General features: G+C 64.7%; 102 protein-coding genes (2 of these 102 running past the window's edge). 42 read left to right on the top strand and 60 right to left on the bottom strand.

The genetic code is table 11. The features are described from left to right. The 10 genes from alr to ftsB form a co-directional block, all read right to left on the bottom strand. A protein-coding gene (gene alr / locus HHA01_RS00940) for an alanine racemase (protein WP_141317223.1) crosses the window boundary here: on the bottom strand, positions 1–554 show its 5' portion. It extends 547 nt beyond the left edge of the window; the window shows 554 of its 1,101 coding nt (coding positions 1–554); the start codon lies at positions 552–554; its stop codon lies off the left edge, out of view. A 146-nt stretch (positions 555–700) separates the two neighbouring features. Beyond that, positions 701–1,693 carry an RNA polymerase sigma factor RpoS gene (gene rpoS / locus HHA01_RS00935; protein WP_141317222.1) on the bottom strand — a complete coding sequence of 331 codons (993 nt, stop codon included), beginning with the start codon at positions 1,691–1,693 and terminating at the stop codon, positions 701–703. Positions 1,694–1,814: 121 nt separating this feature from the next. Beyond that, on the bottom strand, positions 1,815–3,014 hold the full coding sequence (locus HHA01_RS00930; protein WP_141317221.1) for a peptidoglycan DD-metalloendopeptidase family protein: 1,200 nt from the start codon (positions 3,012–3,014) through the stop codon (positions 1,815–1,817). Beyond that, positions 3,007–3,993, bottom strand: coding sequence for a DUF368 domain-containing protein (locus tag HHA01_RS00925; RefSeq protein WP_141317220.1), 987 nt, complete (start codon positions 3,991–3,993; stop codon positions 3,007–3,009). Before HHA01_RS00925 ends, HHA01_RS00930 begins: the two co-directional genes overlap by 8 nt. Then, complete coding sequence (locus HHA01_RS00920; RefSeq protein WP_141317219.1) at positions 3,990–4,670, bottom strand: protein-L-isoaspartate(D-aspartate) O-methyltransferase; 681 nt, start codon at positions 4,668–4,670, stop codon at positions 3,990–3,992. The genes HHA01_RS00925 and HHA01_RS00920 overlap by 4 nt, the downstream gene beginning before the upstream one ends. Then, positions 4,657–5,403 (bottom strand): 5'/3'-nucleotidase SurE, encoded by a 747-nt coding sequence (surE, locus tag HHA01_RS00915; protein WP_141317218.1) that lies wholly within the window; start codon positions 5,401–5,403, stop codon positions 4,657–4,659. Before surE ends, HHA01_RS00920 begins: the two co-directional genes overlap by 14 nt. Next, on the bottom strand, positions 5,378–6,505 hold the full coding sequence (truD, locus tag HHA01_RS00910; protein WP_141317217.1) for a tRNA pseudouridine(13) synthase TruD: 1,128 nt from the start codon (positions 6,503–6,505) through the stop codon (positions 5,378–5,380). Before truD ends, surE begins: the two co-directional genes overlap by 26 nt. Further along, a complete protein-coding gene (gene ispF, locus HHA01_RS00905; RefSeq protein WP_141317256.1) occupies positions 6,498–6,980 on the bottom strand; it encodes a 2-C-methyl-D-erythritol 2,4-cyclodiphosphate synthase in 483 nt (160 codons plus the stop codon). Before ispF ends, truD begins: the two co-directional genes overlap by 8 nt. 7 nt (positions 6,981–6,987) lie before the next feature. Beyond that, positions 6,988–7,668 (bottom strand): 2-C-methyl-D-erythritol 4-phosphate cytidylyltransferase, encoded by a 681-nt coding sequence (gene ispD / locus HHA01_RS00900; RefSeq protein ID WP_373862921.1) that lies wholly within the window; start codon positions 7,666–7,668, stop codon positions 6,988–6,990. Between the two features lie 47 nt (positions 7,669–7,715). Then, complete coding sequence (ftsB, locus tag HHA01_RS00895; protein WP_141317215.1) at positions 7,716–8,012, bottom strand: cell division protein FtsB; 297 nt, start codon at positions 8,010–8,012, stop codon at positions 7,716–7,718. Between the two features lie 182 nt (positions 8,013–8,194). On the opposite strand from ftsB, the gene HHA01_RS00890 reads away from it, so the two are divergent. Further along, positions 8,195–8,536, top strand: coding sequence for a hypothetical protein (locus tag HHA01_RS00890; RefSeq protein ID WP_141317214.1), 342 nt, complete (start codon positions 8,195–8,197; stop codon positions 8,534–8,536). A gap of 147 nt (positions 8,537–8,683) precedes the next feature. Here HHA01_RS00890 and HHA01_RS00885 read toward each other — a convergent pair whose 3' ends face one another. From HHA01_RS00885 to HHA01_RS00850, 8 genes are all read right to left on the bottom strand, one after another. Beyond that, the gene (locus HHA01_RS00885; protein ID WP_170214808.1) at positions 8,684–9,424 is read right to left on the bottom strand and encodes a hypothetical protein; all 741 of its coding nucleotides are present in this window, start codon (positions 9,422–9,424) and stop codon (positions 8,684–8,686) included. An 84-nt stretch (positions 9,425–9,508) separates the two neighbouring features. Then, a complete protein-coding gene (locus HHA01_RS00880) occupies positions 9,509–10,045 on the bottom strand; it encodes a hypothetical protein (protein ID WP_141317212.1) in 537 nt (178 codons plus the stop codon). Positions 10,046–10,358: 313 nt separating this feature from the next. Then, complete coding sequence (locus HHA01_RS00875) at positions 10,359–11,192, bottom strand: CsgG/HfaB family protein (protein ID WP_141317211.1); 834 nt, start codon at positions 11,190–11,192, stop codon at positions 10,359–10,361. Between the two features lie 56 nt (positions 11,193–11,248). Continuing rightward, positions 11,249–11,680: a curli assembly protein CsgF gene (locus HHA01_RS00870; RefSeq protein ID WP_141317210.1), complete on the bottom strand. Its 432-nt coding sequence runs from the start codon at positions 11,678–11,680 to the stop codon at positions 11,249–11,251. Between the two features lies 1 nt (position 11,681). Further along, complete coding sequence (locus HHA01_RS00865; RefSeq protein ID WP_141317209.1) at positions 11,682–12,191, bottom strand: CsgE family curli-type amyloid fiber assembly protein; 510 nt, start codon at positions 12,189–12,191, stop codon at positions 11,682–11,684. A 10-nt stretch (positions 12,192–12,201) separates the two neighbouring features. Further along, on the bottom strand, positions 12,202–12,909 hold the full coding sequence (locus HHA01_RS00860; RefSeq protein ID WP_141317208.1) for a LuxR C-terminal-related transcriptional regulator: 708 nt from the start codon (positions 12,907–12,909) through the stop codon (positions 12,202–12,204). Between the two features lie 824 nt (positions 12,910–13,733). Next, a complete protein-coding gene (locus HHA01_RS00855) occupies positions 13,734–15,134 on the bottom strand; it encodes a sigma-54 dependent transcriptional regulator (RefSeq protein WP_141317207.1) in 1,401 nt (466 codons plus the stop codon). A gap of 223 nt (positions 15,135–15,357) precedes the next feature. After that, entirely contained in the window at positions 15,358–16,500 is a 1,143-nt protein-coding gene (locus tag HHA01_RS00850; RefSeq protein ID WP_141317206.1) for a GNAT family N-acetyltransferase, read from the bottom strand. Positions 16,501–16,800: 300 nt separating this feature from the next. Between HHA01_RS00850 and edd the strand changes: the two genes are divergently transcribed. From edd to HHA01_RS00825, 5 genes are all read left to right on the top strand, one after another. Beyond that, a complete protein-coding gene (edd, locus tag HHA01_RS00845) occupies positions 16,801–18,687 on the top strand; it encodes a phosphogluconate dehydratase (protein ID WP_141317205.1) in 1,887 nt (628 codons plus the stop codon). An 89-nt stretch (positions 18,688–18,776) separates the two neighbouring features. Continuing rightward, on the top strand, positions 18,777–19,745 hold the full coding sequence (gene glk, locus HHA01_RS00840) for a glucokinase (protein WP_141317204.1): 969 nt from the start codon (positions 18,777–18,779) through the stop codon (positions 19,743–19,745). 16 nt (positions 19,746–19,761) lie between these two features. Then, a complete protein-coding gene (locus HHA01_RS00835; protein ID WP_141317203.1) occupies positions 19,762–20,721 on the top strand; it encodes a D-hexose-6-phosphate mutarotase in 960 nt (319 codons plus the stop codon). Beyond that, positions 20,721–21,599, top strand: a complete 879-nt coding sequence (locus HHA01_RS00830; RefSeq protein WP_246053765.1) for an aldo/keto reductase — start codon at positions 20,721–20,723, stop codon at positions 21,597–21,599. Before HHA01_RS00835 ends, HHA01_RS00830 begins: the two co-directional genes overlap by 1 nt. A gap of 51 nt (positions 21,600–21,650) precedes the next feature. Then, the gene (locus HHA01_RS00825; protein ID WP_141317202.1) at positions 21,651–22,595 is read left to right on the top strand and encodes a carbohydrate kinase family protein; all 945 of its coding nucleotides are present in this window, start codon (positions 21,651–21,653) and stop codon (positions 22,593–22,595) included. 180 nt (positions 22,596–22,775) lie between these two features. On the opposite strand, the gene HHA01_RS00820 is transcribed toward HHA01_RS00825, so the two are convergent. The 3 genes from HHA01_RS00820 to zwf are packed head-to-tail and all read right to left on the bottom strand — an operon-like array spanning position 22,776 to position 25,656. Next, positions 22,776–23,438, bottom strand: a complete 663-nt coding sequence (locus HHA01_RS00820; RefSeq protein WP_141317201.1) for a bifunctional 4-hydroxy-2-oxoglutarate aldolase/2-dehydro-3-deoxy-phosphogluconate aldolase — start codon at positions 23,436–23,438, stop codon at positions 22,776–22,778. A gap of 30 nt (positions 23,439–23,468) precedes the next feature. Continuing rightward, on the bottom strand, positions 23,469–24,143 hold the full coding sequence (pgl, locus tag HHA01_RS00815; protein WP_141317200.1) for a 6-phosphogluconolactonase: 675 nt from the start codon (positions 24,141–24,143) through the stop codon (positions 23,469–23,471). A gap of 1 nt (position 24,144) precedes the next feature. Continuing rightward, positions 24,145–25,656 carry a glucose-6-phosphate dehydrogenase gene (zwf, locus tag HHA01_RS00810; RefSeq protein ID WP_141317199.1) on the bottom strand — a complete coding sequence of 504 codons (1,512 nt, stop codon included), beginning with the start codon at positions 25,654–25,656 and terminating at the stop codon, positions 24,145–24,147. A 206-nt stretch (positions 25,657–25,862) separates the two neighbouring features. Between zwf and HHA01_RS00805 the strand changes: the two genes are divergently transcribed. The 4 genes from HHA01_RS00805 to HHA01_RS00790 all read left to right on the top strand — a co-directional run bounded on the left by HHA01_RS00805 (position 25,863) and on the right by HHA01_RS00790 (position 29,977). Continuing rightward, complete coding sequence (locus tag HHA01_RS00805; protein ID WP_141317198.1) at positions 25,863–26,729, top strand: MurR/RpiR family transcriptional regulator; 867 nt, start codon at positions 25,863–25,865, stop codon at positions 26,727–26,729. A gap of 131 nt (positions 26,730–26,860) precedes the next feature. Beyond that, entirely contained in the window at positions 26,861–27,718 is an 858-nt protein-coding gene (locus HHA01_RS00800) for a putative selenate ABC transporter substrate-binding protein (protein WP_141317197.1), read from the top strand. A 1-nt stretch (position 27,719) separates the two neighbouring features. Continuing rightward, a complete protein-coding gene (locus HHA01_RS00795; protein ID WP_141317196.1) occupies positions 27,720–28,469 on the top strand; it encodes an ATP-binding cassette domain-containing protein in 750 nt (249 codons plus the stop codon). Further along, entirely contained in the window at positions 28,466–29,977 is a 1,512-nt protein-coding gene (locus HHA01_RS00790; RefSeq protein ID WP_218023771.1) for a PhnE/PtxC family ABC transporter permease, read from the top strand. The genes HHA01_RS00795 and HHA01_RS00790 overlap by 4 nt, the downstream gene beginning before the upstream one ends. Positions 29,978–30,017: 40 nt before the next feature. Here HHA01_RS00790 and HHA01_RS00785 read toward each other — a convergent pair whose 3' ends face one another. After that, positions 30,018–30,359, bottom strand: a complete 342-nt coding sequence (locus tag HHA01_RS00785; RefSeq protein WP_141317195.1) for a TraR/DksA family transcriptional regulator — start codon at positions 30,357–30,359, stop codon at positions 30,018–30,020. Positions 30,360–30,508: 149 nt separating this feature from the next. Here HHA01_RS00785 and HHA01_RS00780 point away from each other — a divergent pair, with 149 nt between their 5' ends. Continuing rightward, positions 30,509–31,726: an MFS transporter gene (locus HHA01_RS00780; protein WP_246053764.1), complete on the top strand. Its 1,218-nt coding sequence runs from the start codon at positions 30,509–30,511 to the stop codon at positions 31,724–31,726. A gap of 20 nt (positions 31,727–31,746) precedes the next feature. Here HHA01_RS00780 and HHA01_RS00775 read toward each other — a convergent pair whose 3' ends face one another. The 4 genes from HHA01_RS00775 to HHA01_RS00760 form a co-directional block, all read right to left on the bottom strand. Then, positions 31,747–32,601: a universal stress protein gene (locus HHA01_RS00775; protein WP_141317194.1), complete on the bottom strand. Its 855-nt coding sequence runs from the start codon at positions 32,599–32,601 to the stop codon at positions 31,747–31,749. Positions 32,602–32,689: 88 nt separating this feature from the next. Further along, positions 32,690–34,180, bottom strand: a complete 1,491-nt coding sequence (locus HHA01_RS00770) for a SulP family inorganic anion transporter (RefSeq protein WP_141317193.1) — start codon at positions 34,178–34,180, stop codon at positions 32,690–32,692. A gap of 382 nt (positions 34,181–34,562) precedes the next feature. After that, complete coding sequence (locus tag HHA01_RS00765) at positions 34,563–35,330, bottom strand: slipin family protein (RefSeq protein ID WP_141317192.1); 768 nt, start codon at positions 35,328–35,330, stop codon at positions 34,563–34,565. After that, a complete protein-coding gene (locus HHA01_RS00760) occupies positions 35,327–36,850 on the bottom strand; it encodes an NfeD family protein (RefSeq protein WP_141317191.1) in 1,524 nt (507 codons plus the stop codon). Before HHA01_RS00760 ends, HHA01_RS00765 begins: the two co-directional genes overlap by 4 nt. Before the next feature lie 295 nt (positions 36,851–37,145). Between HHA01_RS00760 and HHA01_RS00755 the strand changes: the two genes are divergently transcribed. From HHA01_RS00755 to HHA01_RS00730, 6 genes are all read left to right on the top strand, one after another. Beyond that, complete coding sequence (locus tag HHA01_RS00755) at positions 37,146–37,427, top strand: BufA1 family periplasmic bufferin-type metallophore (protein ID WP_141317190.1); 282 nt, start codon at positions 37,146–37,148, stop codon at positions 37,425–37,427. Positions 37,428–37,634: 207 nt separating this feature from the next. After that, positions 37,635–38,510: an MNIO family bufferin maturase gene (gene bufB / locus HHA01_RS00750; RefSeq protein WP_141317189.1), complete on the top strand. Its 876-nt coding sequence runs from the start codon at positions 37,635–37,637 to the stop codon at positions 38,508–38,510. Then, positions 38,507–39,253, top strand: coding sequence for an HvfC/BufC N-terminal domain-containing protein (locus tag HHA01_RS00745; protein ID WP_141317188.1), 747 nt, complete (start codon positions 38,507–38,509; stop codon positions 39,251–39,253). Before bufB ends, HHA01_RS00745 begins: the two co-directional genes overlap by 4 nt. Next, positions 39,250–39,720, top strand: coding sequence for a DoxX family protein (locus HHA01_RS00740; protein WP_141317187.1), 471 nt, complete (start codon positions 39,250–39,252; stop codon positions 39,718–39,720). Before HHA01_RS00745 ends, HHA01_RS00740 begins: the two co-directional genes overlap by 4 nt. A 127-nt stretch (positions 39,721–39,847) precedes the next feature. Beyond that, positions 39,848–40,450, top strand: coding sequence for a sigma-70 family RNA polymerase sigma factor (locus HHA01_RS00735; protein ID WP_246053763.1), 603 nt, complete (start codon positions 39,848–39,850; stop codon positions 40,448–40,450). Further along, positions 40,447–40,644 carry a zf-HC2 domain-containing protein gene (locus tag HHA01_RS00730; RefSeq protein WP_141317186.1) on the top strand — a complete coding sequence of 66 codons (198 nt, stop codon included), beginning with the start codon at positions 40,447–40,449 and terminating at the stop codon, positions 40,642–40,644. The genes HHA01_RS00735 and HHA01_RS00730 overlap by 4 nt, the downstream gene beginning before the upstream one ends. A 27-nt stretch (positions 40,645–40,671) precedes the next feature. Here HHA01_RS00730 and HHA01_RS00725 read toward each other — a convergent pair whose 3' ends face one another. The 8 genes from HHA01_RS00725 to doeA all read right to left on the bottom strand — a co-directional run bounded on the left by HHA01_RS00725 (position 40,672) and on the right by doeA (position 49,927). After that, on the bottom strand, positions 40,672–41,370 hold the full coding sequence (locus HHA01_RS00725) for a haloacid dehalogenase type II (RefSeq protein ID WP_141317185.1): 699 nt from the start codon (positions 41,368–41,370) through the stop codon (positions 40,672–40,674). Positions 41,371–41,464: 94 nt separating this feature from the next. Next, positions 41,465–42,409, bottom strand: a complete 945-nt coding sequence (locus HHA01_RS00720; protein ID WP_141317184.1) for a cyclodeaminase — start codon at positions 42,407–42,409, stop codon at positions 41,465–41,467. A gap of 172 nt (positions 42,410–42,581) precedes the next feature. Next, positions 42,582–43,580 carry a hydroxyectoine utilization dehydratase EutB gene (gene eutB, locus HHA01_RS00715; protein WP_141317183.1) on the bottom strand — a complete coding sequence of 333 codons (999 nt, stop codon included), beginning with the start codon at positions 43,578–43,580 and terminating at the stop codon, positions 42,582–42,584. A gap of 108 nt (positions 43,581–43,688) precedes the next feature. Then, positions 43,689–45,098, bottom strand: coding sequence for an aspartate aminotransferase family protein (locus HHA01_RS00710; protein WP_141317182.1), 1,410 nt, complete (start codon positions 45,096–45,098; stop codon positions 43,689–43,691). Between the two features lie 351 nt (positions 45,099–45,449). Then, positions 45,450–46,931, bottom strand: coding sequence for an NAD-dependent succinate-semialdehyde dehydrogenase (locus HHA01_RS00705; RefSeq protein ID WP_141317181.1), 1,482 nt, complete (start codon positions 46,929–46,931; stop codon positions 45,450–45,452). Between the two features lie 250 nt (positions 46,932–47,181). Then, positions 47,182–47,658, bottom strand: a complete 477-nt coding sequence (locus HHA01_RS00700; RefSeq protein WP_141317180.1) for an Lrp/AsnC family transcriptional regulator — start codon at positions 47,656–47,658, stop codon at positions 47,182–47,184. Positions 47,659–47,680: 22 nt separating this feature from the next. Next, positions 47,681–48,718 carry a N(2)-acetyl-L-2,4-diaminobutanoate deacetylase DoeB gene (gene doeB / locus HHA01_RS00695; RefSeq protein WP_141317179.1) on the bottom strand — a complete coding sequence of 346 codons (1,038 nt, stop codon included), beginning with the start codon at positions 48,716–48,718 and terminating at the stop codon, positions 47,681–47,683. A gap of 9 nt (positions 48,719–48,727) precedes the next feature. Further along, on the bottom strand, positions 48,728–49,927 hold the full coding sequence (gene doeA / locus HHA01_RS00690) for an ectoine hydrolase DoeA (protein WP_141317178.1): 1,200 nt from the start codon (positions 49,925–49,927) through the stop codon (positions 48,728–48,730). 219 nt (positions 49,928–50,146) lie between these two features. On the opposite strand from doeA, the gene ehuR reads away from it, so the two are divergent. The 4 genes from ehuR to HHA01_RS00670 all read left to right on the top strand — a co-directional run bounded on the left by ehuR (position 50,147) and on the right by HHA01_RS00670 (position 54,521). Then, entirely contained in the window at positions 50,147–51,553 is a 1,407-nt protein-coding gene (gene ehuR / locus HHA01_RS00685) for a MocR-like ectoine utilization transcription factor EhuR (protein ID WP_141317177.1), read from the top strand. A gap of 14 nt (positions 51,554–51,567) precedes the next feature. After that, positions 51,568–52,491 (top strand): 2-hydroxyacid dehydrogenase, encoded by a 924-nt coding sequence (locus HHA01_RS00680; RefSeq protein WP_141317176.1) that lies wholly within the window; start codon positions 51,568–51,570, stop codon positions 52,489–52,491. 102 nt (positions 52,492–52,593) lie between these two features. After that, the gene (locus HHA01_RS00675; protein WP_141317175.1) at positions 52,594–53,193 is read left to right on the top strand and encodes a nicotinamidase; all 600 of its coding nucleotides are present in this window, start codon (positions 52,594–52,596) and stop codon (positions 53,191–53,193) included. Next, positions 53,184–54,521 (top strand): nicotinate phosphoribosyltransferase, encoded by a 1,338-nt coding sequence (locus HHA01_RS00670; RefSeq protein WP_141317174.1) that lies wholly within the window; start codon positions 53,184–53,186, stop codon positions 54,519–54,521. Before HHA01_RS00675 ends, HHA01_RS00670 begins: the two co-directional genes overlap by 10 nt. 22 nt (positions 54,522–54,543) lie before the next feature. Here the strand turns inward: HHA01_RS00670 and HHA01_RS00665 are convergent, their stop codons facing one another. Next, positions 54,544–55,101 carry a DJ-1/PfpI family protein gene (locus HHA01_RS00665; protein WP_141317173.1) on the bottom strand — a complete coding sequence of 186 codons (558 nt, stop codon included), beginning with the start codon at positions 55,099–55,101 and terminating at the stop codon, positions 54,544–54,546. 148 nt (positions 55,102–55,249) lie between these two features. Between HHA01_RS00665 and HHA01_RS00660 the strand changes: the two genes are divergently transcribed. Both HHA01_RS00660 and HHA01_RS00655 read left to right on the top strand, forming a co-directional pair. Continuing rightward, positions 55,250–55,903, top strand: coding sequence for a hypothetical protein (locus HHA01_RS00660; RefSeq protein WP_141317172.1), 654 nt, complete (start codon positions 55,250–55,252; stop codon positions 55,901–55,903). A gap of 103 nt (positions 55,904–56,006) precedes the next feature. Then, complete coding sequence (locus HHA01_RS00655; RefSeq protein WP_141317171.1) at positions 56,007–56,933, top strand: LysO family transporter; 927 nt, start codon at positions 56,007–56,009, stop codon at positions 56,931–56,933. 85 nt (positions 56,934–57,018) lie between these two features. Here the strand turns inward: HHA01_RS00655 and HHA01_RS00650 are convergent, their stop codons facing one another. Continuing rightward, on the bottom strand, positions 57,019–58,557 hold the full coding sequence (locus tag HHA01_RS00650; protein WP_141317170.1) for a carbohydrate porin: 1,539 nt from the start codon (positions 58,555–58,557) through the stop codon (positions 57,019–57,021). Positions 58,558–58,982: 425 nt separating this feature from the next. Between HHA01_RS00650 and HHA01_RS00645 the strand changes: the two genes are divergently transcribed. From HHA01_RS00645 to HHA01_RS00590, 12 genes are all read left to right on the top strand, one after another. Then, complete coding sequence (locus HHA01_RS00645) at positions 58,983–60,242, top strand: ABC transporter substrate-binding protein (RefSeq protein WP_174787699.1); 1,260 nt, start codon at positions 58,983–58,985, stop codon at positions 60,240–60,242. A gap of 15 nt (positions 60,243–60,257) precedes the next feature. Then, positions 60,258–61,235, top strand: a complete 978-nt coding sequence (locus tag HHA01_RS00640; protein WP_141317168.1) for a carbohydrate ABC transporter permease — start codon at positions 60,258–60,260, stop codon at positions 61,233–61,235. Then, the gene (locus tag HHA01_RS00635; RefSeq protein WP_141317167.1) at positions 61,232–62,074 is read left to right on the top strand and encodes a carbohydrate ABC transporter permease; all 843 of its coding nucleotides are present in this window, start codon (positions 61,232–61,234) and stop codon (positions 62,072–62,074) included. Before HHA01_RS00640 ends, HHA01_RS00635 begins: the two co-directional genes overlap by 4 nt. A 68-nt stretch (positions 62,075–62,142) precedes the next feature. Beyond that, the gene (locus tag HHA01_RS00630) at positions 62,143–63,759 is read left to right on the top strand and encodes an alpha-glucosidase (protein ID WP_141317166.1); all 1,617 of its coding nucleotides are present in this window, start codon (positions 62,143–62,145) and stop codon (positions 63,757–63,759) included. A gap of 39 nt (positions 63,760–63,798) precedes the next feature. Beyond that, on the top strand, positions 63,799–64,905 hold the full coding sequence (locus HHA01_RS00625) for an ABC transporter ATP-binding protein (RefSeq protein ID WP_141317165.1): 1,107 nt from the start codon (positions 63,799–63,801) through the stop codon (positions 64,903–64,905). Positions 64,906–64,970: 65 nt separating this feature from the next. Then, a complete protein-coding gene (locus tag HHA01_RS00620; protein WP_141317164.1) occupies positions 64,971–66,635 on the top strand; it encodes an alpha-amylase family glycosyl hydrolase in 1,665 nt (554 codons plus the stop codon). Positions 66,636–66,682: 47 nt separating this feature from the next. Further along, a complete protein-coding gene (locus HHA01_RS00615; RefSeq protein ID WP_141317163.1) occupies positions 66,683–67,969 on the top strand; it encodes an ABC transporter substrate-binding protein in 1,287 nt (428 codons plus the stop codon). A gap of 57 nt (positions 67,970–68,026) precedes the next feature. After that, positions 68,027–69,313, top strand: coding sequence for an ABC transporter substrate-binding protein (locus HHA01_RS00610; protein ID WP_141317162.1), 1,287 nt, complete (start codon positions 68,027–68,029; stop codon positions 69,311–69,313). A 172-nt stretch (positions 69,314–69,485) separates the two neighbouring features. After that, positions 69,486–70,538, top strand: a complete 1,053-nt coding sequence (locus HHA01_RS00605; protein ID WP_246053762.1) for a LacI family DNA-binding transcriptional regulator — start codon at positions 69,486–69,488, stop codon at positions 70,536–70,538. A 127-nt stretch (positions 70,539–70,665) separates the two neighbouring features. Continuing rightward, positions 70,666–72,096: an ATP-binding protein gene (locus tag HHA01_RS00600; RefSeq protein ID WP_141317161.1), complete on the top strand. Its 1,431-nt coding sequence runs from the start codon at positions 70,666–70,668 to the stop codon at positions 72,094–72,096. Then, positions 72,093–72,794: a response regulator gene (locus HHA01_RS00595; protein WP_141317160.1), complete on the top strand. Its 702-nt coding sequence runs from the start codon at positions 72,093–72,095 to the stop codon at positions 72,792–72,794. The genes HHA01_RS00600 and HHA01_RS00595 overlap by 4 nt, the downstream gene beginning before the upstream one ends. A gap of 106 nt (positions 72,795–72,900) precedes the next feature. Further along, the gene (locus tag HHA01_RS00590; protein WP_141317159.1) at positions 72,901–73,746 is read left to right on the top strand and encodes an AraC family transcriptional regulator; all 846 of its coding nucleotides are present in this window, start codon (positions 72,901–72,903) and stop codon (positions 73,744–73,746) included. Here the strand turns inward: HHA01_RS00590 and HHA01_RS00585 are convergent. After that, positions 73,743–74,342, bottom strand: coding sequence for a LysE family translocator (locus HHA01_RS00585; protein ID WP_141317158.1), 600 nt, complete (start codon positions 74,340–74,342; stop codon positions 73,743–73,745). The two genes, HHA01_RS00590 and HHA01_RS00585, sit on opposite strands and share 4 nt — an antisense overlap. 173 nt (positions 74,343–74,515) lie before the next feature. Between HHA01_RS00585 and HHA01_RS00580 the strand changes: the two genes are divergently transcribed. Together HHA01_RS00580 and betT are read left to right on the top strand one after the other, a co-directional pair. After that, positions 74,516–75,148, top strand: coding sequence for a hypothetical protein (locus tag HHA01_RS00580; RefSeq protein WP_141317157.1), 633 nt, complete (start codon positions 74,516–74,518; stop codon positions 75,146–75,148). Between the two features lie 207 nt (positions 75,149–75,355). Next, positions 75,356–77,395 carry a choline BCCT transporter BetT gene (gene betT / locus HHA01_RS00575; RefSeq protein WP_141317156.1) on the top strand — a complete coding sequence of 680 codons (2,040 nt, stop codon included), beginning with the start codon at positions 75,356–75,358 and terminating at the stop codon, positions 77,393–77,395. Between the two features lie 105 nt (positions 77,396–77,500). On the opposite strand, the gene exaC is transcribed toward betT, so the two are convergent. The 4 genes from exaC to ptsP form a co-directional block, all read right to left on the bottom strand. Then, on the bottom strand, positions 77,501–79,021 hold the full coding sequence (exaC, locus tag HHA01_RS00570) for an acetaldehyde dehydrogenase ExaC (RefSeq protein ID WP_141317155.1): 1,521 nt from the start codon (positions 79,019–79,021) through the stop codon (positions 77,501–77,503). Between the two features lie 143 nt (positions 79,022–79,164). Beyond that, positions 79,165–80,901 carry a PTS fructose-like transporter subunit IIB gene (locus HHA01_RS00565; RefSeq protein ID WP_141317154.1) on the bottom strand — a complete coding sequence of 579 codons (1,737 nt, stop codon included), beginning with the start codon at positions 80,899–80,901 and terminating at the stop codon, positions 79,165–79,167. Then, on the bottom strand, positions 80,898–81,878 hold the full coding sequence (gene pfkB, locus HHA01_RS00560) for a 1-phosphofructokinase (protein ID WP_373862920.1): 981 nt from the start codon (positions 81,876–81,878) through the stop codon (positions 80,898–80,900). Before pfkB ends, HHA01_RS00565 begins: the two co-directional genes overlap by 4 nt. Then, a complete protein-coding gene (ptsP, locus tag HHA01_RS00555; protein WP_141317153.1) occupies positions 81,875–84,748 on the bottom strand; it encodes a phosphoenolpyruvate--protein phosphotransferase in 2,874 nt (957 codons plus the stop codon). The genes pfkB and ptsP overlap by 4 nt, the downstream gene beginning before the upstream one ends. 190 nt (positions 84,749–84,938) lie before the next feature. Between ptsP and cra the strand changes: the two genes are divergently transcribed. Next, positions 84,939–85,925: a catabolite repressor/activator gene (gene cra, locus HHA01_RS00550; RefSeq protein WP_141317152.1), complete on the top strand. Its 987-nt coding sequence runs from the start codon at positions 84,939–84,941 to the stop codon at positions 85,923–85,925. On the opposite strand, the gene HHA01_RS00545 is transcribed toward cra, so the two are convergent. The 8 genes from HHA01_RS00545 to HHA01_RS00510 all read right to left on the bottom strand — a co-directional run bounded on the left by HHA01_RS00545 (position 85,926) and on the right by HHA01_RS00510 (position 95,994). After that, a complete protein-coding gene (locus HHA01_RS00545) occupies positions 85,926–88,094 on the bottom strand; it encodes an ATP-binding protein (protein WP_141317151.1) in 2,169 nt (722 codons plus the stop codon). Positions 88,095–88,113: 19 nt separating this feature from the next. Continuing rightward, positions 88,114–88,638 (bottom strand): putative pterin-binding protein, encoded by a 525-nt coding sequence (locus HHA01_RS00540; RefSeq protein WP_141317150.1) that lies wholly within the window; start codon positions 88,636–88,638, stop codon positions 88,114–88,116. Between the two features lie 124 nt (positions 88,639–88,762). After that, complete coding sequence (locus HHA01_RS00535) at positions 88,763–89,191, bottom strand: universal stress protein (RefSeq protein WP_141317149.1); 429 nt, start codon at positions 89,189–89,191, stop codon at positions 88,763–88,765. Between the two features lie 11 nt (positions 89,192–89,202). Further along, entirely contained in the window at positions 89,203–91,797 is a 2,595-nt protein-coding gene (locus HHA01_RS00530; protein WP_141317148.1) for a TRAP transporter permease, read from the bottom strand. A gap of 140 nt (positions 91,798–91,937) precedes the next feature. Beyond that, entirely contained in the window at positions 91,938–92,915 is a 978-nt protein-coding gene (locus HHA01_RS00525) for a TAXI family TRAP transporter solute-binding subunit (protein ID WP_141317147.1), read from the bottom strand. Between the two features lie 240 nt (positions 92,916–93,155). Continuing rightward, on the bottom strand, positions 93,156–94,451 hold the full coding sequence (locus HHA01_RS00520) for a TRAP transporter large permease (protein ID WP_141317146.1): 1,296 nt from the start codon (positions 94,449–94,451) through the stop codon (positions 93,156–93,158). Beyond that, positions 94,441–94,917: a TRAP transporter small permease gene (locus HHA01_RS00515; protein WP_141317145.1), complete on the bottom strand. Its 477-nt coding sequence runs from the start codon at positions 94,915–94,917 to the stop codon at positions 94,441–94,443. The genes HHA01_RS00520 and HHA01_RS00515 overlap by 11 nt, the downstream gene beginning before the upstream one ends. Positions 94,918–94,983: 66 nt before the next feature. After that, entirely contained in the window at positions 94,984–95,994 is a 1,011-nt protein-coding gene (locus tag HHA01_RS00510) for a DctP family TRAP transporter solute-binding subunit (RefSeq protein WP_141317144.1), read from the bottom strand. 175 nt (positions 95,995–96,169) lie between these two features. Between HHA01_RS00510 and HHA01_RS00505 the strand changes: the two genes are divergently transcribed. Continuing rightward, positions 96,170–97,033, top strand: a complete 864-nt coding sequence (locus HHA01_RS00505; protein ID WP_141317143.1) for a DMT family transporter — start codon at positions 96,170–96,172, stop codon at positions 97,031–97,033. Between the two features lie 14 nt (positions 97,034–97,047). Here HHA01_RS00505 and HHA01_RS00500 read toward each other — a convergent pair whose 3' ends face one another. Next, a complete protein-coding gene (locus HHA01_RS00500) occupies positions 97,048–97,671 on the bottom strand; it encodes an L-threonylcarbamoyladenylate synthase (RefSeq protein WP_141317142.1) in 624 nt (207 codons plus the stop codon). 92 nt (positions 97,672–97,763) lie between these two features. Further along, positions 97,764–98,708 carry a PHP domain-containing protein gene (locus HHA01_RS00495; RefSeq protein ID WP_246053761.1) on the bottom strand — a complete coding sequence of 315 codons (945 nt, stop codon included), beginning with the start codon at positions 98,706–98,708 and terminating at the stop codon, positions 97,764–97,766. Positions 98,709–98,788: 80 nt separating this feature from the next. Between HHA01_RS00495 and HHA01_RS00490 the strand changes: the two genes are divergently transcribed. Both HHA01_RS00490 and mnmC read left to right on the top strand, forming a co-directional pair. Next, on the top strand, positions 98,789–99,088 hold the full coding sequence (locus tag HHA01_RS00490) for a YciI family protein (protein WP_141317141.1): 300 nt from the start codon (positions 98,789–98,791) through the stop codon (positions 99,086–99,088). A 174-nt stretch (positions 99,089–99,262) separates the two neighbouring features. Beyond that, complete coding sequence (gene mnmC / locus HHA01_RS00485) at positions 99,263–101,287, top strand: bifunctional tRNA (5-methylaminomethyl-2-thiouridine)(34)-methyltransferase MnmC2/FAD-dependent 5-carboxymethylaminomethyl-2-thiouridine(34) oxidoreductase MnmC1 (RefSeq protein WP_141317140.1); 2,025 nt, start codon at positions 99,263–99,265, stop codon at positions 101,285–101,287. A 15-nt stretch (positions 101,288–101,302) separates the two neighbouring features. On the opposite strand, the gene HHA01_RS00480 is transcribed toward mnmC, so the two are convergent. Both HHA01_RS00480 and dcuS read right to left on the bottom strand, forming a co-directional pair. After that, on the bottom strand, positions 101,303–102,016 hold the full coding sequence (locus tag HHA01_RS00480; RefSeq protein WP_141317139.1) for a response regulator: 714 nt from the start codon (positions 102,014–102,016) through the stop codon (positions 101,303–101,305). Continuing rightward, a complete protein-coding gene (gene dcuS, locus HHA01_RS00475; RefSeq protein WP_141317138.1) occupies positions 102,016–103,656 on the bottom strand; it encodes a DcuS/MalK family sensor histidine kinase in 1,641 nt (546 codons plus the stop codon). Before dcuS ends, HHA01_RS00480 begins: the two co-directional genes overlap by 1 nt. A gap of 256 nt (positions 103,657–103,912) precedes the next feature. Here dcuS and HHA01_RS00470 point away from each other — a divergent pair, with 256 nt between their 5' ends. After that, positions 103,913–105,229, top strand: coding sequence for a 2-hydroxycarboxylate transporter family protein (locus HHA01_RS00470; protein WP_141317137.1), 1,317 nt, complete (start codon positions 103,913–103,915; stop codon positions 105,227–105,229). 53 nt (positions 105,230–105,282) lie between these two features. Here the strand turns inward: HHA01_RS00470 and HHA01_RS00465 are convergent, their stop codons facing one another. The 7 genes from HHA01_RS00465 to HHA01_RS00435 all read right to left on the bottom strand — a co-directional run. After that, the gene (locus tag HHA01_RS00465; protein WP_141317136.1) at positions 105,283–105,555 is read right to left on the bottom strand and encodes a YheU family protein; all 273 of its coding nucleotides are present in this window, start codon (positions 105,553–105,555) and stop codon (positions 105,283–105,285) included. Further along, complete coding sequence (ligA, locus tag HHA01_RS00460) at positions 105,548–107,596, bottom strand: NAD-dependent DNA ligase LigA (RefSeq protein WP_141317135.1); 2,049 nt, start codon at positions 107,594–107,596, stop codon at positions 105,548–105,550. The genes HHA01_RS00465 and ligA overlap by 8 nt, the downstream gene beginning before the upstream one ends. Before the next feature lie 204 nt (positions 107,597–107,800). After that, complete coding sequence (gene zipA, locus HHA01_RS00455) at positions 107,801–109,249, bottom strand: cell division protein ZipA (RefSeq protein WP_141317134.1); 1,449 nt, start codon at positions 109,247–109,249, stop codon at positions 107,801–107,803. 227 nt (positions 109,250–109,476) lie between these two features. Then, positions 109,477–112,971, bottom strand: coding sequence for a chromosome segregation protein SMC (smc, locus tag HHA01_RS00450; protein WP_141317133.1), 3,495 nt, complete (start codon positions 112,969–112,971; stop codon positions 109,477–109,479). Positions 112,972–112,974: 3 nt separating this feature from the next. Beyond that, positions 112,975–113,922: a c-type cytochrome biogenesis protein CcmI gene (gene ccmI / locus HHA01_RS00445; protein ID WP_141317132.1), complete on the bottom strand. Its 948-nt coding sequence runs from the start codon at positions 113,920–113,922 to the stop codon at positions 112,975–112,977. Then, positions 113,919–114,440 (bottom strand): cytochrome c-type biogenesis protein, encoded by a 522-nt coding sequence (locus HHA01_RS00440; protein ID WP_141317131.1) that lies wholly within the window; start codon positions 114,438–114,440, stop codon positions 113,919–113,921. Before HHA01_RS00440 ends, ccmI begins: the two co-directional genes overlap by 4 nt. Beyond that, positions 114,428–114,747, bottom strand: partial view of a DsbE family thiol:disulfide interchange protein gene (locus HHA01_RS00435; protein WP_141317130.1) — the 3' portion only. Its footprint extends 211 nt past the window's final position; only the last 320 of its 531 coding nucleotides appear in the window; its start codon lies off the right edge, out of view — the gene reads right to left on this strand; the stop codon is at positions 114,428–114,430. The genes HHA01_RS00440 and HHA01_RS00435 overlap by 13 nt, the downstream gene beginning before the upstream one ends.

The following is a 114,747-nucleotide window of genomic DNA, read 5'->3' as shown; positions in this document are numbered from 1 at the left end:
GCGGCCAGGGCTTCCAGGGTGCGCATCTGCCCCTGGAAATACGCCGTATCGGCCTGATCGGCAGTCGCGAAATGGCTGACCAGGTGCAGATCGCATACCTGTGCGCCAGCGCCGGCCAGACGCTCCCAGAGCGCCGGCACCCGCGGCGGCGTGAAGCCGAGTCGATGCATTCCGGAGTCGACCTTGAGCCAGACGGGAATCGGTCGTGACGGCCGAAAGGCCAGCAACGCCTCGACCTGCCAGTCACTGTGTACCACCGTCCACAACTCCAGCGCATCGATGCACGCCAGTTCATCCGCCGTGAAGAAGCCTTCTAGCAGAACGATCGGTGACGTGATACCGGCCTCGCGCAGGACCTCGGCCTCCTCGATGCAGGCCACCGCCAGGGCCGGCGCCAGTGTCTCGAGAGCTCGGGCGCAGGCCACCAGGCCGTGGCCATAGGCATCCGCCTTGAGCACCGCCAGCGAGCGGCTCTGCGGCGCGAGATCACGCGCCAGGCAGTAGTTGTGGCGCAGGGCCTCGAGGTCAATGTCGGCTCTCAGGGGGCGGACCATCGCAATCTTCCTGCTGGCGGGTAACACATGAAGAAAGCCAGGCTGATGCGCTGGCTTTGCGGCTGAACGAAGGTTGTCAGGGCCCGCTGGTGAAGGTCGCTCGGGCCGGGCCAGGGTGGCGTGTCTTTTACGCCACCGCACGACGCCTATTCGAAGATGGCATCCAGGTCCAGGCCCTGCTTGTCGAGCAGGCGTCGCAGTTTCTTCAGCGCCTCGACCTGGATCTGGCGCACCCTTTCACGCGTCAGGCCGATCTCGTCGCCGACCTGCTCCAGGGTCGAGGCTTCGTGACCGCGCAGGCCGAAACGCCGCACCACGACCTCGCACTGCTTGTCGGTCAGCTCGGCCAGCCAGTCGTCGACATGCTGCTTGACGTCCCCGTCCACCAGCGAGGATTCGGGCCCCAGGTCGTTCTCGTCGGTGATCGTCTCGATGAGCGGCTTGTCACTCTCGCTGCCCACCGGGTAATCCACCGAGGACACGCGTTCGTTGAGCCCCATCATTTTCTTTACGCTGGCCACCGGCTTGTCGAGATGGTCGGCGATTTCCTCGGCGGTCGCCTCGTGGTCGAGCTTCTGGGTCAACTCGCGGGCGGCCCGCAAGTAGATGTTGAGCTCCTTGACCACGTGAATGGGCAGACGAATGGTGCGCGTCTGGTTCATCAGAGCGCGCTCGATGGTCTGACGGATCCACCAGGTCGCATAGGTGGAAAAGCGGAACCCGCGCTCGGGATCGAACTTTTCCACGGCCCGGATCAGGCCGAGATTGCCCTCCTCGATCAGATCGAGCAGCGTCAAGCCACGGTTGAGATAGCGGCGGGAAATCTTGACCACCAGGCGCAGGTTCGACTCGATCATGCGAGAACGCCCCTGGGGATCGCCCTGTCGCGCCAGACGCCCGTAGTGAACCTCTTCCTCGGGCGTCAACAAGGGCGAGAAGCCGATCTCGTTGAGATAGATCTGGGTGGCGTCGAGGCTGTGATTCTGGTGACGGTCCTCGCGACTCAAGGCCTTCTCGAAGGCCTCGTCACTGTCATCCACCGCACCGACTTCGAGGTCGACGGTTTCTACCGACTCATCATCCGCCTCGGCGGCCGATTCCAGATTCACATCCTGAAGGTCCCGTTCAAGCATGCTCATCGATTGCTACCCCATGGTTGCGACTCGGCATTGTGCATTTCACTGCCCACCCTCAATGCCCGAGATTATTGTTGTATGACGCCCGGATGGCGCAGTGCAATCACGACATTGGGCGCATCATTCAACGCGCGGGAAGATACTCCAGGGGATCCTGCGGCTGACCGTCCTTGCGCACCTCGAAATGCAGCCGAACATCCTGGGCATCGCTGTCCCCCATGCTGGCGATCACCTCGCCTGCCCGCACCACATCGTTTGCCTTCACGTTCAGGGAATCGTTGTGGGCGTAGGCACTGAGAAACTGGTCATTGTGCTTGAGGAGAATCAGGTTGCCGTACCCACGCACGCCACTGCCCGCGTACACCACGATACCCGGCGCGGCTGCCTTGACAGGCTGCCCCTTCTGCCCACTGATATCAATGCCGTCGGTGATGCTGTCACCCTCGCCGTAACCGCCGACGACACTGCCACTGGTCGGCCATTGCCAGGGCACCGGATCGACCGGTGTATACTGCCGGTCCGACCTGTCCTGGCCGCCCGATGCATCAGTCGCGGCCTGGCTGGACGACTCGGACGCGCTCTCTCCAGCGTCATTCTGAGCCACCCGGGTGTCCTCATCGTCGCCGGACTGTCCCGCATCCTGCTCGGCGTCCTGCGTTGATTCGCTCGAGGCATCTCGCTCCTCGGCGTCAGACTGGGTACCACTCTCGGACTCGGTGCCGTCTGACTCGCTGGTGGCCGTCTCGTCACCCGAACCAGTGGCAGCCGAATCTTGCGTGTCGGACGAGGCCGAACTGTCGTCGGCATAGACCGGGCCGGGTGCACTCTCGCTGTCGCCCGACGTGCCGGAGTCGTTGCCGGAATCGGCGGGCAGCAGCCAGTCCAGGGATTCATCCTCCCCGGCCGTGCCGCTGTTACCGGTGTCGCCATCAGCCGCACTGCCCGAGACACCGCCCGCTACCGCAACACCGCTGGCCACGGCACCGCTATCAGCCGTCTCGACATTGCCGATCCCGGCGGTACCCGACGCCGTCGTGATGTCACTCGCGTCAGCACCCTGGGCGTTCAGCACCAGACGCTGTCCAGGCTGGATCTCATAGGGCGGGCCAATGTCATTGATCTCCGCCAGATCGCGATAGTCCATGTCGTGCCGCCAGGCGATACCGTAGAGAGTATCCCCGGACTTCACGGTATATTCAGCGGGCGTCGATGCCGCTCGCTCGGTCGACAGCTCATCGACGCGTACCGGCGCCTTCTCGTTCTGCGAGGCGGCGCAACCCGCCAACAGCAGTGCGAGCCCCGGGATCAGCAACCCCTTATGCATTGGAACCATCCTCCTTGTCCTTGACTACGCTATCACGCTCGTCCTTTCCAGGTGTATGGGGGCCGGAGTTGAGGCGATCAATACTCAGCACCAGCACCGCCCCGACCAGCATCAACAGCAACACGACCGGCCACTGGGATGGCTCCCCGGTGACGACGGTATACTCACCCGGGGTCAGATGATGATACTCCAGCGGAATCGTCCGGCCATCCGCACCCATTCGATAAGACGCCATCTGCTGCCAGGGCCACAGTGTCGGCAACGAGCCCACGATAAAGCCCACCAGCAACTGCATGGTCGCGTCATGGCCGTGCCGGAGCAACCATGAAAGCAGACGCGAAAACACCACCAACCCCGCCAGGCAGCCCAGGCCGAAAATGGCCAGCAGCCCGGTATCGAAATGCCTGATGCCTTCCATGACGGTGCCATACAGACCCATGGTCAGCAGCAACAGGCTACCCGACACGCCCGGCAGCAAGAGCGCACTAATCGCAATGAAGCCGGCTACCGCCAATACCAGCCGCGGGCTGCCCAGTTGCGAGACCAGCGGCATCAGGGCAGGCAGGACCTGAGCCAGCACCAGCCCCACCGCCAGAGGCAGCAGATACCACCAGCGCCAGCCCGCAGGCCGCCGCCAGACCACCAGGGCCGAGGCGCCGACCAGACCGAAGAAGAAACCATCCAGCAGCCTGGGTTGCGCTTCCATCAACCATACGACGAGATGCGCCACGCTCAACAGACTCAGGCCGATACCGGCCAGCAGCGGCAACAGGAAGCGCAGGTTCAGATAGTCCACCACGCCCGCGCTGCCCTCGCGCTTCCAGATGCCGACCGCCCCGGGACCGAAGCGTTCGATGGTCTGGATCAACTCCTCGTAGATACCGGTAATGAAGGCGATGGTGCCACCCGACACCCCGGGCACGGCATCCGCGGCCCCCATGCCGGCGCCCTTGCAGACCAGTCCCAGATATCGCTTCACCTAATGACTCCTTCCAGCAAGGGCACGAAATGCACCCGTTCGAGTCGTTCGCGCTCGAACTGGTTGCCCTGGCGGCGCACGCGCACCAACCACTGTTCTCCATTTCTATCGGCGACGGGAGCAATCATGATGCCGCCTTCCTCCAGCTGTGCCAGCAAGGGCATGGGGATCTCGCTGGCACAGGCGGTCAGCAGGACCAGATCGAAGGGCGCCGCTTCCGGCCAGCCATGTCCGCCATCCGCCAGGCGCAGCTGCACGTTGCCGGCCCCGAGCCAGTGCAATCGCTCACCCGCCCGTTCATGCAGGGCATTGATGCGTTCCACCGACCAGAGCTCCGGCACCAGCCGCGCCAGTACCAGCGTCTGATAACCGGAGCCAGTGCCGACTTCCAGCACCCGGGCCGGGCTCTCCTGTACCACCAGCTCGCTCATGCGCGCCACGATCCAGGGACGCGACAGCGTCTGACCATGGCCGATGGGCAGTGACGTGTCCTCGTAGGCCCGGTGCGACAGCGCTTCGTCGAGGAAGAGGTGGCGCGGCGCCCGCGTCATCACATCCAGTACCCGGCGATCGCCAATGCCCTGTTGCGCCAGACGCTCGACCATGCGGTCCCGCGTGCGCTGCGATGTCATGCCGACCCCCTCCAGCAGACCGGGGCGAAGGTCAGGTGAGTGCATTCAACCAGTCCTGAACGTCGTCTCGAGCCGCATGCCGAGTCAAATCCGTCTGCAGCGGCGTGATGGACACATAGCCGTCTTCCACGGCGGCAAAATCGGTATCCGGGCCATCATCGGCATTTTCGCCCACCGGGGCAATCCAGTAGCGCTTGTGCCCGCGTGGGTCGAATACCTCCTGCGGTCGTGCGGCCGGCCCACGATGCCCCATGCGCGTCACGCGAAAGCCCTTGATCTCGGACCAGGGCAGATCCGGCACATTGACGTTGAGCAGGCTGCGCGGCGGCAGTGACAGTTGCTCGGCGGCGCCCACCAGACTCGCCGCGACACGACCGGCCGTGGCGAAGTGCTGGCGACCGACCAGCGATATGGCAATGGCCGTCATGCCCAGATTGCGTCCCTCCATGGCGGCCGCCACGGTACCCGAGTACAACACATCGTCCCCCAGGTTGCCGCCGTGATTGATGCCCGAGATCACCAGGTCCGGGCGCTCACCCCAGACGCCGTTGACCCCCAGATAGACGCAGTCGGCCGGTGTGCCATCCACGCTGTAGAAACCGTTTTCCAGCGCCGTCAGCGCCAGCGGCCGCGTCAGCGTCAGGGAGTTGCTGGCCCCGCTCTTGTCCCGATCGGGCGCTACCACGCGCAGTCGAGCATGATCCACCAGGGCATCATGCAGCGCCTTCAGGCCCGGGGCATGGACCCCATCGTCATTGGACAGCAACAGTCGATGCATGCGTAGCTCCTCCTTGGTCGCCCTGTGTCGAAGCGGGCTGGAAATTCAGGGTCGGGTGATCGATCACTTCACGCAACACCGAGGTGGCGAAGGCCCCGGGCGGCAGGCCGAATGACAGCCGGATGGCGCCATCCGCCTCGTGCTCGAGTTGCGGCGACTGGAGTCGCAGCCGAAGAGGCCGCCTGGCCAGGCGGGCACCGGCACGCTCCAGGCCCTCGCACAAGGGGCGGTTCGCCGCCAGCGGTTCGCGCTCGGCCGCTCGCGCAGCCCCTTGAGCCACTGACTCGCCCTGCCCCCAGAGGATGCCACTGGGATGAATGTCCAGCCGGGCGGCGCGGTCGATCAAATCGTCGCTGAGTGCTCCGACGACAAACTGGCTGCTCGTGCCATCGAGAATGGCCACCTCGCCCTCGAGCGGAGCACGCCAGGAATCCTGTGCCACCCGGGTGGCCAGCTGCATGTTGAACAGATAACTGCGCGCGGCCGAGAGCAGCATGCCCTGGGGGTCATCGCGCTTGCGCCAGCCCCGCGCCAGCAGGTCGGCGGCGCGCAACAGGTTGCGCCCATCCTGGCCGAACCGCTGCGGTCCCACATAGTTGGGCACACCATGCCGGCATAGCCATGACCAGCGCTCGACCAGCCGCGGATCGTCGACCACCCGACCGGTCAGTCGCAGGTGGAAATGATTGCCGCGATGCACCCCACGCTTGAGCTTGCGCGGATGTCGCGCCTGAGCCAGCAGCGTCACGCTGTCAGTGGACAGGCGGTCCGCCAGGTCCGGCGGCGTGGCCCGGCCCGGCAGATGCACCGAAAACCATTGCCGGGTCACGGCGACACGATCCTTCATGCCGGCATACCCCACGGCTCGCGCGCCGACCTGGCAGATGCGGGCCAGCTCGCGTGCCACCATGGCGGTGGTAATGTCGCGTTTTTCAATCCACAGCCAGAGGTGTTCCCCCTGGCCTTCCGGCGCAAAGTCCAGCCATTCCTCGACTCGAAAGTCCTCCGGCGCCTCGCGATAGCTGCCCGGCAACGGCGCGCCGTAGCAAGGGTCCAGGGCGCGCGGCCATGCCGGCGGCCAGGCAGGGCGCGACTCAACCATCCTGGCGCGCCTCCAGCAGCACCACGGCTTCGGCGGCAATCCCCTCTCCGCGGCCCGTGAAGCCGAGGCGTTCGGTGGTAGTGGCCTTGACGTTGACCCGCGCAGGCTCGATACCCAGATCACGGGCGATGCAGGCCGCCATCCTGTCGACATGCTCGGCCATGCGCGGCGCCTGGGCGATCACCGTGGTATCGAGATTGCCTGGCAGCCAGCCCTGGTCGGCCACCAGCGCCACCACATGACGCAGTAGTTCACGGCTGTCGGCGCCCTTCCAGGCCGGATCGCTATCCGGAAAGTGCCTGCCGATATCGCCTAGGGCACAGGCGCCCAGCAGCGCGTCACAGACCGCATGCAGCAGCACATCACCGTCGGAATGGGCGACGAAACCCTGATCATGGGGAATGGCCACCCCACCGATCATCAGATGATCGCCCTCTCCAAAACAGTGCACATCGAAACCATGGCCGATTCTCATCATGGGCTCAGCAGGACTCCTCGCGGGCAGCGGTATGCGGACCGGACGCCTGGGCGGCAAGGATCTGTTCCGCCAGCGCCAGGTCATCGGGATGGGTAATCTTGATATTATCGCGTCGCCCGGGGATCAGGCGCGGGGACAGCCCCATGGCTTCAACCGCGGAGGCTTCATCGGTCATCCCCCTGCCCGCCCGGCGAGCGTCCATCAGGGCGTCACGCAGCAGGCCCAGGCGAAAACCCTGAGGGGTCAAGGCATGCCACAGGCCGGCACGCTGCTCGGTTGAAGCTACTCGTCCGGCCCCGTCATCGCGTTTCATGGTATCGGCCACCGGCGCCGCCAGCAGCCCGCCAACGGCATCCGCGTCGACCGCGTCATGGAGCCGCATCAGATCTTCCGCCGTCACGCACGGCCGGGCCACGTCATGGACCAGGACCAGGGCCTGCTCATCGCCTTCCTCGGCAGCGATCCATTCCAGGGCATGGAGCACAGAGTCGGCCCGCTCGCCCCCGCCCGCTATCCGCTGCCAGCGCGCAAAGGGCACGACGTCAGGCTCGAAGCAGCTATCCCGTGGATCCAGACACAGGCACAGTCGGGCCTCGGGAAAGACCGAGTGCAGACGCTGCAGGGTATGCCACATCACCGTCCGGCCCGCCAGCCTCAGATACTGTTTCGGCCGATTGGCGCCCATGCGGAGACCACTTCCGGCGGCGGGCACGATCAACCAGGGAGCCTGGCTCACGGGTTCGCCCCTGCGTTGCCGGCCTGCGGCACCCAGAAGAACTGCTCGTCGGTACGTACCATGCCGACTTCGCTACGCGCACGCTCCTCGATGGCATCGAGGCCGGTCTTGAGGTCAACCACCTCGGCCGCCAGACGCTCGTTGCGTGCTCGCAGGGGCGCATTTTCGGCTTCCAGCTGTTCGACACGCTGTCCTACCTCGGCGAGCTCGCCCAGGCTCCCTTCACCCAGCCAAAGGCGATACTGCAGCAGCGCCAGCAATGCCAGCAGCACGACGGCCAACCACTTGAGCATGCGAGAATTCCATCGACAGATTGCAATGCGTGCATTATGCCAGTTTCCTGCCCTCACCTCACCACCCAGGCCCGCCGGCGAGAGCCAATCACCGCAAGAGCAAGACCAGCCGACACCTCTCGCTTCCTGGCCCACCATGGTCTTTACTCAAGAGGTAATGACACGACTCTGAGGGGCACAACATGCCACGGCTCTTTCCGACGATTGCCGGCTTCCTGATGGGGATATCCACCATCTCGGGGACCCAGGCACAAAACGAGACAATCACCGTCGAGGTCGATGGCGATACCCGGGTGGGCTTCAGCGCCGAGTGGCGACTGACGGACAGCGACGGCCATGAGGAGGTCTCCACCTTCCAGGGTGAGGCGCCGCGCATCTTCCATTTCACGGGAACCCAGCTCGAAGCCAGCCTGCAAAAGGACGGCTCGGCGGAAACCTTGAACGTGATGATCAAAAAAGGCGGCAATACCAACCACCACAGCATCGGGGGAGCAGACGCCAGGCTCCACGTTCGAGTCCGTTGAAGCGAGCGCAGGAGAGAGCACGGCAAAACCGGAGCAGGACTTTTGGCATCCGCAACCACCTGGCCACAAAAACAGGGACCAGCCGGCTAAGCCGGCTGGCCCAAAATTCTCGTTTACACCATTTCTTCCAGGTCATGCAGCCTTCGTTCAGGGGGCCTGTACGACGTTGGCAGTGTTGTTGTGACCGTAGGAGCGTGTCTCCGCAAAGTGCTGAGACTGGCCACTTTGAGTATGTGAAGCCCAGTTGCCAGAACCGAACTGCTTGATGTAGGAGTCATGACCATAGCCGGTCTGCACTACCTGTGCATCGTTACCATAACCTGTCTGCAGGATATCGCTATCCAGTTCGTCACCACCCTGGTAAACATCTGCCCAGTTATTGTCACCGAACTGCTTGATATAGCTATCGTTCAGATCACCATCCTGAACGACGGTCGCCGAGTTATCATCGCCGCCACCCCAGAGACCGTCCTGCTCGACATATGAGTCATTACGATCCCCAAGCTGGTAGACATCGGCATAATTGTCCGAGCCTTCCTGCTTGATACGCGATTCGTTCTGACCCTGGCCACTAGTCGAGCCGACTTCGTCATCCTGAACGACCTTGGAGTAGTTGCTATAACCATCCTGGTCGATATCAGAAAATTGCTCGCCATACTGCGTCACATCTGCATCGTTTGAGACCCCACCCTGAAGGATGAACGACTCGCTGGCATTACTGGAGTTACCACTGTAACCCGCCATTCCGTCAATGGTATCCCGGGAATCCTGGAAGCTATCATGTGGATTGGTATTGCCGCCCGAGTGGTCTTGGGTGGCATCAGCCAGGGCTGAACCACTCATGGCCATGGCGACGAATGCTGCGATAAGAGTCATCTGGAGTTTCATTGTCATTCCCCTGTTACGCGTTGTGGTACGTTGCCTTGCCTTGAAACCGCTGACTCCGACATTGGTTGTTGGTTGTCGGTTGTTTCAGCGCGTCACGATTGTGGCCGTTGCGCCCACCCCGGACCGCGAAATCTGGTCCACGGTGATGGCTCGGTAGCCACTCCCCGACTGTAAAACCTGAACCTGGCCATTGATTCCCGCCTGATTGATCGCTGCCTCGAATTCATGTCCGTCCTGCTCCAGAGTGGCATCGAGGTGGTTCCCTTGCTGGCTGACCAGGCCGATATTGAAGGCGCCTTTCTGGGTGACCGACGCTTGATTCCCGTATCCGCTTTGATAGACGGACGCCAGATTGGGGCCCATCCCCTGCTGATCGATTAGCGCCGAATTATCATTTCCCAGTTGATCGATGAAGGCGATATTGCGATCAGGGAGGGTAAAAAAACCATCCCCCTGATGCTGCTGAACGATCCTTCCAATCTCTGTATCGGCATGCCGACCCCCGGAAATATCGGGATTCGCCTGCGCAACAAAAGCGGAAGAAAAAAGCAGGAAAGCCAATATCAAACTTGATGAAAAACCGCTTTTACCCTGAAGTCTGATTTCTTTACCAAGAGCCATGTCGACCACCCCCAAACGTCCAACCTCAGACAAAACCTTTTACAAAGCCACATCACTTAAATGGGAGTATGACAATAATTCCCGGCACATCCATAATGATTTAACCTTATTTTCAAGTGCCATTTTTTTAATACCTTGACAACCAAAAACCAAATAATACCCAAAAACCAAAAAAACAAAATAAAAAAAAGAGAGTCGCTCGTGAAGCGACTCCCTTTCAATATACCAGAAATCTAATAAACAAAAATTAAATCTCATGGACACAGTTTTCTGTGGCAGTATCTACCCATCATTCGTCACGAATCACCGGGGTTCACAGCATTGGAACTTCTTCCTGAAGATAATCGGACAAGAGGGTTTCATCGATATTGGTACCTTCTTCCAGGTTCCATAGGTTATCACGCACACCACGCGCAATCAGATGAATAACCGCCGCTTCGATTGCCGACATGACCGCCATTTGTACCGGCTCATTGGTGGTAACTCCTGCTTCGGCTTCAAGCAATCGTCGGAAGTCGATAAAACGGTAGACACCCGCCCGTACTTCCTTGGAATAGATCGTCTTGGTGGTCGTCACATTGGACAGGACCTCCCCCGTGGATATCTCCACCGCACGCAGATTAACCGTCACCTGATCCACCTGGTACTGGCCGGACGCTCCGATGCCGAAGTATTCGGCTCCTGCTCCTCCGGTCTTGACATTAGACTCATAGGCAATAATGCCACCTTCCAGGAGCACCGAAGCCGACCGCAATGCGCCCAGGTTGTCGGGGCGATTGAAGCGTTCGAGTTCGGCACGGATGATGCGACGTTCGGTGAGCAGATTCTGCAACCCGACGCGCTCCAGTGGCGTGAACCAACCGGAATCCATCAGAGCCCCGGTAAGCATGGCTGCTGCCCCCTGGGTCACCGAGGTAGAGAAGGTACTGGCCGGCGCCGGACGGTACTGGCCTGTCTGGTCGCGGAAGTCATACACCGCCGCCAGCACCTTGCCCGATGGGCGCGGCAGGGATGTCAGGTCCTGCCAGGTAGCGCTACGGGGGGTCAGTGTGGCGGGCTGCCCCTCCAGCCCCTCGACATCAGCCACCATGGCGGCACAACCACTCAGCCCTGCCGCCATGGCCACCGCGATAATCACCTTGTACATATTGTTATCTCCCTTGCCCCTGCTTGCGAATTTGCCTGGCGTGGCGTAACGGCGCACTAGAAGTCTCCGACTCCCAGCCCTCCGACATTGATGGTGGTCACATCCCCGGTCACGCGATCGGTGACGTCGATCGTCAGTTGCCCTCCGTCATCACGTACCACCACGCCGAAGTCGTTGCTGGTGAACGAGCCCTCACTCAGCTCACCGGCACTCACGTCCGAGATCAGCTGGGAAATCATCCGACTTTCAAGGCTCTGCACCAAGCGCTCTGTCGGCGATGTCGGGTCGAAGTCACGCGCATCAGGATTGGTATTGGTATCCTGGGCCTGCGCCTTATTGAGCAGATAGCTGCCGACAAAGGGGTCCCCACCGAAAGACGGGTTGAGGGGTTCGTAGACCAGCTCTCCTGCCTGGGCCGCCAGTCCCCCACTGCCCAGGAAAGAGGCCACCACCCAGGCAGCTGTACGGCATCGAATCTTGTTGTGCATGTCAAAGCTCCTTGTCTGCCAGGTCACGACTTGGCTGCAGCGCCTCCGAGAGGCGCGCACGAAGCAACCTCTCCTCCACGGCAGCTACGGCCTTCTGCGCATTGCGATCAGCTTCACTGATCCGGGGGGATAGCTGTGTTCGAAAGTGGACAGTATTCCCCTCTGTGATCCAGATCTGACTGCCGGAGCGTGGATCAGGGCGCTCATGCAGGGTCAGCACCACGCCATTGAGCAGCTCGGACTGTCTGCCAGCTTGAGCAAAGCTGCGATAAAAGGTCCGGCCTGCCATGGTCATGGTGCGGTCGACGATGACTCCCGAAAGTTCCGGAGTATCGAGATTGAACTGTTCATCCAGTGCCTCCTGGGCATTCTCATCATTGATCGTCACTTCCGGCATCTGCTGACCGCCATCGAGGGAGGCAGCGTCACCCCCCTCCTGTGCCATGCCTGGCAGGGGCCAGCTCAGCAGCAGAAACAATGCACAGCCTGGTGTCGTGAGTTGCATATGCATGGCAACGACCTCAAGTAACGCATGAGTTGTTTGAAGAATGTGTAAAGGAAGTCACCGGCAAACCGAGTTGATCACGGGCCCAACCCACGGCCTGAGTGCGGTTGCGGACACCGATCTTCTTGAAGATGTTGTAGATGTGCGACTTGACGGTGTGTTGGCTCAGGAACAAGCGTTCAGCGATTTCCAGGTTCGAGGCACCCATCCCCACCAGCCCGAGGATCTGCCGCTCTCTGGTGGTCAGATTGCCGGTTTGACGATAGATATTCAGATGCTGACGACGCAGGTTGTCGATCACTTGCGACGTCAAGCGACGTGACGCCCAGAGTTCGCCTCCGAGCATGCACTTGATACCCTGCGCCATCAGCTCCAGGGAATCATGCTGAAAGAAGACGCCCTGCAAATAAACGGAGGAAAGCAGTTCATTGGCCTGCTCTTCGCTCTCGAGATTGAACACCGACAGCATAAGCGGTTTTCTCCCCTCACCTTCTATTGAGGCAGCATGCTCCTGACAGCGATGTAGCTGTGAAAGGCTCACGACGGACTTATCCACCATTATCAGCCCGACCGATCCACCCGAGAACACTTTTTCAAGTGTCAAATCCGGCGCAAGTATTCGGGTTACCACCCCAGTGCTTTCCTCTATATAGTTTGCCAAAAGAGTGGCCTGAGGCCCTTCATAGGTGACAAGAAAAATGCGATCATCTTGTTCAATAGACATCAAACTTCTCCAGGAAAGGTCATCGGGAATGAAGAAAACGTCATTGCTTGAAAATCCCCTAAGACCGCTCTTTTTTATAATGAACCTTCAGCCCTACCCCTCAGCACCTGGAATCTACAACCGTGAAGCTTTCTTTTTTATCTTCACGCCAACGTCCCTGTAACCCAAAATATCTGAACCAGAAGCTTCATACCGCCTCCACCGAGTTATCCCCTTGACTTGATCTTCGAGATTTTCCGCGGTTCCCGCCACCTTCTTTTCCCGGACGCTCATCCCAAAGGATGACATGGCCGGTGCCTTGAACTTTCTCGCCAGGCGCCAAGTAGTCCAACAGGTCCGCATGCCGAGAGAGGTCGTCTACCGATGGCGAGACACCTGCCGATATATTCCACTCTACCTGCATCCGCTTTTCAGCCAGATCTGCCGCAACACTGGTAGTCACGGCAATTCCTGCCAGACAAACCCCTTGCCACGCTATCCGGCATGTCTTGCACAGTCTGTGGGGCATGATCGACTCCCAGTTTCACCAGCGGAATAACCCCTTGCCCAATATCTATAGCAAAACGCATGCCAAAAAAATTCATCATTATTTACAGCAGGTTATGAGAAACGTATGACAAAAAGTGTTAACTCGATGAAACAGCCCAGCCTTCAGCATGACAAAGAGCACACCAGGAGCCTCAAAAAACCCTTAAAATCATAAACGTGAAAAACTGTTAAGCCATTGACACACTTCTCGGTGCTTCTTGGAAAGCACATAAAAAACCCGCTCCGTAGAGCGGGCAGTCAAGAGGGTCGAGGGTAGGTCTGGTGCCGTGACGGTATCAGGCAAGTTCCGGCTCGGATGAGCTCTCGGCGGGCGAACGCGGGATACCATGCTTGTTCAACAGCCGATACATGGTGACGCGAGAAATATCGAGCTCTTCCGCCGCCGCATTGATGCAGTACTTGTTGCGCACCAGTGCCGAGAGTATGGCATCGCACTCGGCACGATCCCGGGATTGATCCAGGGTGCGGATGTGGCGATGAATCCTGCGGCGCTCGATTCCCAGGTCGTCCGGCTGGATGAGTCGCCCTTCGCACATCACCATGGCGCGGCGAATGCGGTTGATCAGTTCGCGTACGTTTCCCGGCCAGGGGTATTGGCGCATGGCCGCCATCGACTCCCGAGAAAAGCCGCGCAGGGTCGCCGGCTTTTCTCCGGCAAAGCGTTTGAAGAAAAAACGCGCCATGACCTCGATGTCCTCGGGATGCTCGCGCAGGGCAGGCACCACCACCTGAAGCACATTGAGCCGATGATAGAGATCTTCGCGAAAGCGCCCTTCATCCACTGCCTTTGCCAGATCGACATGCGTTGCCGCCAGCACTCGAACGTCCACATCAATCTCATTGAGCGAGCCGATGCGCTGGATGCGCCGGGTCTCGAGAAAGCGCAGCAGGTTGACCTGAAGATCGAGAGGCAGGTCACCGATCTCGTCGAGGAAGAGAATGCCACCGTCGGCCGCTTCGATACGCCCGATCTTGCGCTGCGCCGCTCCGGTGAAGGCCCCCTTCTCGTGTCCAAAAAGCTCGGACTGAATGAGGTTGTCCGGCAAGGCACCACAGTTGATGGCCTGGAACGGGCCCGACGAACGATGGGACCGCTCATGAATCGCCTGGGCCGTCAGCTCCTTGCCGGTACCCGACTCGCCGTGAATACAGACCGAGGCATCCACGGCCGCCACCTTGCGAATGGTCTTGAACAGATCCCACATGACGGGCGTCGTGCCCACCATCTCATACTCACTAACGTCGTCCTGCGGTGTGTCGGCTCCCCTGGCGTCATCTTCGAGGTGCTGGATATGCGCCAGCCGGGCGGCATTGCGCAGCAGAGACTGCAGGCTCTCGTGATCCACGGGGTAGGTGACGAACCCGAAACACAGGTCGAGGATCAGGTGTCGAATATCACTGACGGCAAGCGCCGACTCATCCACTACCGCGACCCAGGGCACCCGGATGCCACACATGGATGCCTCGAGCCTTCTCAGCTCATCCGTGGAGATTGCGTCCAGGACGACCACCCCAAGGCCGTCGGAGACCGAATGTTGATGACAACAACAGGCACCGGACTCATCGAAGAGAAAATGTCGCGAGACTTGCCAGCCCTGCTGCTGCAATATCTCCAACAACTGCGTTTCATTGTCACTGCCCTTGCCCAGCAGCTTTACCTTTGCCGCCGATTCCATCAGATCCTCTCCTCTTCAACGGGAGCTCACGGAAGAAGTTTTCAGCGGCATTCCTCTTGCTCGCAATGAAGTTTCCACCGCGAAAACGACTAGCAGGCGCACATTAACCCAGCTTTAAATCAGGCATTCCTAAACAAAAAGGGCTTCATGTAACACAAAAACTAATCGCATCGAGATGACAGAATAGTGTGAAAAATTCTTTCGGGATTAAACGAAGAGTAGTTCACCTTTCTTCACTTTTAAACGGTAAGCCTTGTGTCGCGGCCTCATGATATGAGCTGACATGAGCGCCTTCCTCGCGGCAGAAACGCGCGACTGCGCTACGCAAGCGCGGATCAGCGATATGATGCAACGAGGTGAGACGGAGAGGAGCGAAGCCTCTCGCCAGCTTGTGTTCCCCCTGGGTGCCCGGGTCGAAGAGATCGAGCCCCCGGGCGAGACAGTGTTCGATGCCCTGGTAGTAGCAGGCCTCGAAGTGCAGCCCATCGGCCATGACCTCACTGCCCCAGTAACGGCCGTACAGCGAATTGCCCCCCTGCAGGCACAGGGCTGCCGCCACGGGCCGGTCGTGCAACCGGGCCTGTATCAACAGGAGCGCCTCGGGCAACCGCTGCAGCAACTGCGCGAAGAAGTCATGGCTCAGGTAGCCGCGCTGCCCGCGCTCCAGGTACGTCATCTGGTAACACCGGTAGAAATGCGCCAGATCCGCCTCACCAATATCGGCCCCCTCGAGTCGATGCAGCGTCAGGCCCTGCTCGGCGATGCGGCGACGTTCGCGACGAATGGCCTTGCGCCGTTTCGATGTCAGGCTGGCCAGGAAGCCATCGAAGTCACCGAACCCCCGGTCCCGCCATTGAAACTGCACGCCGTCCCGCGCTATCAGGTCCGGGCATGCCTGCTGCCAGGCCGCGACTTCCCGCTGTTCGGCAAACAACAGGTGCCAGCCCGAGGTATCTTCGCCGCAACAAGCCTCGGACAGGCGCTGCATGGCCTCGCACGGGTCGACATCCTCGGCGAGCAGCAGCCTGGGGCCCGGGACCGGCGTGAATGGAACGGCACTGACCGACTTGGGGTAATACTGCCCGCCCGCTCTTTCCCAGGCATCCGCCCAGGCCCAGTCGAACACATATTCACCGAAGGAATGATACTTGAGGTAGTGCGGGAGCGCCCCCACGAGCTCGCCGTCGCGCCACAGCGTCAGGTGTCGCGCTACCCAGCCGGTCTCGCGTGTCACGGCTCCGGTCGACTCCAGAGCGGACAGGAATTCATGGCGCAGGAAGGGATAGTCATCATCCACGAGGGCATTCCACGCCGCTGCCGGTATCGCCGCCATGGCAAGCGGATCTGCAAGATGGAGTCGCGTCATGAAATCTCCGAAGGACAGCACGGGCTGGCTGACAGACAACCGTAAAAGGCCCTACATTGTGCTCAGGCATACCCACTCTCGCCACCCCGGGCCCGCCCCATGCCAGCTCGGCATGGCGGCGCTCCCGGGTGCTGAGCCCTCGCCTTCACGCCGGCGGAGCACGACGCGACCTTACCGGCCGCCTTATCCTTTTGGGTTAAATAATTACAAAACACCCTCAAAAGGCCTATCATGGCGGCGTGACTGGCGAAATTTTTGTTAAATTTACCAAAATTCTCGATAACGCCTCCGAGGTGCCCCATGGCCCAAGCTTCCACGTCCCTCAATGCCACCGTTCAACAAGTGACTGAGCGCATCCGTGAACGCTCGAGCGAACGACGCGCCCTCTACGAGCAGCGCATGGAGGACCAGCACCGTCGCGGCGTGCACCGAGCGGAGCTCTCCTGCGGCAACCTGGCCCATGGCTTCGCCGCCTGCGGCAGCGACGACAAGAACGCGCTGAAACTGATGAACAGTGCCAACCTGGGCATCATCTCCGCCTACAACGACATGCTCTCGGCGCACCAGCCTCTCGAGACCTTTCCCGAGACCATCAAGGCGGCCGCCCGCGACATGGGCTCCACCGCCCAGTTCGCCGGTGGCGTGCCGGCCATGTGTGACGGGGTAACCCAGGGTCAGCCCGGCATGGAACTCTCGCTGTTTTCGCGTGACGTCATCGCTATGGCCTCGGCAGTCGGGCTTTCGCACAACATGTTCGATGCCGCCCTCTACCTGGGCGTATGCGACAAGATCGTGCCCGGGCTGTTCATCGCCGCGGCCCGCTTCGGCCACCTGCCGGCCATGTTCGTGCCCGCCGGCCCCATGCCCAGCGGCCTGCCCAACAAGGAAAAGGCGCGCATTCGCCAGCTCTTTGCCGAAGGCAAGGCAAGCCGTGAAGACCTGCTGGAGGCCGAGTCAGAGTCCTACCACAGCCCGGGCACCTGCACCTTCTATGGCACCGCCAACTCCAACCAGCTGATGATGGAAATGATGGGGCTTCACCTGCCCGGCACCTCCTTCGTCAACCCGGGCACCGAGATGCGCGAGGCGCTGACACGCTTCGCCACCGAGCAGGCCGTGCGCAACACCGAAGCCGGTGGCGACTACCGCCCCTTCTACCGGCAGATCGACGAGCGCGCCTTCGTCAACGCCATCGTCGGCCTCCTGGCCTCGGGCGGCTCCACCAACCACACCATGCATCTGGTGGCCATGGCCGCCGCTTCCGGCATCACCCTGACCTGGGACGACTTCACCGACCTCTCGGCGGTCACCCCCAGCCTGATGAAGGTCTACCCCAACGGTCAGGCGGACATCAACCACTTCCAGGCCGCCGGCGGCATGAGCTACCTGTTCCGCGAGTTGATCGGCGCCGGGCTGATTCACAGCGACATACCCACGGTGTTCGGCACCGACATGAGCGCCTATACCCAGGAGCCCTTCCTCGAGAATGGCCAGCTGATCTGGCGCGAAGGCCCCCAGCAGAGCCTCGACAAGGACGTACTGCGCCCGGTCGCCGACCCCTTCCAGGCCACCGGCGGCCTGACCGTGCTGGACGGCAACCTGGGCCGCGGCGTCATCAAGGTGTCGGCCGTGGAGCAGGAGCACCGTATCGTTGAAGCGCCGGCGCGGATCTTCGAAGACCAGAATGACCTCAAGGCGGCCTTCGAGGCGGGCGACCTGGACCGCGATGTGGTCGCCGTGGTGCGCTTCCAGGGCCCCAAGGCCAACGGCATGCCCGAGCTGCACAAGCTGACGCCCTTCCTCGGCGTGCTGCAGGACCGCGGCTACAAGGTGGCACTGGTCACCGACGGCCGTATGTCGGGCGCCTCCGGCAAGGTGCCGGCCGCCATTCACATGAGCCCCGAGGCCCTGGACGGCGGTCCCCTCTCGCGGCTGCGAGATGGCGATATCGTGCGTCTCGATGCCGATGCCGGTACCCTTGACGCCCACGTCGACCCGACGACCTGGGCCGGCCGCGAGAAACACGTGGCCTCGCTGGACCACTACCATGTGGGCCTCGGCCGCGAACTGTTTTCCGGCTTCCGTCACCTGGCCATGCGCGGCGAGGAAGGCGCAGGCGTGTTCGGCGGCTTCGAGGCCGACGACCTGGCACGGCAGCAGGGCCAGATCCACGACGAAGACGCCTGAACGAGTGGCTCGCCCCCGCCCCGCAGCAGCGGGCGGGGCCGGCTGCAGCGATGGCACCCCGACTCGACTCTTGACGACACGAACGCCCCATGACACGACCCGCACTTATTGGTGATATCGGCGGCACCAATGCCCGCTTCGCCCTGGTGACGCCAGGTGCCTTCGCGCCACACGACATTCAGAGCCTGCCCTGTGCCGAGTACCCGGGCATCATCGAAGCCGCCCGCGACTACCTGGAACGAGTCGGCGCAACCGGTGACCAGGCGCCTCGCGAGGCCTGCCTGGCCTTCGCCTGCCCGGTGCATGGTGAACGCGTGGTGATGACCAACAACCACTGGGCGTTCACCCGCACCGAAGTCCGCGAAGCCCTGAACCTGGAGCTGTTCAAGGTCATCAACGACTTCATGGCCCAGGCACTGGGCGTGCCGCATGTCGCCGAGGACGAACGAGTCACGCTCCAGGCAGGCCACTGTGCCCCCCATGCCACGCGCCTGGTGATCGGCCCGGGGACCGGACTCGGCGTGGCCGGCGTATTTCCCGGCCGCCATGACTGGATCCCGCTGCCCACAGAGGGCGGGCATGTCACCTTCGCCCCCACCGACGAACGCGAGCAGAACCTGCTGCGCCATTTCCGCAATCGCTATGGCCGTATCTCGGTCGAGCGCCTGCTCTGCGGTCAGGGGCTCCTGGATCTGTACGTGGCGCACTGCTCATTGAAGGGGGCCAACCCGCAACACCGCACCCCGGCCGAGGTGACCGAAGCCGCCGGCAGCGACGACCCGATCGCGCGTGATACCCTTCAACGTTTTCTGAAGATTCTCGGCGACGTCAGCGGTGACGCGGCCCTGACCATGGGCGCACGGGGCGGGGTCTACCTGTGCGGCGGTATCCTGCCCCGTCTGCTGAACTGGCTGCCCGACAGCCGCTTTCTCGAGGCCTTTCACGACAAGGGGCGCATGCGTGACTACACCGCCTCGCTGCCCGTTCAGGTAGTGACCGCCCCGTGGACGGGACTCCTGGGCGCCGCCGAAGCCCTGCACAACCCCGAGGTCGAATGACCGGCGAGGAGACCGAATGATTCCCGAAACGCTGCGCATCCTGCTGGACAATACCCAGGGACAACGCCACGCCGAGTGGGCCGGACGCGACGTCTGGCTAGCCAACGAGTCCTGGGGTGAACTCGCCGTTTCACTGCAGGGCGCCCAGGTCTTGCACTATGCTCCGGCGTCCGACCACGCGCCAGCCGAAGGCTCTTCTCCGGCGCCCGACAACGCGCCGGCCGAGGGCTCTGCTGCTTCGCCCGGCGAGACGCTGGTACCGGGTGGCTGGCTGTGGGTGACACCGACGCCACAGGCGCTGCCCGGGGCCATCCGCGGCGGCATCCCGCTATGCTGGCCCTGGTTCGCCGATGAACATACCGCCGACGAGTCCTCGGATCGTTCCGGGCCCATGCATGGCCCCGCACGCAAGGCGAACTGGCGCCTGGAAGCCGTCGATGAGCATGAAGACGGCGTCGAGCTTCACCTCAGTCCGCTCGAGCGGCTGCACAGCCAGCTGGTACCGCGTGCCGTGGTCCAGGCCAATGCCCATCGGCTGCATGTCGAACTGATCACCGAGCACCTTGGCGAGACTCCGGTGAAGATCACCGGCGCCCTGCACAGCTACCTGGCGGTGGCGGATGCCCATGCCTGCCGTGTCGAGGGCCTGGCGGGAGCCCGCTACCTCGACAAGCTCAAGGACTTCGCCGACTGCGAGCAGCAGGGCGAGCTCGGCGTGCGCGGCCGCATCGACCGCATCTACCACAGCAATGCCGAGGTCGTGCTCGACGATGAGCAACGACGGCTACGCATTGCTCGTCAAAACAGCGACTCGGTAGTGGTCTGGAACCCCGGCGAGGCGCCGCCCGAGGACACTGCCCCGGCCGATGCGCGACGCTTCCTGTGTGTCGAGTCGGCCAATACCCGTCTCGACCCGGTCTGGCTGGTCCCCGGCGCCCAGCACCTGCTGGGCACCACCCTTTCACGGGATACCTGATGATGCACACGACACCGGCGTTCGACGCCCCCTTTGCCCTGGGCATGATGAACCTGGGCGAGGCCCCGGATCTGCAACGCCCCGCCGCCCTGGCCGACTGGATCGAGGCCAGGCTGGATCAGGGCCTGGTGTGGTTCGACCACGCCGACATCTACGGCAACCGACACTGCGAGGCCCTGTTCGGCGAGGCGCTGCGCCTGCGCCCCGGCCTCGCCGGACGCCTCGGCCTGATCACCAAGACCGGCATCGTCACGCCGGACCGCGACACGTCAGCCTTCGGGGTCAAGCATTACAACAGCTCCCATGCCCATGTCAGCGCCGCCATCGATGCCGCACTCGAGCGGCTCGGGGTCGAGCACGTCGAGCACTTCCTGCTGCACCGCCCCGACCCCTTGATGTCGGCCGAGGCCACCGGCCGGGCCCTGGATGACGCCATCGAGGCCGGCAAGATCGGCGCGGCGGGCGTGTCCAACTTCCTGCCGGAGGCCTGGCGACGCCTGGCCGCGGCCATGCGCCACCCGCTGCAGGCCCATCAGCTGCAGCTGTCGCTGGCACACTCCACACCGCTGTTCGACGGGCTCTACGACGCCGTCATCGGCGATGGCCAACAGCCCATGGCCTGGTCACCACTCGGGGGTGGCGCATGTCTCTCGGGCGCCCTGGGCGAGCGGCTGGAAAGCCTGGCGGCCGATCGGGGGCTCTCTGCTGCCGGGCTCGCCCTGGCCTGGCTGCGTGCCCTGCCCGGGCGCCCCTTGCCGGTCATCGGCAGCCTGACGGCCTCACGCATCACCCAGCTGCTCGACGATGCCCGCCATGACCTGGACCGCGCCACCTGGTATCACCTGCTCGAGACAGCGCGCGGCCACGAGGTCGCCTGACCCGAGGCGTCATGCGCCCCGGCCAACAACACCAACTCTGGGGAATATGTCATGAACCACCTGATTGCCTTCGGCGAAGCCCTGGTCGACATGCTGTCGAGCCGCCTGGGAGACAACCGGCAAGGCCCGGAGACCTTCACGCCCTACGCCGGCGGTGCGCCGGCCAACGTGGCCGTGGCCTGTACCAGGCTGGGACTGCCCAGCCGGTTCCTCGGCATGCTCGGCGAGGATTATTTCGGCGACTTCCTGGCCGCCGAACTGACGGCACACGGCGTCAACGTCTCGGGCGTCAGCCGCACCCGCGAAGCTCGCACCGCGCTGGCCTTCGTCTCGCGGGATGCCGAGGGCGAGCGCACCTTCGACTTCTACCGGCCGCCGGCCGCCGACCTGCTGTACCGTATCGAGCATGTCCCCGCCGGCACCTTCAGTGAACCGGGCCTGCTGCACCTGTGCAGCAACAGCCTGACCGAGCCCGCCATCGCCGAGACGACGCTGGCCATGGCCGAGATGGCCAGGCGAGCCGGCTACCTGGTCAGCGTCGACGCCAATCTGCGCCATAACCTCTGGGCCGCCGGCCAGGCCGATATCAGCCTGGTCACCCAGCTCCTCGATAACGCCGACCTGATCAAGCTGGCCGACGACGAGCTGACCTACCTGCGTGCCGACCACCCGGAAGACGACTGGGTGGCCGAGCGCCTGGCCGCCGGCGCCAGGGCCATCGTCATCACCCATGGGCCCGGCGAGGTCAGGCTGAAGCAGCGCGACCATGAAACACGCCTGGCGCCGCCCGCGGTCAAGGCCGTCGACACCACCGCCGGCGGCGATGCCTTCATCGGCGGCCTGCTGACGCGCCTCGCCGAGCGCTACCATGACGACTGGTTCCGCGACACCGCCCTGCTCGAGGATGCCCTGGCCTTCGCCTGCCGTTGCGGTGCCCATGCGGTCACGCGCCCCGGCGCCTATGCCGCCCTGCCGACCCGCGCTGATCTCGACTGATACCCGGAGAGCGCCAGCTCGCCCGGTGCCTGCGGCACAGAGGATATAGCGAAAAAAGCCGGCCCAGAGGGCCGGCGAGAAAGCGACAGCTAGGCTGTCGAGAGAGAACCTGTCGGGAGGCTCTGGTGGCGGCGCCTCTGCCTGACGTATCGGGTTCAGACAGCGCGCCGCCCCCCTCATTCAGTGATGAAAACGATCCGCCGCTTCCCGGGCCAGACGGCGAATGGCATCCCAGTCTTCCGCCTCGACCAGCGAATCCGGTGTCAGCCAGGAGCCGCCGACACACATCACGTTCTTGAGTGCCAGATAGTCCTCGGCGTTATCCAGACCGATGCCGCCGGTCGGACAGAAGCGAGCCTCCGGCAGCGGCCCGGCAAAGGCCTTGAGGGCCTTGGCGCCACCACTGGCCTCGGCCGGGAAGAACTTGAAGCGACGGTAGCCGAACTGCCAGCCGACCATCACCTCGGAGACGGTGGCCACCCCCGGCAGCATCGGCACCGGGCTGCTGACACCGTGGCGATACAGGGCCTCGGTGGTACCCGGCGTGACCACGAAGTCGGCGCCGACCTGCTCGGCCTGGCGATACTGGGCGGTGGTCAGCACCGTGCCGATGCCCACACTGGCCTGCGGCAGGGCTTCCTTGATGCGCCGGGTGGCTTCCAGGGCACACTCGGTGCGCAGCGTCACTTCCAGCACACTGATGCCGCCTTCCACCAGCGCCCGGGCCAGGGGCACGGCGTCTTCCACGCGCTGAATGGCCAGCACCGGAATGACCTCCGCCTTGAGGCAGATGCTGTCGAGCTCGGTGGTGCGCGTGGAAGGCAATTGCTTATCGATGGTCATGTGGTTCTCCGAAATACAGGCCGGTAGCGTTCAGGGTGCCCAATAGATACCCAGGGGGGCCGCCAGGAAGGCACGAATCGGCAAGGCGCGCATATCATCGCCGGTCATTGCCTTGCCGAGCACATCGCGCTTGGCATCGCCAGTGATATGCAGGAAGTGTCGGGACGACTGGTGCAGGCGGTCGGCACTCAGGCTGATGCGCGCCTGCGGCTGGCTGGGCGTGCTCACCGCCACCACGGGCTCCGCGGTCGACAGGGCCAGCTCCAGCTCGCGGCTGTCCGGAAACAGCGAGGCGGTATGGCCATCGCCGCCCATGCCCAGCACCACGGCACTGGCCGGCCAGGCCAGGGCGGCGACGCGACCCGCGACCTCGGCTTCCCCCTCCTCGGGCGTGTCGGCCGCGTTGGTCAGGGCCACGAAATTGGCCTGACGGGCCTGGCTGCGCAGCAGGTGTTCGCGAATCAGGCGGGCATTGCTGTCGTCATCGGACTCGGCCACCCAGCGCTCATCGGCCAGGGTGACATCGACGCGCGACCAGGGCAGCGGCGTCTCGGCGAGAGCGCGCAGAAACGGCACCGGCGTGGAGCCACCTGAGACCACCAGCAGCACCCGCTCGCGGCTGGCCAGGTCGACTCTCAATGCCTCCGCGACGGCTTCGGCGAGCTGAAGGGACAGGCGGTCCCGGGGCGATATCTCTTGGGTCATGTCAATAATCCTCGTACCAGCTGCGGCCGTCCTGGCTGATCATGGCAATCGACGCCACCGGCCCCCAGGAACCGGACGGATAGCGCCTGGGCGGCTCGTCACGTTCCTGCCAGGCCTCGATCAGGCTGTCACACCATTTCCAGGCATGCTCGACTTCATCCCGACGCACGAACAGGTACTGTTGGCCCTTCATCACCTCGAGTAACAGTCGCTCGTAGGCGTCCGGGATACGTGTCTTGGCGAAGGCATTATTGAAGTCGAGATGCAGCGGACCGGGACGCAGGCGCATACCCTTGTCCAGGCCACTGTCCTTGGTCAGCACCTGCAGGGCGATGCCTTCGTCAGGCTGCAGGCGGATCACCAGCTTGTTGGCCGCCAGGGAGCGCTGATCGGGGTCGAAGATATAGTGCGGCTGCTGGCGAAAGTGAATGACGATCTGCGAGAGCTTCTCGGGCATGCGCTTGCCCGTGCGCAGATAGAAGGGCACCCCGGCCCAGCGCCAGTTCGACACCTCCGTCTTCATGGCCACGAAGGTCTCGGTATGGCTGGCCGTATTGGCATCCGGCTCCTCGAGATAGCCGGGCACGCTCTGACCATCACTGGTGCCGGCGATGTACTGGCCACGCACCACATCAGTGCCCAGCATGTCATCGGTGAACGGCTTGAGCGCCTTGAGTACCTTGACCTTTTCATCGCGAATGGCGTCGGCATCGAGGTTGGCCGGCGGATCCATGGCAATCAGACAGACCAGCTGCAGCAGGTGATTTTGCACCATGTCACGCAGCTGCCCGGCCTGATCGAAATAGCCCCAACGGCCCTCGATACCGACTTTCTCGGCCACCGTGATCTCGACGTGAGAGATATGATTCTGATTCCACTGGGTGCCGAACAATGGGTTCGCGAACCGCAGCGCAATCAGGTTCTGCACCGTCTCCTTGCCCAGGTAGTGATCGATACGATAGATGCGCGACTCCGGAAAGACGGCGCCGATGGCATCATTGATCTCGTCGGAGGATTCCAGATCGTGGCCGATCGGCTTCTCCACCACCACTCGCGCGCTCTCGTCGAGGCTGCCGCTGTCCTCGAGATGGCGGCAGATGTCGCCATAAAGGCTCGCCCCGACCGCGAGGTACACCACCATGGGGCGGTCGCCGGCTCCCTGGCGCCACTCGCGAATCCCCGCATAACCCTCTACCTGGGTCGCATCGACGCAGCGATAGTCGAGCCTGTTCAGGAAGCGCTCGACTACCTCGGCGTCCAGCTCGTCACGCTTGATGTATTCCTTGAGCGAGGCCTCGACCCGGGACCTGAAGCCCTCGACATCGACCTCCTGACGCGCGACCCCGAGCAGACGCGTGTTATCGGCCAGCAGGTTTTCCCGGTCGAGCTGATACAGTGCCGGGTACAGCTTGCGCTGCGACAGATCACCGAGCGCACCGAACAGCACGAAATCGACGTCGGAGCCGAGGGTGTCGGCAAGCTTCGATGACCGGGACCGCTTATCTTGACTCATGTCCGCCCCTATCTGGTTAACTTTACAAAATACTAGCGCAAAGCCGCACCAGCATCCAAAAATTTCTGTAAGATTACTACTAAAGGTAAAGTGACCCGAGTCGCTCATGGCGGGCTCTGGCGTCCTTCAGGGATCTCGCGCTAGGATAGCGAGTTTTACGTCGTTAAATTACCACCTTGGCCCGCCATCAGGGAGAGCCCCCGCCCATGGTCAGTCACGATCTGCTGGACCGCATCCGCCAGCGCCTCGACGAACTCAACCGTTCCGAACGCAAGGTAGCGGATGTCATCCTCGCCGACCCCAGTGCCGCGACCAGCATGAGCATCGCCAGTCTGGCGCATTCCGCCTCGGTCAGCGAGCCCACGGTAAACCGCTTCTGCCGCAGTTTCGACGCCAAGGGCTACCCGGACTTCAAGATCAAGCTGGCCCAGAGCCTGGCCGGCGGCACCCCCTATGTCAGTCAGGCCGTCGAACCCGGTGATTCGGCTGAGGGTTACACCAGCAAGATCTTCGGCGCCACCATCGCCGCCCTCGACCTGGCACGCCGCGAGACCGACCCCGCACGAGTGGATCGCGCCGTCGACTATCTCACCCAGGCCAAGCAGCTGCATTTCTTCGGCCTGGGCGCCTCGGGCGCCGTTGCTCAGGATGCCCAGCACAAGTTCTTTCGCTTCAATATTCCGGTCTCGGCCTACATCGATGTGCTGATGCAACGCATGGTGGCCGCAGCCTGCCACACCGGCGACGTGGTGGTGGTACTCTCCTACACCGGGCGCACCCGCGAGTTGGTCGACATCGCCAGCCAGGCCCGCAACAACGGCGCCGTGGTACTCGGCATAACCGACCCGGTCTCGCCCCTGGCCGACGAATGCACCGAGATACTCGCCGTCAGCGCGCCGGAAGACACCGACCACTACATGCCGATGACCTCGCGCATGATCCAGCTGGCGCTGATCGACGTCCTGGCCACCGGCGTCACCCTGAGACGCGGCGAAGACTTCCTGCCCCACCTCAAGAAGATCAAGGACAGCCTCAAGGAAACGCGTTATCCGGTCTCGCGCAACCCGGAGTGACTCTGACCGGCGTCTGAAAGCAGGCAGGCTGCTGTCTCTCAGGGCCCTCGCGCCAGAGGACGCCACACCTGCTTGCCAATACTCCTGCCAGCCACAACAATAGGCTCTTCCCATGTACAAGGAGACCGTCGATGCGCTGGATTGCCATGACCGCCGTGACTCTGGCCGTGCTGGCCCAGGGGGCTCAGGCCGAGGAGACTTTCCGCTTCACCGCTATTCCCGATGAGGATCAATCGCGGCTGATCGAGCGTTTCTCGAAGGTCGCGAACTATCTCGAGGACCGGCTCGATGTCGAGGTGGAGTATGTGCCGGTCAAGTCCTACGGAGCCGCGGTCACGGCCTTCCGCAACGATCAGGTGCAGCTGGCCTGGTTCGGCGGCCTCTCCGGTGTTCAGGCGCGCCGCCTGGTGCCGGATTCCCGAGCACTGGCCCAGGGTCAGGAGGATGCCGAGTTCCAGAGCTACTTCATCGCGCACCGTTCCACCGATCTCGAGCCCGCCGATGAGCTTCCGGAAGCGATCGCCGACAAGAGTTTCACCTTCGGCGCCAAGACCTCCACGTCCGGGCGACTGATGCCGGAGCACTTCCTGCGTCAGCGTTTCGACGAGGCCCCCGAGGACGTCTTCTCCCGTGTCGGTTTCTCCGGTGATCACTCGCGCACCATCGCCCTGGTGGAATCCGGGACCTATGAGCTGGGCGCCGTGAACTACTCGGTATGGGAAGCGGCCGTCGAGGATGGTCGCGTGGATACCGACACGGTCGAGGTGATCTGGTCGACGCCCAGCTACCCGGACTACCAGTGGACGATCCGCGGCGATGCCGATGAGCGCTATGGCGATGGCTTCAGCGAGCGGGTCCAGCAGGCCCTGCTGGAGATGGATGATCCGGCTCTGCTGGAAAGCTTCCCGCGCTCGGCCTTCATTCCCGCGGATAACAGCATGTACGCCCCCATCGAGGAAGTGGCGGAGTCCCTGGGTCTGCTGCGCTGATATGTCCTCCGCCGCCGCACCATGGCTGACCCTCGACGCCGTCGACCTGGGTCACGGCGACCAGGTGGTGCTGCCGCGCCTGAGCCTGAGTCTCCAGCGCGGCGAGCGCGTGGCCCTGCTCGGCCCCAGCGGCGCCGGCAAGTCGACGCTGCTGGCCGGCCTGCGTGCGCGGCTGGACGACGAGGTCGCCTGGTGCCCGCAGCATCATGGCCTGGTGCTGGGTCTGGCCGTCTATCACAATATCTACATGGGTCGGCTCACCGAGCACTCGGCCGTGGCCAACCTGTGGAACCTGGTGCGGCCGTTGCGCCGCCCCTGGCAGGAGGTAGGCGAGCTGTGTGCCCGACTGGGTATCCAGGACCTGATGCGACGCCCCGTGGCCCGGCTCTCCGGGGGCCAGCGACAGCGCACCGCCATCGGGCGCGCCCTCTATCAGCAGCGCCCCGTCTTCCTCGGCGATGAGCCAGTGGCCAGCGTCGACCCGCATCAGGCACTGCGCCTGCTCGCACTGATCGACGACACTCACGACACCTGCGTGATTGCCCTGCATCAGCGCGAACTGGCGCTGTCGCACTTCGACCGCGTACTGGGCCTGCGGGATGGGCAGCTGGTGCTGGATGCGCCCGCTGCCGAGCTGGGCCTCGCGGACCTGGATGCCCTCTACCCCGAAGCCCGGCCCCCGTCTGACGTCGAGGATTCGGCTCGACCATCGCCGATGCCTTCCATGCCCTGTTACCGGGGGCAGGCTTGAGCCTGAGCGCTGCGTTGCCCCAGCGCCCACGGTGGTTCGGCGGTGATGCCCTGGGGCCGCGTCTGGCCCGCCACACTCTGACACTGGTCGCCCTGGCGCTACTCCTGCTGCCTCTGGCAGACCTGGCGGTGGTGACCCGAGACCCCTGGGCGGAAATCGCCCGCCTGGCCCAGGGGTTGGCCTGGCCCGCCTGGGGTGCGGTGGAGACGCCCTTGCATGCCCTCGGACTGACCATCGCAGTGGCGCTGTGGGGCACCCTGGCGGGCGTGGTGCTGGGCTTCCCGCTGGCCTTGCTGTTTGCCCGCTCGCGACTGGTACGCGCCGGCTGCGCCTTCGTGCGGGCCATTCATGAGCTCTTCTGGGCACTGCTGTTCCTGCAGGTGTTCGGCCTCTCGGCGCTGACCGCGCTGGCCGCCCTGGCCATCCCCTATGCCGGAATATTCGCCAAGGTCTATGCGGAAATTCTCGAAGAGACGCCGCGCGCGCCGGCCGACGCTCTGCCGCTCGGTGTCAGCCGGCTGGTGCGCTTCGTCTACAGCGAGCTGCCCCTGGCCTGGCCGCGGATCGCCGCCTACACCCGCTACCGTTTCGAGTGCGGCCTGCGCGCCAGCGTGCTGCTGGGCTTCGTCGGTCTGCCGACCCTCGGTTTCCAGCTCGAGACCGCCTTCCGCGAGGGGCGCTACCACGAGGCCGGCGCCCTGCTGTGGCTCTTCTATCTGCTGATCGCCAGCCTGCCCTGGTGGAGCCAGCGTCGGCTGGTGCCGGTGCTGCTGATCGGCGGCGCCTTCCTGCTGGGCCCATGGCCGGCCATCAATGGAGGGCTGCTGTGGCGCTTCATCAGCCAGGATATCTGGCCGCGCCCCTTGCTCGAAGGTGACTGGGCCGGCCTGCTCGCCTGGCTGGCCGAAGTTCCCGACCTCGCCCCGGCCATCGGCAACACCCTGTTGCTGGGACTACTGGGCACGGTGGGCAGTCTGCTGGTGGCGCTGGTGATGTGGCCACTGGCCAGCCGCCACTTCGGCAATCGCGCCACGCGTCTGGCGGGCAGCGGCGTACTGGTCTTCCTGCGCTCCACGCCGGAGTTGCTGCTGGCCTTCATCTTTCTACTGCTGTTGGGTCCCTCGATGCTGCCGGCCTGGCTGGCCCTGGCTCTGCACAACGGCGCCCTGATCGCCTTTCTGGTGGCGCGTCATGCCGACAGCCTGACGCCGGGCATGGCGCAGCTGCCGGCCTCGGGGCGCCTGGCCTATGAGCTGCTGCCACGTGTCTACCCGAGCCTGCTGGCACTGCTCTACTACCGCGCCGAGGTCATCCTGCGCGAGACCGCGATACTCGGCATGCTGGGCGTGGCCACCCTGGGCTACTACATCGACGAGAACTTCCAGTACCTGATGTTCGACATCGCCTTCCTGCTGCTACTGGTGACCGCCATGCTCAACATCGGCGTCGATGCGCTGTCGCGACGCTTCCGGCCCAGGGAGGCACCACTGGACGTGCCGGGCGGCTAGCTTATCCACTGGCGGGATCTCGATTCAGAGCGAAGGAGTGTCAGTCCGCGCATTCGATGCACTTGAGTACCAGCGGGTCCCACTGCAGGCGTTTGGTCGCGATCCACTCGCCACACTCGATGCACTCGCCATACTCGCCACGCTCGAGACGCTGAAAGGCTGCGGTGATGCGCTTCAGGGACAGCTGGCGACGCTCCTCCTCGGCCTTGGCCATGGCCTGGCCCTGGAGGGCGTCCATGCGTGACAGGCGGCCGACCGAGGTCTGGTCGAGCATCACGGTATCGCGCGCCTCCTGGCTGGCCTCGCTCTGTGCCTGGAGCTCGGTTCTCAACTCGTGCAGCCGCGTCTCCACGGTCTGCCTGTCCAGTTCGGGGTGATTCATGCTGGCCTCCGGATCCGTTGGGGACGACGTATTACTAAGCCTGGTAACAAAAGCATGGTAACCTGTGACGCCATGACAAGGCCGCAACCCTGCCATCCTGCCATTGGCAGCGCTACGGCGGCACCACGCGCACGTCACGAAGGAAGGTCATGACAAGCAACAAGATGGGCTACCGCACCCTGCTGCAGGAACACCGCGGCCTGCTGAGCATCGCCTTTGTGGCGATGTTCTCATCGAGCCTCGGCCAGAGTTTCTTCGTCGGCCTCTTCCAGGCCCCCATGGCCGAGCACCTCGGACTCAGCGCCGGTCAGTTCGGCACCGCCTACACCGCAGTAACGCTGGTCGCCGGCTTCGCCATGCTGCGCTTCGGCCCCAGCATCGACTGGATCCCGCCGCGACGCTTTGCGCTGGGAGTGCTGGGGGCGTTGTTGCTGGGGGTTGTGCTGCTCACATTATCGCCTGTCTGGGGGCTCGGTCTACTGGGGCTCGGCCTGGTCAGGCTGTGCGGTCAGGGCATGATGTCCCACCTCGGCAATACCCTGGCCGGGCGCGAGTTCACCACGCTGCGCGGGCGAGCACTGGGGCTGGCAGGCACCGGGCTCATGCTGGGCGAGACACTGCTGCCACCGCTGGTCGCCGCACTGCTGGTGTGGCTGGGCTGGCGGGAGCTGTGGTGGTGCTTCGGCCTGCTGCTGGCGGGCCTCTGGTTGCCCCTGCTGTGGCGCGGTCAATGGCCCGAGGCACCGGGCAGGAAGCCGGAAAGCAGGCGCCAGGGCGGCCTCAGGCCGTTCCGCGAGCGGCGCTTCTGGCAGTTGTTGCCGTTGCTGATGATCATGCCGGTCACCATGACCGGGTTGTTCATCTATCAGGCCCAGATGACGGAGGCGCTGGACAGCAACCTGGCCGTCTATGCCCTGGCGTTGACCGGCATGGGGCTGGCCAAGCTGCCCGGCGCCCTGCTCGGCGGACGCTGGGTCGACCGCCTGGGGGCGGCACGCGTGGCCCGGTTATATCTACTGCCGTTTGTCGCCGCCCTGCTGATCGCCGTTTTGAACGGTGGGCATGCCGGCGTCTGGGCCCTGATGGTCGGCGGCGGCCTGGCGGTCGGCGCTCAGGAGTCGATCGCCACCAGCCTGCTGGTGCGCCTGTGGGGCGCCGAGTATCTCGGCACCCTGCGCGCTACCCTCAGCGCCTGCATGGTTTTCTCCACCGGCATCGCCCCCGCCGTGCTGGGTATCGCCCTGGACCTGGGCGCCAGCTTCAGCCAGGTACTGATCGGCATGCTGGTACTGCTGGCCACCGGCTGGGCGCTCGCCCAGCCACTGCTCAACCGGCTCGGCCCGGGTGGCGACACCACCGCCGCCTGACGACCGACGAAGCTCACCGCTCAGCGCAGCAGCAGTACCGGCACACACGCCTTGCGCAGCATCGCCGTGGTGGTGCTGCCGACCAGCAGATGGCGAATGCGCGAGTGGCCATAGGCGCCCATCACCAGCATGTCGATGTCCTGCTCCTGCGTGTAGGTCCTCAGGGTCTCCTCGACCTCACCGGCGCGGATGGCACCCTCGGCCTCGTGGCCGGCATCGCGCAGCGTCTTCAGCGCCCAGTCCAGCTGGGAGCGATTGTCCCCGGTTTCGGCGCCGACGATCACCACATGGCAGGCGATGCCCTGGAACAGCGGGCTGCTGGCGAGCATCTCGACCCCCTTGCGGGTGGTCTTGCTGCCATCGAAGGCAATCAGCACGCGCTCCGGCGTCTTGAAGCCCTCGGGCACCATCAGGATCGGCCGGTGCACACCGCGCACCACCCGCTCCAGATTGGACCCCAGGTGCTCGCTGGCTTGCTGCGCCGTCTGACCGCGCTTGCCGATCACCAGCAGCCGGATTTCTTCCTCGAGTTCCTCCAGGGTCTCGACCAGGGTGCCATTGCGCTGACGCGTGGCCGGCTCACCGTCGGCATGCTGACCGGCGCGCTCCACGGCCGCCTTGAGCATCACGCGCCCCTGTTCCTGGGCCAGCTTGGCGCGTTCCTCGTCCAGGTGGGACAGCTCCTCGAGCAGGTGCTCCCGTGCGCCCAGCCCGATGTTGCCGGACAGATCCGCCTCGGCGGTCTGAGGGTGGTTATCCACCACGTGAAGGAAGGTCAGTGGCGCTGCGAGCGCCCGGCTGGCCCAGGTCGCATAGTCGCAGACACTTTCGGAAACGCTCGAGCCGTCGATGGCGGCCATCACTTGTTCAGTCATCTGTCTTTCCCGCTGCTGGCGTGTTGGGATCCGTACCATTGTTCTACACCATCACGGCCACCCGTCACAGAGTGGCCATCGATGAAACTCAGTGACCGCCCATCAATTTTTCGACGGCTTCTGGATCATCGTGAACGGCATAACGGTCGACAATGGTGGCGCTGGCTTCGTTCAAGCCGATCAGCTCGACTTCGGTCCCTTCGCGGCGGAACTTGATGACGGCGCGATCCAGCGCCTGGACGGCGGTGATGTCCCAGAAATGCGCCCGCGACAGATCGATCGTGACCTTCTCGACACTTTCCTTGAAATCGAAGGCGGCAGAAAAGCGTTCGGAGGAGGCAAAGAAGACCTGGCCGACCACCTTGTAAACCCGACTGTGCTCGATGTCGCCGCCTTCCACTCCGACGTAGAGGATATTGCCAACCTTGTTGGCAAAGAACAGCGCCGCCAGCAACACACCGACGAACACCCCCATGGCCAGGTTGTGAGTGCCCACCGTGACCGCCACGGTGGCCAGCATGACGATGTTGGACGACAGCGGGTGCTTTTTCAGGTCACGGATCGACTCCCAGCTGAAGGTACCGATAGAGACCATGATCATCACCGCCACCAGGGCGGCCATGGGGATCAGCGATACCCAGTCGGCCAGGAAGACCACCATCATCAGCAGCATCACACCGGCGATCAGCGTCGACATGCGGCGGCGACCACCGGACTTGATGTTGATCACCGACTGCCCGATCATCGCGCAGCCCGCCATGCCACCCAGCAGGCCGGCCCCGATGTTGGCCACACCCTGCCCCTTGCACTCGCGGTTCTTGTTGCTGCTGGTATCGGTCAGGTCATCGACAATGGTCGCCGTCATCATCGATTCCAGCAGGCCGACGACCGCCAGCATCAGGGAGTAGGGAAAGATGATCGACAGGGTTTCCAGGTTCAGCGGCACATCCGGCCACAGGAAGATCGGCAGGCTGTCCGGGAGTTCGCCCATGTCACCCACGGTACGAATTTCCATGCCGGTAGCCAGGTAGACGGCGGTCAGCACCAGGATGCAGACCAGCGGCGACGGCAGTATCTTGCCGACCGCCGGCAGGTACGGGAACAGATAGATGATGCCAAGCCCCGCCGCCGTCATGGCATAGACATGCCAGGTCACACCGGTCAACTCGGGCAACTGCGCCATGAAGATGAGGATCGCCAGCGCATTGACGAAGCCGGTCACCACCGAACGCGAGACGAAGCGCATCAGGTCCGCCAGGCGAAGATAGCCGGCAATGATTTGCAACACACCGGTCAAGAGCGTTGCGGCCAACAGATACTGCAGACCGTGTTCCTTGACCAGGGTCACCATCAGCAATGCCATGGCGCCTGTCGCGGCGGAAATCATGCCCGAGCGACCACCGGCGAAAGCAATGATCACACAGATGGCGAAGGACGCATAAAGGCCGACCTTGGGATCAACGCCGGCGATGATCGAGAAGGCAATGGCCTCGGGTATCAGGGCCAGGGCCACGACGATGCCCGAAAGTGTGTCACCCTTGAGGTTGGAGAACCAACTCAGCTTCATTTTTTCGTACATGCTTCGGTCCAGTCAGGAGATGATGGTCATGCTCTGAGCGCCAGGGTATCGGATCCCTTCCCCGAATCGGCAGCACGGTAGAGACAGGCGCCAGGCGTTGTGTCGAAAATCGGAAAGTTGCGGGGCGGGCGCAGGAGCACCCAGAGCATCACGACGATGCCCGACCGTGATGACATCGTGACGACGGCATCGCGGTCCGAAATGTGAGGGGAAGTGCTAGGGCGGCGTGGCCAGCCCGGAACGAGGGGGCATCACGGTCAATCGGTTCCCTGGTTCGAGATCAGCGGGGGTGAACGCGAGTCCAGAAAGCGCCCCCGACAAGAGCGCGAGAGTCTACCAGACTCCATGAGGCTCTGCACCCACCCTCCGTCCGAAGCCCGGCTCATTCGTCGCTTGACGGCCTGGTGCCTTTGGTCTGCTGGAAGGCTTCCATGATGTCGATGGGCAGCGGCACCACGATGGTCGAGGCATGATTGTTGCTCATGTCGTTGATCGTCTGCAGGTAGCGCAGCTGCAGGGCGGCCGAGTTCTCGGACATGATATTGGCGGCCTCCACCAGCTTCTGCGAGGCCTGCAGTTCGCCCTCGGCATGGATCACCTTGGCGCGCCGCTCGCGTTCCGCCTCGGCCTGCCGGGCAATGGCGCGAATCATGCTATCATCCAGATCAACATGCTTGATCTCCACATTGGCCACCTTGATGCCCCAGCCCTCGGCCGAGGCATCGATGATCTCCTGGATGTCATCGTTGAGCTTGTCGCGCTCGGAGAGCATCTCGTCGAGGTCATGCTTGCCGAGCACCGAGCGCAGGGTGGTCTGCGCCAGCTGGCTGGTGGCACTGATGTACTGTTCCACCTGGATGATCGCCTTCTCCGGGTCCACGACCCGGAAATACAGCACGGCATTGACCTTGACGGTGACGTTGTCCTGGGAAATCACGTCCTGCTCGGGGACATCCATGGTAATCACGCGCAGGTCGACCACCTGCATCTTCTGGATGACGGGCACCACGATGAACAACCCCGGCCCCTTGACGGACTGGAAGCGGCCCAGGAAGAACACCACACCACGCTTGTACTCCGGCAGGATACGAATCGAGGCCGCCAGCAGCATCAGCACCAACACGGCCGGCACGAGATAGGCAAGCATCATGACGTCTTCTCCTCATCGTTGATGTCCGGGGCAGATGCGCCCCCGGCCCTGGCATCGAGGGGCTCCACCCTCACCACGAGCCCCTTGATGTCGACCACGCGCACGCCCTGTCCAGGCTCGAGGGGCACGCTGCTGCGCGCCTTCCAGCGCTCGCCATGCAGGCGCACATGGCCCTCGCCCGGAAAGCCCCGGACCACCCTGGCCTCGCTGCCCACCAGTTCCTCCTGGCCGGTGCGCACCGGGCGTCGCCGCAGGCTCACGAAGCGCGACACCACCCACAGCATCAGCCCTGCCGCCACCAGGGCGACCCCGCCGATCAGCGGCAGCGAGATATTCAGGGTGTCGGCGTCCATCAGCATCACCGAGCCGATCACGAAGGCCACGATGCCGCCCATCCCCAGAATGCCGAAACTGGGCATCAGGGCTTCGCCGACGATCAGCCCCAGCCCGACCAGGATCAACGCCAGGCCGGCATAGTTGACGGGCAGCACCTGAAAGGCGAACAGCGCCAGCAGCAAGGAGATGACCCCCACGGTGCCGGGCACCAGGCTGCCGGGGTTGGAGAGTTCGAAGATCAGCCCGTAGAAGCCGATGATCATCAGGAAATAGGCCACATTGGGGTTGGCGATCACCGCCAGCAGACGGGTCCGCCAGTCGGGATCGAAGTGCTGGATGGCCAGCCCCAGGGTGGCGAGGGTATAAGGGCCGTCGGCCATGACCACCTCGCGGCCATCGATCCGGGTCAGCAGGTCGTCGAGATCACTGGCCACCAGGTCGATGACATTACGCTCCAGGGCCTCACGGGCGGTGAGGTTGTGCGCCTCGCGGACCGCGGCTTCGGCCCAGTCGGCGTTGCGTCCGTGACGCTCGGCCAGGGAGCGAATATAGGCCACGGCGTCCTCCAGCATCTTGCGCTCCATGGCGGTCTCGCCCCGGCGCTTGTCCGAGGTGCCGTTCTCCGCGGCAGCGGTGGCGTCCTGGGAGGCGTTCTCATCGGTTTCATCGCCGGGTTGCGCACCGTCACCCTGGCCATCATCCGGCGCTTCAGGCTCGCCACCGATGCCCGGCAGACCACCGCCGCCCATCTGCACGGGAGTGGCCGAGCCGAGGTGGGTCGCCGGCGCCATGGCCGCCACATGACTGGCATAGAGCAGGTAGGTGCCGGCACTGGCGGCGCGCGCGCCGGCCGGCGAGACATGCACGACCACCGGCACCTCGGCGCCCAGCATGCGCGTCACCATGTCGCGCATCGAGGCATCCAGGCCGCCCGGGGTATCCAGACGCACTACCACCAGCTCGGCCCCGCGCTCTTCGGCCCTGGCCAGGCCACGGCTGAAGTAGTCACTGGTGGCGGGGCCGATCGCCCCGTCCAGCGTCATCACCAGTGCCGAGCCGCGTGCCGAGGGTGTCTGGGCCTGCTGTGCCAGTGTCTGACAAGCCAGCACAAACCCCAGCAACAGGCAGGCCAGGGCTGTCAGGATGGCGATTGGACGATGAGGATGTCGCGGTGTGCCGTGCATGCGCTTCACCTCGCAACGGGCCGCCGGGCGAATCATCGGCTTGCCCTGCCCTTCAGTGTAGTTGCCCGTCGGCCGCATGAAAAAAGCGCCACCCGGACGCCCTTCGGCCGGCACGGGCGCGGTGCCCGCCAACGCGCCTTGCCTGAAGGGAGGCTCGCCACGCGCAAGTGCGATGAACCAAAAAATTTCCTCGAGGCTGTAAGGATCTGTGATCCCGCGCCACTCAATCATAACCACCGACGCCTGACGAGCTGGCGCGGTGGCGTTAGATCCCCAGCCAACGAGGAGTCAGATCATGAAACAGTCCACACTGATGGCCGCCATCATCACCACCGCCATTGCCCAGGCCGGCGCCATGGGCACCACCCTGGCCGACGATAAAGAGGCCATGGAAAAGTGCTACGGCGTCGCCCTGGCCGGCGAGAACGACTGCAAGGCAGGACCGGGCACCACCTGCGCCGGCACTTCCACCGTCGACTACCAGGGCAATGCCTGGACCCTGGTCCCCGAAGGCAGCTGCACCAGCATCGAGACCCCGCACGGCAACGGCAGCCTGGAACCCATCGAGCGTCCCTGAATGTCACCGGCTCATCCTGCGGGTTGAGCCGGATATCGCCAGGACCCTGTCAGAGGGTGTTTACAAACTACTGCGCTCGCCCATGCGGCGTTGAAATCAGCCTCAAAATGCTCATTTACCAGCTCGCTTTTTCGGCTGATTTCGCCTGGCCTGTCCGTCGCTCGTGACTTTTGTAAACACCCTCTCAGGAATAGAGGAGGAACCGACATGCTCATGGATGCCCACCGTCTGCCTCGCGCCGCCCAGGGCATCGGCCTGAAGCCCCGGCACATGGCCGAGCTGATCGCCGAGCGGGCCGACATCGACTTTCTCGAACTGCACGCCGAGAACCACATGAGCGCGGGCGGGCCCATGCGCGACGATCTCGCTGCCATCGCCGCGCGCTACCCGCTATCGGTGCATGGCGTCGGCCTGTCACTGGGCAGCGCCGAGCCGCTGGACGACCAGCACCTGGCCCGCCTGGTGCATCTGGTGGACGAGTTGAACCCGGTACGTGTCTCCGAGCACCTGGCCTGGAGCCGACTGGAAGGCGATTTCTACAATGACCTGCTGCCACTTCCGCTGAGCGAGGAAAGCCTCGAGGTGGTGGCCCGCCATGTCGACACCACCCAGCAGGCCCTGGGGCGACAACTGCTGGTCGAGAACCCCAGCCTGTACATGGCGCTGGACAACACCCTGAGCGAGGCCGACTTTTTGACCGAGCTCGTCCGGCGCACCGGTTGCGGCCTGCTGCTGGACATCAATAACGCCTACATCAGCGCCGAGAACCTGGGGCGTGACCTGAGCGACTATCTGAGTGCGCTGCCCCTGTCGGCGGTGGGCGAGTTTCATCTGGCCGGGCATTCGCTGGACACCGAGGCGACGCCGCCCCTGCGCATCGACGATCACGGCAGCCCGGTCTGCGAGGCCGTCTGGCAGCGCTATGCCCAGCTGACAGACGCCCTGCCAGCGGTGCCCACCCTCATCGAGTGGGACACCCGCATCCCCAGCCTGCCCCGCTGGCTGGAGGAGGCCGCCCTCGCCCGCCACTATCACGCCAGCGCGGCCAGGGCACCGCTGGCCCGCCTGGAGCCGGCCTCATGACCTCGCTCGCCGAATGGCAACGGGACTTCACCCGGGCCCTGCAGTTTGGCGAGGCCGGCGACAGCCGGCTGGGCCATCAGCCGGGCTTCGATGTCTATCGCAACAATGTGCGCCACAGCCTGATCGAGGCCCTGGCCCAGACCTTTCCGCACACCCGCACACTGCTCGGCGAGCGTTTCTTCCGGAGTGTAGCCAGCGACCATGTGCGTCGCCGGCTCCCCGAGGAGCCACGCCTGCGCTACTACGGCCAGGCCTTTGCCGAGGCGCTGGAGCGCCTGAGCGTGATGCAGGACTACCGCTATGTGGTGGATATCTGCCGGCTCGAGCATGCCCGACTCAGCGTCAGCCACGCGGCCGATGCCGCGCCACTGAGCGCCGAGCTGCTGGGTCAGGCAGAGGACCCGCAGGCCGTCTGCTGCATGACGCATCCGGCATCGCGGCTGGTGGAGGGCCACCACGACGTACTGTGCCTCTGGCACGCCCTGGAGCGCGGCGAAGACCACGCCCCCGTCGGCGCCGCCGGCGACTGGACATGGCTGCTGATCCGCCAGGGCCGGCGTGTCGAGATACACCCAGTCAACACCAGCACGCGCCGGCTCTACCAGACCCTGACGACCACCACCCCACTCGGCGAGGCGCTGGCGACCAGCGCCCGCCAGGCGGATCAGGCGCAGGTCAGCGAGGCGCTGGGCACCCTGCTGGCACTGGGCAGCCTGACCCAGGCTCAGGAGACACCCGCATGAAGCTTGACTGGCGCCAGCCACTCCACGGCTACTATCTGAAGCTCGCCCCCTGGCTCGACCGGCTGCCGCTGGATGCCGTCCTGCTGCTGATACGTCTGGTGCTGGGCAGCGTCTTCTTCCGCTCGGCACTGACCAAGGTGGATGGCAGCGGCATCACCCAGAGCACCTTCTTCCTGTTCGAGAACGAATACGCCCTGCCGCTGATTCCTGCCGCCCTGGCCGCCTATCTGGCGACCATCGCCGAGTTTTCGCTCTCCCTGGCCCTCTGGGCAGGGCTGGCGGCCCGGCTTGCCGCCGTCGGCCTGCTCGGCATGACCCTGGTCATCCAGGTCTTGGTCTACCCCGGCGCCTGGGTCACCCACGGGCTCTGGGCCGCCAGCCTGTTGACCCTGGTGCTGCGCGGTGCCGGCCTGATCTCGCTGGACGCCCTGATCCATGCCTGGCTGTCCAGCCCGGCCAGGCGTTGAACATCGCATGAACATTTCAATGGATCAGGGGGCCGGGTTGGACACACACTCGTCGGAAACGGCCCCGCTATTTCGGCCACTCGGTCGATCCAGACACCGTCAGCCCAACGCTCGAGGGAAGGGATTCGTGAACCAGAGCCAGCCCCGCTTCAGGGACGATGAGACCTTGCGCCAACGCCTCGAGGCAGTGCGCCCTCGGTTGGTGTCCTTCGCGCTGCTCCATCTGCGCGACCGTTGCCAGGCCGAGGATGCCGTTCAGGATGCCCTGCTCACCGCCATGGAAAAGACCGCGAGCTTCCAGGGTCACTCCGGCTATGAAACCTGGGTCTTCGGGATTCTCAAGTACAAGATCCTGGATGCCATGCGGGCCCAGAAGAAACACGGCCAGTGGCAGCCGCTGGAGGACGAATCGGACGACGACGCCATCGATCGCATGTTTCAGCAGAATGGCCACTGGAGCCCTCAGGCGCGCCCCGCTGCCTGGGGAGACCCGGACCTGAGTCTCGACAACCAGGCCTTCTGGCAGACCTTCGATGCCTGCATGATCGGACTGCCGGATAACCTGGCGCGCATCTTTTCGCTGCGTGAACTGATGGGGCTGTCGACCGCGGATATCTGCCAGGAGATCGGCATCAAGGAAAGCAACTGCTGGGTGATGCTGCACCGCGCCAGGCTTCGGCTACGCAGTTGCATCGAGAAGGGCTGGCTGACCACGGAGACCGCCTCATGAAAAAATGCCACGCAGCCACCCGCCTGATGTCCCTGAAACACGACCGCCCGCTGACCCTCGGGGAGCGAGCGGCATTACGCCTGCACCTGGCGATGTGCAGCGCCTGTCGCCGTTGCGACCGTCAGTTCGAGCTGCTGCACCGGGCCGGTCAGCACTTCACGCCTGGTGACTCGGACGACTCTTCGGAGCCTTGATCCAGTGGCCCGGTGATCACCTGCCGGTCATGAGCCCCGGCCTCCGGCTGGCCGCAGGTAGTCGACCAGCGCCTCGAGGTCGGCCACGGTGGTATCCGGCTCGATCCCCCAGGGATCGAAGGGCGCCTCCGGGCTACGCCGAACCCAGGCGGCATGCAGTCCGGCATGGCGGGCCCCGATGACATCGAAGGCGTTACTGGAAATCAACCAGGTATCAGCGGACTCGGCGTCGAGGCGCTGACGCAGGTAGGCATAGACCACCGGGTCGGGCTTGAAGCGGTGGACCTCCTCGACGCTGACGATATCGGCGAAATACTCGCTCAGGCCGGCCCCTTCGAGCAGCCCGGCCACCGCGTCCCGACCACCATTGGAAAAGGCCACGCAGGTGACATCGGTCTCGGCGAGACGAGCCAGTGCCGTCCCGGCATCGGCAAAGGCCGGCAGACCGGCATAGGCCCCCATCAGGTGTTCCTTGCCGGTATCGGAAAGCCGGGTGCCCAGCAACCGATCGGTGAACTCCAGCGCCTCCCGGGTACAGCGCGAGAAATCCACATAGGCTCCCATCAGCCCGCGCCGAAAACTGTATTCGAGCTGCTTGTCGCGCCAGCATCGCGAAAACGCCGCGGCGCGTTGGGTATCGCCCAGCAGCGACGCCAGGGCCTCGACCACGCCATGGGTATCGATCAGGGTGCCATAGACATCAAACGCCAGTACGCGTCGCTTCATCACGCCCTCCTCGACGATGCGTTGCCAAACCTTCTGCCCTCAGCGTGACGCGAGTCCGCGGGTTCGGCAAGCCCGGCCGCAGGCAGTCCCTGTCTCAGTCGGCCAGGCGTGACAGGGCAAAACCGGCAATGGCGGTATCCTGCACGCCGGTGCCGGTCAGGTCGCAGACGGTGATGGTGGCATCCGTCAGTCGAAGGCTCTCGCCGGCGGCGATCACCTGCCCCAGCTCATGCACCTTGAACGGCGCCTCGCGCCCGGCGAAGCCCTTGAGCTCGCCATTGGTCTCGCTCTGGGCTCGGGTATCACAGACGAAGGCATCGGCGCGAGTCAGCAGGGCGTCCGCCAGCTCGCGCTTGTCCGGGCTGTCCGAGCCCATGGCGGTGATATGCACCCCCTCCGGCAGGTCGCGTGCCTGCAGCAGCGGCTCCCGGGAAGGCGTGGTGGTGACGATGATATCGGCCTGTGAACAGGCGCTCGGCAGGTCCTCATGCACATTGACTTCCAGGCCACGCTGCCGCAGCTGGTGGGCATACGACTCGGCGGCCTCGCGGCGCCGCGCCCAGACATCGACGACGCGGATATCGCGCACCAGCCGCAAGGCCTCTAGCTGCCGCTCGGCCTGTTCACCGGCGCCCAGCACCGTGACCCGCTGGCTGCTCTCCCGCGACAGCTGCTTGGCGGCAATGGCGCCGGCCAGCGCGGTGCGGATCATGGTCAGATAGCCCTCGTCGAAGAGCACGGCCTCCACCTGGCCGGTGCGCGCCGAAAACGCCACCATCAGGCCATTCAGGCTCGGCAGCCCGAGTTGAGGATTGTCGAAGAAGCCGGGACTGACCTTGATGGCGAAGCGCTCGGCGCCGCGGATATGCGCGGTCTTGACGTCGACCTCACCATTGGACTCCTCGATGGCCATGGACAGAATCGGCGGCTGCACCACCTCGCCGCGCCCCAGCGCCGCGAAGCCCGCCTCCACGGCCGCCAACGCCGCATGGTCCAGGGTCACGGCAGCTTCGATGGCATCGCGTTGATACAACTGCATGGAAAAAATCCTCCAGTAGCCGTGGGTGAGGGGTGAGGCGTAAGAAGTGAGAGGTTAGAAGTGAGGGGTAAGAAGTGAGGGTAAGGGGGCTGAAGTGACCCTGAAAAAGCAGACACCTAACTCTTCCCTCTTCCCTTTTCCCTCTTCCCTCTTCCCTCTTCCCTCTTCCCACCTATCGTCCCGCCAGCCTACGGGCCTGATCAAGCGTCTCCAGCGAGACGCCGTTGCCGGACAGGATCAGCGCCACCTTGCGGCCGCGGATATCCAGCTCATGCTCGTTCAGGGCGGCGAGCCCCACGGCGGCGGCGCCCTCGACGAACTGCTTATCGTCTTCCAGCAGCTCCACCATGGCACGCGCAATGGCGGCTTCGGAAACCCGCCAGTGGGAATCCATGACCTCGCGCACCAGCGCAAAGGTGCAGCCATTGTCCAGGCCGATACCACCACCCAGCGAATCGCCGAGGCTGGCGACTTCTTCCACCTCGACCGGGTGACCGGCCAGCAGGCTGTCATGCATGGCCGCGCCACGGGACAGGCTCACGCCCGTGATCTCCAGCTCGGGCCGGCTGGCCTTGAGGGCGACCCCGATGCCACCCAGCAGGCCGCCTCCCGAGAGGCCGACCAGCACCTGATCCAGGTCCGGCGCGTCGTCCAGTAGCTCCAGACCGATGGTGCCCTGCCCGGCGGCGATCAGGGAGTCGTCGAAGGGCGGAATCAGCGTCATGCCCTGCTCGTCGACCAGTCGCGCCACCTCGCCGAAGGCCTCGTCCTGGCTGTCGCCGATACGCCGTACCTCGGCGCCCAGCGCCTCGATGGCCGCGACCTTGTTGTCCGGCACCTGGTGCGACAGGCAGATGATGGCAGGGACGCCGAGGCGTGCTGCCGCGTAGGCGACCGCCCGCCCATGATTGCCGGTGGAGGCCGTGGTGACACCGGCCGCCAGGGCCTGCTGACCATATCGCTCGAGCAGGGCGCTGATCATGTTGACGACGCCGCGCAGCTTGAAGGCACCGGTCGGCTGCAGAGTCTCCAGCTTGAGCAGGACCTCGGCCTCGAAACGCGCCGACAGGGTCGCCGAGCGGATCAAGGGGGTGCGCGTCACCTGCCCGGCGATACGCCGACGCGCCGCCTGGATTTCGGCCAGGGTCACACCATGCACAGGCTTCGACATCTCGTTTCTCCCAGAAGGCAGCATGATGACTAGCACCGCCAGCCTGAAACACAATCGCCGCAGGGAAAACCCTGCGGCGATTCTTTCACATCATGGCGATGATACCGTTCAGGCGGTCTGCAGCGCGCCTTCGCGGGTCAGCTCGTCGGTGACCTTGTCGACGGCCTTCCTGGTGCGCGCGACGATCTCGTCGACTTCCGCGCGGGTCGTGGTCAGCGGCGGTGCGAAACCGAGAATATCGCCCTGCGGCATGGCACGCGCGATCAGGTTCTGCTCGAGCGCGGCAGCGGACATGCGCGGCCCGACCTTCAGGGACGGATCGAAGTGCTGACGCTTTGCCGGATCGGCGGCGAATTCCAGCGCGCCCATCATGCCCACGCCCCGCACGTTGCCGACCACCGGATGATCGCCGAAGGTGGCCTGCAGGCGTTCCTGCAGATAGGCACCGGTGTTGGCGGCATTGGCGGTGAGGCCTTCGCGCTCGATGATCTGCAGGTTGGCCAGGCCGGCGGCGCAGCCCAGGGCGTGACCGGAATAGGTCCAGCCGTGGCCGATCGGGCCGTATTCGCCGGTGCCCTGCTCCAGCACGTTCCACACGCGGTCGCCGACGATTACGCCAGAAAGCGGCTGGTAGGCGCTGGTCAAGCCCTTGGCGATGGTGATCAGGTCCGGCTTGATGCCGTAGTGATGGCTGCCGAACTCGCTGCCGGTACGCCCGAAGCCGCACACCACTTCGTCGGCGATCAGCAGCACGTCGTACTTGGCCAGCACCGCCTGGATCTCGTCCCAGTAGCCTTCGGGCGGCGGCACGATACCCCCGGTACCCAGCACCGGTTCGCCGATGAAGGCGGCCACGGTGTCCGGGCCTTCGGCCAGGATCATTTCTTCCAGCTTGGTGGCGCAGTGCTTGGAGAATTCGCGCTCGCTCATGCCTTCCTGCTCGGCGGCACGGTGATAGTAGTACGGCGCCTCGGTATGACGGATCGTCTCGATCGGCAGATCGAAATGATCATGGAACGCCTTGAGGCCGGTCAGCGAGCCGGAGGCGATGCCGGAGCCGTGGTAGCCGCGCATGCGCGAGATGACCTTCTTCTTCTGCGGGCGGCCGAGCACGTTGTTGTAGTAACGCACGATCTTGAGCTGGGTCTCGTTGGCATCGCTGCCGGACATGCCGTAGTAGACCTTGGACATGCCGGGGCCGGCCAGCTCGAGGATCTTCTCGGAAAGCGCGATCTGCGGCTCGTTGGAGTGGCCCACATAGGTGTGGTAGTAGGACATCTCCAGCGCCTGCTGGTAGATCGCCTCGGCGACTTCACTGCGGCCATAGCCGATGTTGACACAGTACAGGCCGGCAAAGCCGTCGATGAATTCGCGACCGTCCTTGTCGACGATGTTGATGCCCTTGCCGCCCGTGATGACGCGGCCCGGTGCATCGCCCTGGGCGAAGTCACGCAGGTGCGTGGAGGCGTGGAAGGTCACCTTGCGGTCGCGATCGATCAGATCCTTGTGCGTGGTCATGCAGTTCTCCATTAAAGCTCCCCGGCGGCGCCGGAGAGAAAGTTCGTCATCTTGGCTCGGCCTGCGGATAGCAGCCAGCCCGTGTTCGCGAGAAACGAGTAACGAGCTGCGAACCCCACCCCACCTTCGTAGCTGGGTTGGGGTTGCTCGTATCTCGCATCTCGAATCTCGTGGCTCGTGGCTCGTGGCTCGTGGCTCGTGGCTCGTGGCCAAATCGGTCATGTTGGCTGGGCCTGCTGGCAGCAGCCAGCCAGTGTGCGCGAGAAACGCGTAACGAGCTGCGAACCCCGCCCCACCTTCGGAGCAGGGTTGGGGGTGCTCGTATCTCGTATCTCGCATCTCGAAGCCGGGTCAGCTCCCGGAGACGGAGCCCAGCGCCCCCAGGCAGTAATACTTCGTCTCCAGGTACTCATCGATACCCGTCACGCCGCCCTCGCGGCCGAGGCCTGACTGCTTGACGCCGCCGAAGGGCACGGGCGGGCCGGTCATCTTCACGGAGTTCACCGAGACCATGCCGTATTCCAGGGCGCGCAGCAGTTTCCAGATGCGGCGGATGTCGTGGGTGTAGACATAGGCGGCGAGACCATACTCGGTATCATTGGCCATGGCGATGGCTTCATCGTCATCGCGGTAGGCGGTGATGCCCGCCACCGGAGCGAAGTTTTCCTCGCACCAGACCTGCATGTCGCGGGTCACGCCGGTCAGCAGGGTCGGCATGAAGAAGTTCGGGCCCGGCGCCTGGCTCTGATCGCCGGCCACCAGGGTCGCGCCGCGGGAGACGGCGTCATCGACGATGGCGGAGGCCTTGTCGACGGCCTGGCCGTGAATCAGCGGCCCCTGGTCGACCTCGCCCTGCATACCGTTGCCCACCGTCATGGCGGCCATGCGCTCGGCGAAATGCTCGACGAAGGCATCATGGATGGACTCGTGGACCAGGATGCGGTTGGCGGCCAGGCAGTCCTGTCCGGCGGTCTGGAACTTGGCGGCCACGGCGGCCAGCGCGGCTTCATGCGGGTCCATGTCCGGTCCGACGATGAAGGGCGCATTGCCGCCCAGCTCCAGCGAGACACGCTTGACGGTGTTGGCGCTCTGCTCGAGCAGCAGGCGGCCGACCCGGGTGGAGCCGGTGAAGGACAGCGCCTTGATGCGCTCGTCATCGCAGAGCAGCTTGGAGACTTCCGGCGCATCGCCGAGCACCACATTGAACACACCGGCCGGGATGCCGGCGCGTTCGGCCAGCTCGGCCAGCGCCAGCGCGGAAAACGGCGTCTCGTGGGCCGGCTTGACGACCACCGGGCAGCCGGCGGCCATGGCAGCCGCGGCCTTGCGGGTGATCATCGCCAGCGGGAAGTTCCAGGGCGTGATCAGAGCGGCGATGCCCACCGGCTCCTTGAGGGTGCCCAGGGCGGCGTTGGGGATGTGGCTGGGGATGGTGTCGCCGAAGGTGCGCTTGCCTTCCTCGGCGAACCAGCGCACGAAGCTGGCACCGTATTCGACTTCGCCACGCGCATCCGGCAGCGGCTTGCCCTGCTCCAGGGTCATGATGGTCGCCAGATCCTCGCGGTTGGCCTGCAGCAGGTCGTACCAGGCCAGCAGACGCTCGCAGCGCTCATCGGCGCGCAGGGCACGCCATTGCGCAAAGGCCTGGTCGGCGGCGTCCACGGCCCCGCGAATCTGATCGGCTTCGAGCACCGGAATATGACCCAGTGTCTCGCCGGTCGCCGGATCGATAACGGCTTCCTCGCGGCCGGTCGTGCCGTGAGTCCACTTGCCGTCGACGTAGGCATACTGACGGAACAGTCGCAGATCGCTCAGCTGGTTGGACAGCGTCATATACTTCTCCCCCTGATACGCCGGCGTCGCTCCGACACCGGCCATGAAGAAAACCGCGGCGGTTGCCGCGTGATGTCACCATGGTAAGGGAGAAGACCGCTCAGGACTTTTCAAAGCAGGCCGCCAGAACGTCGAGGATTTTTTTTCCCGCGCGACTGACTTGGTGTTTTTTCTGCACGCGGCCGGCATGGCGAGGCAGCCCGCCGCTGAGGCGCCGACCCGGTCAGTACCGGGGCCGGCGCCACAGTCGTCACGGCGCCAGGTCGCTGGCCGAGATTTCGGCCGAGGCCTGCTTGACGGTCTTGGTGACGATGTAGGTGAAATAGCGCTCGATGCCGACATCCGAGGTCAGCCAGTCGTCGATCAGGCGCTGATAGGTATCGATCGAGGCGGCCTCGATCTTGACCAGATAGTCGAGCCCGCCGCCGACGGCCACGCATTCGGTGACCTCCGGGGTGTCGTGCACCAGGGCCTCGAAGCGCGCGAAGCTCTCGGCATTGTGGGCCTTGAGCTCGACCTGCACCCAGACCGGAGTACGCTTGACCAGCACATCGGTGTTCAAGCGAGCGCTGTAGCCTTCGATGACGCCCGCTTTTTCCAGGCGTCGCACGCGCTCCCAGCAGGGGCTGACCGAGAGGTTGATGGCCTCGGCCAGCCGGGACTTGGTGATGCGTCCGTCGCGGGAGAGAATTTCAAGGATCTTCAGATCGTAACGATCGAGCTTCATGGGTTTACCTGACTCTGAGTATTCAGCCGAGTGACTCGACGACCTCGGCGATCACCGCGATGGTGTCACCCATGTTGACACTGGACGGGAAGCGCCGGGCCGCCAGGACGCCGTCACGCTGTGCCCGGTATTCGATGGGCGCCACGCCACTGCGCGTCATGTCGTACACCCGCGCGATGACATCTCCCTGCGTCACCGTATCGCCCAGCGCCAGCGTCAGCTCAAGCAGGCCGGTATGCTCGCTCTGCACGTAGCAGGAGGCATCCGGCATGTCGAGGTAGGCCTGGGGCTCGGCCGGCATCTCGACTTCGCCCTCGACCAGGCCATAGTGGATCAGGAAGTTATCGATGCCGCGCTCGGTGATCGCCAGGCTCTGCGGCGTGGAGGTGCCGCCGCCGCCCAGTTCGGTGGCCACGAAGATCTTGCCCTGACGCTCGACCGCGGTGTCGAACAGGGCCGCGGCATCCAGCTCGAACATCATGATCGCGTAGGGCGCCCCGAAGGCCTTGGCACCTTCCAGGGCGCTGCGCTGCTGCTCGGCATCGTCCAGCACATGGGAGGCCGCGAACGGAATGATGTCCAGGGTGCGACCACCGGAGTGCAGGTCGAGCACCACGTCACTCATCGGCACCATCACCCGGGTGAAGTAATCGGCGATCTTCTCGGTCACGTTGCCGTCCGGGTCGCCCGGAAAGCTGCGGTTGAGGTTGCCCGCGTTGCCGGCATCCATGGGCGAGGTGCGACGTCCGGCCATGCAGGCCGGGGTGTTCATCATCGGCACGATGATCACGCGGCCCTGGACGTCCTCGGCGCGCAGACGGCTGGACAGCTTGTGCAGGGCGGTGATGCCCTCGTATTCATCGCCATGGTTGCCGCCGGTCAACAGTGCCGTGGGGCCCTCGCCGTTCTTGACCACGGTGACAGGGATCATCACCGCGCCCCAGGCCGACTCGTCATTGGAGACCGGCAGCTTGAGGAAACCATGCTGAACACCGCCGGCCTCGAAATCGACGGTGGCGGAAATCGGACTGGGCCGCAGCGGGCCGGTTGAGTTGCTCATGAGGACTCCTTACTTGACGAACAACTGGCGCGGAAAGTCCGCCAGCGTTTCACAGCCGTTTTCGGTGATCAGTATGCTTTCGGTAATCTCGAGTCCCCAGTCGTCCACCCACAGGCCCGGCATGAAGTGGAAGGTCATGCCCGGCTCGAGAATGCTGTCGTCCGAGGGACGCAGACTCATGTTGCGCTCGCCCCAGTCGGGCGGATAGCTGAGGCCGATGGAGTAACCGCAGCGTGCGCCGCCCCGGTCGAAGCCATACTTGTCCATGGCCGCGCCCAGCGCCATGGCGATATCGGCCGTCCGGTTGCCGGGCTTCGCCACGGCCAGGCCATTGTCGATGCCTTCCAGCAGGGCCGACTCGGCCCGCACGAACTCCGCCGGCGGGCGGCCCAGGTAGACGGTCCGCGACATCGGCGCATGATAGCGCTTGTAGACACCGGCAATCTCGAAGAAGGTGCCCTCGCCCTCGCGAAACGGCGAGTCATCCCAGGTCAGGTGGGGCGCCGCGGCATCCTTGCCGGTGGGCAGCATCGGCACGATGGCCGGATAGTCGCCACCGAAGACCTGGCCTTCCGGGGACGTCCAGCCCTCGATGCCCACGCGGTAAATTTCCGATACCAGCTTGCTCTTGGGCAGGCCCGGCTCGACACATTCCAGAATGCGCGAGTGCATGCCGGCCACGATCTTGCCGGCGGTTCGCATGTACTCGATTTCCTGGGGCGACTTGATGGCACGACACCAGTTCACCAGGGAATTGGCATCGGCAAAGCGGGCGTGGGGAAGCTCCTTCAGCAGGCACTGATAGGCCTTGGCCGAGAAGTAGTAGTTGTCCATTTCCATGCCCACGACGCCCTTGTGCCACCCCCGGTCGGGCAGAATGGTCTGCGCCAGGTAGTCCATGGGGTGCATGTCCGGGTTCTGGACATAGTAATCCGGGTAATAGGTGATGTTGTCCGGGTCCATCCAGCAGGTACGCAGTGCACCATTGGCGTCCATGCGCCGCCCGTACCATACCGGCTCTCCCTCGAGACCCAGCAGCACACACTGATGCACATAGAAGGACCAGCCATCATAACCCGTCAACCAGGCCATGTTGGACGGATCACTGATGATCAGCACGTCGATTCCGCGGCTCGCCATTTCGGCGCGAACCTTCCAGAGACGGCCAGCATATTCTTCACGAGTGAAGGGAAGAGAAACCTGAATCATGACATCGCTCGCCAAACGACCACACTACCAATATCCGGTCACCTGTTCTCCTCAGGCGCCGGGGCATAGCACTGAACCAATGCTGACACTCTTGCCGACCGTAATCTGACCGTCGTTGTCATGACATTTACCGTTCAACATCATGACAATACACGGCCCGTACCGGTATGGTGATACTATCACCACCACTTGGCGGGCGGTCAAAGGCTTTATTGAATCATGACAATTGATCTCTCACGCTATCTAACGGACTCGGGGCCCAAGTATCTCGCCATTGCCAGGGCACTCTCCGAGGCCATCCGCCAGGGAGAGCTGCCGCCCAGCACCCGACTGCCCACTCATCGCGAGCTGGCCGAGGTCATGGGCATCAGCGTGCAGACCGTCTCGCGGGCCTATGCCCAGGCGGAAAAGATGGGGCTGGTGCAGGCACGCACCGGGAGCGGCACCTGGGTCAACGCCCTGGATGACTCGCGTGACTCGGCCTATCTGCGCAAGCCGGAACCGCGCCATGAAGACGCGCTCATCGATCTGTCCATTGCCCACCCGGTGTGCCCGCCGGGCCATCACCTACGCTTTCGTGAAACCCTGGCTCAGCTCGCCGAACAGGCGAGTCCGGATATCATCACCGCCAATCGCCCCATTGCCGGACTGCCCCATCATCGCGAGCGGGCCAGCCAGTGGCTGACACAACGTCTGGGCGTGCCCGGCGAGCCGGATGAGCGCATTCTGTGCAACGGTGCCGCCCACGGACTCCTGCTGGCCGTCGCCACCATCGTGCAGCACGGCGACCTGGTGCTCACCGAGGCCCTCACCGACCACGGCCTGATCGCCCTGTCGCGCACCCTGGGATTCCAGTTGCGCGGCGTGGCCATCGACGAGCAGGGCGTCCTGCCGGAAGCCCTGGACATGGCCTGCCGGCGCTTCAAGCCGCGAGCCGTGTGCCTGACCCCCACCCAGCTCAATCCCACCGGCGCCACCATGACCCAGGAACGCCGGGATGCCGTCGCCGAGGTACTCGAGCGACACGCGGTCTGGCTGATCGAGGACGATGTCCTGGCCCTGCTCGAGCCGCCGGGGCTGACGCCGCTGACAGCGCGTGTGCCGCACCTGGGCTTCCATGTCACCAGCCTGACCAAGGCCACCATGCCGGGGCTGCGCGCCGGCTACCTGAGCGTGCCACGCGGCCAGCTGCACCACACCCTGCCGCGCATGCGGGCCACCACCTGGATGGCCACCCCGCTGATCTTCGAGATCGCCGATGCCTGGCTAGCCGACGGCACGGTCGACGAGATGGCCGCGGAGCAGCGCCACCTGCTGGCCGAGCGCCAGCGCCTGGCCAGCCGCCTGCTGAGCGGCCATGAGCGCACGGCGCGCGCCACCGGCATGCATGTCTGGCTGGGGCTGCCCACGGCATGGCGGACCGAGGAGCTGCAGCAGCAGGCCGAACAGGAAGGCGTGGCCATCACCACGGCCGTGCCCTTCATGGTGGAGCAGACGGCCGCGCCCCGTCGGGTGCGCGTCAGCGTCGGCGCGGAACCGGACATCGAGCGCTTCGAGGAGGGCCTGCAGCGCCTCGTCAATCTGCTGGGCGAGGCACCACCGCCCATGATGCAATTCGTCTATTGAAGGGAGCGGACACCATGCGCGTACTCATTCACCATGGCAACGCGGACGCCTGGCGAGAGGCCTTGTCGCGCCGCCTGCCGCACGCCGAGATCCTGACCGACGAGGCGAGCGCCGAACAGCGCCGCCACGTCGATTACCTGGCGGCCTGGCAGCCACCCGCCGAGTTGTTCGGCGAGCTCGAACGACTCAAGGGCATCGTCAACCTGGGCGCCGGCGTCGATGCCCTGCTCGACAACCCCGCCCTGCCCCGCGACCTGCCCATCGTCAAGTTGCGCGACGCCGGCATGGCCGGCCCCATCGCCGACTATGTGCGCTATGGCGTGCTGCACTTCCAGCGCGACTTCGATCGCTATGCCCGCCAGCAAGCCGACGCGGAGTGGCGCGAGCACGCCGTGACCGACAAGGCGGACTGGCCGGTCGGCGTGCTGGGGCTGGGCGCCATCGGCGCCAAGGTCGCCACCAGCCTCGCCGCCGATGGCTTTCCGGTTCACGGCTGGAGCCGCACGCCCAGGACCCTCGAGGGCGTGACCTGCCATCATGGTGATGAGGGGCTCACCGGCCTGCTGGGTCGGGTGCGCAGCCTGGTGCTGTTGCTGCCGGGCACGACGGCCACGCATCAGTTGATCAACCGCGAGACACTGGCACGGCTGCCGCAGGGCGCCAGCCTGATCAACCCCGGCCGCGGCTCGCTGATCGATGAGTCGGCCCTGCTCGACGCCCTGGACAGCGGACAGCTGCGCGGCGCCCTGCTGGATGCCTTCCCGGTCGAGCCGCTGGCCGCCGACAGCTCCCTGTGGTCACATCCACGCATTCTGATCACGCCGCACATGGCCGGTCCCACGCCGCTGAAGGATGCCGTCGATCAGGTCGCCGAGGCACTGCGCGCCTTCGAGGCCGGCACGCCCCAGCCGACCATCGACCCGGACGCCGGCTACTGATGCCGGGCGCTACACGAATGGCCCGGCAGGCGATACGCTGATGAGTAACAGGGGCAATCCCGCCCCGGTGACACCCACCGATGCCCATCAAGGAGGCGCGCGATGTCTCGGACCACACACTCTCGGGCCACCGGGTCGCGGCCCTCTCTGGACTATGGAAGCCGCGACGCCCTGCTGGTGGTCGACATGCAGAACGACTTCTGCCCGGGCGGTGCCCTGGCCGTGGCCGGAGGCGACGCCCTGGTACCGGGGATCAACGCCGAGATGGCCACAGCCCGGCAGGCCGGCGCCCTGATCATCGCCTCCCGGGACTGGCACCCCGTGGACCATGCCAGCTTCGCCCACCGCGGCGGGCCCTGGCCGGTACACTGCGTGCAGGACACTCCGGGGGCCGCTTTCCACCCCGAGCTGGCGCTGCCCGAGGCGACCATTCGCGTCAGCAAGGCCACCGCCTTCGACCGCGACGCCTACTCGGCCTTCGACGCCACCGGCCTCGGTGACTATCTCCGCGAACGCGGGATCGAGCGTGTCACGGTCTGCGGCCTGGCACTCGATGTCTGCGTCAAGGCCACGACGATCGACGCCCTGCACGAAGGGTTCACCACCCGCCTGCTCGACGACCTGAGCGCGGCCGTGGACCCGCAGGCCATCGCGGCCTGCCACGACACCCTCAGCGATGCCGGTGCCGAACTATGCCGATGACCGCCCCGCTGACGGTAGAAGACGACGAGCTGGCGCTGCTGACCGATCTCTACCAGCTGACCATGATCCAGGCCTATTGGCGCGAGGGCATGGACGATCGGGCGACCTTCAGCCTGTTCTTCCGTCGTCTGCCGGCCGAGCGTCGCTTCATGCTCGCCTGCGGCCAGCAGCATGCCGCCGAGCTGGTCAGTCAATTACGCTTCGGCGAGCGCGCCATCGCCCGCCTGGCCGCCACCGGACGCTTCGATGCCGGCTTCCTCGACTGGCTGGCGAACTGGCGCTTCGAGGGGGATATCTGGACCCTGCCGGAGGGCACGCCGGTCTTCGCCGACGAGCCCCTGTTGGAGGTCGATGCGCCCATCGCCCAGGCTCAGCTGCTCGAGAGCCTGCTCATGAATCTGGTGCAGCTGGAGACGGTGCTGGCCTCCAAGGCGGTACGCCTGGTCATGGCCGCCCGGGGGCGACCGGTGGTCGACTTCGGCCTGCGCCGCATGCACGGCGTGGACGCCGCGGTGCGCGGTGTGCGCGCCTATCGCAACGCCGGCCTGGCCGGCACCAGCAATGTGCTCGGCGGCCTGCGCCACGATCTGCCGCTCAACGGCACCATGGCGCACAGTTACATCCTCGCCCACGACAGCGAGCGCGAGGCCTTCCAGGCCTTCGCCCGCCACATGCCGGACACCACCCTGCTGGTGGATACCCACGACACCCTGGCCGGCGTGCGCGAGGTCATCGCCCTGCTGCAGGATGAGCCCGAGCTGCGCATCGGCGCCGTCCGACTCGACTCGGGCCACCTCGAGCAGCTGGCACCGGACGCACGCCGACTGCTCGACGACGCCGGCCTCGGCGAGATCAAGATCATCGCCAGCAGCGGCCTGGACGAGCAGGCCATCGATGCCCTGCTCAGCGCCGGCGTGCCAATCGATGCCTTCGGCGTCGGCACCCGGATGGGTGCCTCGACCGATGCCCCGGTCATCGACCTGTCCTACAAGCTGGTGGAATACGCCGGCGAGCCCCGGGTCAAGCAGTCGCCGGGCAAGGCCAACCTCCCGGGGCCCAAGCAGGTCTATCGTCACCTCGACGCTGCCGGACACTACGCCGGCGACACCATCGCGCGGCGCGACGAGCGACTCGATCAGGGCACGCCGCTACTGGTGCGCAGCGTGAGCGGCGGCCAGCCCGATGCCGACGGCATGGCACTGGCGGCCTCCGCCCGGGAGCGCGTCCTGGAGGCCCGCGGGCGCTTTCCGGACAGCCTGACCCGCCTCGAACCGGGCGTCAGCGACTATCCGGTGACGCTCAGCAAGGCACTCGCCGCCTGGCGCTGATCCGCTGGAGCGGAGCGTCGCATTACAGCAGTTCGTTGAAACGCGCCAACCAGGCCGGATGCGCCGGCCAGGCCGGGGCGGTGACCAGCTTGCCGCTGGTGATCGCCTGATCGACCTGGAGCTCGGCGAAGTTGCCGCCAGCCAGCGTGACCTCCGGCGCACAGGCGGGATACGCCGAGACCCGGAAGCCCTCCAGCGAGATGGCGGCGGCCAGCAGCTGGGCGCCATGGCAGATCGCCGCCACCGGTTTGTCGTGTTCGAAGAAGTGCCGCACCATCTCGAGCACGCGCTCATCCAGGCGCAGATACTCGGGGGCACGCCCGCCGGGTACCACCAGGGCGTCGTAGTCCGCCAGCGCGACCTCGGCAAAGGACGCATTGAGGGTAAAGTTGTGCCCGGGCTTCTCGGAATAGGTCTGGTCACCCTCGAAGTCATGGATGGCAGTGCGCACGCTGTCTCCCTCGCGCTTTTCGGGACACACGGCATCCACCGTATGCCCCATGGCCTGAAGCGCCTGGAAGGGCACCATGATTTCATAGTCCTCGACGAAGTCGCCGGCAATGAGCAGTAATCTGGCCATGTCATCTCCTGATGGATCGCTGAGTGGCTTATGCCAGCATAGGATATATTGGCAGCGGCCACGACGTCCGCGGCCGGCTCGGGAACCTCCAGCCGCCCTGTGGCATCTGAAGACCATGCCCGCTATCTCGACGACACAAGGAAGTCTCATGACCCAGCGCTTGCTCCCGACGCTGCTCCTCTTGCTGATGCTGCCGGCCAACAGCGGCCTGGCTGCCGACACACCGCCGCGCCCCTTCGAGGCGCACTACCATCTCGAAGTGGATGGCTGGCCGAATGCCGATATCCAGCACCACCTGACGGCCACGGCCAGCGGCTGGGAGAGCGAGATGAGTGCCAAGCTGCCCGGTATCAGCGGCCACGAAACGGGACGCTTCCGCGTCGGCCAGGGGGCATTGCAGTCCTACTATTACGCTTCCGGCTATTCGCTGCTGGGGATCCAGAAGTCCTATCGACTCGACCATGAGGCCCTCGCCGAGCGGCCGGACCGTCAGAGCGCGCTCTTCGCCCTGTCACGCCGCGCCATCGACCGGCCCTGCGAGACGGCCTGCCGCGTCGAGTACCTGGACCATCGCGGTCGCCAGGAAAGCGTCGACTATCGCGTGCTGGGGCGCCGATCGCTGACCCTGCCCGCCGGCGAATTCGAGGCCCTGCGCGTGGAAGTGACAGAGCCCGACGAGGACGACAGCCGGCTGGTGTTCGACTTCCTGCCGCGCCTGCCCGGCCTGCTGCTGTCGATGACCTACTACAGCGATGGCAAGCGCAAGAGCCAGCTGGAGCTGACCCGACTCGAGACGCCCTGATCCGCGACGGCCCTTCCGCTGCTCAGGCAGGAGCGCCTAGAATGGCACTTTATTAGTGCACTAATCGCCGCGGTGCGCACGCCTCCATGGAAGGAATCCTGCGATGCTGAGCAGTCTGTTGATCGTCCTCTTGCCCCTGGTGCTCGGCTATCTGGTACCTGTCCGCCGGCCCCGGGTACTCGAGGCAATCAACCGGGGCGTGAGCGCCTCCATCTACGTGATCCTGCTGTTGATGGGCATCAGCCTGGCAGGCCTCGACGATCTGGGCGGCAAGCTGTCGCAGCTGGGCGGGCAGTCACTGTTGCTGTGCGTGGTGATCTCCGCCTGCAACCTGGCGGCCCTGGCCTGGCTGTCACGCCGGCTGCGCCTTGAAGTCGCGGCCTCGACCTCGGTGGCCGATGCGCCGACCAGCAAGCTGGCCGCCATGGCCGGCTCCATGTCGCTGATCGGGGCCGTGCTGGCCGGTGTCATCCTCGGCCTGCTGGCGAGCGGGCCGCTGGGCCCGCGCCTGTTCGACGCGGCCGAGACCCTCTCGGAGTGGGTACTGTATCTGCTGCTGGCACTGATCGGTTGCCAGCTGCGCAATTCCGGCATGCCCCTCAAGCAGATCCTGCTCAACCGCTTCGGCCTGGCCATTGCCAGCGTGCTGGCGGCCAGCTCGCTGATCGGCGGACTGCTGGCCGCGCCCCTGCTCGACCTGTCCTGGAACGAGGGCCTGGCCATGGCCGCCGGCTTCGGCTGGTATTCGCTGTCCGGGATCCTGATCGGTGATCAGCTGGGGCCATTGCTCGGCGGCATCGCCTTTCTCAATGACCTGATCCGCGAGCTGCTGGCCTTCGTGCTGATCCCGCTGGTCATCAAGCGACACCCGGCGCTGGCCATCGGCTACGGCGGCGCCACTTCCATGGACTTCACCCTGCCGGTGATCCAGCAACACGGCGGGGTCGCCTGCGTCCCGGTGGCCGTGGTCAGCGGCTTTATCCTCTCGCTGCTGTCGCCGCCGCTGATCCTGTTCCTGCTGACGCTCTAGGCAGCCAACGACAAAAAAGCCCGCGCAGGGCGCGGGCAAGTGCATCACAACAGCACAGGGATACTGGACAACAAAGACACGACCGTCAGAACCAGACTTCGGTCTGCACGCCGAAGGACCAGTCGTCGCCGGTGAAGCCGGGCTTACCAAAGGAGTCACTGGCGCTGTAATCATTCAGCTCTTCATCCCAGTCGCTCCAGGAAGCGAAGACCCGAATCTCCGGACGCTGCCAGAAGCCGCCCACCTGGGGCTTGAAGGTCGGTGCGATGGTCAGCTTGGTGTAGTCACCCTCAACGGCGTTGTTGCCGCCATAGCCTTGCGGCGAAATGTCCATCCACTGGTAGCTGCCCTCGTACTGCATCTCGAAGTTCTCGGTCAGCTCGTTGGCCAGGCGGACGTTGAAGGTCGCCCAGTCATACTGGTCGCCCTGGGCATAACGATCCTCGCTGGTCTCGGCCAGGATGGCCGGCGCGACACGCCACTTGGGCGCCATATAGGTGGTGCCATACAGGCCGATGCGGGTGGCGGTGGCATCCTCGGTCAGATTGCCGTTACCACCGATGGTCTTGGTCGCGGCCCCCAGGCCCTGGCCATGCATCACGGCGACCTTGGAGTTACCCTCGCTGATACCGAAGAAATCCTCGCCATGGTAGGCCACCATGGTGTGCACGCCATTGTCGGCGGCATCCAGCGGGCCCGAGGTCGAACGCTCATCGTTGTCGGCGGCGTTCATGCCGCTGACCATCCACTGCCAGTTACCGAAGTAGTTGTTGGACGTCAGGATGAGGTTATCGGTGCTGTCGGTCTCTTCCGCCGCAGGATTCATGCTGTCCACCGGGAAGTCGGTGAAGCTGCGGCCGTAGACGGACAGGTTCGACTTCCAGTTGTCGGCCAGTTGCATGTCGTAGATACCGCCACCGGTACCGGCCAGGAAGACGAAGTCGCTGTCGAGCCAGTGAATGTCGAAGTTGTCGCGATCGAAGCGCTTGCCCGCCCAGATCTTGGCATCCTCGAAGGCGCCGGTGAAACTCGGCAGGTCACTGAACTCGGCATAGACCTGGCGCACGTTGAGATTCGACTCGCCGGCCGTCCAGTCATTACTGGTGGTGACGCTATCGGCGATCATGGTGGTGTACTTGGCCTTGGCGCCGTTGTCGAAACGCATCTTGTAGTTGAGGATCGCCTCGGCATAGGTATCCGGCTCGTTACCCAGACGGCCCACGGCACCACCCTGGGCCCCGGCCGGGGTCACATAGGGACTACCCTCGGAGCTTTTGCCATCCTCGCCGATCAGCAGGCCAGACCGGGCATAGACGTTGAAGGAGAAGCCTTCTTCGCCATTGGCATGACGCTCCACCTCGGCAAGACGGGACTCGATGTCCTGGCTGACAGGCTCCGACTCGTTGGCCTGTACCTCGGCCATTTCCTGCTCGGCCTGCTTGGCGCGTCGCTCGGCGGCTGCGGCACGCTTTTCGGCCGCCACGATGCGTTGCTCCAGCTCGGCCAGGCGTTCTTCCAGCTCGCTGTTCGACTGCGCATGGGAGAGTGTGCTGACCGTCATGGCCGCCGCAGCCACAGCCAGAACCAGCGGAGACTTCCTCGGGCGTGAATTCGCAGATGTCATCTTGTTCAAAGCCTTTGTTGTTGTCACGGGGAAAGACCAGCCGGCGACGCTAGCAGCCAAGCCAAATAACATCGGATGACATTTCAGCGACAAACCGAACTTAATCGATTAAGAAAATAGTTTGCTGTCGGCATTTTTTAAATACCACCTAGGTCTAATACAGGCGCTGAATGACAACACATGGTAAACCGTCGACCGACCCGCTTTGCATCCGCTTCAGCGTGATGTATCAAGCGTATGCGAGAAGCCGCGGCGCCTTTACGACAAAAGTTTAGGTTGCGCGTCTGTGACTTCCTAGCTTAACTGAGACCATGTCTTAATCGTTTAAGACAGCGACAGGATGAATCGCCTTTCCGCATCGACACCGGCATGCAAGCCATCATGAACGTCGAGCCACACAACAAGAAATTCGCCTGAGGAGCACTATGAACAGCAAATGGATTACCGCTATCGCCTTCGCCGGCCTGGCCGCCCAGCAGGCCCATGCCGAAGAACTGACCATCTCCTGCGGCGCCGTGGGTGCCGAACTCCAGCTATGCGAGGAAGGCGTCAACGCCTGGGAGGACAAGACGGGCCACACGGTCCAGATCGTCTCGACGCCCAATTCTTCCACCGAACGTCTGTCGTTCTATCAGCAGATCCTTTCCGCGCAGTCGGGTGATATCGACGTCATGCAGATCGATGTCATCTGGCCGGGCCTGTTGGCCAACCACCTGGTGGATCTGAAGAAACACCTGGGGGACGATGTCACCAAGGAGCATTTCGACGCCATCGTTCAGAACAACACCGTGGATGATCGACTGGTCGCCATGCCCTGGTTCACCGATGCCGGCGTGCTCTACTACCGCAAGGACCTGCTGAAGAAATACGACGCCGAGCCACCAGAGACCTGGCAGGAGCTCACCGAGACCGCACGCCGCATCAAGCAGGCCGAGCGCGAAGCCGGCAACGGTGACATGTGGGGCTATGTCTTCCAGGGACGTGCCTACGAAGGCCTGACTTGCAACGCCCTGGAATGGATCGCCAGCAGCGGCGGCGGCACGATCGTGAACGACAAGGGCGAGATCACCATCGATAACCCCCAAGCCGCTGAGGCACTGGATATGGCCGCAAGCTGGGTCGGCGATATTTCGCCGAATGGCGTCCTCAATTACACCGAGGAGCAGGCAAGGGGAGTCTTCCAGTCGGGCAATGCCGTCTTCATGCGCAACTGGCCCTATGCCTGGTCGCTGGCGCAGAGCGAAGAAAGCGAGGTCCGCAACAAGGTCGGCGTCGTCGCCCTGCCCCACGGCGAGGGCAATGAAAGTGCCGCGACCCTGGGCGGCTGGAATCTGGCCGTGTCGCGCTACTCCGAGAACCCGGAGCTCGCGGTCGATCTGGTGAAGCACCTGACCTCCAAGCAGGAACAGAAGCGTCGCGCCATTGAGGCCTCCTACAACCCGACCATCGCCTCTCTCTATCAGGATGAAGACGTCATCGACGCGGTGCCCTTCTTCAAGACCCTGTATCCGGCCTTCACCAATGCGGTCGCCCGCCCGTCGGCGTCCACCGGCAGCAAGTACAACCGCGTCAGCAACAACTTCTTCAACGCCGTTCACAACGTGCTTTCCGGCAACCAGAGCGGAGCCGAAGCCGTATCACAGCTGAAGAATGAACTGTCGCGTATCAAGCGCCGCCGCTGGTAAGCCAGGAGGCTTCTCATGACCCAATCCGCCACTCAAGGCGCCCCCCGCGAGGGGGGTGCTGCCCTTGCCTCTGGGCGTCGCAGTACCAAGGTTCGCCGTCAACGTGTGCGCGCCGCCTGGATATTCCTGGCCCCCATGCTGGTCACCCTGGCGCTGGTCGCTGGCTGGCCACTACTGCGGACTTTCTACTTCAGTTTTACGGATGCCTCTTTATCCGACACCGGTGGCGCCGCCTTCATCGGTTTCGAGAACTATCTGGTCTATGCGAACGGCGTCTGGTATGGCCTGCTCACCGACCCGGTGTGGTGGCAGTCGGTGTGGAACACCTTTTATTTCAGTATCGTCTCGGTGTCGCTGGAAGTGGTCTTTGGCACAGTCGTCGCCCTGCTGCTCAACGCCGAATTCAAGGGACGAATGCTGGTGCGCGCAGCGGTGCTGATTCCCTGGGCGATTCCGACTATCGTCTCGGCCAAGATGTGGGCCTGGATGCTCAATGACCAGTTCGGCATCATCAACCACCTGCTGATGGCAATGGGGCTGATCGACGCCCCCCTGGCCTGGACGGCCAATGCCGACCTGTCCATGTGGGCGGTGATCATAGTCGATGTGTGGAAAACCACGCCCTTCGTGGCCCTGCTGGTGCTCGCTGGCCTGCAGATGTTGCCCAAGGATTGCTATGAAGCCGCCGAGGTCGATGGCATCTCCCCCGTCAAGGTGTTCTTCCGCGTCACCCTGCCGCTGGTCACACCGACCCTGCTGGTCGCCGTCATCTTCCGTCTGCTGGATGCCCTGCGCGTGTTCGACGTGATCTATGTGCTGACATCCAACTCGACCAATACCATGACCATGTCCATCTATGCCCGCCAACAGCTGGTGCAGTTTCAGGACGTGGGCTACGGCAGTGCCGCCTCGACCATGCTGTTCTTCATCATCGCTCTGGCCGTGGTGATCTATCTGTACCTGGGGCGCCGTCAACTGGGAGTCGACCAATGAACCAGTATCAACTGATGAAACTCCTCAAGCGCGTCGGCCTCTACGCCCTGATTGCCGTGGTGCTGGTCTACGCCGTCTTCCCGTTCTACTACGCGGTGATAACCTCGCTGAAGCCGTCCAGTGAACTCTTCCAGCCGGAGTTGTGGCTATCCTCGATCCACCTGAGCAACTATGCACAGGTCCTGGGCCAGGGCAGCTTCCTGCGTGCCATTCTCAACTCCATCATCGTCTCGCTGTCAGTCGTGTTCATCGCCCTGCTGCTGGGCATCACTGCCGCCTATGCGCTGGGGCGCGTGCGCTTCCGCGGTCGTACCACCATCCTGCTGACCATCCTCGGGGTCTCGATGTTTCCGCAGGTGGCCGTGCTGTCGGGGCTGTTCGAGGTCATTCGCACCCTGAACCTTTACAACAACCCGGCCGGCCTGGTGCTCAGTTACACCATCTTTACCCTGCCTTTCACGGTCTGGGTATTGACGACCTTCATGCGCCAGCTGCCGCAGGAGCTCGAGGAGGCCGCGATCATGGATGGCGCCACTCCCTGGGTGACCATCACCCGCGTCTTCCTGCCACTCATGTGGCCGGCCATGGCGACGACCGGCCTGCTGGCCTTCATCGCCGCCTGGAACGAGTTCCTGTTCGCCCTGACCTTCACCCTGACCGATGATCAGCGCACCGTGCCGGTGGCCATCGCCCTGATCTCCGGCGGCAGCCAGCACGAACTGCCCTGGGGGCCCATCATGGCGGCCTCGGTGACCGTCACCGTCCCCCTGGTCATCCTGGTGATGATCTTCCAGCGACGCATCGTCTCGGGCCTGACAGCCGGCGCGGTCAAGGGCTGACGCCTAAACGACGAACAAGGTGCTCAAGAGGTTTGCACCCGGGCACCCCACGAATTAAGGAATGCAAGATGCAAGACAATACCTTCTGGTGGCGTGGCGGCGTCATCTACCAGATCTACCCACGCAGCTTCATGGATGCCAGCGGCAATGGCATCGGCGACCTGGCCGGTGTCACCAGCCGCCTGGACTATGTGGCGAGCCTGGGAGTGGACGGCATCTGGTTGTCGCCCTTTTTCACTTCACCGATGAAGGATTTCGGCTACGACATCAGCGACTACCGCGGTGTCGATCCCATGTTCGGCTCACTGGAAGACTTCACGGCCCTGATCCGGCGCGCCCACGAGCTGGGCCTGAAGGTAATCATCGACCAGGTACTCAGCCATTCCTCGGATCGCCACCCCTGGTTCCAGCAGAGCCGTCAGGATCGTGACAATGCTCGAGCCGACTGGTACGTCTGGGCCGACCCCAAGCCGGACGGCACGCCACCCAACAACTGGCTGTCGATCTTCGGCGGGCCGGCCTGGACCTTCGACTCGCGTCGTCGCCAGTATTATCTGCATAACTTCCTTGCCAGCCAGCCGGACCTGAACTTCCACAACCCGGAGGTTCGCCAGGCCCAGCTCGACAACATGCGCTTCTGGCTGGACCTCGGGGTCGACGGCTTCCGCCTGGACACCGTCAACTTCTACTATCACGACCCGGCGTTGCGCGATAACCCGCCGGTGCTCGAGGGTGAATCCAAGACGCTGGGGGCACCGGACAGCAATCCCTACACCTGGCAGAAACACCAGTACGACATCAGTCGGCCGGAAAACCTGAACTTCCTCAAGGACCTGCGGGCGCTGATGGATTCCTATCCCGGCACCACCACGGTCGGCGAGATCGGCGACGACTCGCCGCTCGAACGAATGGCGGAGTACACCGATGGTGGTGACAAGCTGCACATGGCCTATACGTTCGACCTGCTCAACGAGCCACGCTCGCCGCGTTACATCCGCCAGGTAATCGAACGCTTCCAGACGCTGTCGGCCGACGCCTGGCCCTGCTGGGCACTGTCCAACCATGATGTGGAGCGCAGTGCCTCACGCTGGGGAGCCAGCGAGGATCACGCCGCCTACCCCAGGGTGACACTGGCCATGCTGTTCTCGCTGCGCGGCAGCGTCTGCCTGTACCAGGGCGAGGAGCTGGGCCTGCCGGAAGCCGAAGTGCCCTTCGAGCGCATTCAGGACCCTTACGGCAAGGTCCTGTGGCCCGAATTCAAGGGGCGCGATGGCTGCCGGACACCCATTCCGTGGCGCCAGACCGAGCGCGGCGGTTTCTCCACTGCCGAACCCTGGCTGCCTCTCGATGACCGCCATCTGGTGCTGGCGGTGGAAGAGCAGGAACAGGATCCGGCCTCCACCCTCAATACCGTACGCAAGCTCCTGACCTTCCGGCGTCAGCACCCGGCCCTGCATGACGGTGACCTGACGCTACTGGATGTCGGCGACTCATTGCTCGGCTTCATCCGCAAGCGCGACGCAGAACGCCTGCTGTGCCTGTTCAACCTGACAGGCGATACACAAAGCACACGACTGGCCACGACCGGCCAGCTCATCGATGACCTTGGCTTTTGCTGTGAACTGGAGGGCGACACCCTGACGTTGCCGCCCTACCAGGCAGCCTACATGAGCCTGGATTCCTGAACACAACAACACCGGCACACGCCGACAAGGAGATGTCACATGGCAAGCGTGACCCTTGAGAAGCTCAACAAGACCTTCGGCAGCACCCATATCATCAAGGACGTCGACCTCAAGATTGGCAACGGCGAGTTCGTGGTCTTCGTCGGTCCTTCGGGTTGCGGCAAGTCGACCCTGCTGCGCCTGATCGCCGGCCTCGAGTCGATCACCGACGGCACCATGCAGATCGGCGACAGCGTGGTCAACGAGCTCCCGCCCCGGGAGCGCGGCGTCGGCATGGTCTTCCAGTCCTATGCCCTCTATCCACACATGACGGTCTACGAAAACATGGCCTTCGGCCTCAAGCTGGCCAAGATGGCCAACGAGACCGTCGATGACCGTGTCATGAGCACGGCGCGCATCCTCCAGCTCGAGGAACTGCTGCAGCGCAAGCCCAAGGAACTGTCCGGCGGCCAGCGCCAGCGCGTCGCCATGGGTCGTGCCATGGCCCGCGAGCCGCAGATCCTGCTGTTCGACGAGCCGCTGTCCAACCTGGATGCCTCGCTGCGCGTGCAGATGCGCAACGAGATCGCCCGCCTCCACCACCGGCTGGGCTCGACCATGATCTACGTGACCCACGACCAGGTCGAGGCCATGACCCTTGCCGACAAGATCGTGGTGCTGCGCGACGGCCGCATCGAGCAGGTCGGCAGCCCTCACGACCTCTATCAGCGCCCGGAGACACGCTTCGTGGCCGGCTTCATCGGCTCGCCGACGATGAACTTCATGCCGGCGGAGCTGCTCGAGCAGAATGCCGACGGCTGCCGCGTCAAGGTGCCCGGCGTGGGCGAGGTCACGCTGCCCCAGGACGCCAGCAGCGTCGACACCGGCAAGGAACTGACGCTGGGCGTGCGCCCCGAACACCTGCGCCTGGAAGAGGCCCAGGGCGACAATGCCTTCGAGATCGTCAACGTCGAGTACCTGGGCAACGAGGTCTATGTCTATCTCGAACCCAAGGCCGGCGACACCCTGCTGGTCCATCGTACCGAAGCCCCGAGCGACTGGAAGGTCGGGCAGCAGGCCGCCCTGGCGCCGGAAATCGAGCATATCCACCTGTTCGACGCTGATGACCAGGCACTGGGGCTAGCCCGCCAATCCGAAGCGGCCTGATGCCCTCAGCGCTACCGCTTGATCCTTCATGACGGGAGTCCCGGCTCCCGTTTTCAGGAGATCTCATGCCTGCGTCCCGACCCTCGAGTTCGTCAAACCCTGACTGGTGGCGCGGTGCCGTCATCTATCAGATCTACCCCCGCAGCTTCATGGACGCCAATGGCGATGGTATCGGCGACCTCCAGGGGATCATCGACAAACTCGACCATGTCGCCTCTCTGGGGGTCGACGCCATCTGGCTGTCGCCCTTTTTCACCTCGCCGATGAAGGACTTCGGCTACGACATCAGCGACTACCGCGGTGTCGATCCCATGTTCGGCAGCCTCGAAGACTTCGACCGTCTCGTCGAGGCTGCTCATGAATGCGGCCTGAAAGTCACCATCGATCAGGTACTGTCACATTCCTCCGACCAGCACCCCTGGTTCACCGAGAGCCGGCAGAATCGCGACAACCCCAGAGCCGACTGGTATGTCTGGGCCGACCCAAATGCGGACGGCACGCCGCCAACCAACTGGCAATCGGTCTTCGGCGGTTCGGCCTGGCAATGGGACACGCGGCGATGCCAGTACTACCTGCACAATTTTCTTGCCGCACAACCGGATCTCAACTTCCGCAACCCCGAGGTGGTCGACGCCATGCTCGAGGAAGTGCGCTTCTGGCTGGAACGAGGCGTCGACGGCTTCCGTCTCGACGCCATCAATTTCTGCACTCATGGCGCACTGCAGGACAATCCACCCCGCGAGGCAATCACCGCCGGCTTCATCGGCGTGCGTCCCGATAACCCCTACGGCTTTCAGCGCCACCTGCACGACAAGTCGCAACCCGAGAACCTGGAGGTGCTGAGACGACTGCGCGCCCTGCTCGACGAGTATCCGGGCACGACCAGTGTCGGCGAGGTGGGCGATGACGATGCCACCGGCATCATGGCGGAATATACGCAGGGCGGCGACAAGCTGCACATGTGTTATTCCTTCAACCTGCTCACCGAGAATCATGATCCGGCACACCTGCTATCCATCATCACCGAAATGGAAGCGCGTATCGGTGACGGCTGGCCTTGCTGGGCGCTCGGCAATCATGACATCACACGACTGGCCTCCCGCTGGAACGCCGACCATGCGCCGGCCCGACAGCGTCTCTTCCTCGCCTTCCTGCTGACCCAGCGCGGCAGCGTCTGCCTGTATCAGGGCGAGGAACTGGGGTTGACCGAGGCCGAACTGAGCTTCGAACAACTGGTCGATCCAGCGGGCATCACCTTCTGGCCGGCCTACAAGGGACGCGACGGTTGCCGTACCCCAATGCCCTGGCAAGCGGATGCTGAAAACGCTGGCTTCACCGATGGTCAGCCCTGGCTACCCATTCCGGCAGAGCATCGGCCGCTGGCCGTGGATCGCCAGGCCAGCCGCGAGGACTCCCTGCTGGCCGCCACTCGCGCTCTGCTGCAGTTCCGACGTCACCAGCCGGCACTGCGTCATGGACAGATTCACTATCTGCCACTCCAGCACGAGGTGATCTGTCTCGAACGCACAACAGCGTCCGGCCGGCTGCTGATAGCCCTCAATTTTGCCGCCTCACCTCGCAGCCTGTCCGTACCCTCGAGCGCTGGGTACTGCGAGGCAACGCCCGACGTCATCAATGGCTGCCTGCGTCGGAGTACCCTCGAACTGCCCGCCCACGGCATTGGCATTATCCGCTGCCCGGATGACAGCCCCTGGGTTCCCTGGCAGTAAACAGCCGCGACCACAATTCTGTCCCGCCAACGTCAGGAGTAATAACAATGCGCTTGAACAACCTCCGCAAGACGAAACACCCACTGATGACCTCGCTGCTGCTGGGCGCCGCCGCCCTGGGGGCTCAACCGAGTCTGGCCACCGAGATCGCCATTGCCTGCGGCTCGGGTGATGCGGCCGACTACTGTCCCACCGTCGCCAAGGAATGGGCCGAGAAAACCGGTAACGACGTCAAGGTGGTGTCGACACCCAATGCCACCACCGAAAAGCTCTCGCTGTTTCAGCAACTGCTCAACAGCCAGTCCAGCGATGTCGATGTCATGATGATCGATATCGTCTGGCCAGGGATGCTGGCGAAGCACCTGATCGATCTTTCCCAATACCTCCCGGAGGATGCCAGCGAAGGCTTCTTTCCCGAACTGATCGACAACAACACCGTCGACGGGCGCCTGGTGGCCATGCCCTGGTACACCGATGCCGGCATGCTGTATTACCGTACGGATCTCCTGGAAAAGCATGGCCACGCGGTACCCGAGACCTGGGAGGAGCTGACCCGCATCGCCACCCAAGTGCAGGCCGCCGAGCGCCAGGCAGGCAATGAGGACTTCTGGGGCTACAGCTTCCAGGGACGCGCCTATGAAGGCCTGACCACCAATGCCCTGGAGTGGATCGCCAGTCACGGCGGCGGCACCATCATCGACAGTGACGGCAAGGTGACGATCGATAATCCGCAAGCGGCGAAGGCACTCGACCGGGCCGCCGCCTGGATCGGCACGATCAGCCCCGAAGGCACGCTGAATCATACCGAAGAAAAGACCCGAGGTATTTTCCAGTCCGGCAATGCGCTCTTCCTGCGCAACTGGCCCTATGTGTGGGCACTGGCCAATGGCGAGGGCAGCGAGGTAGCCGGCAAGATCGGCATGGCCCCCCTGCCGCATGGTCCAAACGGCGAGTCCGCGGCCACCCTGGGCGGTTGGAATTTCGCCGTGTCACGCTATTCCGAACACCCTGAGCTGGCCGCCGAGCTGGTGGAGTACATCACGGCGCGGGATCAGCAGAAGGACCATGCCCTGGCCATGGGCATGAATCCGACCATCGAGTCTCTTTATCAGGACGAGGAAGTGCTCGATCGCAACCCTGCCATGAGCGACCTCTACGAGACCCTGACCCACGGGGTAACCAGGCCCGCCACAGTGACCGGCGACGCCTATGCCCGGGTCTCCAATGCCTTCTTCAACGCCACCCACCGCGTGCTCTCCGGTGATCTGGAGGGCGCCGCGGCCGTCGCACAACTCCAGAGCCAGCTCGAGCGACTCGGCCGCCGCGCCTGGTGAGCCCGGCTATCGCCAACATGACGTCACCCCACCACAAGAACATCAGGAGTCATGACAATGCCCATTACACCTTTCCGTCGCGTTACACGCCCCCTGGTTACCTCGCTGCTGCTGGGCGGCGCAGCCCTGGGGGCTCAACAGAGCCTGGCCGCGGAGGTCGCCATCGCCTGCGGCCCGGGTGACGCCACCGACTACTGCCCGACCCTGGCACAACAGTGGGCCGAGAAGACGGGGCACCAGGTCGAGGTGGTCTCGACGCCCAACAGTGCCACCGAACGCCTGTCACTGCTGCAGCAGCTGCTCAACAGCCAGTCCAGCGACATCGACGTGATGATGATCGATACCGTCTGGCCCGGCCTGCTCGCCGAACACCTCGTCGATCTGAACGACTACCTGGAGAATGATGCCACCGAGGGCTTCTTCCCGGCGCTGATCAACAACAACACCGTCGATGAGCGACTGGTCGCCATGCCCTGGTACACCAACGCCGGGCTGCTCTACTACCGCAAGGACCTGCTCGACAAGCATGGTTACGAGGTGCCCGGAACCTGGCAGCAGCTGACCGACACCGCCGAGGCGATTCAGGCCGCCGAGCGCCAGGCCGGTAACGACGACTTCTGGGGCTATGTGTTCCAGGGCCGCGCCTACGAGGGACTGACCTGCAACGCCCTGGAGTGGGTCGCCAGTCACGGCGGCGGCACCATCATCGACGCTGAGGGGCAGGTAACGATCGACAACCCGCAGGCTGCCGCCGCTCTCGACCAGGCCGCAAGCTGGGTCGGCAACATCAGCCCCGAGGGGGTGCTCAACTACACCGAGGAGGAAACCCGCGGGGTCTTCCAGTCCGGCAATGCTCTCTTTCTGCGCAACTGGCCCTATGTGTGGGCACTGGCCAATAGCGAAGGCAGCGAGGTGGCCGGAAAGATCGGCATGGCGGCCTTGCCGCACGGCCCCGAGGGGGAGCCGGCGGCCACACTGGGAGGCTGGAGCCTGGCCGTTTCCCGTTACTCCGAAACGCCGCAACTCGCTGCCGACCTGGTGGCCTACATCACCGCCAGGCCCCAGCAAAAGGAGCATGCTATCCGCAAGAATCGTAATCCCACCATCGAGTCGCTGTACCAGGACCCGGAGGTACTGGAAAGCAATCCGGCGGTGACCAAGGTCTATGAGAACCTGGTCAATGGCGTGGCGCGTCCCGCCTCGGCCACCGGCAATGCCTATGCCCGGGTTTCCAATGCCTTCTTCAACGCCACCCACCGTGTGCTGTCCGGTGAGCAGGAAGGGGCCGCGGCCGTCGAGCAACTCCAGAGCCGGCTCGAGCGGCTGGCTCGCCGCGCCTGGTAACCTGGTCCCTGCCCGACGCCGCCAGCCCGTATCCTTGGCCGCTGCCGAGGCAATTGGGCTGACGGGATGGCGCGCGACGTTGTGCGGTGGAGCTGGCCTCGGCAGAACCCGCTATGCCGCAGCACTCTGGCAGGGTATCCTGATCGGTCAGCTTATTAGCCTGGAAACGAACGTGCCTCCATCGTCACGCCACATCACATTGAAGGAACTGGCCGCCGAGTTGGGCGTCTCGACAGCGACGGTCTCCAATGCGTTCAATCGCCCCGACCAGCTCTCGCCCCAGCTACGCCAGCGTGTCTTCCGGGAAGCCAAGCGCCTCGGCTACAACGGCCCGGATGCCAAGGCCCGTAGCCTGCGCACGGGCCGCTCGCAGATCATCGCGGTGATCCTGGCCGAGAGCTTGACCTACAGCCTCAATGACGCCGTGGCCAGCGAGCTGTTATCGGGCATCGCCGAGGTACTGGATGAGCAGCATCACACCCTGCTGCTGCTCTCCGGGCGACAGTCACCCGGGCAGTTGCCCGGCTCGATGAGCATTGCCGACGGCTTCATCGTCTACGGCCTGATGCCCAGCCTGGAGCTCATAGACACCCTGCCGCCGAGCCGCCCTCTGGTCGCAGTGGACTTCAACCTGGACAATCAGCCGACCGTGCATGTCGACAACCTGCCGGCCAGCCGCGCCATTGCCGATCATGCCCTGGCGCAGCGCCCCCGCAGGGTGGGGATCATCACGCTGCGACTCACCGAGCAGCCCTGCAACGGTCGCGTCACCGAGGACCTGGCCTGGCTGACCTCGGGGCAGACCATTACCCGCGAGCGCCTCGACGGCTTCTATCAGGCCCTCGAAGCGCATGACATGGCACCTGCCTCGGTGCCGGTATGGAACGTGGAAGAGAACACCCACGAGGTCTGCGCGCCGGTCATCGCCGCAATCCTCGACCTGCCGGACGACGAGCGGCCCGACCTACTGCTGTGCATGTCGGACCGCCTGGCACTGACGGCCCTGACCCTGGCCGAACAGCGCGGCCTGCGGGTCCCCGAGGATCTGCGGCTGACCGGTTTCGATGGTATCGCCGAAGGTCAGTACCGGGCTCCGCGCCTGACCACGGTGCGTCAGAACAGTGTCGAGAAGGGCCGCATTGCGGCGCGCATTATCCTGGGCCTGGATCCGGCGAAGGACCAGCGGCTGGACACCGAGCTCGTCATCGGAGAAAGCTGCCCGTGAAGCGGCGGCCGCATGGCTCGGGATATCCGCGGGACAGGACTTTCACGAGGCTTGCACGAAGCAACTGGCCATCGCGAGTATCCTGACAGGCGACACCCTCATCGATGACCCTGGCAGAATCTCCGACATGCATTTTTCCCTCCCTTCCTTTTCGCGGCTCGGCATCAAGTTGTTCGTGATCATCCTGGTGGTCAACGTGGCCATTGCCGGACTGGTTTTCATCGGCGTGTCCCGCAGCCTCGACCAGGGCTTCATCGAATATCTCGACCGCACCCAGACACGGCGCGCCGAAACCCTCGCCGAGGGGCTGGCCGACGAATGGGCCCGGCGCGGTAACTGGCAGTGGCTGCGTCAGTCGCCGCGCGCCTGGCGTTACCTGGTGCGCCACCAGCTGTGGCCGGGCGAAGCGGCCCCGCCCGAGGGCATAGAGCGCCGCCTGGGCGACCCCAGGGATTTCGTGCTGCATGATGCCAATGGCCTGCCGGTGATCGGCCTGCCACCGGACAACGACCAGGAGGCAGCCGAGTTGCGCTGGCTGCCGATCACCAGCGATGGCCGGCAGGTCGGCACCCTCGGGTATCGCCCGCCCCAGCAGTTGATGGCGCGCATGGACCGCATCTTCCTGTCCCAGCAGCGCCGCAATCTGGCCATCATCGTCGCCGCGCTCGGCCTCGCTTCTCTGCTGCTGGCCGGCGGCCTGTCCTGGTGGCTGGGGCGCCGGACCGGCAGCATGACGCTGGCGACACGCCGCCTGACGGACGGCGACTACAGCACGCGACTGGCCGAGCGCGGGGGTGATGAGCTGTCGCACCTGGCACGCGACTTCAATGTCCTGGCCGCCACTCTGGAAGCCAGTCGCGAGGCCCGCAGCCGCTGGGTCTCGGATATCGCCCATGAACTGCGCACCCCGCTGGCCGTGCTGCGCGGCGAGATCGAGGCCATGCAGGACGGCGTGCGCGGCCTGGATCAGAGCAGCTTGAGCTCGCTGGGCCAGGAGGTCGGGCAGCTCGAGCGCCTGGTGGCCGACCTGCGCCTGCTCTCGCAGAGCGATGCCGGCGCTCTGGAAGTTCAACTGGCCCCGCTGGATCTGGCCGACAACCTGGCGACCAAGCTGCGCGAAGCCGAGGGCGCACTGAGCGACCAGGGGTTCAGCCTGACCACCGAGATCGACGGCCCCGCCTGGATTCGCGGCGATACGCAACGCCTTCGCCAGCTATGGGCCAACCTGCTGGACAACACCGGCGCCTATACCACGGCCCCCGGCATGCTACAAGTAGCCCTGAGCCGGCAGGGGGGACACTGGCGACTCAGCTGGGAAGACACTGCGCCCGGAGTGACCGAGGCGGACCTGCCGCGCCTTACCGAACGCCTGTATCGCGTCGAAGGCTCTCGCAGCCGGGCCAGCGGCGGCAGCGGCCTGGGGCTCTCGATCGCCATGGCCCTGGCCCGGGCCCATGGGGCCGAGATGACGCCGGGCGTTTCGACGCTGGGCGGGTTATGCTGGACACTGACCTTTCCCGCCATCGACGACCATCAGCTGACAAGGGATGACACATGAGCCGCCTCGAAACCAACCGCGTCCTGATCGTGGAAGATGAACCCAAGATCGCTCGCCTGGTGGCCGACTACCTCGAGGGCAGCGACTACATCACTTATCACATCGATCACGGCGATGAGGTATTGCCCTGGATCGAGACACGCGACCATCCCCCCGAGCTGGTATTACTGGACCTGATGCTGCCGGGCACCGATGGCCTGACGCTGAGCCGCGAGATTCGACAGCGCTGGCCGCATGTCGCCATCATCATGCTCACCGCCCGGGTCGAGGAGGTCGATCGGCTTCTGGGTCTGGAGCTGGGGGCCGATGACTATATCTGCAAACCCTTCAGCCCCCGTGAAGTGGTGGCTCGGGCGCGTGCCGTACTGCGCCGCAGCCGCGCCGCCCTGGAGGATGCCACCCCCAGCGTCCCCCTCAGCCTGGACGATGATGGCTGGGTCGCCCTGGCGGATGGCCAGGACCTGGCCCTGACCGCGGTGGAGTTCCAGCTGCTGCGCGTGATGATGCACTCGCCCGGCCGAATCTTCTCCCGCGAGCAGCTCATGGATCACATGTACCGCGACCACCGCATCGTCTCGGAGCGCACCGTGGACAGCCACGTCAAGAAACTGCGCCGGAAGATCGCCGATATCTGGCCGGAGCGCGAGATCATCCGCTCGGTCTATGGCGTGGGTTACAAGTACCAGCCGGAAGAGTGAGAGGGATGAGGTGTGAGGTGTGAGGTGTGAGGTGTGAGGTGCGAGGTGCGAGGTGCGAGGTGCAGGGAAAGGGTCGCGACACCGGGTGCTCGACGAGTGCCGAGCAATGAACTGGGATACACGATGCCAGGACGTCATGCGCTTCTGGCGTGACCCCGCGCTGCCGTTCCTCGAGGCACGCCGGGTCACCGGCGGCCGGCGTGTCTGCTACGCCAGGCACAGCCATGATACCTTTTCGATCGGCGCCATCACCGGCGGGCATAGTACCTACTGGAATCAGGGCCATACCGAGACGGTGCATCCGGGAACCGTGGTGGTCATGAACCCCGGTGAGGTCCATGCCTGCAACCCCATCGATGACCTGCCCTGGTCGTATGACATGCTGTATATCGAGACCGACTGGCTGGCCGATCTTCAGCAGGAACTGATCGCCGCTGCCCGCACGGGCTTTCTGCCGTATGCGCCCCACGCCAGCCGCAACCGCTCGCTCTACCGCAGCGTCGTCAACCTCTGCGATGCCCTGTTCGACCCGAACGCGACACGCCTGGCCCGGGAGACGCTCGCCACCCAGCTGGTCATCGAGATGCAGAGGCGGCTGGACCCACGTCGCGTTTCACCACCGGCATACACCCCGGGGCTGGAACGCGCCGCTTCGTTCATCAGGGCACATTGCACCGAGGCCATCGGTCTGGACGACATCTGTCAGGCGGCCGGGCTGTCGCGCTCCTACCTGGTACGCCGCTTCAAGGCACGCTTCGGGCTGACGCCGCATGCCTTTCTCCTCGACCAGCGCATCCAGCTCGGCACGGCCCGCCTGCGCGACGGCCGTCCCATCGCCGAGGTGGCGACCGACTGCGGCTTCGCCGACCAGGCCCATTTCCAGCGTGTCTTCAAGCGGCTACGCGCCACCACCCCGGGCCACTATCGTCGCGGACACCCGCCGGGGCGCTAGCCGTGTGCCAGGATGAGGTAAGCGGCACTGGCGACAAGCAAGGCGGCCAGCAGGCGGTTGACCCACCTGACCTGGGCCGCATCACGCAGCCAGTGGCGCAGAAAGGCGCCGGCGATGGCCCAGCACGCCACCGAGCCATAGCAGATCACCAGATACAGCAGGGCAAAGACCAGGATGGTGGCCAGGTCACCATTGGCCGCGTAGGCGCCCATGCCGGCCAGCGAAGCCAGCCAGGCCTTGGGATTCAGCCACTGCATGATGGCGCCCTGACGGATGCTGGGGCGCGGCGCATGATCGGCCTCCCCGAAGCGCCCATTATCCAGGGCGAGTTTGAGCGCCAGATACAGCAGAAAGGCCACCCCCGCCCAACGGACCACATCGATGAACGCCGGCCAGTGAACCAGCAGCCTGTGCAGTCCGAGCCCGATCATCAGCAACAGTAGCGTGAAGCCAAGCGCAGCCCCGGCCACATGGCGCAGGCTGGCACGCAGGCCGTGGCGGGTCCCGGACGCGAAGGCAACGATGTTCACCGGACCCGGTGATATCGAGGCCGCCAGGGCAAAGGCCGACATGGAAAGCAACAGGCTGAGCGTCATGGGATTCTCCCTTCTCTCGAGACATGCGGCCCATCATGCGCGCGACACGCCGAGTGGGATTGAACGCTATTGCCCCTTGCCGACCTTCACGTTGTTTGCACGCTTGCTACACCAACCTTGCACTTCATGAGTGGATACTGAACCTGTCACTCAAGGACACAAGGAGTCTTTTCATGACACTGTCACTGACACGCAAGCTGCTGATGCCTGCCCTGCTGGCTTCACTCATCGCCCCCTTGTCACTGGCCGCTAGTGCCGCGCCCGACCAGCGTTCGGACGTCAAGCAAGAGCTCTTCGAACGTGCCGGCATCGATCAGAAGACACGCGATGCGCTCAAGCAAGCCCGCCAGGACTATCGCGAATCGATGATGGAGCTGCGCACCGAACACCGCGAGAAGGTCGATAAGATCCTCGGCGAAGATGGCCAGGCCGCCCTCGAAAAGGCCAAGCAGGAAATGCGTGAAGAACGGCGTGCCGAGCTCGAAAAGGCGCGTGAAAAGCGTATCCACTCACTCTACGACAAGTGGGGACTGTCCGACGACACTCGTGAAACGCTCGATCAGCAGCGCGGACAGTTCCGCTCCGATGCCGAGGCCCTGAAGGACAAGGAATTCGAAAGTTCCGAGGCGCGTCGCGAGGCCTGGAAAGAGCTGATCACCACCCAGCGTGACGCCTTGTCCGAACATCTCGACGAAGAGCAGATGAAGGCCCTGGGCGAAGCCATGCGTCCCCAGGGACGCGGCGGGCCGCAAGGCGGTGGCCATCCACACGATGGCGACAAGGGCGAGGCCCACAACGACGCCTGACCCTGCCCTCCCTCACATCTTCACTCTCTTCTGCGCCCGGCCCCGAGCCGGGCGCCTTGCGTTCAGCCGCCGTCAGTGCGGTACACCTCCGGCCGATGTCCTCACTGCGCTTGCCACTGCCCGCGGCTTGCAGTCTGCGCATGATGTGTTATTTTATTTGAACATTCATTCAAAAAAGAATTACCCAAGCCAAAGAGGATGTCCTGAATGTCGACCAACCTAGCGGGTCCGGACCAGCATGGCCGGATCAATCGAACCGTCTTTCATGGCAGCGTGATCGGGATCCTGGTCTTCCTGGTGCTGACCATGACGTTCACCGAGGAGGCCGGCGCCTTTTTCGACGCCGCCCTGGCCTGGGTGAGCGATACCTTCGGCTGGTATTACATGCTGGCCGCCGTGGCCTATCTGGTCTTCGTGGTGGTGATCGGCTGCTCGCGTGTCGGCCGCATTCGTCTGGGGCCGGACCATGCCCGACCGGAGTTTTCTCTGGTCTCCTGGGCCTCGATGCTGTTCGCGGCCGGTATCGGCATCGACCTGCTGTTCTTCTGTGTCGCCGAGCCGCTCTCGCACTACATGACACCGCCCGATCTGGCGCCGGAAAGCGCCGCGGCCTTGCGCGCCGCCGTGCCTCAGACCTTCCTCCACTGGGGGCTGACCGGCTGGGGCATGTATGTGCTGATGGGCATGGCACTGGCCTATTTCAGCTACCGCCATCGCCTGCCGCTGGCCATCCGCAGTGCGCTCTATCCGCTGCTCGGCAAGCGCATTCACGGCCCCATTGGCAACACCGTCGATATCACCGCGGTCATCTCGACGGTCTTCGGTATCGCCACCAGCCTCGGCATCGGCGTAATGCAGCTCAACTACGGGCTGACCTTCATGTTCGGTATCCCCGAGAGCCTGGCCACTCAGGTGGTGCTGATCGTGCTGGTGGTGATACTCGCCACCATCTCGGTGGTCACGGGTGTAGAGAAAGGCATCCGGCGTCTCTCCGAGTTCAACATGGGCCTGGCCCTGCTGCTTCTGCTGTTCGTGCTCTTTCAGGGCGATACCCTGCACCTGCTGGATGCGCTGGTCCTCAACGCCGGTGACTACCTCAGCGGCTTCGTCGGCATGAGCTTCGATACCTATGCCTTCGCCGGCGAGGATGCACAGCAATGGAAGGGCTGGTGGACCATCTTCTTCTGGGGCTGGTGGATCGCCTGGACGCCCTTCGTCGGCCTTTTCCTGGCTCGCATCTCGCGGGGCCGGACCATCCGCGAATTCGTGACCGGTGCCCTGCTGATTCCGCTGGGTTTCATGATGGCCTGGATGTCGATCTTCGGTAACAGCGGTATCGACCTGGTCGCCAACCATGGCCTGACCGAACTCGGCCAGCAGGCGCTGAATTCCCCGCAGACAACGATCTATACCTTCCTCGAGCAGTATCCCTACATCGGGGTAACGGCTTCGGTGGTGACCGTGCTGGGCATCGTCTTCTTCGTCACCTCGGCGGACTCCGGCGCCCTGGTGCTGGCCAACTTCACCTCGATTCTGGCCGACGTGAACCACGACGCACCGATCCGCTTGCGTATCTTCTGGTCCGTGGCCATCGGCCTGGTCACCGTGGCTTTGTTGATGGCCGGAGGCCTCTCGGCCCTGCAGAGCGCCGTAGTGATCACGGCTTTGCCCTTCTCGCTGGTGATATTCGCCATTATGGCGGGCATGACCCGCGCCCTGAAACTCGAGAGCACCAAGTCCGATGCCCGCCACTATGTCAGTGCCGGCTCGCCCGGCGGGGACTGGCGGGAACGCCTTGACCGGGCCCTGGACACCTCCAACCGTGCCGGTGCTGCCGCGACCATCGAACACGCCATTCGCCCGGCCATGCAGCAGTTCGCCGCGGAGCTCGAGTCACGTGGCCAGCAGGCCAGCGTCGAGGAAACCCGGCTCGACGACGAGCCGCTACCCAGCCTGACCCTGCAGGTGGACTTCGACAACGCCTCCAGCTTCGTCTACCAGGTGCGCGCTCGGCGACTGCGCACGCCCAGCTTCCTGCCGGTGGATGACGACTACTATGTGCGCCTCGATGTCTACCTGGCCGAAGGCGGCGCCGACAAGGACGTCAACGGCTACACCCGTGGCCAGGTCATCGGCGACCTCCTGGCCGAGTACGAGCGCCATATCCACTTCCTGGTGCTGGCCGGCGAGGTCCAGGCCATGCCGGGCTCCGTGGGTGAGCCGCCCGAGGCTGCTTCACAGACCTGACGGGCGCATTGTCCCTGCCTGAAACGCGAAGCGGCGGCCCCCTTGGGCCGCCGCTTCCGTGTGTGTCCCTCCTACCGGGACATGGCATCGCCCAAGGCGTGGCGTTCAGAAGAAGCCCATGGGATTGCTGTCATAGCTGACCAGCAGATTCTTGGTCTGCTGGTAGTGCTCGAGGGCCATCTTGTGGGTTTCGCGGCCGACGCCGGACTTCTTGTAGCCACCGAAGGCCGCATGAGCGGGATACTGGTGATAGCAATTGGTCCACACGCGCCCGGCCTGGATACCGCGCCCCATGCGGAAGGCCACGTTCATGTCGCGACTCCAGACGCCGGCGCCGAGTCCGAACTCGGTGTCATTGGCAATGGCCAGTGCCTCGGCCTCGTCCTTGAAGGTGGTGACCCCGACCACCGGGCCGAAGATCTCTTCCTGGAAAACACGCATGCTGTTATCGCCCTTGAGCAGGGTCGGCTGGATGTAATAGCCCTTGTCATAGGCGGGATCGAAGCTCTCCTTGCCACCGCCGGTCAGGAACTCGGCACCTTCCTCACGGGCCACGTCCATGTACGACATGATCTTGTCATACTGCTCCTGACTGGCCTGGGCGCCCACCTGCACCTCGGTATCCAGCGGATTGCCCCGCTTGATCGCCTTGGTGCGCTCCACCACTCTGGCCATGAAGTCGTCGTACATCGACTCCTGAATCAACGCCCGGCTGGGGCAGGTACACACCTCACCCTGGTTGAGGAAGGCCAGCACCAGGCCCTCGACCGCCTTGTCGATGAACTCGGGCTCGGCGTTCATGATGTCGGCGAAATAGATATTCGGCGACTTGCCGCCCAGTTCCACGGTCGACGGAATGATGTTGGCCGCCGCGCACTTGAGGATGTGCGAGCCCACCGGTGTCGAACCGGTGAAGGCGATCTTGGCGATGCGCGAGCTGGTCGCCAGCGCCTCCCCCGCCTCGGCCCCGTAGCCGTTGACGATGTTGAGCACGCCGGCCGGCAGCAGGTCGCCGATCACCTCCATCAGCTTGAGAATCGAGGCCGGCGTCTGCTCCGCCGGCTTGAGCACCACGCAGTTGCCCGCGGCCAGCGCCGGGGCAAGCTTCCAGGTCGCCATCAGCAGCGGGAAGTTCCAGGGAATGATCTGGCCGACCACGCCCAGGGGTTCATGAAAGTGATAGGCCACGGTATTGGCATCGATATCGGCGGCCGTGCCTTCCTGGGCACGGATGCAACCGGCGAAGTAGCGGAAGTGATCGATGGCCAGCGGCAGGTCGGCATTGAGCGTCTCGCGGACCGCCTTGCCGTTGTCCCAGCACTCGGCGACCGCGAGGGCTTCCAGGTTGTCCTCGATGCGCTGGGCGATCTTCAGCAGCAGGTTGCTGCGCTCGGCCGCCGAGGTCTGCCCCCAGGCCGGCGCCGCGGCATGGGCGGCATCCAGCGCCTTGTCGATGTCGGCGGCGCTGGAGCGCGGTATCTCGCAGAACACCTCGCCATTGACCGGACTGACGTTGTCGAAGTACTGCCCCTTGACCGGCGGCACGAATTCACCGCCGATGTAATTGCCGTAACGCGCCGCGAAGTCGACCAGCGCCTCGGGGGTACCGGGATTGGCGTAGATCATGACATGGCTCCTGACATTGATGGGGATATGCCCCCTCAGTGTTGGCCATTGCGCGTGACAGGAATATACGCCTTTGGCAGGACACCCCCGTCGCGCCTGGCGCGACGGGGGTGCGGCGGGAGTACCTCATCCGGCCTGGTGGTTCAGCCCTCCACGGCCACCGGGTTCTCGCCACGCTTGAGCATGGCATAGCCCAGCCCCGTGACCAGGGAACCGGCGACGATGGCCAGCAGGTAGAGCACGACCGGCGTGATGGCATTGGGGATCAACAGCACGAAGATGCCGCCATGCGGCGCCATCAGCTCGGCGCCGAACAGCATCGCCAAAGCGCCGGTCAGCGCCCCACCGACCATGCTGGCCGGAATCACGCGCAACGGATCCTTGGCGGCAAAGGGGATGGCGCCTTCACTGATGAAGCACAGCCCCAGCACGAAGGAGGCCTTGCCCGCCTCGCGCTCCGGCTGGGAAAACTTGCTCGCCGCCGCCATGCTGGCGATGCCCATGCCGATGGCCGGCACCATGCCGGCGGCCATGATGGCGGCCATGGGCGCATAGCTTTCCGAAGCCAGCAGGCCCACGCCGAAGGTGTAGGCCGCCTTGTTGACCGGCCCGCCCATGTCGAAACACATCATGGCACCCAGCAGGGTCCCCAGCAGCACGGCATTGGCCGAGCCCATATTCTCCAGGAAGGCCGTCAGGGCGGCGAGAATACCGGCCACCGGCTCGCCGACCACATAGATCATCACCAGACCAGTGACCAGGCTGGCCAGCAGCGGAATGATGAGGATCGGCTTGAGCGATTCGACGCTCGCCGGCAGCTTGATGTAGCGGGTGATCGCCCAGGCAGTGTAGCCGGCCAGGAAGCCGGCCAGGATACCGCCGATGAAGCCGGCGCCAATGTTCGACGCCAGCATGCCGCCGATCATGCCGGGTGCGATGCCCGGCCGATCGGCGATGGAATAGGCGATGTAACCGGCCAGCACCGGGATCATCAGCGCGAAGGCGGTATCCCCGCCGATCTGCATCAGGGCCGCGGGCAGGGTGCCCTCTTCCTTGAAGGCCTCGATACCGAAGACGAAGGACAAGGCAATCAGCAGGCCACCGGCGACCACCATCGGCAGCATGAAGGACACCCCGGTCAGCAGGTGCTTGTAGACGCCCTTCTCCTTGAAGCTCTGCCCGCTCTGGCTGCTGCCCGACCCGGCCCCGGCGCTCTCTACCCGGGCCTCCGCCAGGGCCGCCTCGATGGTCGGCTGCGGCTTCTTCAGGGCATTGCCGGTGGAGGTACGGTAGGTCCGCTTGCCGGCGAACCGGGCCGGGTCCACTTCGATATCACAGGCCAGGATCACTACATCGGCGACGGCGATTTCCGCATCGGTCAACGCATCCTGGGCGCCGACCGAGCCCTGGGTCTCGACGCGTATCCGATGACCCAGGCTGCGCCCGGCCTCGGCCAGCGCTTCGGCGGCCATGAAGGTATGCGCCACGCCGGTGGGACAGGCCGTCACGGCCACGATGTTCTGACCCTCGGCGGCATTCGCCGTGCTCGAGCGCGTCGCCGTCTCCGGCTGGTAGGCCCGGGCCTCGCGTTCGGCGCGCGCCAGAAAGGCATCGGGGTCCGGCAGGGCCGCCTCGATGGGTGCCTGGAAGACGGGCTTGCCGCTGAAACGCTCGCCCTCGGGCACCTGCTCGGCGGCCACCACGATCAGGTCGGCCGCCGCCAGGGTCGCCGCATCCACGGGCGTGGCGGCTTGTGCCACGCCATGGGCCTCGACGCTGACCTGCCAATGACGACGTTCAGCGGCCCCCTTCAGGCGACGCGCCGCCAGATAGGAGGTGGCCATGCCGCTCGGGCAGGCGGTGATCAGAATCACATTCATGCTAAAGCTCCCCCTGCGTCGCCACCCTCTGCCAGGCGGCATACGCGAGTCTGTCGTTGGAGTTGGGAAAGATCGGCGGCGTCGAGGCGTCCGACGCCGGGGTGGCGCACCGCCTCGGCGGACAAGGCGGTGGCCAGCCGCAGGGCCGCTTCGGGTGGCACGTCCTCGAGCACGCCGTGCAGCAAGGCCGCCACCAGAGTGTCGCCGGCACAGACGGTATTGATCACCGGCACCTCGGGCGGTATCGCCTGCCAGGCACCACGCCGGCTGAACCACAGCACGCCCTCGGCCCCGGCGGACATCACGGCCTCCTCGACACCGGCCTGCTGCAGGCGGCGAACCGCCCCGGCATAGTCCGCGGCGGCAAGCTGCCGACGTCCCAGCCAGGCGGCCAGTTCATGTTCGTTGGGCTTGACGGCCGTGGCCCCCGCGTCGATGGCGGCGGCCAGCGCCGGACCACTGGTGTCCACCCAGACCGGCAGTCCGGCGTCGCGTCCCAGTTCCACCAGCTCGGCCAGCATGGGCGGCGTGACCCCGGGCGGCAGGCTGCCGGCGATGATCATGGCCCGGGGCCCGGCAGAACGCTCGCCCAGCGTCTCGGCCAGGCCGTCGCTCAGGGCCCGCCAGGCCGCGTCGTCGATGGTCATGCCCGGGCCGTTGATGTCGGTGACGCGGCCATCATCCTCGGCCAGCTTGACGTTGATGCGCGTCTCCCCGGGCAGGCGTCGGCAGGCATCGACGATACCCTGGCTCGCGAAGGCCTGAGCGAAGGCCTCGTCGTTGTCGGCACCGAGGAACCCCGACAGGGTCACGCGGTGACCCAGCGCCGCCAGCACGCTGGCCACGTTCAGGCCCTTGCCGGCCGCGCTCAACTGGGTGTGGTGGGTGCGATTGACCCGGCCCGGGGTGAGCTGTTCGAGCGTCACCGACAGGTCGAGTGCCGGATTGAGACTGACCACCAGAAGCGACGCCATCATGCCTGCTCCAGGGCGTCACGCACCTCGGCCGCCGTGGCACGGCTCAACGCCCGCCGCGCCTGATCCCGGGCAGTGTCCATGCTGATGTCGCGCAGCCGGGCCTTGACCATGGGCACCTGACGCGCGCTGACCGACAGCTCGTCGACGCCCAGTCCCACCAGCACCGGCACGGCGGTGGCATCCGAGGCCAGTTCGCCGCACACCCCGACCCACTTGCCCTGGGCATGGGCGGCCTCGACGGTCATCTCGATGAGCCGCAGGACGGCGGGATGCAGGCCATCGGCCTGGGCCGAGAGCTCGGGATGGCCACGGTCGATGGCCAGCGCATACTGGGTCAGATCATTGGTGCCCACCGAGAAGAAATCCGCCTCCACGGCCAGGCTTCCGGCCAGAAGGGCACTCGAGGGTACCTCGATCATCACGCCCAGTTGTACATCGGTGGCCCGCGCGTCCGGTGCAATGTCCGAAAGCAGGCGGTCGAGCATGGCACGCGCCGTGCGCAGCTCGGCGACATCCTTGACCATGGGCAGCATGATGCGCAGTGGCCGGCCGACGGCCGCTCTCAGCAGGGCCTCGAGCTGGGTCGCCAGCACCTCGGGGCGTGTCAGGGCCAGGCGAATGCCGCGCAAGCCGAGGAAGGGGTTGTCTTCCTGAGGCACGGGCCAGTACGGCAGCGGCTTGTCACCGCCCACGTCCAGGGTCCGCGCCACCAGGGGGCGCCCGTCCAGGGCATCCAGGGCCTCACGGTACTCGGTGACCTGAGTGTCCAGATCCGGCGCCTGGGCGTGGGCCATGAACAGAAACTCGGTACGCAGCAGGCCGACGCCCTCGGCGCCGCGCGACACGGCATCGGCCGCATGGGCGGTGTTGCCCAGGTTGGCGGCCACCTCGACACGCTGGCCATCACGGGTCTGGGCGGGCTCGAAACGGGCCTCCCAGGCGTCACGTTCGCGGCGTTCGCGGTCCGCCAGCTGCTGCTCGGCGCGTTCGCGGCGCGCGGTGCTGGGTGCCGGCACGATGCGACCACTCTCGCCATCGAGGATCAGCGGCGTGTCATTGGCCAGCGCCATGATCCGATCTCCGGCACCGACCACCGCCGGAATCCCCAGTGCCCGGGCCAGGATGGCACTGTGCGCCGTGGCACCGCCACGCGCCGTCAGCAGGCCGCGCACGCGCTGGGTATCGAGGCGCGCCACATCCGAGGGGCCCACGTCTTCCATGACCAGGATATAGGGATGGGCCGGCGGCTCGGGCAGTTCCACATCGCACAGCCGCCCCAGGACACGCCGGCCAACATCACGCAGGTCGGCCGCGCGCTCCGCCAGCAGGCGATCGGCGAGCCTTTCCTGGGCGCATGCCGCGGTATCGATGGCTTCCCACCAGGCGGCCTCGGCGGAGTAGCCCTCTTGAATGCCTTCACGGGCGGCCTGCAGCAGCTCCGGGTCATCGAGCATCTCTTCGTGCATGGACAGCACCTCGGCGACCTCTCCACCCGGTGCGCTGCGTGTCAGGGCCGCCAGCTGCGCCGCGCCCTCGGCGACCGCCGCTTCGAGCCGCCGGGTCTCGGCGGCCGCATCATCGGCCAGCCGGGCATAGTCGAAACGCGGCAGGCGCATGACGAAGACCGGCGCGATAGCCAGTCCCGGCGAGGCGGCCACCGCCTGATGGGCGGTGTCGTCCGGCAAGGGTGAAGGCGCCGGTGACGCTTCCGCCGGTGTGGCCGCCGGCATGTCCTCATGGCTATCATCGAAGGCTTCCACGGCTTCACCGAGGCCATCATTGACGGCATCCGCCACGGCGGACAGCGCGCTGTCGGCGTCCTCGCCAGCGGCGGACAGCACCAGCCACTGACCACGCCGTGCGCCCAGGCCGATCACCTTGGTCAGGCTGGTCGCCGACACCGACTCGACCCCGCCTTCCGCCAGGCGTACGCCAATCGGCAACGCCTGCTCGCGGGCCACCTGCACCAACTGCTTGGCCGGACGGGCATGCAGACCATGGGCATTCAGCACGCGCACCTGACGGGTCCGCGTCGCCCCGCCCTCGCCGGCCAGAAGCGCCAGCAGGGTCGCGGCATCGCCACGCCTGAGGGTCTCCAGCTCGCCGTGTTCGAGCAGCGTCGCGACCTGATCGAGCAGGCCGAGGTGACTGTCGCCACTGGCCGCCAGACAGAAGACGCCGTTGACGCTCTCGCCGTGCGCCTCCAACTCGTCCGCCGGCGTGACCAGGGACAGGGCCGGCGTCACTACGTCACGCTCCGCGATGGCCAGCCAGGCTCCCTGCCCCAGCCATTGCAGCCGGGCACTCGCCAGCTCGGCAATGAAGCCATCGCCCACACAGCCGGCCTGACGCAACCGGGCGGCCCCGGCCATGGCCAGTTCCCCGAGGTCACGGGCGGGCGTGCCCAGGCACAGGGTATCGGCATCCAGCCGCGCCCTGAGCGGTGCACGCGACAGCAGGCCCACGACTTCTTCTGTGTCCGAGGCCCCGGCCAGCCGCTGGGCGACATCGTCGCGGTCCAGCACATGGGTCAGCTGGCGAAGGATGTCCAGGTGTTCGTCGTTCTGGGCGGCAATGGTGACCAGCACATGCACCGGCTGACCATCGTGCCACTCGACGCCCTCGGGGAACTGCAGCACGCGCACCCCTGTGTTGAGGACATGGGCACGGCTTTCCGGCGTGCCATGGGGAATGGCAATGGCATTGCCCAGATAGGTCGAGGACTGTGTCTCTCGGGACAGCAGCCCTTCACGGTAGTCCGGCGTGGTGAGGCCGGCATCCACCAAGGAAGCGGCGGCCTGGTCCAGGGCCGCGCGCCAGTCATCGGCCCGGCAACCGAGCTGAATGTCACTCTCGCGTAGCGTCAGCATGCATGTCTCCTGTGCGGTGGTGACGCGAACGGGATGGCCTGTTTGCTGAATCGTGTCACCTTGTTGGCTTCAATGCTGAATCGATTCATGCTACAAGGCAAGCTCGAATATCTACGACTTTGGCAGGAGTTCGCATGCCCCTGCGACCTGGGGTACTCTCTTCGCCGCCCGCCATCCAACGGAAGGACTCATGACACTCGCTGAAATTGCCCGGCTGGCCGGTGTGTCACGCACGACCGCCAGCTACGTCATCAACGGCAAGGCCGCCCAGCGCCGCATCAGCCAGGCGACGGTCGACCGGGTCATGGCCGTGGTGAGCCAGCATCAATACCGGGTCGACGCCCAGGCCGCCGCGCTGCGCCGCGGCTCCAGCCAACTGCTGGGGCTCATCGTCCCGGATCTGGAGAATGCCAGCTATGCACGGCTGGCCAAGCTGCTCGAACAGAAGGCACGGCAGCGGGGGTACCACCTCTTGATCGCGGGCTCGGAAGACGACCCGGCGGGTGAGCAGGAAGTCGCCATGGCGCTGCGTGCCCAGGGCTGTGCGGCCTTGATCACCGCCAGTTGCCTGCCCATGGAGGCCGCCTTCTATCGTGAGCTGATGCAGGGCGGCTTGCCGGTGGTGGGCATGGACCGGGGCCTGGACCCGCAGCACTTCGTCAGTGTCGTCAGCAATGACCGGGATGCCGCGGCGCATCTCACCCGCGCGGTACTGCCGTCGCCGGCCCGGCGGATTGCCTGGTTCGATGCGGTGCCGGCGCTGTCGATCAGCCGCGAACGACGTGCCGGCTTTCAGCAGGCCCTGGCGTCACGCAACGTGGCCGCCGAGCTGTACAGCGGCGAACGCTATGATCGGGCCACCGGCGCAAGCTTGATGCGCGACCTGCTCGACGGTGAAGGCCTGCCGGACGCGCTGGTCACCGCGTCCTATACCCTGCTCGAAGGGGTCCTCGACACCCTGATCGAACGTGGTGGCCTGCCCGACCGGCTGCGCCTGGCCACCTTCGGCGACGATCGCCTGCTGGATTTCCTGCCACTGGCCGTGGACTCGGCGGTGCAGAATCATGTGCAGATCGCCGATACCACCCTGGCCCGTGCAGAAGCCGCCATCCACGGCGACTACACGCCCGGCCAGCAGGTCATAGCGCGCACCCTGCGCCGACGCGCCCGCGAATGACTATCCCCAGCGGGCCTCGAGTGCCTGAATACTCGACTCGAGGAGATCTTCCAGGTGTTGCAGCTCGTGCTGCTGCGCGTCGAGCCGCTGCTCCTTGCCAGCCTGCTCCAGGCGCATGGCCGCGCCGGCGACCTTGACGGCTCCCAGACTGGCCGACTCCCCCTTGAGCTGATGCGCCTGGTGGATGACGCCACTAGCGTCCCCGCGCGCCACGGCCTCGCGCAGCGCCGCTAGCTGAAGCCCGGTCTGTTGACGGTAATGCCCGACCAGCTGCTGCAGTTCACTCCTTCCGAGGCTCTGCTCCAGGGCCTCGATGACGGCATCATCCACCAGCTGCTCGGGACCGGCCGTCACCTCACGCGCCCGGATTTCCCCCTGGGCGTGCAGCAGATGACGCCGCAATACCGCCTGCAGGTCGTCCTGGAACATCGGCTTGACCAGATATCCGTTCATGCCGGCCGCCAGGCAGCGTGCCTGATCGCCGCCATAGCCGCCGGCCGTCATCGCCACGATGGGCACCTCGGCGGCCCAGCCATCACTGGCCCGCAGGCGGCGCGTGACTTCCAGGCCGTCCATGTCGGGCATCTGCACGTCCATGAACACTAGATCGAACGCTTCCGTCTTGATGCGCTCCAGCGCCTCCGCCCCCGAGTTGACCAGGCTGACCCGGCACCCCAGGCGCTCGAGCATGGCCAGCGCCACCTGACGATTGACCGGATTGTCCTCGACGACCAGCAGACGGGTCCCCTGCAGGGCACTGTTATCATCTTCCGAAGTGCCCAGCGCCGCGTTTTCGACTTCCTCGCCGCCCGCCACGAGCGGCAGGCGGACCCAGCAACGGCTGCCCAGTCCCTCCTCACTGTGCATGCCGATGCGTCCTCCCAGGGCCTCGACCAGTCGTTTGCAGATGGCCAATCCCAGCCCGGTGCCACCGAAGCGCCGGGCGGTCGAGGGGTCGCCCTGATGAAAGGGCTCGAACAGCTGTGCCTGACGCTCGGCTTCGATGCCGCAGCCGCTGTCGACCACCTCGATGGCCAGCTCACCATCCTCGGCGACGAAGGCCGACACCCGGACTTCGCCCTGGTCGGTGAACTTGATGGCATTCGACAGCAGGTTGAGCAGTATCTGACGCAAGCGTCCCGGGTCACTGACCACATGGGACGGCAGCTCCGGGTCGATCCAGGTTGTCAGCTGGATCCCCCGCGCCTCGGCATGTGGCGCGAACAGCGAGGTGGCACCACTCAGCAGCTCGTCGAGCGGCAGCGATCGCGCTTCCAGGTCGAGGCGGCCGGCCTCGATCTTGGAGAAGTCGAGGATGTCGTTGATCAGCTCCAGCAGGCGCTGGGCACTGTCATGAATGGTATCGGCATAATGCCTGGCGTCACTGGTCAGGTCATGCTCGGTCAGCAACTCGCTCATGCCGATGACACCGTTGAGGGGCGTGCGGATCTCGTGACTGACCGTGGCCAGGAACTCCGACTTGGCCTGGCTGGCCGACTGGGCCTGGTGAGCCGTGACCTCGAGCTCGTCGCTCAACGCCTCGAGGGTGCGGCGCGCCCGCGCATTGTCCCGCGACTCGCGGAACAGGAAGGCCACCACCATCATTGCCGCCACGCTCATGGCCAGGATCAGCACCAGCAGCAGGCCGTACAACCACTTCAGGCGTTCGCGCTCCTGGGTCGTCGTCTCCGCCAGGTGTGAGTTGATCGACACCACCAGGCGTTCCGTGGGCTCGCTCATGGCCGTCAACTCGCGCTCCATGCGGTCCCTGACGGAGTCATTCATGACCTCGGCCTGGTCGAGAATGTCATCGATGGTACGGATATGCTCCTGGATATCCTGTGCCAGGCTCGCGGCCGGCGGGACCGAATCGAGAAGCTCGGCAATATCGCCGCTTTCCAGCAGGTTGAGGCGACTGTAGAGCAGCTCGAAGCGCAGGCGCACGCCTTCCAGACTCTTTGAACCGGGCCGGTCCGACAGCAGGAAACTGCGCAGCTGCACGACATCTCGGTCGAGCTTGTAGGCATGCCAGGTCATGTCCTCGCCGACCCGCCACAACTGACTGTCCTGACGCCAGACCACCAGGCCAACCACCAACAGGGCCCCCACGAAGAGCAACAGGGCGGAAATCGCCCCGAGCTTGAGGCGCAGAGGGTAATGTTGCAGCACCAGGCTCTCCAGCGCGAAGTCAGTAGACGAAGATACGATCCACCTGCCACACCGAGCGGAAGCGTATCACTTCGGTATGGAGTTCGGGGTGTTCATCGAAGGGATACATCACGAGCAGGGGACCGAAATCGCGAATCGGCACCCTGTCACCATTGAAGCGCATGGCCAGGATTACATCGTAGCGTTGGAAGTCCGTCACCGGAATCTTCGCCTCGAAGCCGTTCAGGGCGCCAACCCGAACCTGCTCGGCCTCGGCGCCGACGGCATCCAGCAGGGCCGTGAACAGCGGCCCCTCGAAACGGCTTGCTTCCTCATGCCAGGGGGTATCGGTCACGATAGTGCGCGAAGCGAGGTGATTCAGCATGGCGCGGTCGAAACGTGCCTCGTCTCCCGCATTGGTATGGGTGATATCACCACTGATGGTCAGGATCACCTCACCGCTCGGTTCGGGCAGGGGCTCGAGAGCGGCCACTGCCTTGAAGGAAGCCAGAGTGACGGCCAGGAGCATGACGACGGGCATCACTCGCAATGATCTGAGGGGCATGTCGTACTCCTCGCAAACCGGTCGTGGTCAGGATACTACGCGATACAGCTTACTCGTGCAGCCTCCATCCCGAAAGCCGCACCCCGGAGCCAGGGCTCCGGGATACGACCACGACCACGAGGTCTCACCGCACGACCATCACCGACACCTTGCTATGGTGCACCACATGCTCGGCGTTGGGCCCCAGCACATAGTCGACGAACTTGCGCTTGGTATGCGAGGCCATGACGATCAGGTCGGCCTCCACTTGGCTGGACGCCTCGATGATCGCCTCCCAGGGCGAGCCCTCGACTATCACGCTCTGCACCTGGATATCGTCGGGCACATTCTCGCGAATGAAGTCGTGCTGGGCATTACTGACCGCCTCGCGTGCCCTACTGGCATAATCGGAAGGAAAGAATCCTCCAACCAATGGCATCTGAACATCCGGCAACACCGTGACCACGTGTAGTGAAGCCCCGAAGCTCCGGCATAATGTCAGCGCCGTCGGCAATGCCTTGGACCACGATGCTGCCTCGTTGAGGTCGACCGGAAACAGGATCTTGTTGTACATCGTGTACCTCCTCAGGCCGCTGCCGGTGCGACATCTTGATCACGACGCCGGCGCTGCAGCCACACTACCAGGGCGAACACCAGGAATGCCGGTATCCACATCCATTCCTTTGCCAATCCGTCCACGGGTGCCTGAATCTTGGTAATGCGCTGGTCGAAATCGAAGCCCAGCTTGGCCGCCTGGCTGCCATAGGTGACCATGTCGACCACCGTGGCTCCATCATCCGTGCGTAGCTCGAGCCCCAGGTTACTCATGCGCGCCTCACTCGTATCACCCTCGGGGACAGGTACCGTCCTGTAGGTCGTCATGGGCTCACCATAGGCATCCAGTCCACTGATCTGAATGCGCAAGGTCGAGGACGGATCGGCACTACCGAGGGCCTGGGCGAACTGGGCGGGAGGCACCTGCCGATAAGGAGGATCCAGCATGTCCATCCAGAACCCCGGACGGAAGAGTGTGAAGGCCACCAGCAGCAGCAGGATCGACTCGTACCAGCGGTTACGGGCGATCATGAAGCCCTGAGTCGCCGCCGCGAAGATCAACATCGCGATGGTGGCCACCACGAAGACCAGAAGGCCCTGCAAGGGCGAGACATCGATCAGCAGAAGGTCGGTGTTGAAGATGAACAGGAACGGCAGAGCCGCGGTACGCAGGCTGTAATAGAAGGCCTGGAAGCCGGTACGGATCGGTTCACCGCCCGACACTGCAGCCGCCGCGAATGACGCCAACCCCACCGGTGGTGTCACATCCGCCATGATGCCGAAATAGAACACGAAGAGGTGAACGGCGATGAGCGGTACCAGCAGACCATTCTGTTCGCCGAGCTGGACGATCACCGGCGCCAGCAGGGCCGATACCACGATGTAGTTGGCCGTGGTCGGCAGGCCCATGCCGAGGATCAGGCTGAGTACCGCAGTGAGCAACAGGATCAGCATCAGGTTACCCATGGAGAGTATTTCCACGACACCCGCCAATACCAGGCCGACCCCCGTCTGGGAGACGGCACCGACGATGATACCGGCCGTCGCCGTGGCAATTCCGATGCCGATCATGTTGCGTGCACCGGCCACCAGGCCGTCCCACAGGTCAATGAAGCCCGCGCGGAGTTCCGTGCGCATGTCGCCACGTTGCCTGAAGAAGCTGGTAACAGGACGCTGCGTCAGCATGATGAAGACCATGAAAACGGTCGCCCAGAAGGCCGAAAGCCCCGGCGACAGACGCTCGACCATCAGGCACCAGATCAGCACGATGACCGGCAGAATATACTGCAGGCCGACCATGACGGTCGGGCGCGTCTGGGGAAGCTTGTAGACGGGCTGATCAGGATCATCCAGTTCCAGTTCAGGATAACCGGATGCCAGCTTGAGCAGAGCCACATAGATGACGGCCAGGGCAACGGCCACTACCCAGGGGGTTGCCGGACCAAGCACGGGTTTCAGCCAGCCAAGGCCATAGTAGACCGCCAGGGCCGTGATCATCATCAACAGCAGGCCACCCAGGAAACCGACCATCTTGCGCACCAGCGGCTTCGGCGGATTGCTGCTTTCCAGCCCCTGCATGTTGGCCTTGAGGGCCTCGAGGTGAACGATATAAACCAGCGCGATGTACGAGATCAGCGCCGGCAGGAAGGCATGCTTGATGACCTCGACATAGGAAATCCCCACATACTCGACCATCAGAAAGGCCGCTGCCCCCATGACGGGCGGCATGATCTGGCCATTGACCGAAGACGCCACCTCCACGGCCCCGGCTTTCTCGGAAGAGAACCCGACCCGCTTCATCATCGGTACCGTGAAGGTACCGGTGGTCACCACATTGGCAATCGAGGAGCCGGAAATCAGACCGGTCATGCCGGAAGCGACGACGGCCGCCTTGGCGGGCCCGCCCTTGTAGTGGCCCAGCATGGAAAAGGCCACCTTGATGAAATAGTTGCCGGCCCCTGCCTTGTCCAGCAAGGCACCGAACAACACAAACAGAAAGACAAAGCTTGCCGAGACACCGAGGGCGATACCGAAGACGCCCTGGGTGGTCAGCCACTGGTGATTGATCAGGCCTGACAGGCTCACACCGCCATGTGCCAACAGCCCTGGCATCCATGGCCCGGCCAGACTGTAGAAGAGGAAGACCATGGCTACGATCATCAAGGGCGGCCCCAGCGCGCGCCGAGTGGCCTCAAGCAGCAGGACGATGCCGATGATACCGACAATGACATCCTGCAGAATCGGCGCACCTGGTCGCTGTGCCAGTTGCTCGTAAAACAGGAACATGTAAGCGCCACAAAAGGCTGCCACGGCGGCCAGGACCCAATCCAGCACCGGAATACGGTCGCGTGGTGAGCGTTTCAGGGCAGGGTAAGCCATGTACGCGAGAAACAATGCAAAGGCCAGATGGATCGAGCGCACCTCAGTCGCATTGAATACGCCAAACCCGAACATGAAAGCCAGTGGGGATGATACCCAAAGCTGAAAAAGGGACCACACCGCGGCAATACTGACCAGCAGCTTGCCCGGCATTCCCGCCGGTTTTCGGGCACCCGAATCGGTCGACGCTACCATGTCCTCGAGGTCGACTTCGGTTTCCTGCCCCCTATTCTTATCTTCCGTCATATGCGAGCTCTGCTCTGTATCGGTTGACACGATCCATGCGTCGCCGGTGACCGACCGGCACCGCAAACGCAAAACGCGGCCCCTCGGCAAGGGGCCGCGCATCCTTCTTCCACGAGGTGCGAGAAGTCACTGAATACGACTTACTCGATCCAGCCCTGCTCGCGATAGTAGCGTGCGGCACCTTCATGCAGCGGCGCTGAAAGGCCCTGGGTGACCATGGTTTTCGGTTCCAGGTCGGAAAAGGCCGGATGCAGCTGCTTGAAGCGATCGAAGTTCTCGAACACGGCCTTGACCGTCTGGTAAACCACTTCATTGCTGGTATCGGTATCTGTCACGAAGGTCGCCGAGACGCCGAACGTCGTGACGTCATCCGGGTTGCCCTTGTAGAGCCCGCCCGGAATGGTGGACATGGAGTAATACGGATATTCTTCGACCAGCCCCTGGATGACCTCACCATCAAGAGGAATCAGGTTGGCATCGACCGTGGTGGTCGCTTCCTGAATAGACCCATTGGGATGGCCTACGACATAGACCATGGCATCAATGTTGTTGTCCGCCAGCGCCGAGGCCTGCTCGGCAGCGCCCAACTGAGACGCCAGAGCGAAGGTGTCCTGAGTCCACCCTTTGGCATCCATCACGACTTCAAAGGTGTTGCGCTGCCCGGACCCCGGATTGCCGATATTGACCCGCTTACCCTTCAGGTCATCCAGGGTTTCGATGCCGGAATCGGCACGAGCCAGCATGGTCAATGGCTCACCATGCACCTTGAATACGGCACGCAACTCCTTGTAGGGCTCTTCGAATGTCCCGGTACCATTGTAAGCCTGATATTGAACGTCGGACTGGACGACGCCCATACCCAGCTCATCGGATTTGAGGCCATTGATATTGGCGACGGAGCCACCAGTGGACGGCGCATTACACTTGATGTTGGCGTCTTCCAGACGGTTCACCAGGCGACACACGGACTGGCCAACCACGTAATACACGCCGGTCTGACCACCGGTGCCGATGGTAATGTACTGCTCTTCTTCCTGGGCCATGGCAGGAGACGCAAACATCGCGGCTCCAAGCAGGGCACCGGAGAAAGCGGCGGCAGAGAAAGCATGGCGTTTCATGAACACACCTCATTGTGACGTTATGGTCGAAGCGCTTGACCGACAGTCTGGACCTGCCGGCCACCGGCGGCATAACCGCCCTTTTCCACTATACCGAAAATACAGCAACTTCATGCAGTAACGGAGCTACCGAGACAGTCTAGCTGGCTGCAGCGTTTAGCGTTCGTTAATTTTTATGTCGAGCACCCAACGCTTACTCCCCACATACATCGCTCACACCTCACACCTCACTCCTCACAGCTAGACGTTATACCCCAGCCCCCTGGGCAACCACAGCGCGATACTCGGAAACGCTGCCACCAGCACCAGGGCACTCGCCATGGCGACCACGAAGACCAGCGCCCAGCCCAGAGTCTGTTCCAGGCGCACCCTTGCCACCTCTGTGGTGACCATCAGATTGACCGCCACCGGCGGCGTGAACTGCCCGATGGCGATATTCATGGCCAGCAGGATGCCGAACCATACCGGATTCCAGTCGAAATGCTGCATGACGGGGATCAGGATCGGCATCATGATCAAGTAGATCGAGATGGCGTCCAACAGCATGCCGGCCACCAGCACCGCCAGCATGATCATCAACAGTAATAACGCGCCGTTGTCCGAGAGACCGATCACCCATTCTGCCAGGTGGCGGAAGGTCCCGAGCATGGTACCGGCCCAGGCGAAGATCCCGGCCAGCGAGATAATCAGCATGACCACCCCGGAAATCACCGCCGCTTCGCCGAACAGCTCCCAGAGATCCCGCCAGCGCAGCTCGCGGGTCAGCCAGAGCCCCACCACGGTGCCATAAGCTACCGCCACCACGGCGGCCTCGGTGGGCGTGAAGAGTCCGCTGCGCAGGCCGCCCAGAATGAGAACCGGGGCAAACAGGGCCGGAATGGCTTGACGGAAGCTTTCCCCGAGCGGTTCTCGCTCGGCCTCCTCCGGCGCCTCCCAACCATGCCGGCGCGACAACCACCAGGCCGGCACCAGCAGCGCCATCCCCGCCAGCACTCCCGGGAACAGGCCGGCGGCAAACAGCGCCCGCAGATCAACGCCAGGGACCACGATGGAATACAGGATCAAGGCCACCGAGGGTGGAATCAGGATCGCCGTGGAGGCCGAGGCAGCAATCAACGTCGCCGAAAAAGGTCGCGGATAGCCGGCCCGCGTCATGCTCGGCAGCATCACCATGGCGACTGCCGCGGCATCGGCAGGACCGGATCCACTCATGCCGCCCATGATCATGCACACCAGCACCGCGACCAGTGCCAACCCGCCGTGACGCGGGCCTATCAGGGCCCGGGCGAAACGCACGAGACGCGCCGCCACTCCAGCACGTTCGAAGATCAAGCCAGTGAGGATGAACAACGGAATCGCAATCAATGGATACTTGGCGACGCTGTTGTAGGTGTTCATGCCCAGGGTGGCGAGCATATCCGGCGACAGGCCGGCCATGATGCCCACCGCCCCGGCCAGCCCCAGAGAAAACGCGACCGGCACACCGGCGACCAACAGAACGGCGAAGGCCAGCAGCATCCACAGATCAGGACTCATCTTCGAGCCCTCCGCGCAGACGGTCCCGCGTCTGCTGGCACTGACGCCACAACATCATCACGGCGAGCAGCGGCAACCAGAGCAGATACCACCATTGCGGCAGGCCGAGGCCTGGAGAGAGCGTCCCCCATTGATATTCCTGCCAGGTCAGCTTGGCACCAAACCAGGCTATCAACCCCAGCACGACGATACCGCAGAGCCCCTGGAAGGTAATCAGCACCTGCTGCGCCCGGGGCGGCAAAGCGCGTTCCAGCAAGCTGATACGGATATGACGATGACGACGCAGCGCCACCGAGGCGCCGGCAAAGGTCACCAGCACGAGGAGAAAGACCGAGAATTCCTCGGTAAAGGCAAAGGAGGCATCGGTGATATAGCGCACGACCACATTGGCCAGGCTGATCAAGGCAATGATGACGATCGCCAGGGTCGCCAGTACGCGCTCGAAGCTTGCATCGGGATCTTTCATGACAGGGTGTCCTGGCGTGAATCAGATCACGCCCGACGCATTCGCCGGGCGCATGCCGGTGTCACATCAGGGTGCGGCGATGTCGTTGCGCGCAGCCTCGACGATGTCTTCGCCGATGCGCGGCACCCATTTGTCATGCACGCTCTCGGTCGCCTCGACAAAGGCTTCATGCTGCGACTCGTCGAGCTCGGTCACGGTCACGCCGCGTTCGCGGATCGCCTTCAGCCGAGCGGTCTCTTCCTCGCGTGTCTTGGCGATTTCCCAGGCACCGGCCTCGACGGCCGTCTCGCGCAGCATCTGCTGCTGTGATTCGCTGAGCGAACCCCACACCTGGCGGTTAGCGGCGAACACCAGCGGATCGTTCATGTAGTTCCACAGCGTCAGGTGCGTCTGGCCGACCTGATCGATGCGCGCCACGTCGAAGACCGACAAGGGGTTCTCCTGGCCGTCCACGGCACCGGTGGTCAAGGCCGGCTTGGCATCCGCCCAACTCATCTGGGTGGGATTGGCGCCCAGCGCCGAGAAGGTATCCTGAAACAGCGGCGAGCCCACCACGCGAATCTTCAGCCCCTCGAGATCCGCGGGCTCATCGATGGCGACGCTGGAATTGGACAACTGACGGAAGCCGTTTTCGCCCCAGGCCAGCGGGATCACACCCTTGTCCTCGATGGCCGAGAAGATCATCTCGCCGGCCTTGCCGCCGGTCACCGCATCAACGGCCTGGGTATCGGGCAACAGGAAGGGCAGCGAGAAGAGGTTGAGGGCCGGTACCTGAGGCGACCAGTTGATGGTCGAGCCCACGGCCAGGTCGATCAACCCGGAGCGCATGGCGGAAAATTCCTGGGTCTGGTCGCCGCTGACCAGCTGTGCATTGGGGTAGACCCGCAATGTCAGTTCACCGTCGGAACGCTCCTCGACAAGATCCGCCCATTTTTCGGCGGCCTGGCCCCAGGGAAAGGCATCGGAGAGTACCGTGGAAACGGATAGCTCGCGCGCCTGGACGCTCAGGGCGGAAGTCAGAAGAGCAGCACCGGCCAGGCCGGCGGCGAATCGGGCGAGAGGGCGAGTCATGGGCATGGCGTGTCCTTGATGTCCGCAGGGCGGTTATTGGTTTTCGTGGTGTCATCCTTGTTCAATATGCATGGAAGGCAGGTCCTTCCACAAGGCCTGGTCGGGAAGCAGTGGCAGGTCGCGACGGGCTCGACCTCTGATATGCTGGCCTCCATACCGCAACCGTAGACAAGGACCTCTCGTGCCGCTTCGCGACCTGGCCATCGGCCTGGGTGTCATCCTCATCTGGGCACTCAATATCATCGTCATCAAGGTCGGCGTGACCGACCTGCCGCCCCTGTTGCTGACCACCCTGCGCTTTGCCCTGGTGGCACTCCTGCTGGTGCCCTTTCACCCGGTCGCGCGACACCAGCTGCCCTTCCTGGCGGTGCTCTCGCTGACCTTCGGCACCCTGCACTTCGCGCTGCTGTTCATCGGCCTCAGCCAGGCCGAGGCCGGCACCGGCGCCCTGCTGGTGCAGATGGGGACGCCGTTCGCCACCCTGCTGGCCGTCATCGTGCTCAAGGAAAAACTGGGGATCCGGCGTCTGGTCGGGTTGATCCTGTCCTTCGCGGGGATCGTGGTCCTCGCCGGCGGGCCGACACTCCCGGCCGCACTGCCTACCGCCCTGCTGCTGACCAGCGCCCTGGGCTGGGCCGTCTCGCAACTGCTGATCAAGCGCGGGCCCAATATCTCGCCCATGGCCCTGGCCGGCTGGGTGGCGCTGTTCGCCACGCCCCAGGTGGCCCTGGGGTCCTGGTGGTTCGAGCAGGGCCAGCTGACGGCCCTGGGAGCGGCCGGCTGGACCGGCTGGGGCGCCGTGCTGTACACCGCCGTCATGTCATCGATCGTGGCCTATGGCGCCTGGTACGGCCTGCTGCGGCGTCATCCGGTCAACCGGGTGGTTCCCCTGACGCTGCTGGTGCCGGTGCTGGCGGTGGGACTGGGCGTGGTGATGCTGGGCGACTCCCTGGGCCCTCACAAGCTGCTCGGCGGAGCCCTGGTGGTCGCCGGCATCGGCCTGATCGTGCTGCGTTTCACGGGCAGGCGGCGCACGGCCGCCTGAGTCGTCGCGGCCTGTCACTCAGCGAAGGCCGAGGTGTCACCGCGCCCTTCGCGGACGATGTGCGGCGGTATCTCGCGCATGTCGATGACGCTGGTGGGCTCCAGGTGGCAGGCACCGCCATCGATGACCAGATCCAGATGGGCCCCGAACCGCTCGCGGATCGCCTCGGCATCGGTCATCGGCAGGTCCTCGCCCACCGGGATCAGGGTCACGCTCATCAGCGGCTCCCCCAGCTCCGCCAGCAGGGCGCGCGGGATGGGGTGATCCGGCACCCGGACCCCGATGGAGCGGCGCTTGGGATGCAACAGCAGCCGAGGCACCTCGGTGGTGGCCGGCAGGATGAAGGTATAGGCGCCCGGTGTATGTGCCTTGAGCAGCCGGAAGACGGCATTGTCCACCTTGGCGTAGGTGCCGATCTCGGACAGGTCCGAGCACACCAGGGTGAAGTTGTGCTTATCGTCCAGCGAACGCAGCCACTTGATGCGCTCGATGGCCTTCTTGTCACCGAGATGACAGCCCAGGGCGTAACCCGAATCGGTGGGATAGGCGACCACGCCCCCCTCGCGAATGATGCGGACCGCCTGTGCAATCAGGCGCTTCTGGGGCGTTTCCGGATGCATCTGAAAGAACTGGCTCATGAGCACTTCCTTTTCGTCGGGACTGTTGATCGGCGCGGCGCTGGCGGTGAACGAGGCCTCGCCAGACGACCTGCCGGCCTGCCCATGGCGTGTCACGCCACGGGGGCAACGTCACCCATCGCCGCTTGCAGGCGCGGGTGCGTCCATACCGGTGCCACGGCACTGCGTGGTACCGTCGTCATGCTGCCCGGTGCCAGATGGCCACCGGGGAAGTGGAAGTCACTGCCCAGCGAGGCATGGAGTCCCCGCTCGGCCAACTGTCGCGCCAGATCACGGGTGATGTCAGGGTTCTGGAAGCCGCTGACCAGCTCGGCTGCCTGCCCGCCTGCCGCCTGGAAATCCTCGAGCAACTGGCCACGCTTGCGCCGCGTCAGGCCGTAGCGCAGGGGATGCGCCAGGGCCGCCACGCCGCCGGTCTCGAGCAGCCAGGCCACCACGCTGGCCAGCGTCGGCCAGTGCGCCTTGATGTCGCCGGCCTTGCCGCGACCCAGGTGACGTCGAAAGGCCGTGGCCATGTCCGGCACCACCCCGGCGCTCACCAGGGCACGCGCGAAGTCGGGACGCCCCAGGGGCCGGTCGCTGCCTGCCTGCTCGCGAGCGCGTTCGAGGGCATTCGCGAGGCCGACCTTTTCGAGACGCTCGGCAATCTGCTCGGCACGGCGCCGGCGGGCCTCGGCCTGAGCCGTCAGACCAGCCGCCAGTGCGTCGCTGACGCCGGACGGCAGCAGGCCCACCACATGGATATTGATGCCACGCCACTGACAGGACAGCTCGGTCCCCGGGAGCACCCGGATGCCCTCCTGCCGACCGACCGCCACCGCCCGTTCGACGCCAGCCACGCTGTCATGATCGGTCAACGCGACGTGCGTCAGTCCGCGGGACGCGCACAGCGCTATCAGCGCCTCGGGCGACAGGGCACCATCGGACGCCGTGGAGTGCATGTGGAGATCTATCGGCAGCGCTTGCCCATCGAAACGCTCGGGAAGTGCATTCATTGGCATGACGCTGGCAGGAGTCTTTGTCAGAATATCTGCCATGGTGCTCGCCGCTCCTGCGGGGGTCAATGGCGAGCCCGTGATCACGCGGCATGAGTCCGCTCAACCGAGGATGTTCCAAGATGCTCTACGCCATCATCAGTGAGGATGTGAACAACAGCCTGGAGCGGCGTCTGGCCGCCCGTCCCGACCACCTGGCCAGGCTCGAGGCACTGCGCGACGAGGGTCGCCTGGTGCTGGCCGGCCCGCATCCCGCCATCGACAGCGAGGCCCCGGGCGACGCCGGTTTCACCGGCAGCCTGGTGGTCGCCGAGTTCGAGGACCTGGAAAGCGCCCAGGCCTGGGCCGATGCCGATCCCTTCGTGATTGCCGGCGTCTACGCCAATGTGACCGTCAAGCCCTTCAAGCGCACCCTACCCTGACGCCACCTGAGCGGGCCATGCAGGTCGGGCGACGTCATGTCATTATCCACCGGCAGTTTCCCACAGCTGTTGTGGACAAGATTGTTGAAACGCCGCGGATGCATCGCCAGGAGCCGGTCGGCATGCCGCCATGCCGATATCGGTCAATATTTAACCAACTCCGGGTGAGCCAACTTGCCTCCAGTTCATGACGCCCTGCCGCCTCTCGCCGGCCTGACGCCGGCCCATCTCGACTGGCCGCGCGCAGCCGACGGCACGGCGTCTCCGCATTCCCGCGAGTTCGAGGATGTGTATTTCTCGCGCCACGACGGCCGTGCCGAGACCCGGCATGTCTTCATCGAGGCCAACCGGCTGCCACAGCGCTTGCGGGACTGGCGCGAGGCCCGCCCCTTCGTGGTTGGCGAGACCGGCTTCGGCACCGGGCTCAACATGCTCTGCGCCTGGGCCTGCTTCGATGAACATGCGCCCCCCGAGGCCCGATTGCACCTGATCTCCACGGAGCTCTACCCACTGGCACACGAGGATCTGTCGCGGGCGCTTAGCGCCTGGCCCGACCTCGCCGACCGCGCCGCCACCCTGCTGGCTCAGTGGCCGCAACCGGTCCGTGGGGTGCACCGCCTGTGGCTCGACACCCGGGTCACCCTGGACCTGCACTTCGGCGACACCACCGAGCGTCTCCAGCGCCTCGACGGCCGAGTCGACGCCTGGTTCCTGGATGGCTTCGCTCCGGCACGCAACCCGGCGATGTGGCAGCCGGCACTGTTCGAGGCCATGGCCGCGCGTTCACGCCCCGGCGCGACGCTGGCGACATTCACCTGCGCCGGTGTCGTCAAACGCGGGCTGGCCGCCGCCGGCTTTCGCTGGCGCAAGGTGCCAGGCTTCGGCCGCAAGCGCGAAATGCTGGCCGGCGAGCTCGACCATCCACCGGCCGACCAGCGTCGTCGCCACACGCCCTGGTTCATGCCCCCGGCCCCGCTGCCGAGACGCCATGTGGCGGTCATCGGCAGCGGAATCGCCGGCGCCAGTGTGGCTGCCTGCCTGGCCAGACGCGGCGTGCGGGTCACGCTGATCGACCGTGAGGGCCCCGGTGCCGGTGCGTCCGGCAATGCGCAGGGCGTGCTCTACATCAAGCTCGCCGCCGAGACCAACGACCAGAGCCGCTGCTATCTCGCCGGCCTGCTGCACAGCCGACGCTGGCTGGAGGCCATTGATCCGGGCCGGACACTCTGGCAGCCGGGCGGCGTCCTGCAGCTCGCCACGCATGCCCGCGAGCAGCGCCGCCAGGCCCGCTTCGTCGACAATCACCCGCTGCCCGAGGGCGTGGTCCACGCCATCGACGCAGCAGGCGCCAGCCGGCTCGCCGGCCTGCCTCTCGAGCACGGCGGCCTAGCGTATCCATGTGGAGGCTGGGTGCGTCCGGATGCGCTGTGCCGGCATCTCGCTGCCAGCCCGGGCGTCACCTCACTATGCGCCGAGGTCCGCTCGCTCCACGCTACCGCGTCGGGATGGCGGCTGACTCTGAGCGGCGACGGCGACCCCGATCACCTGGAGGCCGACCAGGTGGTCATCGCCACGGCGAGCCAGGCCCAGCGCTTTGCACAGACCGCCGAGATCCCGCTTCAGCCGGTGCGCGGCCAGGTCTCGACGCTGAAGCTGCCCGAGGGCGCGCCTGCGCCGCAGCGTGCCGTCTGTGCCGGCGGCTATGTGACGCCTCCGCTGAACGGCGAACTGACCTTCGGCGCAACCTTCCAGCCGAAGCAGCGCGATCCAGGCGTCACCACCGCGGATCATCAGGCCAACCTCGAGGAGCTGGCCCGGACCCTGCCCGGCTATCCCGAGCAGCTCGCGGCACATGGAGTTGGCCTCGAGGCCTCCGCCCTCGAGGGGCGCGCCGCCATTCGCGCCGCCAGCCCGGACAAGACGCCCTACGCCGGCCCCGTCCCCGATGCGGCAGGCTGGCGGGAGGATTATGCGCTGCTGGCCAAGGACGCCACGCGCGTACCCGACACCCCGGGCCGCCATCATGCCGGCCTGTGGATCAGTGCCGCCCACGGCTCGCGGGGGCTGGCAAGCGCCCCTCTGTGCGCGGAAGTCATCGCCTCGCGTATCTGTGATGAGCCCATGCCGCTGGAAGCGCCACTGATCGACCACCTGCACCCGGGCCGACGATTGATCCGCGATCTGATACAGGGCAAATGAGCAATTCTGCGCCGATCAGCCGCGGGTCAAGACGTCCAGCGCGCCTCGATCGAGGCAGCGATAGGTGAAGGAAGGGCGTCCTACCTGGCCATAGTGGAAGGACTCATCGAGCAGCTCGATGTCGGTCAGGTACTTGAGATATTTCCGCACCGAAACACGCGACATGCCGGTGGCCGGTAACAGCGCCTCGGTGGTGAAGGTCTCCTGCTCCAGTACCAGAATCGCCCGGGCGACTCTTGCCAGCGTCGGCAGGGTCAAGCCCTTGGGCAGATCACCGGCTCGACGTGGTGCACTCGGCTGGGCGGGTTGAAAGAGCCGGTCGATATCCCGCTGTGCCACCCGGCCTGGCAGCTCGTCCAGCGCGTCGCGGGCCTGCCGACTGGCCAGGAGGGCATCGCGGAAACGTTCGAAGGTGAACGGCTTGACCAGATAATCGCTGACCCCCAGGCGCCGAGCGGTCCGCACCGTGGCCGTTTCGTCGGCCGCGGTGATCAGTACCACCTCGACATCGCGACCGCTACGCTGGAGGTGGCGGAGCACCTCCAGACCGCTGCGGTTGCGTAGATAAATATCCAGCAGAACCAGGTCGACCGCTTCACGCTCGAGCACCTCGAGTGCCGCCGCGACGTCCTCGCACTGGGCCACCAGTCGCATGTCGTCCAACCGGTTGAGGTACTCGACGTTGAGACGCATGACCATGGGGTCATCCTCGACGATCAGCACGCGCATCACCCTTCTCCTGCGTCGTTATGCGTCGCTGCCGGATACGGCAGCTCGACCTCGAATAACGTTCCCAGCCCGGCCTCACTGTAGGTTGCCAGGCTACCACCGCCAGCCTGGACGCGTTCGCGCACTGCATTCAGCCCCAGGCCGCGGCCTGCGCCCTTGGTCGAGACCCCCGGCTCGAACAGCCGCTCACGAACCCCGGGTGCAATGCCTCCGCCCGTATCCTGCACATGCAGATCGAGCTGCCCTTCCGCCCAACTCATGGTCAATGTCACGCGGCGCACGTCGCGCCCCTCAACGGCATCGAAGGCATTGCCCAGCAGATTGCCAAGGACCGTGACCAGGTCATGCACCTGCTCCGTCTCGGCCGGCACCGGCAAGGGCGACTCGATAATGATCTCGAGCTCGAGGTCACGCTCGCGTGCCTCACTGCGCTTACCCAGCAGAAACCCGGCCAGCACCGGATCCTCGATGTCCGCTACCAGGGCCGCTCCGGGCGTGACGTGATGGTCCATCAGTTCGCTCAGGTAACCACGCAAGCGGTCCAACTCGCCCATCTGGGCCAGGCCCAGCATCACATGGCGCTGGTTCTTGAACTCATGAGTGGCAGCACGCAGTGCCTCGGCATAGCGGCTGACTCCCGTCAGCTGCTCGGCCAGGGCATTGATTTCGCTCTTGTCGCGAAAGGTGGCGATGGCACCGATCACCTGCCCTCGATGCAGGATCGGCAGGCGATTGGCGAGCACCACCTGACCGTTGAGATCGAGTTCGTGATCGAGCGTCTCGCCTTCCCCGGCAAGCACTTCGGGCAGTCCACTGAACGGCAGGTAGTCTGCCACGGCCTCGCCCAAGGGAGGCGGCCCGAGATTGGCGCGTGCCAGCAGGCGGCGCGCCGTCGGATTGACCAGTGTCAGGCGTGCCTGGCGATCCACCGCCAGGATCCCCTCATGCACCGAGGCCAGCATGGCCTGGCGTTCCTCGACCAGGCGCGTGATCTGATAGGGCTCGAGCCCCAGCAATACGCGCTTGATGAAGCGTGCCAGCCAGCTCGCCCCCAGGGCACTGAGCACCATCAGGAGCAGCACCCCGATGATGACATTCTGTCGATTGGCGGCGAGCAAGGTCCCCAGGGAATCAAGCGTCACGCCCACCGCCACCGCACCAATGACATCGCCCCCGCCATCACGCACCGGGGCAAAGCCGCGGATACTGGTGCCCAGAGTGCCGCGTGCCCGGGAATGGTAGACCTCACCGGCCAGGGCGCGACCTTCATCACCGCCTCGAAAGCGGCGGCCGACACGCGAGGGATCCGGGTGGGTCAGGCGGATCGCGCGTTCGTCCATGATGACGATGAAATCGACCCCCAGGCGCTGGCGAAGCCCATCGATGCGTGTCTGCAGCTCAGGGGCGCCAGGTATTGTGCCGTCAGTCGGCCCGGAGCGCCGTGCGAGCAGCGCTTCGCGCACGCGAGGCCGATCGGCCAGGGTCTGAGCCAGATCGGTGACGCGTCGCGCCTGGGACCGCTCCAGCGTCTCGCTCAACTGAGCGGTGAACAACCACAACGCCAGGCCCAGCGACAGCACGACCATCGCGGCCACCAGCAGGAATATCAGGCTGCTCAAGCGCAGCTGCGGACGTGGCATCGAGACAACTCCAGACGATGAGATGAACAGGCCGGGCCGCATTCGACCTTGGTGGCATTCCCTGCCCCTGGGTCGCTATGCCGTCAAGCACGCCGGGGCTTTCAATAGTTTCAAAACGCTTTAACAACTTCCGCAATCTTGGCGCGTGATGTGAGAGGCCTATGCTCGTCGGCGGTCATCTGTCGTCAGCGGTCTACCCTCTGACCATCCTCTCACCACCATCCTTCACGAGATGGTTCTGCCACAGGAGTCCCTCATGAGTCAGCCCTTGACGGAGCATGCCCATGCGACCCCGAACCCGGCGACATGGCATGCCTGGCTAGCACAGCGCATCTTCGGCATGCCGTTGCCCATCTTTGTCGTGGCACTCGCCATCATGGTCGCGGCCATTGCCACCGAGAGCCTGCCCAGCGGCATCATCGGCGCCCTGCTGGTGATGATGCTGCTCGGCGAGCTGCTCGGTTTCATTGGCGACCGCCTGCCCATCATCAAGACATACCTGGGCGGCGGCGCCATCCTGGCCATCTTCGGCGCCGCCAGCCTGGTCTATGTCGGCTGGCTGCCCGGCCCGGTGGTCGAGAACGTCACCGAGTTCATGAAGAGTGGCGGCTTCTTGAACTTCTACATCGCGGCGCTGATCACCGGCAGCATCCTGGGCATGGACTCCAGAGTGCTGGTCAAGGTCGGCTCACGCTATGCACTGCCACTCTGCTGTGCCGTCCTCGGCGCCTCCCTGTGTGCCATGGCCGTGGGTGCGCTACTCGGTTTTTCTATCCAGGATGCCGTGGTGGTGATCACCCTCCCGATCCTCGGAGGCGGCATGGGCGCCGGCGCGGTGCCACTGAGCCAGATCTACGAACAGCTCCTTGGACAGCCGGCGAGCCATTACATCTCGATCCTGGTGCCGGCACTGGCGTTGGGCAATGTCTTCGCCATCATCATCGGCGGTCTGCTCAACGGCCTTGGCAAACGCTTCCCCAGCCTGACCGGAGACGGCCAGATGATGCCCGGCGTCGAAGTCGAGGAGCAACAGAGCGCACCGGAAATCGGCAAGCTGGGGGTCGGGCTCGTCGCGGCGCTGACCCTCTTTACCGCCGGGCAACTGCTGGGCTTGATCATTCCTCTGCATCCTTATGCCCTGATGATCGTGCTGGTCGCGCTGCTCAAGATTCTTGACGTGGTGCCGGCATCGGTCAACGACTCGGCTGCCCAGTGGTTCCAGTTCGTGGCACGTAACTGGACCTTCGCCCTGTTGTTCGGCATCGGTATCGCCTATACCGACCTCGGTCAGGTCATCGACGCTATCTCACTGACCTATGTGCTGATCGTCCTGGCGGTCGTGGGAGGCGCGGCCTTCGGTGCCGGACTGGTCGGCAAGCTGGTGGGCTTCTATCCCATTGAGTCGGCCATCACCGCCGGACTGTGCATGGCCAACATGGGCGGCACCGGCGACGTAGCCGTGCTCTCGGCGGCCCGACGCATGTCGCTGATGCCCTTTGCGCAGATCTCGTCACGCCTGGGTGGTGCCCTGATCCTGCTGATCTCCAGCATCGCCGTGCCGCTGATCGTCTGAGCTCGGCCCGGCAGCTTGTGTCAGGGTCACGCGTGCCCCTGACACTCAGCCCTTCACCCGCCTTCTTCCTCGTCGTCGGCCAGGTCGCGGCCGAAGGCTCGCCACTGAGCCAGAGTCATGACCTCGGTAGTCTCGGTCTCGAGGTCATGCACGACAAGCAGTTCGCTGTTTTCCAACTGACGCTTGAGCTGTGCTGTCCAGCCACTCATGCCCTGCTCGGTGTCGCTGGTGTCGTAACCCTGCCGGGTCACGAAGGCCTCCAGCAGGGCGTCCAGGGTTTCCCCCGGCAGCATGCGATACGGCACTTCGATAAAACGCTCATCCATCGGTTTCGTCTCCTGCTTCCCAGGCCGCCAGACGCTCCAGGAAGGTCGCTTCGTCGAGGACCTCAACGCCCAGCTGTTCGGCCTTGGTCAACTTGCTGCCGGCGGCTTCGCCTGCCACCAGGCAGGTCGTCTTCTTCGAGACACTGCCCGACACCTTGGCCCCCAGTGCCTGCAGGCGCGCCTTGCCGTCATCACGCGTCATGCTTTCCATGCTGCCGGTCAGCACCCAGGTCTGGCCCTCGAGGGGCGTCGGACCGGCCTCTACGGCGGTTTCCTGCCAGTACACACCGGCCTGACGCAGTGCCTGTATCGTCTCGCGGTTATGCGGCTGCTGGAAGAAGGTGTGCACATGGGCCGCCACGACCGGGCCGACATCGGCGACCTTCTCCAGTGCCTCGCGGTCGGCTTCCATCAGTGCTTCCAGGGTGCCGAAGTGGCTGGCCAGGTTGGCAGCTGTGGCCTCACCGACTTCACGGATCCCCAAGGCGAAGATGAAGCGCGCCAGCGTCGTCGCCTTGGCCTTCTCCAGGGCCGCCACCAGGTTCTCCGAGGAGCGGGTGGCCATGCGAGGCAGCGTGGCCAGACGCGAGACCTCGAGCAGGAAGAGGTCGGCCGGCGTCTTTACCCAGTCGCGCTCGACCAGGCCATCGATCAACTTTTCGCCGAGGCCTTCGATATCCAGGGCGCGACGACTGGCGAAATGCTTCAGGGCCTCCTTGCGCTGGGCGGCACAGTAAAGTCCACCGGAACAGCGCGCCACCGCCTCTTCTTCGAGGCGTTCGATCTGCGAGTCGCAGACCGGGCAACGCTCGGGGAAGACAATGGGCCGGGCATCCGACGGTCGCTGGTCCACCTTTACCCGCACCACCTGGGGAATGACATCGCCGGCACGCCGGATGGTCACCTGATCGCCGATCATCACGCCCAGCCGGGCGATCTCGTCGGCATTGTGCAGAGTGGCATTGGACACCGTCACGCCGGCCACCGACACCGGCTCGAGACGCGCCACGGGGGTGATCGCACCGGTGCGACCGACCTGGTACTCGACATCATTGAGCCGCGTAACCTCTTCCTGGGCGGGAAACTTGAAGGCAATGGCCCAGCGCGGTGCCCGGGCGACGAAGCCGAGCTCACGCTGCAGTCGCAGGTCGTCGACCTTGATCACCACGCCGTCGATGTCATGACCGAGGGCGTCGCGCCTCTCGCCGAGCCGACGGCAGTAGTCGATGATGCCCTCGGCCCCCTGAACCACATCGAGCTCGGCGCTGGTGCGAAAACCGAACTCGGCGAGCCGCGCCATCAGCTGGCTGTGACTGCTATCACCGGCATCGGGCTGGATGCGTGCTGCCTGATAGGCGCTGAATTCCAGGGGCCGCTGATCGGTGATGCGCGGATCGAGCTGACGCAGACTGCCGGCGGCGGCATTGCGCGGATTGGCGAACACCTTGCCACCCGCCTCGCGGGCGCGCTCATTCATGGCCTCGAAGTCGGCATGACGCATGGTGACCTCACCACGCACTTCCAGCACCTCTGGCCACTGCTGTCCACGCAGCTTCAGGGGGATCGACCTCAGGGTGCGCAAGTTGGAGGTGATGCCCTCGCCGGTGCGGCCATCGCCACGGGTGACGCCGGTGGTCAGCTCGCCTCGCTCGTAGACCAGCGACACGGCGGCACCGTCGAGCTTGGGCTCGCAGCAGAACGCCAGGGCTTCGCCATCCACCTCCAGGCGCTCGGCGACACGGCTGACAAAGGCCGCCAGTTCCTCTTCATCGAAGGCATTGTCGAGCGACAGCATGGGCACCGCATGCTCGATCTCGGGGAAGCCGTCCGCCGGCGCGGCACCCACCCGCTGGGTCGGCGAATCCGCCGTCACCAGCTCGGGATATTCCGCCTCGATCTCCTGGAGGCGCCGCAGTCGGCGGTCATAGTCGGCATCGGTCAACTGCGGCTCATCGAGCACGTAATAGCGATAATTGGCATCGTCGAGGGTGGTACGCAGCTGTGTCACTTCATCGAGGATGCGCTGATCAGGCTGGGTCATGACAGTCCGTTTCTCGTTCCAGGGCGGGCGCAGCTCGAAGCTCGAAGCTCGAAGCTCGAAGCTCGAAGCTCGAAGCTCGAAGCTCGAAGCTCGAAGCTCGAAGCTCGAAGGCAGTATCTTGCCCGACTGCCCAGAAACGTCAAACCCCCCGGACATCATGTCCGGGGGGTTTGACTTTCCGCTTACGCTTTATGGCTGACCGCGTCAGTTGACCTGATAGCGACTCAGCCGGTGACGGCGTTCGAATTCCTGAACCCGCTGACGGGCGAACTCCACCGTCTGGGCGGTCATCACGCTGAGGTTCTCGTCCTTGAGCTCGCCACCCAGGTGACGAACCACGACCATGGCCGTCTCGACCATGGCCTCGAAGGCCGCCGAGGTATCGCAGGTGCTCGGCAGGGGCAACAGCAGCGTGACGCCGGGCGTGGCAAAGTCATCCATGGAGTGGATGGGGAAGGTGCCCGGCTTGACCACGTTGACCATCGAGAATTGCAGCGGGCTTTCGCTGTCGGCGGTCTCGAAGCGGTGGAAGATACCCATGTCGCGGCCGTAACGCAGGCCGCAGGCCAGCATCAGGTCCAGCAGTGCCGCGCCCGAGAAGCCCTCCTCATCGCGTGACATCACGCTGATGACGATGACCTCGTCAGCATTGCTCAACGTCTGGCGAGCATGCTCGGCGGTCACGTCGTGGCGCAGCGCCTTCTCCAACACCGGATGCGTGGTGACGACATCATCCTCGAAATCCGCCTCATCGACATCATCGGCATGATCCATGGCCGCCGCCGGGGCCGGTTCGGCTTCAGGCGCCGGAGCCGGCTCGGCTTCGCGGGCCGCCCTGGCTTCCGCCGCCTCACGCTCGCGGCGCGCCTTTTCCTCGCGCTCGGCTTCTTCACGCTTGCGGCGCTCGGCGCGTTCCTGCTCCTTGCGGGCACGACGCTGGGAAAGCGACTTCTGCAGCGATGAGCCGAAGCGATGCACCGAGGACCCCATACGCCTGGAGCCACTCTTCAACGAGTCGCCCATGCCTTCCAGGTCGACGAGGCGATAACGCTCCTCCTCATCCTGATAGGCGTCATGGTCGCTCGGGTCGGCCGCAAGAGGCGCCTGGCGCTGCTCATCATCCGCGGACGTCGGCGCCGGCTGCTCGGCGGCTCCGGGCGACGCATCGCCGGGATGCGCTGCGAAGGGCTCGGCCGCGGGTCGACCGGCACCGGCCATGTCGGCACTCGCATACGAAGGTGCCATGCCGGCATCGGCGGATCGTGCGGTGAAGGCCGTCTGCGCCGCTGCTGGTTCATCCGCGACTCCGACCTCGGCGTCATCCTCGTGACGCTGGCGACGGAATTCCGAGAGCACGCGGGATGGACCGGGGTGATCCTGGCGCTGCAGCTTGGGCTTGGACTGAACATCGGACTGCTCAGCCGGTCTGACGACGCGGGCCCCTCCATTGGGCAGCTCCCAGCTGAGCTCGGCCTGACGCGCCGCCTCATCCGGGTCCTGTTCGGAATCCGCTGCCTCGTCGTTTGCCGGCTCGGAGCCGGCCCGGTCGAGACGCGGTACCTGACGTTGGCGCTGGAGGCGACGCACCCCATCGATGACGATGAGGGTCACCAGTGCCAGCCCAAGAATGATCAGCCACTCTCTAAGTTCCATGGGTCGTCATGCCTTTTTGCTAAGGCTCCATGCCTGAAGGTTGTTCGACAACAGCATAGCGCGATTGCCCCAAAAAAGACCACTTTTTTTGTTTGTCAAGCTCGAAAAATTTCCCTCGAGCCAGGAATGGGCCTTGAACGTTCACCCTTCACCAATCCCTGCAGAAGCACGCATTGCAACATTGCTGCCTTAGTTGTAAACCCTCGGGTCATTATTGTTCAAGTCCATCAGGCATCGGCCAAGGCTGCGGCCTCCTCGACGCCGACCGAGACGAGCCGCGATACCCCCGGCTCTTGCATGGTCACCCCCATCAGTCGCTCCGATGACTCCATGGCAATCTTGTTGTGGGTGATATAGATGAACTGTACCGACTCCGACATTTCCTTCACCAATCTGGCATAGCGTCCCACATTGGCATCATCCAGCGGCGCATCGACTTCGTCCAGCATACAGAAAGGTGCCGGATTCAGCTGGAAGATGGCAAACACCATGGCCAACGCTGTCAGAGCCTTTTCTCCCCCGGAGAGCAAGTGAATCGTGGTGTTCTTCTTGCCGGGCGGGCGTGCCATGATGGCGACACCGGTCTCCAGCAAATCGTCGCCGGTCAGCGTCAACCACGCGGTCCCGCCGCCGAAGACCTTGGGAAAAAGTGTCTGCAGCCCGGTATTGACTCGTTCGAAGGTATCGCGGAAACGCGTGCGGGTTTCCTGGTCAATACGGCGGATAGCCCGGTCGAGGGTTTCCAGTGCATCACTGAGCTCGGCATGCTGGCCTTCCAGGTAGTCCCGCCGTTCGGCCTGCTGGTCGTACTCCTCGATCGCCGCGAGGTTGATGGCCCCGAGCCGGCGAATGCGTTCGCCGACCTCTTCCAGGCGCGTCTGCCAGGCCGACTCCGTGGCATTGGCATCCAGCCCCTCGGCCAGAGCATCCGCGTCATGGCCCAGCTCGCGTAGCTGCTCGTCCTGGGATTCGGCCTTCAGCGCCAGTGCCTGCCCCTGCATGCGTGCTTCCTGAAGACGCTCGCGCATCCCCTCCAGCTGCCGCTCGTGCCCCTGCCGGGACTGTTCGTCCTCGCGCAGGCGTTCGACGAGGGCCGAGGCACGCGAGCGCGCCTCGTTGAGCTCGCGTTCCTCGCGCTCGCGGCGGTGCAGCAGCTCGTCGAGCTGCTCGCGGCGTTCTTCATCCGGCTCGTGCAGCCCCTCGCGGGCTTCCTCGAGCTCGCGGCAGCGCTGTTCGAGACGCTGGCGGGCCTCCCCCGAGCGCCCCTGCTGTTCGGCCAGGCCGGCGCGTTCGGCGGACAGGCGCTGCTGCTCCAGGGCCAGCCGCTGCGCCTGCTCGGCCAGTGGTTGCCGCTGGCTGCGCAGGGATGTCAGTCGCTCGCGTGCCTCGCGTCGTTCGCGTTCCAGTCGCTCGCGGGTTTCGGCCCCGTCTTCCAGCCGCTCCAGGGCGGCCTGCCAGTGCTCGCGCGTCTCCTCGATGGTCAGACGGGCCTGTTCCGCCGAGGCCTCGAGCCCCTCGAGCTCATCCGCCAGCTCCACGGATCTGCCCTGAAGATGCTCGAGACGGCTCGCCAGCCCGCTGTCCTGAACCGCCAGTTGCTGACGCTGCTGGTCGAGCTCGCGTTGTGCGACCCGGACGTCTTCCAGTCCGGCCTCGGCGCGTTGCTCTTCCTCGCCGGCATCGGCGAGACGCTGCGCCAGGCTGTCCAGGCGCTCCTCGACCTCGGCGAGCTCCTCGCGCACCTCGGCCTCGCGGCGCCGACTGACCAGCAAGGCATCCGGGCCGTCCGCCTGGCCACGATGCCGCGCCCAGCCATCACCGACCCAGAGACCGTCCGCCGTGATCAGGCTTTCCCCGGGGGCCAAGGATGCCTGACCGGCCCAGGCCGCCTCGCGACTGGTCACGCAGCGAATCGAGGCCAGCCACTGGGTCGCGGCCCCTGCCCCCTGGACTTCGGCCGCCAGGCTGCCTGCCGGGCTGCTGTGCCTGGCCTCGGACAACAGTCCGAGCTCGGCCGAAAGCTCGGCACCGAACACCCCGGCGGCGTCATCGGTGTCTGTCATGCGCGCCTTGAGCCAGGGCGCCAGCACCCAGGAGACGCTGTCCTCCCAGCCCGGGGTAACCTCGAGCCGCTCGCCGAGTCGCGGGGCCGCTTCCAGGCCATGCTCGGCCAGATGCTGGTCGAGTTGCTCGTCATGATCGGCCAGCGCCGCCTGAATCAGGGCTTCCAGCGAGGCCAGCTCGCCCTGCAAGGTACTGCGACGCTGGCGCTCGAGGTCGCGGGCCTCTTCATCCTGACGCCCACGCTCCCGGGCGTCATCGCGCTGCGCCTGCCAACTGGCGCGCTGCTCCTCGCTGGCGGCGAGCCGTTCATCGAACTCGGCCAGCCGTTCCGCCACCTCGCCGCGCTGCGCCTCCAGTTCGGCCAGGTCCGGTAGTTCCTCGCGCTGCTCGCGACGCTTGGCGATGTCACCCTGAATGCGCTCCAGCCGTGACTCCTGTTCGCGCAGCCGGTCCTGGGCGCGCTCGGCTTCGCGGCTGTCCGCCTGCCAGCGTTCGCCGAAGGCTTCCCAGTCGGCGTCGGCCTGTTCGGCATGCGGCTCGGCGTCCTCCAGGGCAGCGTCCAGTTCGGCCAGGCGTTCGGCGACCTCTTCCTGTTCCGGCCCGAGGGTTTCGAGGCGCTCGTCGAGGCGCGCCAGGCGATCGCCATCGTCCTCGCCGACCTGCTTGAGGTCCTCCAGCTCGCGACGCGCACTCTCCAGGTCGCTGGCCAGCTGCTGATCACGCGAGCGGGTGTGTTCCAGGTCCTGCTCGAGCCGCGCGATGGCCGTGGTGGTCTCGTGAAACCGCGCCTGATATCCCTCCAGTTCGGAGGCCAGGCGATCATGCTCGGCCCGGGCTTCCTCGAGGCGCGTTTCGCACTGGCGCAGCCCCAGGACCTCGCGCTCGACGCTGGTCTCGAGCTCGGCGACGCGCGCTTCTTCCTCTGCCTGGCTGGCCGCCAGCGCTCTTTTACGCAGCACCGCCAGCTCGCCCTTGAGCTGGTACTCCTCCTGCTGGAGCGTCTGGTAGCGCTTCGCGGCATCGGCCTGGCGCTTGAGCTTTTCCAGCTGCTTGTCGAGCTCTTCGCGGATATCTTCCAGCCGCTCGAGGTTTTCCTGGGTGCGGCGCATGCGATTCTCGGTTTCGCGCCGACGCTCCTTGTACTTGGAAATGCCCGCCGCTTCCTCGAGGGTGGCGCGCAGCTCCTCGGGGCGCGACTCGATCAGGCGCGAGATCATGCCCTGACCAATGATGGCATAGGAGCGCGGCCCCAGCCCGGTGCCCAGAAAGAGATCGGCGATGTCCCGCCGCCGGCACTTCTGGCCATTGAAGAAGTAGCTGGACTGGCCTTCCCGGGTGACCTGGCGCTTGACCGAGATCTCGGCATACTGGGCGTAGGCGCCGCCCATGGAACCATCACGGTTGTCGAACATCAGCTCGATGGACGCCTGGCCGACCGGCTTGCGACCGGTCGAGCCGTTGAAGATGACATCGGCCATCGACTCGCCGCGCAGCGTCTTGGCCGAGGACTCGCCCATCACCCAGCGCACGGCATCGATGATGTTCGACTTGCCGCAGCCATTGGGGCCGACGATCGCCGTCATGTTGCCGTCGAAGGGCACATTGATGGGATCGACGAAGGACTTGAAGCCGGCCAGGCGGATAGATGTCAGACGCATGCTTTATTCGACCACCTTGTCGATGACGCGCTCGGGCGCCCGGGAATTCTCTGTGCTCGCCTTGTCCTTGGGATCAGGGCGCGGCGCCTGATCGGCAGCGAGTCGCTGCCTGGCCGCCTCGATGCCCTGACGCAGGGCGCGACTCGAACGCTCGTCGCCCATGCCTGCAATGGCCTTGCGCCAGCGCTCGATGGCCAGCTGATACTCGGCATTCTGAAAGGCCTCGATGCCCAGCATGCCCATGATGGTGGGCTGTGCCGGCGCCTCGGCCAGTACTTCGTCTACCAGTGCCTGGATGTCGGCATCGAGTCGCCGCCCACCCGCGAAGTAGCGCAACTGCGCCAGTTCGGCGAGCAGCGCGGGACGCCGGCCCTGGAGCTCGATCAGGCGCTGCAGCGCCCGTGCCGCCGCCTCGAGGCGCCCGCTGTCGCGGTACAGCGGAAACAGCGAACGCCAGACATTCGGGTTGTCAGGCTGGCGCGCCGCCTGCTTTTCGAGCGCCTCGATGAGCCGGTCAGGCGACGCCTCGGGCCCGTTCAGCACCTGCTGCTGGGCGGCACGCAGGGCCAGGTCGCCTGCGGACCCCGCCTGGTGATAGGCCAGTAGACTGGCGATCACCACGGCCACCATCAACACCGGGACCAGGGAGCGACCGGCACGGCTGGCCCTGAGCGGCGACCGCTGGGTGCGCCGCGTATCCTCGAGCAACTCGCGCTCGAGCTCCAGGCGGTCAGCCTCGAAGTCTTGCGCCGATATATCGCCGCGGGCCAACGCCGACTCGAGGGAGGCCAGGCGACGCCGATAGACCGCCAGATTGTCCTCGGTGCCCGGCTCCCGAGCTTCGGCATCCCGCTGTGCGGCGCGTACGCCGTCGGCCAGGCGCAGGGGCACCACCAGCCACCACAATGTCGGCACCAGCAGGGCGCCAAAGGCTAGCCACAGCACGGTCATGAGTCCTTCCCGCGCGAGGAGTCCAGTGTCGACTCGCGTGAGGTCCCGGCAGCGTCTGGCGACGAGCCTTTCACCAGCGAATCGAGCCTGGCGCGCTCTGTCTCGCTGAGCCCGCGCGCCGCCACATGGCGACGCGCGCGTACCAGCATGAACACCAGCAGGCCGCTCAACAGCACCAGGGCGACCGGCAGGCCCCAGAGCAGCAGGGTGCGGCCCTCGAGGCGCGGATTGTAAAGCACATAGTCGCCGAAGCGCTGCACCATGTAGTCCAGGATCTGCTGATCCGACTGCCCCTGCTGTAAAAGTTGGTAAACCCGGTCGCGCATGTCGCCGGCAATCGGCGAAGCGGAAGCATCGATGGCCTGATTCTGGCACTTGGGGCAGCGCAGCACCGCGATCAGTTCAGCGTAACGCGCCTCCAGCACTGGATCATCGAAGTAACGCACCTCCACGGCGGCCAGAGCCGGCATGCAGACGGCCAGCAGCAGGCACGGCAGCCAGGTCGTCAATCGCGCCATCTTGTCACCTCCGGCAGGATCACGTCGGTTACTTCATGTGGGGCAATGTAACCGGTGTGGTGATAACGAATGATGCCATCGGCATCGACCAGGAAGGTCTCCGGAGCACCATAGACTCCCAGGTCGAAGCCCAGGCGGCCCTCGGGATCGAAGATGTTGACCGCGAAGGGGTCGCCGAACTCCTCCAGGAAAGCCCGCCCCTTGGCCCGGGAGTCCTTGTAGTCGACGCCTACCAGGCGAATGCCGCGCTCGGCGAGGGCCTGCAACTGGGGCATTTCCTGCTTGCAGGTGGGGCACCACTCGCCCC

The sequence above is a fragment of the Halomonas halmophila genome (assembly GCF_006540005.1).
In the GTDB taxonomy this organism is placed as follows: domain Bacteria; phylum Pseudomonadota; class Gammaproteobacteria; order Pseudomonadales; family Halomonadaceae; genus Halomonas; species Halomonas halmophila.
Note: the sequence above shows the minus strand (reverse complement) of the source record. Positions and strands in the feature narration are given on the sequence as shown.

What these genes read in the sequence shown, in the direction of transcription:
- smc (WP_141317133.1), bottom strand. Translation starts at nt 112,971, where the DNA reads ATGCGTCTGACATCTATCCGCCTGGCCGGCTTCAAGTCCTTCGTCGAT.
- exaC (WP_141317155.1), bottom strand. Translation starts at nt 79,021, where the DNA reads ATGATCTACGCCAATCCCGGTACCCCCGAGGCGCTGGTCGACTTCGCG.
- HHA01_RS00795 (WP_141317196.1), top strand. Translation starts at nt 27,720, where the DNA reads ATGTCCTCCGCCGCCGCACCATGGCTGACCCTCGACGCCGTCGACCTG.
- ispD (WP_373862921.1), bottom strand. Translation starts at nt 7,668, where the DNA reads ATGGGCGCCAATCGGCCGAAACAGTATCTGAGGCTGGCGGGCCGGACG.
- HHA01_RS00520 (WP_141317146.1), bottom strand. Translation starts at nt 94,451, where the DNA reads ATGAGTCCTGATCTGTGGATGCTGCTGGCCTTCGCCGTTCTGTTGGTC.
- HHA01_RS00780 (WP_246053764.1), top strand. Translation starts at nt 30,509, where the DNA reads ATGACAAGCAACAAGATGGGCTACCGCACCCTGCTGCAGGAACACCGC.
- HHA01_RS00675 (WP_141317175.1), top strand. Translation starts at nt 52,594, where the DNA reads ATGTCTCGGACCACACACTCTCGGGCCACCGGGTCGCGGCCCTCTCTG.
- HHA01_RS00745 (WP_141317188.1), top strand. Translation starts at nt 38,507, where the DNA reads ATGACCTCGCTCGCCGAATGGCAACGGGACTTCACCCGGGCCCTGCAG.
- edd (WP_141317205.1), top strand. Translation starts at nt 16,801, where the DNA reads ATGGCCCAAGCTTCCACGTCCCTCAATGCCACCGTTCAACAAGTGACT.
- HHA01_RS00530 (WP_141317148.1), bottom strand. Translation starts at nt 91,797, where the DNA reads ATGACGGAAGATAAGAATAGGGGGCAGGAAACCGAAGTCGACCTCGAG.
- HHA01_RS00620 (WP_141317164.1), top strand. Translation starts at nt 64,971, where the DNA reads ATGCCTGCGTCCCGACCCTCGAGTTCGTCAAACCCTGACTGGTGGCGC.
- HHA01_RS00650 (WP_141317170.1), bottom strand. Translation starts at nt 58,557, where the DNA reads ATGACATCTGCGAATTCACGCCCGAGGAAGTCTCCGCTGGTTCTGGCT.
- doeA (WP_141317178.1), bottom strand. Translation starts at nt 49,927, where the DNA reads ATGATTCAGGTTTCTCTTCCCTTCACTCGTGAAGAATATGCTGGCCGT.
- cra (WP_141317152.1), top strand. Translation starts at nt 84,939, where the DNA reads ATGACACTCGCTGAAATTGCCCGGCTGGCCGGTGTGTCACGCACGACC.
- HHA01_RS00825 (WP_141317202.1), top strand. Translation starts at nt 21,651, where the DNA reads ATGAACCACCTGATTGCCTTCGGCGAAGCCCTGGTCGACATGCTGTCG.
- glk (WP_141317204.1), top strand. Translation starts at nt 18,777, where the DNA reads ATGACACGACCCGCACTTATTGGTGATATCGGCGGCACCAATGCCCGC.
- HHA01_RS00920 (WP_141317219.1), bottom strand. Translation starts at nt 4,670, where the DNA reads ATGCACTCACCTGACCTTCGCCCCGGTCTGCTGGAGGGGGTCGGCATG.
- ehuR (WP_141317177.1), top strand. Translation starts at nt 50,147, where the DNA reads ATGACAATTGATCTCTCACGCTATCTAACGGACTCGGGGCCCAAGTAT.
- ftsB (WP_141317215.1), bottom strand. Translation starts at nt 8,012, where the DNA reads ATGCTCAAGTGGTTGGCCGTCGTGCTGCTGGCATTGCTGGCGCTGCTG.
- truD (WP_141317217.1), bottom strand. Translation starts at nt 6,505, where the DNA reads ATGGTTGAGTCGCGCCCTGCCTGGCCGCCGGCATGGCCGCGCGCCCTG.
- HHA01_RS00645 (WP_174787699.1), top strand. Translation starts at nt 58,983, where the DNA reads ATGAACAGCAAATGGATTACCGCTATCGCCTTCGCCGGCCTGGCCGCC.
- HHA01_RS00710 (WP_141317182.1), bottom strand. Translation starts at nt 45,098, where the DNA reads ATGACCACGCACAAGGATCTGATCGATCGCGACCGCAAGGTGACCTTC.
- HHA01_RS00535 (WP_141317149.1), bottom strand. Translation starts at nt 89,191, where the DNA reads ATGTACAACAAGATCCTGTTTCCGGTCGACCTCAACGAGGCAGCATCG.
- ptsP (WP_141317153.1), bottom strand. Translation starts at nt 84,748, where the DNA reads ATGCTGACGCTACGCGAGAGTGACATTCAGCTCGGTTGCCGGGCCGAT.
- HHA01_RS00885 (WP_170214808.1), bottom strand. Translation starts at nt 9,424, where the DNA reads ATGAAACTCCAGATGACTCTTATCGCAGCATTCGTCGCCATGGCCATG.
- HHA01_RS00830 (WP_246053765.1), top strand. Translation starts at nt 20,721, where the DNA reads ATGATGCACACGACACCGGCGTTCGACGCCCCCTTTGCCCTGGGCATG.
- HHA01_RS00490 (WP_141317141.1), top strand. Translation starts at nt 98,789, where the DNA reads ATGCTCTACGCCATCATCAGTGAGGATGTGAACAACAGCCTGGAGCGG.
- HHA01_RS00765 (WP_141317192.1), bottom strand. Translation starts at nt 35,330, where the DNA reads ATGATGCTTGCCTATCTCGTGCCGGCCGTGTTGGTGCTGATGCTGCTG.
- HHA01_RS00625 (WP_141317165.1), top strand. Translation starts at nt 63,799, where the DNA reads ATGGCAAGCGTGACCCTTGAGAAGCTCAACAAGACCTTCGGCAGCACC.
- HHA01_RS00770 (WP_141317193.1), bottom strand. Translation starts at nt 34,180, where the DNA reads ATGTACGAAAAAATGAAGCTGAGTTGGTTCTCCAACCTCAAGGGTGAC.
- HHA01_RS00805 (WP_141317198.1), top strand. Translation starts at nt 25,863, where the DNA reads ATGGTCAGTCACGATCTGCTGGACCGCATCCGCCAGCGCCTCGACGAA.
- doeB (WP_141317179.1), bottom strand. Translation starts at nt 48,718, where the DNA reads ATGAGCAACTCAACCGGCCCGCTGCGGCCCAGTCCGATTTCCGCCACC.
- HHA01_RS00630 (WP_141317166.1), top strand. Translation starts at nt 62,143, where the DNA reads ATGCAAGACAATACCTTCTGGTGGCGTGGCGGCGTCATCTACCAGATC.
- HHA01_RS00515 (WP_141317145.1), bottom strand. Translation starts at nt 94,917, where the DNA reads ATGAAAGATCCCGATGCAAGCTTCGAGCGCGTACTGGCGACCCTGGCG.
- HHA01_RS00600 (WP_141317161.1), top strand. Translation starts at nt 70,666, where the DNA reads ATGCATTTTTCCCTCCCTTCCTTTTCGCGGCTCGGCATCAAGTTGTTC.
- HHA01_RS00595 (WP_141317160.1), top strand. Translation starts at nt 72,093, where the DNA reads ATGAGCCGCCTCGAAACCAACCGCGTCCTGATCGTGGAAGATGAACCC.
- ispF (WP_141317256.1), bottom strand. Translation starts at nt 6,980, where the DNA reads ATGAGAATCGGCCATGGTTTCGATGTGCACTGTTTTGGAGAGGGCGAT.
- HHA01_RS00720 (WP_141317184.1), bottom strand. Translation starts at nt 42,409, where the DNA reads ATGCAGTTGTATCAACGCGATGCCATCGAAGCTGCCGTGACCCTGGAC.
- ccmI (WP_141317132.1), bottom strand. Translation starts at nt 113,922, where the DNA reads ATGACCGTGCTGTGGCTAGCCTTTGGCGCCCTGCTGGTGCCGACATTG.
- HHA01_RS00665 (WP_141317173.1), bottom strand. Translation starts at nt 55,101, where the DNA reads ATGGCCAGATTACTGCTCATTGCCGGCGACTTCGTCGAGGACTATGAA.
- HHA01_RS00760 (WP_141317191.1), bottom strand. Translation starts at nt 36,850, where the DNA reads ATGCACGGCACACCGCGACATCCTCATCGTCCAATCGCCATCCTGACA.
- HHA01_RS00670 (WP_141317174.1), top strand. Translation starts at nt 53,184, where the DNA reads ATGCCGATGACCGCCCCGCTGACGGTAGAAGACGACGAGCTGGCGCTG.
- betT (WP_141317156.1), top strand. Translation starts at nt 75,356, where the DNA reads ATGTCGACCAACCTAGCGGGTCCGGACCAGCATGGCCGGATCAATCGA.
- HHA01_RS00785 (WP_141317195.1), bottom strand. Translation starts at nt 30,359, where the DNA reads ATGAATCACCCCGAACTGGACAGGCAGACCGTGGAGACGCGGCTGCAC.
- zwf (WP_141317199.1), bottom strand. Translation starts at nt 25,656, where the DNA reads ATGAGTCAAGATAAGCGGTCCCGGTCATCGAAGCTTGCCGACACCCTC.
- HHA01_RS00610 (WP_141317162.1), top strand. Translation starts at nt 68,027, where the DNA reads ATGCCCATTACACCTTTCCGTCGCGTTACACGCCCCCTGGTTACCTCG.
- pgl (WP_141317200.1), bottom strand. Translation starts at nt 24,143, where the DNA reads ATGACCCAAGAGATATCGCCCCGGGACCGCCTGTCCCTTCAGCTCGCC.
- eutB (WP_141317183.1), bottom strand. Translation starts at nt 43,580, where the DNA reads ATGTCGAAGCCTGTGCATGGTGTGACCCTGGCCGAAATCCAGGCGGCG.
- HHA01_RS00835 (WP_141317203.1), top strand. Translation starts at nt 19,762, where the DNA reads ATGATTCCCGAAACGCTGCGCATCCTGCTGGACAATACCCAGGGACAA.
- HHA01_RS00440 (WP_141317131.1), bottom strand. Translation starts at nt 114,440, where the DNA reads ATGGCGCGATTGACGACCTGGCTGCCGTGCCTGCTGCTGGCCGTCTGC.
- HHA01_RS00470 (WP_141317137.1), top strand. Translation starts at nt 103,913, where the DNA reads ATGAGTCAGCCCTTGACGGAGCATGCCCATGCGACCCCGAACCCGGCG.
- rpoS (WP_141317222.1), bottom strand. Translation starts at nt 1,693, where the DNA reads ATGAGCATGCTTGAACGGGACCTTCAGGATGTGAATCTGGAATCGGCC.
- HHA01_RS00465 (WP_141317136.1), bottom strand. Translation starts at nt 105,555, where the DNA reads ATGGATGAGCGTTTTATCGAAGTGCCGTATCGCATGCTGCCGGGGGAA.
- HHA01_RS00880 (WP_141317212.1), bottom strand. Translation starts at nt 10,045, where the DNA reads ATGGCTCTTGGTAAAGAAATCAGACTTCAGGGTAAAAGCGGTTTTTCA.
- ligA (WP_141317135.1), bottom strand. Translation starts at nt 107,596, where the DNA reads ATGACCCAGCCTGATCAGCGCATCCTCGATGAAGTGACACAGCTGCGT.
- HHA01_RS00640 (WP_141317168.1), top strand. Translation starts at nt 60,258, where the DNA reads ATGACCCAATCCGCCACTCAAGGCGCCCCCCGCGAGGGGGGTGCTGCC.
- HHA01_RS00890 (WP_141317214.1), top strand. Translation starts at nt 8,195, where the DNA reads ATGCCACGGCTCTTTCCGACGATTGCCGGCTTCCTGATGGGGATATCC.
- HHA01_RS00860 (WP_141317208.1), bottom strand. Translation starts at nt 12,909, where the DNA reads ATGTCTATTGAACAAGATGATCGCATTTTTCTTGTCACCTATGAAGGG.
- HHA01_RS00930 (WP_141317221.1), bottom strand. Translation starts at nt 3,014, where the DNA reads ATGCATAAGGGGTTGCTGATCCCGGGGCTCGCACTGCTGTTGGCGGGT.
- HHA01_RS00495 (WP_246053761.1), bottom strand. Translation starts at nt 98,708, where the DNA reads ATGGCAGATATTCTGACAAAGACTCCTGCCAGCGTCATGCCAATGAAT.
- HHA01_RS00480 (WP_141317139.1), bottom strand. Translation starts at nt 102,016, where the DNA reads ATGCGCGTGCTGATCGTCGAGGATGACCCCATGGTCATGCGTCTCAAC.
- HHA01_RS00580 (WP_141317157.1), top strand. Translation starts at nt 74,516, where the DNA reads ATGACACTGTCACTGACACGCAAGCTGCTGATGCCTGCCCTGCTGGCT.
- HHA01_RS00865 (WP_141317209.1), bottom strand. Translation starts at nt 12,191, where the DNA reads ATGCATATGCAACTCACGACACCAGGCTGTGCATTGTTTCTGCTGCTG.
- HHA01_RS00820 (WP_141317201.1), bottom strand. Translation starts at nt 23,438, where the DNA reads ATGACCATCGATAAGCAATTGCCTTCCACGCGCACCACCGAGCTCGAC.
- HHA01_RS00700 (WP_141317180.1), bottom strand. Translation starts at nt 47,658, where the DNA reads ATGAAGCTCGATCGTTACGATCTGAAGATCCTTGAAATTCTCTCCCGC.
- HHA01_RS00525 (WP_141317147.1), bottom strand. Translation starts at nt 92,915, where the DNA reads ATGAAACGCCATGCTTTCTCTGCCGCCGCTTTCTCCGGTGCCCTGCTT.
- HHA01_RS00655 (WP_141317171.1), top strand. Translation starts at nt 56,007, where the DNA reads ATGCTGAGCAGTCTGTTGATCGTCCTCTTGCCCCTGGTGCTCGGCTAT.
- HHA01_RS00615 (WP_141317163.1), top strand. Translation starts at nt 66,683, where the DNA reads ATGCGCTTGAACAACCTCCGCAAGACGAAACACCCACTGATGACCTCG.
- HHA01_RS00510 (WP_141317144.1), bottom strand. Translation starts at nt 95,994, where the DNA reads ATGCCCATGACTCGCCCTCTCGCCCGATTCGCCGCCGGCCTGGCCGGT.
- HHA01_RS00725 (WP_141317185.1), bottom strand. Translation starts at nt 41,370, where the DNA reads ATGAAGCGACGCGTACTGGCGTTTGATGTCTATGGCACCCTGATCGAT.
- HHA01_RS00870 (WP_141317210.1), bottom strand. Translation starts at nt 11,680, where the DNA reads ATGCACAACAAGATTCGATGCCGTACAGCTGCCTGGGTGGTGGCCTCT.
- HHA01_RS00850 (WP_141317206.1), bottom strand. Translation starts at nt 16,500, where the DNA reads ATGACGCGACTCCATCTTGCAGATCCGCTTGCCATGGCGGCGATACCG.
- HHA01_RS00680 (WP_141317176.1), top strand. Translation starts at nt 51,568, where the DNA reads ATGCGCGTACTCATTCACCATGGCAACGCGGACGCCTGGCGAGAGGCC.
- HHA01_RS00855 (WP_141317207.1), bottom strand. Translation starts at nt 15,134, where the DNA reads ATGGAATCGGCGGCAAAGGTAAAGCTGCTGGGCAAGGGCAGTGACAAT.
- HHA01_RS00800 (WP_141317197.1), top strand. Translation starts at nt 26,861, where the DNA reads ATGCGCTGGATTGCCATGACCGCCGTGACTCTGGCCGTGCTGGCCCAG.
- HHA01_RS00705 (WP_141317181.1), bottom strand. Translation starts at nt 46,931, where the DNA reads ATGACGCTGTCCAACCAGCTGAGCGATCTGCGACTGTTCCGTCAGTAT.
- HHA01_RS00740 (WP_141317187.1), top strand. Translation starts at nt 39,250, where the DNA reads ATGAAGCTTGACTGGCGCCAGCCACTCCACGGCTACTATCTGAAGCTC.
- HHA01_RS00775 (WP_141317194.1), bottom strand. Translation starts at nt 32,601, where the DNA reads ATGACTGAACAAGTGATGGCCGCCATCGACGGCTCGAGCGTTTCCGAA.
- HHA01_RS00585 (WP_141317158.1), bottom strand. Translation starts at nt 74,342, where the DNA reads ATGACGCTCAGCCTGTTGCTTTCCATGTCGGCCTTTGCCCTGGCGGCC.
- HHA01_RS00540 (WP_141317150.1), bottom strand. Translation starts at nt 88,638, where the DNA reads ATGCCCCTCAGATCATTGCGAGTGATGCCCGTCGTCATGCTCCTGGCC.
- surE (WP_141317218.1), bottom strand. Translation starts at nt 5,403, where the DNA reads ATGCATCGACTGTTGCTGTCCAATGACGATGGGGTCCATGCCCCGGGC.
- HHA01_RS00730 (WP_141317186.1), top strand. Translation starts at nt 40,447, where the DNA reads ATGAAAAAATGCCACGCAGCCACCCGCCTGATGTCCCTGAAACACGAC.
- HHA01_RS00590 (WP_141317159.1), top strand. Translation starts at nt 72,901, where the DNA reads ATGAACTGGGATACACGATGCCAGGACGTCATGCGCTTCTGGCGTGAC.
- HHA01_RS00565 (WP_141317154.1), bottom strand. Translation starts at nt 80,901, where the DNA reads ATGAATGTGATTCTGATCACCGCCTGCCCGAGCGGCATGGCCACCTCC.
- pfkB (WP_373862920.1), bottom strand. Translation starts at nt 81,878, where the DNA reads ATGATGGCGTCGCTTCTGGTGGTCAGTCTCAATCCGGCACTCGACCTG.
- HHA01_RS00660 (WP_141317172.1), top strand. Translation starts at nt 55,250, where the DNA reads ATGACCCAGCGCTTGCTCCCGACGCTGCTCCTCTTGCTGATGCTGCCG.
- dcuS (WP_141317138.1), bottom strand. Translation starts at nt 103,656, where the DNA reads ATGCCACGTCCGCAGCTGCGCTTGAGCAGCCTGATATTCCTGCTGGTG.
- zipA (WP_141317134.1), bottom strand. Translation starts at nt 109,249, where the DNA reads ATGGAACTTAGAGAGTGGCTGATCATTCTTGGGCTGGCACTGGTGACC.
- HHA01_RS00635 (WP_141317167.1), top strand. Translation starts at nt 61,232, where the DNA reads ATGAACCAGTATCAACTGATGAAACTCCTCAAGCGCGTCGGCCTCTAC.
- HHA01_RS00875 (WP_141317211.1), bottom strand. Translation starts at nt 11,192, where the DNA reads ATGTACAAGGTGATTATCGCGGTGGCCATGGCGGCAGGGCTGAGTGGT.
- bufB (WP_141317189.1), top strand. Translation starts at nt 37,635, where the DNA reads ATGCTCATGGATGCCCACCGTCTGCCTCGCGCCGCCCAGGGCATCGGC.
- HHA01_RS00755 (WP_141317190.1), top strand. Translation starts at nt 37,146, where the DNA reads ATGAAACAGTCCACACTGATGGCCGCCATCATCACCACCGCCATTGCC.
- HHA01_RS00500 (WP_141317142.1), bottom strand. Translation starts at nt 97,671, where the DNA reads ATGAGCCAGTTCTTTCAGATGCATCCGGAAACGCCCCAGAAGCGCCTG.